The organism is Allobosea spartocytisi, from assembly GCF_014764685.1.
Lineage (GTDB): Bacteria > Pseudomonadota > Alphaproteobacteria > Rhizobiales > Beijerinckiaceae > Allobosea > Allobosea spartocytisi.
In genome coordinates this window covers 222,507-333,821 of record NZ_JACXWY010000005.1, presented here as the reverse complement: position 1 = coordinate 333,821, position 111,315 = coordinate 222,507, and the positions used below count along the sequence as shown (strand labels likewise).

The 111,315-nt window shown below is 67.0% G+C and carries 103 protein-coding genes (1 of these 103 cut by a window edge); 53 read left to right on the top strand and 50 right to left on the bottom strand.

Going from position 1 to position 111,315, the window contains the following annotated elements; genetic code table 11:
- Positions 1-273: 273 nt before the first annotated feature.
- Entirely contained in the window at positions 274-1,257 is a 984-nt protein-coding gene (locus tag IED13_RS11230) for a Bug family tripartite tricarboxylate transporter substrate binding protein (protein WP_051988138.1), read from the bottom strand.
- 118 nt (positions 1,258-1,375) lie between these two features.
- Positions 1,376-2,293, bottom strand: a complete 918-nt coding sequence (locus IED13_RS11225) for a LysR family transcriptional regulator (RefSeq protein ID WP_038362676.1) — start codon at positions 2,291-2,293, stop codon at positions 1,376-1,378.
- 107 nt (positions 2,294-2,400) lie between these two features.
- Between IED13_RS11225 and IED13_RS11220 the strand changes: the two genes are divergently transcribed.
- The gene (locus tag IED13_RS11220) at positions 2,401-3,486 is read left to right on the top strand and encodes a 4-oxalomesaconate tautomerase (RefSeq protein WP_191124224.1); all 1,086 of its coding nucleotides are present in this window, start codon (positions 2,401-2,403) and stop codon (positions 3,484-3,486) included.
- Positions 3,487-3,506: 20 nt separating this feature from the next.
- On the opposite strand, the gene IED13_RS11215 is transcribed toward IED13_RS11220, so the two are convergent.
- Positions 3,507-4,226: a GntR family transcriptional regulator gene (locus IED13_RS11215; RefSeq protein WP_197062741.1), complete on the bottom strand. Its 720-nt coding sequence runs from the start codon at positions 4,224-4,226 to the stop codon at positions 3,507-3,509.
- Positions 4,227-4,401: 175 nt separating this feature from the next.
- Positions 4,402-5,775, bottom strand: coding sequence for an MmgE/PrpD family protein (locus IED13_RS11210; RefSeq protein WP_191124223.1), 1,374 nt, complete (start codon positions 5,773-5,775; stop codon positions 4,402-4,404).
- A 481-nt stretch (positions 5,776-6,256) separates the two neighbouring features.
- Here IED13_RS11210 and IED13_RS11205 point away from each other — a divergent pair, with 481 nt between their 5' ends.
- From IED13_RS11205 to IED13_RS11195, 3 genes are all read left to right on the top strand, one after another.
- A complete protein-coding gene (locus tag IED13_RS11205) occupies positions 6,257-7,270 on the top strand; it encodes a threonine ammonia-lyase (RefSeq protein WP_191124222.1) in 1,014 nt (337 codons plus the stop codon).
- Positions 7,271-7,466: 196 nt separating this feature from the next.
- Positions 7,467-8,534, top strand: coding sequence for a glutamate cyclase domain-containing protein (locus IED13_RS11200; RefSeq protein WP_133561053.1), 1,068 nt, complete (start codon positions 7,467-7,469; stop codon positions 8,532-8,534).
- Between the two features lie 147 nt (positions 8,535-8,681).
- The gene (locus IED13_RS11195; protein ID WP_191124221.1) at positions 8,682-9,584 is read left to right on the top strand and encodes a LysR family transcriptional regulator; all 903 of its coding nucleotides are present in this window, start codon (positions 8,682-8,684) and stop codon (positions 9,582-9,584) included.
- Positions 9,585-9,606: 22 nt separating this feature from the next.
- On the opposite strand, the gene IED13_RS11190 is transcribed toward IED13_RS11195, so the two are convergent.
- Positions 9,607-10,494, bottom strand: coding sequence for a LysR family transcriptional regulator (locus IED13_RS11190; RefSeq protein WP_112761620.1), 888 nt, complete (start codon positions 10,492-10,494; stop codon positions 9,607-9,609).
- 275 nt (positions 10,495-10,769) lie between these two features.
- On the opposite strand from IED13_RS11190, the gene IED13_RS11185 reads away from it, so the two are divergent.
- The 17 genes from IED13_RS11185 to IED13_RS11105 all read left to right on the top strand — a co-directional run bounded on the left by IED13_RS11185 (position 10,770) and on the right by IED13_RS11105 (position 27,253).
- Positions 10,770-11,585, top strand: a complete 816-nt coding sequence (locus tag IED13_RS11185) for a putative hydro-lyase (RefSeq protein WP_248311186.1) — start codon at positions 10,770-10,772, stop codon at positions 11,583-11,585.
- 65 nt (positions 11,586-11,650) lie between these two features.
- Entirely contained in the window at positions 11,651-12,907 is a 1,257-nt protein-coding gene (locus IED13_RS11180) for an ABC transporter substrate-binding protein (RefSeq protein WP_038362681.1), read from the top strand.
- 25 nt (positions 12,908-12,932) lie between these two features.
- Positions 12,933-13,811, top strand: coding sequence for a branched-chain amino acid ABC transporter permease (locus tag IED13_RS11175; RefSeq protein WP_038362683.1), 879 nt, complete (start codon positions 12,933-12,935; stop codon positions 13,809-13,811).
- A 2-nt stretch (positions 13,812-13,813) separates the two neighbouring features.
- Positions 13,814-14,827, top strand: coding sequence for a branched-chain amino acid ABC transporter permease (locus IED13_RS11170; RefSeq protein WP_191124220.1), 1,014 nt, complete (start codon positions 13,814-13,816; stop codon positions 14,825-14,827).
- Positions 14,824-15,558 carry an ABC transporter ATP-binding protein gene (locus IED13_RS28790; protein ID WP_038362687.1) on the top strand — a complete coding sequence of 245 codons (735 nt, stop codon included), beginning with the start codon at positions 14,824-14,826 and terminating at the stop codon, positions 15,556-15,558. Before IED13_RS11170 ends, IED13_RS28790 begins: the two co-directional genes overlap by 4 nt.
- Positions 15,548-16,255 carry an ABC transporter ATP-binding protein gene (locus IED13_RS11160; RefSeq protein WP_113254314.1) on the top strand — a complete coding sequence of 236 codons (708 nt, stop codon included), beginning with the start codon at positions 15,548-15,550 and terminating at the stop codon, positions 16,253-16,255. The genes IED13_RS28790 and IED13_RS11160 overlap by 11 nt, the downstream gene beginning before the upstream one ends.
- A gap of 67 nt (positions 16,256-16,322) precedes the next feature.
- The gene (locus tag IED13_RS11155; RefSeq protein WP_038362689.1) at positions 16,323-17,081 is read left to right on the top strand and encodes a LamB/YcsF family protein; all 759 of its coding nucleotides are present in this window, start codon (positions 16,323-16,325) and stop codon (positions 17,079-17,081) included.
- Positions 17,078-17,809, top strand: a complete 732-nt coding sequence (locus tag IED13_RS11150; RefSeq protein ID WP_191124219.1) for a 5-oxoprolinase subunit B family protein — start codon at positions 17,078-17,080, stop codon at positions 17,807-17,809. The genes IED13_RS11155 and IED13_RS11150 overlap by 4 nt, the downstream gene beginning before the upstream one ends.
- Positions 17,806-18,831 (top strand): 5-oxoprolinase subunit C family protein, encoded by a 1,026-nt coding sequence (locus IED13_RS11145; RefSeq protein WP_191124218.1) that lies wholly within the window; start codon positions 17,806-17,808, stop codon positions 18,829-18,831. Before IED13_RS11150 ends, IED13_RS11145 begins: the two co-directional genes overlap by 4 nt.
- Positions 18,832-18,859: 28 nt before the next feature.
- Complete coding sequence (locus tag IED13_RS11140) at positions 18,860-19,645, top strand: SDR family oxidoreductase (protein ID WP_191124217.1); 786 nt, start codon at positions 18,860-18,862, stop codon at positions 19,643-19,645.
- A gap of 57 nt (positions 19,646-19,702) precedes the next feature.
- The gene (locus IED13_RS11135; RefSeq protein ID WP_038362697.1) at positions 19,703-20,404 is read left to right on the top strand and encodes a ribonuclease activity regulator RraA; all 702 of its coding nucleotides are present in this window, start codon (positions 19,703-19,705) and stop codon (positions 20,402-20,404) included.
- A gap of 68 nt (positions 20,405-20,472) precedes the next feature.
- Positions 20,473-22,398, top strand: a complete 1,926-nt coding sequence (locus tag IED13_RS11130) for a methyl-accepting chemotaxis protein (RefSeq protein WP_113254318.1) — start codon at positions 20,473-20,475, stop codon at positions 22,396-22,398.
- 21 nt (positions 22,399-22,419) lie between these two features.
- Positions 22,420-23,625, top strand: a complete 1,206-nt coding sequence (locus IED13_RS11125; protein ID WP_191124216.1) for a pyridoxal phosphate-dependent aminotransferase — start codon at positions 22,420-22,422, stop codon at positions 23,623-23,625.
- A gap of 506 nt (positions 23,626-24,131) precedes the next feature.
- The gene (locus IED13_RS11120) at positions 24,132-24,950 is read left to right on the top strand and encodes a transporter substrate-binding domain-containing protein (RefSeq protein WP_038362701.1); all 819 of its coding nucleotides are present in this window, start codon (positions 24,132-24,134) and stop codon (positions 24,948-24,950) included.
- A gap of 103 nt (positions 24,951-25,053) precedes the next feature.
- Positions 25,054-25,752 (top strand): ABC transporter permease, encoded by a 699-nt coding sequence (locus IED13_RS11115; RefSeq protein WP_112761630.1) that lies wholly within the window; start codon positions 25,054-25,056, stop codon positions 25,750-25,752.
- Positions 25,749-26,432: an ABC transporter permease gene (locus tag IED13_RS11110; RefSeq protein ID WP_191124215.1), complete on the top strand. Its 684-nt coding sequence runs from the start codon at positions 25,749-25,751 to the stop codon at positions 26,430-26,432. The genes IED13_RS11115 and IED13_RS11110 overlap by 4 nt, the downstream gene beginning before the upstream one ends.
- Positions 26,433-26,458: 26 nt before the next feature.
- Positions 26,459-27,253, top strand: coding sequence for an inositol monophosphatase family protein (locus tag IED13_RS11105; RefSeq protein ID WP_133561031.1), 795 nt, complete (start codon positions 26,459-26,461; stop codon positions 27,251-27,253).
- Between the two features lie 19 nt (positions 27,254-27,272).
- On the opposite strand, the gene IED13_RS11100 is transcribed toward IED13_RS11105, so the two are convergent.
- Positions 27,273-28,400 carry an aminotransferase class I/II-fold pyridoxal phosphate-dependent enzyme gene (locus tag IED13_RS11100; protein WP_191124214.1) on the bottom strand — a complete coding sequence of 376 codons (1,128 nt, stop codon included), beginning with the start codon at positions 28,398-28,400 and terminating at the stop codon, positions 27,273-27,275.
- Positions 28,401-28,521: 121 nt separating this feature from the next.
- Here IED13_RS11100 and IED13_RS11095 point away from each other — a divergent pair, with 121 nt between their 5' ends.
- Both IED13_RS11095 and IED13_RS11090 read left to right on the top strand, forming a co-directional pair.
- Positions 28,522-29,349: a helix-turn-helix domain-containing protein gene (locus tag IED13_RS11095; RefSeq protein ID WP_191124213.1), complete on the top strand. Its 828-nt coding sequence runs from the start codon at positions 28,522-28,524 to the stop codon at positions 29,347-29,349.
- A 255-nt stretch (positions 29,350-29,604) separates the two neighbouring features.
- Positions 29,605-30,408 (top strand): DUF72 domain-containing protein, encoded by an 804-nt coding sequence (locus IED13_RS11090; RefSeq protein ID WP_191124212.1) that lies wholly within the window; start codon positions 29,605-29,607, stop codon positions 30,406-30,408.
- 3 nt (positions 30,409-30,411) lie between these two features.
- Here the strand turns inward: IED13_RS11090 and IED13_RS11085 are convergent, their stop codons facing one another.
- The 7 genes from IED13_RS11085 to htpX all read right to left on the bottom strand — a co-directional run bounded on the left by IED13_RS11085 (position 30,412) and on the right by htpX (position 38,399).
- The gene (locus tag IED13_RS11085; protein WP_191124211.1) at positions 30,412-30,897 is read right to left on the bottom strand and encodes a YbaK/EbsC family protein; all 486 of its coding nucleotides are present in this window, start codon (positions 30,895-30,897) and stop codon (positions 30,412-30,414) included.
- Positions 30,894-31,172 carry a hypothetical protein gene (locus IED13_RS11080; RefSeq protein WP_191124210.1) on the bottom strand — a complete coding sequence of 93 codons (279 nt, stop codon included), beginning with the start codon at positions 31,170-31,172 and terminating at the stop codon, positions 30,894-30,896. Before IED13_RS11080 ends, IED13_RS11085 begins: the two co-directional genes overlap by 4 nt.
- Positions 31,173-31,175: 3 nt before the next feature.
- On the bottom strand, positions 31,176-32,354 hold the full coding sequence (locus IED13_RS11075) for a low temperature requirement protein A (protein WP_191124209.1): 1,179 nt from the start codon (positions 32,352-32,354) through the stop codon (positions 31,176-31,178).
- 207 nt (positions 32,355-32,561) lie between these two features.
- Positions 32,562-34,154: a bifunctional phosphoribosylaminoimidazolecarboxamide formyltransferase/IMP cyclohydrolase gene (gene purH / locus IED13_RS11070; RefSeq protein ID WP_142022755.1), complete on the bottom strand. Its 1,593-nt coding sequence runs from the start codon at positions 34,152-34,154 to the stop codon at positions 32,562-32,564.
- Between the two features lie 108 nt (positions 34,155-34,262).
- Positions 34,263-36,011 (bottom strand): heparinase II/III family protein, encoded by a 1,749-nt coding sequence (locus IED13_RS11065; protein WP_191124208.1) that lies wholly within the window; start codon positions 36,009-36,011, stop codon positions 34,263-34,265.
- 93 nt (positions 36,012-36,104) lie between these two features.
- Entirely contained in the window at positions 36,105-37,466 is a 1,362-nt protein-coding gene (locus IED13_RS11060; RefSeq protein WP_191124207.1) for an RsmB/NOP family class I SAM-dependent RNA methyltransferase, read from the bottom strand.
- Between the two features lie 3 nt (positions 37,467-37,469).
- Positions 37,470-38,399: a zinc metalloprotease HtpX gene (gene htpX, locus IED13_RS11055; RefSeq protein WP_191124206.1), complete on the bottom strand. Its 930-nt coding sequence runs from the start codon at positions 38,397-38,399 to the stop codon at positions 37,470-37,472.
- 182 nt (positions 38,400-38,581) lie between these two features.
- Here htpX and IED13_RS11050 point away from each other — a divergent pair, with 182 nt between their 5' ends.
- Positions 38,582-38,803 (top strand): DUF1674 domain-containing protein, encoded by a 222-nt coding sequence (locus tag IED13_RS11050; protein ID WP_133561012.1) that lies wholly within the window; start codon positions 38,582-38,584, stop codon positions 38,801-38,803.
- Between the two features lie 31 nt (positions 38,804-38,834).
- Here the strand turns inward: IED13_RS11050 and IED13_RS11045 are convergent, their stop codons facing one another.
- Positions 38,835-39,212, bottom strand: a complete 378-nt coding sequence (locus IED13_RS11045; RefSeq protein WP_191124205.1) for a hypothetical protein — start codon at positions 39,210-39,212, stop codon at positions 38,835-38,837.
- Positions 39,213-39,366: 154 nt separating this feature from the next.
- Between IED13_RS11045 and IED13_RS11040 the strand changes: the two genes are divergently transcribed.
- A complete protein-coding gene (locus IED13_RS11040) occupies positions 39,367-40,725 on the top strand; it encodes a class I SAM-dependent methyltransferase (protein ID WP_191124204.1) in 1,359 nt (452 codons plus the stop codon).
- Positions 40,726-40,875: 150 nt separating this feature from the next.
- Here the strand turns inward: IED13_RS11040 and IED13_RS11035 are convergent, their stop codons facing one another.
- Positions 40,876-41,193 carry a DUF2853 family protein gene (locus tag IED13_RS11035; RefSeq protein ID WP_038362726.1) on the bottom strand — a complete coding sequence of 106 codons (318 nt, stop codon included), beginning with the start codon at positions 41,191-41,193 and terminating at the stop codon, positions 40,876-40,878.
- 231 nt (positions 41,194-41,424) lie between these two features.
- On the opposite strand from IED13_RS11035, the gene IED13_RS11030 reads away from it, so the two are divergent.
- A complete protein-coding gene (locus tag IED13_RS11030; protein WP_142022760.1) occupies positions 41,425-42,372 on the top strand; it encodes a 2-hydroxyacid dehydrogenase in 948 nt (315 codons plus the stop codon).
- A gap of 45 nt (positions 42,373-42,417) precedes the next feature.
- On the opposite strand, the gene IED13_RS11025 is transcribed toward IED13_RS11030, so the two are convergent.
- The 4 genes from IED13_RS11025 to IED13_RS11010 all read right to left on the bottom strand — a co-directional run bounded on the left by IED13_RS11025 (position 42,418) and on the right by IED13_RS11010 (position 45,944).
- Positions 42,418-42,942, bottom strand: a complete 525-nt coding sequence (locus IED13_RS11025) for a L,D-transpeptidase (RefSeq protein ID WP_038362730.1) — start codon at positions 42,940-42,942, stop codon at positions 42,418-42,420.
- 131 nt (positions 42,943-43,073) lie between these two features.
- Positions 43,074-43,898: a heme ABC transporter ATP-binding protein gene (locus IED13_RS11020; protein ID WP_191124203.1), complete on the bottom strand. Its 825-nt coding sequence runs from the start codon at positions 43,896-43,898 to the stop codon at positions 43,074-43,076.
- On the bottom strand, positions 43,891-44,970 hold the full coding sequence (locus IED13_RS11015; protein WP_142022982.1) for a FecCD family ABC transporter permease: 1,080 nt from the start codon (positions 44,968-44,970) through the stop codon (positions 43,891-43,893). Before IED13_RS11015 ends, IED13_RS11020 begins: the two co-directional genes overlap by 8 nt.
- A 23-nt stretch (positions 44,971-44,993) precedes the next feature.
- The gene (locus tag IED13_RS11010; RefSeq protein ID WP_248312539.1) at positions 44,994-45,944 is read right to left on the bottom strand and encodes a heme/hemin ABC transporter substrate-binding protein; all 951 of its coding nucleotides are present in this window, start codon (positions 45,942-45,944) and stop codon (positions 44,994-44,996) included.
- Positions 45,945-46,249: 305 nt separating this feature from the next.
- Between IED13_RS11010 and hmuQ the strand changes: the two genes are divergently transcribed.
- The 3 genes from hmuQ (at position 46,250) to IED13_RS10995 (ending at position 48,722) form a co-directional block, all read left to right on the top strand.
- Positions 46,250-46,597 (top strand): heme-degrading protein HmuQ, encoded by a 348-nt coding sequence (gene hmuQ / locus IED13_RS11005; RefSeq protein WP_038362734.1) that lies wholly within the window; start codon positions 46,250-46,252, stop codon positions 46,595-46,597.
- Positions 46,598-46,607: 10 nt separating this feature from the next.
- On the top strand, positions 46,608-47,129 hold the full coding sequence (gene hutX / locus IED13_RS11000) for a heme utilization cystosolic carrier protein HutX (protein WP_191124202.1): 522 nt from the start codon (positions 46,608-46,610) through the stop codon (positions 47,127-47,129).
- 141 nt (positions 47,130-47,270) lie between these two features.
- Positions 47,271-48,722, top strand: a complete 1,452-nt coding sequence (locus IED13_RS10995) for a hypothetical protein (protein ID WP_191124201.1) — start codon at positions 47,271-47,273, stop codon at positions 48,720-48,722.
- A 90-nt stretch (positions 48,723-48,812) separates the two neighbouring features.
- On the opposite strand, the gene IED13_RS10990 is transcribed toward IED13_RS10995, so the two are convergent.
- Positions 48,813-49,535, bottom strand: coding sequence for a fused DSP-PTPase phosphatase/NAD kinase-like protein (locus IED13_RS10990; RefSeq protein WP_260368415.1), 723 nt, complete (start codon positions 49,533-49,535; stop codon positions 48,813-48,815).
- 152 nt (positions 49,536-49,687) lie between these two features.
- On the opposite strand from IED13_RS10990, the gene ppa reads away from it, so the two are divergent.
- A complete protein-coding gene (gene ppa / locus IED13_RS10985) occupies positions 49,688-50,224 on the top strand; it encodes an inorganic diphosphatase (RefSeq protein WP_038362742.1) in 537 nt (178 codons plus the stop codon).
- A 167-nt stretch (positions 50,225-50,391) separates the two neighbouring features.
- On the opposite strand, the gene IED13_RS10975 is transcribed toward ppa, so the two are convergent.
- Complete coding sequence (locus tag IED13_RS10975; RefSeq protein ID WP_191124200.1) at positions 50,392-51,267, bottom strand: HpcH/HpaI aldolase/citrate lyase family protein; 876 nt, start codon at positions 51,265-51,267, stop codon at positions 50,392-50,394.
- A gap of 91 nt (positions 51,268-51,358) precedes the next feature.
- On the opposite strand from IED13_RS10975, the gene IED13_RS29205 reads away from it, so the two are divergent.
- The 6 genes from IED13_RS29205 (at position 51,359) to IED13_RS10945 (ending at position 57,913) form a co-directional block, all read left to right on the top strand.
- The gene (locus tag IED13_RS29205) at positions 51,359-53,071 is read left to right on the top strand and encodes a serine/threonine dehydratase (protein WP_191124199.1); all 1,713 of its coding nucleotides are present in this window, start codon (positions 51,359-51,361) and stop codon (positions 53,069-53,071) included.
- A 193-nt stretch (positions 53,072-53,264) separates the two neighbouring features.
- Entirely contained in the window at positions 53,265-54,311 is a 1,047-nt protein-coding gene (locus IED13_RS10965; RefSeq protein WP_113254387.1) for a MaoC family dehydratase, read from the top strand.
- Between the two features lie 151 nt (positions 54,312-54,462).
- Positions 54,463-54,864 carry a succinate dehydrogenase, cytochrome b556 subunit gene (gene sdhC, locus IED13_RS10960; protein WP_133561001.1) on the top strand — a complete coding sequence of 134 codons (402 nt, stop codon included), beginning with the start codon at positions 54,463-54,465 and terminating at the stop codon, positions 54,862-54,864.
- Positions 54,865-54,875: 11 nt separating this feature from the next.
- Positions 54,876-55,268, top strand: a complete 393-nt coding sequence (sdhD, locus tag IED13_RS10955) for a succinate dehydrogenase, hydrophobic membrane anchor protein (protein WP_248312538.1) — start codon at positions 54,876-54,878, stop codon at positions 55,266-55,268.
- A 4-nt stretch (positions 55,269-55,272) separates the two neighbouring features.
- Positions 55,273-57,105, top strand: a complete 1,833-nt coding sequence (gene sdhA, locus IED13_RS10950; protein ID WP_142022767.1) for a succinate dehydrogenase flavoprotein subunit — start codon at positions 55,273-55,275, stop codon at positions 57,103-57,105.
- Between the two features lie 10 nt (positions 57,106-57,115).
- Positions 57,116-57,913: a succinate dehydrogenase iron-sulfur subunit gene (locus tag IED13_RS10945; RefSeq protein ID WP_038362753.1), complete on the top strand. Its 798-nt coding sequence runs from the start codon at positions 57,116-57,118 to the stop codon at positions 57,911-57,913.
- A 167-nt stretch (positions 57,914-58,080) separates the two neighbouring features.
- On the opposite strand, the gene IED13_RS10940 is transcribed toward IED13_RS10945, so the two are convergent.
- Positions 58,081-59,322 (bottom strand): NAD(P)/FAD-dependent oxidoreductase, encoded by a 1,242-nt coding sequence (locus tag IED13_RS10940; RefSeq protein ID WP_191124198.1) that lies wholly within the window; start codon positions 59,320-59,322, stop codon positions 58,081-58,083.
- Complete coding sequence (locus IED13_RS10935; protein WP_191124245.1) at positions 59,319-60,122, bottom strand: glutamine amidotransferase; 804 nt, start codon at positions 60,120-60,122, stop codon at positions 59,319-59,321. Before IED13_RS10935 ends, IED13_RS10940 begins: the two co-directional genes overlap by 4 nt.
- A 251-nt stretch (positions 60,123-60,373) precedes the next feature.
- Here IED13_RS10935 and IED13_RS10930 point away from each other — a divergent pair, with 251 nt between their 5' ends.
- The 3 genes from IED13_RS10930 (at position 60,374) to IED13_RS10920 (ending at position 65,525) form a co-directional block, all read left to right on the top strand.
- Positions 60,374-61,012, top strand: a complete 639-nt coding sequence (locus IED13_RS10930) for a TetR/AcrR family transcriptional regulator (protein ID WP_133560999.1) — start codon at positions 60,374-60,376, stop codon at positions 61,010-61,012.
- A gap of 68 nt (positions 61,013-61,080) precedes the next feature.
- Positions 61,081-62,289 (top strand): efflux RND transporter periplasmic adaptor subunit, encoded by a 1,209-nt coding sequence (locus IED13_RS10925; RefSeq protein ID WP_191124197.1) that lies wholly within the window; start codon positions 61,081-61,083, stop codon positions 62,287-62,289.
- A gap of 11 nt (positions 62,290-62,300) precedes the next feature.
- Entirely contained in the window at positions 62,301-65,525 is a 3,225-nt protein-coding gene (locus tag IED13_RS10920; RefSeq protein WP_191124196.1) for an efflux RND transporter permease subunit, read from the top strand.
- A 9-nt stretch (positions 65,526-65,534) separates the two neighbouring features.
- Here the strand turns inward: IED13_RS10920 and IED13_RS10915 are convergent, their stop codons facing one another.
- The 3 genes from IED13_RS10915 to IED13_RS10905 form a co-directional block, all read right to left on the bottom strand.
- On the bottom strand, positions 65,535-66,224 hold the full coding sequence (locus IED13_RS10915; protein ID WP_112761655.1) for a hypothetical protein: 690 nt from the start codon (positions 66,222-66,224) through the stop codon (positions 65,535-65,537).
- Positions 66,221-67,357 carry a hypothetical protein gene (locus IED13_RS10910; protein ID WP_191124195.1) on the bottom strand — a complete coding sequence of 379 codons (1,137 nt, stop codon included), beginning with the start codon at positions 67,355-67,357 and terminating at the stop codon, positions 66,221-66,223. Before IED13_RS10910 ends, IED13_RS10915 begins: the two co-directional genes overlap by 4 nt.
- Before the next feature lie 77 nt (positions 67,358-67,434).
- Positions 67,435-67,938: a winged helix-turn-helix transcriptional regulator gene (locus IED13_RS10905; protein WP_191124194.1), complete on the bottom strand. Its 504-nt coding sequence runs from the start codon at positions 67,936-67,938 to the stop codon at positions 67,435-67,437.
- 100 nt (positions 67,939-68,038) lie between these two features.
- On the opposite strand from IED13_RS10905, the gene IED13_RS10900 reads away from it, so the two are divergent.
- Positions 68,039-68,599, top strand: coding sequence for a dihydrofolate reductase family protein (locus tag IED13_RS10900; RefSeq protein WP_191124193.1), 561 nt, complete (start codon positions 68,039-68,041; stop codon positions 68,597-68,599).
- Positions 68,600-68,608: 9 nt separating this feature from the next.
- On the opposite strand, the gene IED13_RS10895 is transcribed toward IED13_RS10900, so the two are convergent.
- A complete protein-coding gene (locus tag IED13_RS10895; RefSeq protein ID WP_191124192.1) occupies positions 68,609-69,514 on the bottom strand; it encodes a DMT family transporter in 906 nt (301 codons plus the stop codon).
- A 175-nt stretch (positions 69,515-69,689) separates the two neighbouring features.
- On the opposite strand from IED13_RS10895, the gene IED13_RS10890 reads away from it, so the two are divergent.
- On the top strand, positions 69,690-70,556 hold the full coding sequence (locus IED13_RS10890) for a LysR family transcriptional regulator (protein WP_051988146.1): 867 nt from the start codon (positions 69,690-69,692) through the stop codon (positions 70,554-70,556).
- A 44-nt stretch (positions 70,557-70,600) separates the two neighbouring features.
- Complete coding sequence (gene obgE, locus IED13_RS10885; RefSeq protein ID WP_038362769.1) at positions 70,601-71,644, top strand: GTPase ObgE; 1,044 nt, start codon at positions 70,601-70,603, stop codon at positions 71,642-71,644.
- Positions 71,645-71,937: 293 nt separating this feature from the next.
- On the opposite strand, the gene IED13_RS10880 is transcribed toward obgE, so the two are convergent.
- Complete coding sequence (locus IED13_RS10880; protein ID WP_113254344.1) at positions 71,938-73,074, bottom strand: DSD1 family PLP-dependent enzyme; 1,137 nt, start codon at positions 73,072-73,074, stop codon at positions 71,938-71,940.
- 126 nt (positions 73,075-73,200) lie between these two features.
- Between IED13_RS10880 and IED13_RS10875 the strand changes: the two genes are divergently transcribed.
- Positions 73,201-75,021, top strand: a complete 1,821-nt coding sequence (locus tag IED13_RS10875; protein ID WP_038362772.1) for an ABC transporter ATP-binding protein — start codon at positions 73,201-73,203, stop codon at positions 75,019-75,021.
- An 87-nt stretch (positions 75,022-75,108) separates the two neighbouring features.
- Here the strand turns inward: IED13_RS10875 and IED13_RS10870 are convergent, their stop codons facing one another.
- From IED13_RS10870 to IED13_RS10810, 13 genes are all read right to left on the bottom strand, one after another.
- Positions 75,109-75,630 carry a hypothetical protein gene (locus IED13_RS10870; RefSeq protein WP_133560985.1) on the bottom strand — a complete coding sequence of 174 codons (522 nt, stop codon included), beginning with the start codon at positions 75,628-75,630 and terminating at the stop codon, positions 75,109-75,111.
- A gap of 11 nt (positions 75,631-75,641) precedes the next feature.
- Positions 75,642-76,571, bottom strand: coding sequence for a nucleoside hydrolase (locus IED13_RS10865; RefSeq protein ID WP_191124191.1), 930 nt, complete (start codon positions 76,569-76,571; stop codon positions 75,642-75,644).
- A gap of 4 nt (positions 76,572-76,575) precedes the next feature.
- A complete protein-coding gene (locus tag IED13_RS10860; RefSeq protein ID WP_191124190.1) occupies positions 76,576-77,340 on the bottom strand; it encodes an ATP-binding cassette domain-containing protein in 765 nt (254 codons plus the stop codon).
- A gap of 198 nt (positions 77,341-77,538) precedes the next feature.
- Positions 77,539-78,483, bottom strand: coding sequence for a sugar ABC transporter substrate-binding protein (locus tag IED13_RS10855; protein ID WP_191124189.1), 945 nt, complete (start codon positions 78,481-78,483; stop codon positions 77,539-77,541).
- A gap of 43 nt (positions 78,484-78,526) precedes the next feature.
- Positions 78,527-79,483: an ABC transporter permease gene (locus IED13_RS10850; protein WP_210323572.1), complete on the bottom strand. Its 957-nt coding sequence runs from the start codon at positions 79,481-79,483 to the stop codon at positions 78,527-78,529.
- A gap of 5 nt (positions 79,484-79,488) precedes the next feature.
- Positions 79,489-80,283: an SDR family NAD(P)-dependent oxidoreductase gene (locus IED13_RS10845; RefSeq protein WP_191124188.1), complete on the bottom strand. Its 795-nt coding sequence runs from the start codon at positions 80,281-80,283 to the stop codon at positions 79,489-79,491.
- Position 80,284: 1 nt separating this feature from the next.
- Positions 80,285-81,097 carry a BtpA/SgcQ family protein gene (locus IED13_RS10840; protein ID WP_191124187.1) on the bottom strand — a complete coding sequence of 271 codons (813 nt, stop codon included), beginning with the start codon at positions 81,095-81,097 and terminating at the stop codon, positions 80,285-80,287.
- A gap of 12 nt (positions 81,098-81,109) precedes the next feature.
- Complete coding sequence (locus IED13_RS10835; RefSeq protein WP_191124186.1) at positions 81,110-82,639, bottom strand: xylulokinase; 1,530 nt, start codon at positions 82,637-82,639, stop codon at positions 81,110-81,112.
- Positions 82,636-83,355 (bottom strand): GntR family transcriptional regulator, encoded by a 720-nt coding sequence (locus IED13_RS10830; protein WP_191124185.1) that lies wholly within the window; start codon positions 83,353-83,355, stop codon positions 82,636-82,638. The genes IED13_RS10835 and IED13_RS10830 overlap by 4 nt, the downstream gene beginning before the upstream one ends.
- Before the next feature lie 50 nt (positions 83,356-83,405).
- The gene (locus tag IED13_RS10825; RefSeq protein WP_191124184.1) at positions 83,406-84,416 is read right to left on the bottom strand and encodes a Gfo/Idh/MocA family protein; all 1,011 of its coding nucleotides are present in this window, start codon (positions 84,414-84,416) and stop codon (positions 83,406-83,408) included.
- A gap of 9 nt (positions 84,417-84,425) precedes the next feature.
- The gene (locus tag IED13_RS10820; protein WP_191124183.1) at positions 84,426-85,448 is read right to left on the bottom strand and encodes a Gfo/Idh/MocA family protein; all 1,023 of its coding nucleotides are present in this window, start codon (positions 85,446-85,448) and stop codon (positions 84,426-84,428) included.
- 12 nt (positions 85,449-85,460) lie between these two features.
- A complete protein-coding gene (locus IED13_RS10815; RefSeq protein ID WP_038362785.1) occupies positions 85,461-86,642 on the bottom strand; it encodes an extracellular solute-binding protein in 1,182 nt (393 codons plus the stop codon).
- 147 nt (positions 86,643-86,789) lie between these two features.
- The gene (locus tag IED13_RS10810) at positions 86,790-87,974 is read right to left on the bottom strand and encodes an ROK family protein (RefSeq protein ID WP_191124182.1); all 1,185 of its coding nucleotides are present in this window, start codon (positions 87,972-87,974) and stop codon (positions 86,790-86,792) included.
- A gap of 132 nt (positions 87,975-88,106) precedes the next feature.
- On the opposite strand from IED13_RS10810, the gene IED13_RS10805 reads away from it, so the two are divergent.
- Genes IED13_RS10805 through IED13_RS10795 form a run of 3 tightly spaced genes read left to right on the top strand, consistent with a single transcriptional unit; the run spans position 88,107 to position 91,119 of the window.
- The gene (locus tag IED13_RS10805; RefSeq protein ID WP_191124181.1) at positions 88,107-88,853 is read left to right on the top strand and encodes a glucosamine-6-phosphate deaminase; all 747 of its coding nucleotides are present in this window, start codon (positions 88,107-88,109) and stop codon (positions 88,851-88,853) included.
- 3 nt (positions 88,854-88,856) lie between these two features.
- Positions 88,857-89,891, top strand: coding sequence for an N-acetylglucosamine-6-phosphate deacetylase (locus IED13_RS10800; RefSeq protein WP_191124180.1), 1,035 nt, complete (start codon positions 88,857-88,859; stop codon positions 89,889-89,891).
- A gap of 31 nt (positions 89,892-89,922) precedes the next feature.
- On the top strand, positions 89,923-91,119 hold the full coding sequence (locus IED13_RS10795; protein WP_142022788.1) for an extracellular solute-binding protein: 1,197 nt from the start codon (positions 89,923-89,925) through the stop codon (positions 91,117-91,119).
- A 169-nt stretch (positions 91,120-91,288) separates the two neighbouring features.
- On the opposite strand, the gene IED13_RS10790 is transcribed toward IED13_RS10795, so the two are convergent.
- Genes IED13_RS10790 through IED13_RS10770 form a run of 5 tightly spaced genes read right to left on the bottom strand, consistent with a single transcriptional unit; the run spans position 91,289 to position 97,339 of the window.
- Positions 91,289-93,010 (bottom strand): ABC transporter ATP-binding protein, encoded by a 1,722-nt coding sequence (locus IED13_RS10790; RefSeq protein WP_191124179.1) that lies wholly within the window; start codon positions 93,008-93,010, stop codon positions 91,289-91,291.
- Positions 93,007-93,825, bottom strand: coding sequence for an ABC transporter permease (locus IED13_RS10785; RefSeq protein ID WP_038364018.1), 819 nt, complete (start codon positions 93,823-93,825; stop codon positions 93,007-93,009). The genes IED13_RS10790 and IED13_RS10785 overlap by 4 nt, the downstream gene beginning before the upstream one ends.
- Positions 93,826-93,875: 50 nt before the next feature.
- Entirely contained in the window at positions 93,876-94,820 is a 945-nt protein-coding gene (locus tag IED13_RS10780) for an ABC transporter permease (protein ID WP_191124178.1), read from the bottom strand.
- 37 nt (positions 94,821-94,857) lie between these two features.
- Positions 94,858-96,399, bottom strand: coding sequence for an ABC transporter substrate-binding protein (locus IED13_RS10775; RefSeq protein ID WP_191124177.1), 1,542 nt, complete (start codon positions 96,397-96,399; stop codon positions 94,858-94,860).
- Between the two features lie 55 nt (positions 96,400-96,454).
- Positions 96,455-97,339, bottom strand: a complete 885-nt coding sequence (locus IED13_RS10770; protein WP_404801886.1) for an alpha/beta hydrolase family protein — start codon at positions 97,337-97,339, stop codon at positions 96,455-96,457.
- A 170-nt stretch (positions 97,340-97,509) separates the two neighbouring features.
- On the opposite strand from IED13_RS10770, the gene IED13_RS10765 reads away from it, so the two are divergent.
- On the top strand, positions 97,510-98,175 hold the full coding sequence (locus IED13_RS10765) for a GntR family transcriptional regulator (protein ID WP_112761676.1): 666 nt from the start codon (positions 97,510-97,512) through the stop codon (positions 98,173-98,175).
- 33 nt (positions 98,176-98,208) lie between these two features.
- Here IED13_RS10765 and IED13_RS10760 read toward each other — a convergent pair whose 3' ends face one another.
- From IED13_RS10760 to IED13_RS10750, 3 genes are all read right to left on the bottom strand, one after another.
- Complete coding sequence (locus tag IED13_RS10760) at positions 98,209-99,750, bottom strand: ABC transporter substrate-binding protein (RefSeq protein WP_191124176.1); 1,542 nt, start codon at positions 99,748-99,750, stop codon at positions 98,209-98,211.
- An 82-nt stretch (positions 99,751-99,832) separates the two neighbouring features.
- Entirely contained in the window at positions 99,833-101,389 is a 1,557-nt protein-coding gene (locus IED13_RS10755) for an ABC transporter substrate-binding protein (RefSeq protein WP_191124175.1), read from the bottom strand.
- 140 nt (positions 101,390-101,529) lie between these two features.
- Complete coding sequence (locus tag IED13_RS10750) at positions 101,530-102,672, bottom strand: C45 family autoproteolytic acyltransferase/hydolase (RefSeq protein ID WP_038362796.1); 1,143 nt, start codon at positions 102,670-102,672, stop codon at positions 101,530-101,532.
- 81 nt (positions 102,673-102,753) lie between these two features.
- Between IED13_RS10750 and IED13_RS10745 the strand changes: the two genes are divergently transcribed.
- Together IED13_RS10745 and IED13_RS10740 are read left to right on the top strand one after the other, a co-directional pair.
- On the top strand, positions 102,754-103,635 hold the full coding sequence (locus IED13_RS10745; RefSeq protein WP_191124174.1) for a GntR family transcriptional regulator: 882 nt from the start codon (positions 102,754-102,756) through the stop codon (positions 103,633-103,635).
- 109 nt (positions 103,636-103,744) lie between these two features.
- Positions 103,745-104,995, top strand: coding sequence for an aminopeptidase (locus IED13_RS10740; protein WP_191124173.1), 1,251 nt, complete (start codon positions 103,745-103,747; stop codon positions 104,993-104,995).
- Positions 104,996-105,118: 123 nt separating this feature from the next.
- Here the strand turns inward: IED13_RS10740 and IED13_RS10735 are convergent, their stop codons facing one another.
- Complete coding sequence (locus tag IED13_RS10735; protein WP_191124172.1) at positions 105,119-106,156, bottom strand: DmpA family aminopeptidase; 1,038 nt, start codon at positions 106,154-106,156, stop codon at positions 105,119-105,121.
- 129 nt (positions 106,157-106,285) lie between these two features.
- On the opposite strand from IED13_RS10735, the gene IED13_RS10730 reads away from it, so the two are divergent.
- From IED13_RS10730 to IED13_RS10715, 4 genes are all read left to right on the top strand, one after another.
- On the top strand, positions 106,286-106,723 hold the full coding sequence (locus tag IED13_RS10730) for a DUF1810 domain-containing protein (protein ID WP_191124171.1): 438 nt from the start codon (positions 106,286-106,288) through the stop codon (positions 106,721-106,723).
- Positions 106,724-106,811: 88 nt separating this feature from the next.
- Complete coding sequence (locus IED13_RS10725) at positions 106,812-108,662, top strand: AI-2E family transporter (protein ID WP_191124170.1); 1,851 nt, start codon at positions 106,812-106,814, stop codon at positions 108,660-108,662.
- Between the two features lie 473 nt (positions 108,663-109,135).
- The gene (locus IED13_RS10720) at positions 109,136-110,374 is read left to right on the top strand and encodes a hypothetical protein (RefSeq protein ID WP_191124169.1); all 1,239 of its coding nucleotides are present in this window, start codon (positions 109,136-109,138) and stop codon (positions 110,372-110,374) included.
- Between the two features lie 254 nt (positions 110,375-110,628).
- Positions 110,629-111,315: the 5' portion of a hypothetical protein gene (locus tag IED13_RS10715; protein WP_191124168.1), read on the top strand. 129 nt of this gene lie beyond the right edge of the window; 687 of the gene's 816 nt are visible here — the first part of the coding sequence; its start codon is at positions 110,629-110,631; its stop codon lies beyond the right edge, outside the window.

Sequence of the window (111,315 nt, the reverse complement as noted above, 5' to 3'; positions counted from 1 at the left end):
GCCGCGCTCGGTAACGATGTGTCGGAGGGCGCAGTCGGGCGGGGGCTCGGCCTCGGGAGGCGGGGCCGCCGAGTTGACCGCGAGAAGCGGCCCGTGGCGCGCCAGGAGCGCGGCTGGCCAGTGACACCACTCGCGGAAAGCCTGCGGACAGTCGAACATGCGCAACGCCATGCCGCCTTGCCGCCGATGTGCGGTCGGCGCGGCGTCGGCAAAGGCGCAGGATCGCAAGGCGCGATCCTGCCAGGCCCGATAACGTCAGGCGTTTGCGGCGTTTCAGATCGACATGTTCGCGCTCTTGACCAGCTCTGCCCAGCGCCTGGATTCGGCACGCATCATCTCGGCGAAGGCCGCCGGCTCGTTGCCGATCGGCTCCGCGCCTTCGTTGCGCAGGCGCTCCTTGATCGTGTCGTTGTTGATCGTGCTGACCGTGGCGTCACGAAGAGCCTTGACGATGGACTCCGGGGTGCCCTTCGGCACGACGAGCCCGTACCAGGCCGTTGCCCGGTAATCCGGCCAGCCGAGTTCGGCCACGGTCGGAGTCTCGGGGAAGAGCTTGGTGCGCTGCGGGCTTGTGACGGCCAGCAGCCGCACGGACTTGCCCTCAATCAGACCAAGCACCGACGGAACGGTCGTCACCATGAAGTCGGTCTGTCCGGCGAGGAGGTCCGTCAAAGCTGGCCCGGCCCCGCGATAGGGAACGTGGACCGCATCGAATCCTGCAGTCCTGGCGAGCAGGACGGTGGCGAGATGGCTCGCCGAACCGTTGCCGGCAGAACCGTAGGTGAGCTTCCCGTTGTTCTTCTTCGCGTGATCGATCAGGTCCCGCGCGGTCTGGAACGATGATTTCGATGCCACCACCAACGCGAGCGGCGTATCGGAGATCAGAGTGACCGGATCGAAGGCTGTCAGCGGGTCAACCCGGACATTTTTGAACAGGTGGGGGTTGACGACCATGGGTCCCTGGTTGGCCAGCAGGACCGTGTAGCCGTCCGGCGGCGAGGAGGCGGCCTGTGCGGTGATGAGATTGCCACCGGCCGAGCCGTTGTTCTCGACGACCAGGGACTGGCCGAGCTTTTCACCGATGCCCTGCGCAACGAGCCGCGCGATGGCATCAGTTCCGCCGCCTGCCGCATAGGGGACAAGCAACTTCATCGGCCGCGTCGGAAAGGCAGCCTGCGACCGTGCGACGGTGCTGAGCGCGCTCCCTGCCGCCAGAGAAGCCGCGCCCAGAACCAAGCTCCTGCGAGTCAGATGCATCATTCGTCCCTCCCAAAGTCAGGGCGGCTGGTGGCCCCGTTATCGGAGCTTCTTTCAACGCAAAGGGCGAATTTGAGAAATGCGATAATTGATCCGATTGATGCGATATCCCTATCAATTATAGAAAGTTCGATCGCGGGTTCGCATTCCAGGTGTGGATCAGCATGTCCCTGAAGCGTTGGGCCGCAGGTGCAAGGCGCGCTTTCCGCCGCTCGACCAGGCCGATCGTTCGCGATACCGGCGGTGCGCCGATTGCCTTCGTCGCAATGACGGGGTGATCCTGCGGTGGCGTCGCGAGCCGGGGCAGCACCGAGACGCCAAGACCGCGCTCGACCAGTCCGAGCGACGTCGTCAGGTGGTTGACTTCGAACTTGAACGTCAGCCCCACGCCCTCCTTGGCGAGAGCGCTTTCCAGGATCATGCGGTTGCCGCTGGCGCGGCTGACCCCGATGAGCGTCTGGTCGGCAAGATCCTTCCAGGCCAGCTCCTGCCGAGCGGCGAGCGGATGATCACGCCTGCATGCGAGGACGAATGGGTCTTCGACGAGCGGTGTGAAAGCCAGGTCAGGGTCCGAGCTGCCGAGAAGATTGATGCCGAATTCGGCTTCGCCCCGTGCCACGCTCTCCAGGCCGTCATTTGCGGACAGATCGAGGATACGAAAGCGGATCAGCGGATAGATCGCGCTGAACGACTCGATGGCGCGTGGCAGGAAGTAGAAGGCGGCCGTCGGCACGCAAGCGATGGTGACCTGACCGTATTGCCGCCCGGCGACACCCGTGATGCCGAGCAGAGATTCCTCAAATTCGTCGAGCAGGCGACGGGCCAGCGGCGCGAAGGACCGGCCGACGCTCGTGGGTCCGACTCTGCGCGTCGTTCTTTCCAGCAGCGGCGCGCCGACCGCGGCTTCCAGCGCCTGCACGCGACGGGACAGGGCGGGCTGCGAGATGTTGAGCATCTCAGCCGCTTTGTGGAAGCCGCCCAGCTCGAGCACGGCGAGAAAGGCGCGGATATCGAGCAGTTCAAAATTGATGCGCATTACAGATCAATGATCGAAATTTTTGCATTTCACAACATGATGGGGGTGGCAGATATCGCTTTTCCAGTTGCCGTCGATCTCGGCGGAAGCTGCTGGAAGGAGCCGCGATGGCGACCCAACTTCGCATTCCATGCACACTCATGCGCGGCGGCACGTCGCGCGGTCCTGTTTTCCTCGCTTCCGACCTGCCGGCCGATCCCACTCTGCGTGGCGAGATTTTGCTGTCGGTCCTGGGGTCGGGCAATGAGCTTCAGATCAACGGGCTCGGTGGCGGCAACCCTCTGACAAGCAAGGTCGCCATCGTGGGGCCATCGACTCACCCCCGCGCCGATGTCGACTATCTCTTCGCCCAGGTGAAGGTCATCGAAAGGATCGTCGACACCTCCCCGAACTGCGGGAACATGCTGTCGACGGTTGCGCCCTTTGCCATAGAGAAGGGACTCGTTCAGGGCCAAATCGGCCGCACACGCGTCGTCATTCACAACGTCAACACCGGCCAACTCATCGCCGCCACGGTGCTGACCCCTGACGGGCGGCCCACTTACGATGGCGACACGGTCATCGACGGCGTTCCAGGCAGCGGCGCGCCGGTCGAACTGGAATTTCTAGGCGTCGCTGGCGCCAAGACCGGAATGCTGTTGCCGACGGGATCGGCCGTCGACAGAATCGACGGCGTCGAAGTCTCCTGTATCGACGCTGCGATGCCTCTGGTCGTGATCGAAGCCACCGCGCTGGGGAAGACCGGCGGCGAGTTGTCGGCGGACTTGGATGGCGACCGGTCGTTCATGGATCGTCTGGAGAGGATCCGACTGGAAGCCGGCAGGCGAATGGGGCTGGGAGACGTGTCCGGCCTCGTCATTCCAAAACCCGTGTTGATCGGGCCGCCGCAGAAAGGCGGCACGCTCACGGCGCGCTACTTCATGCCGCACTCCTGCCACAAGGCTTTCGCCGTGACCGGCGCCGTCGGTCTCGGCACGGCCTGCGGCACGCCGGGCACGCTGGCGCATCGTCTCGTCGGAGAGGCCAGCCTGCCCCGCAGCGTGACGATCGAGCATCCGTCGGGGCGCATCGAGGTCGTCATCGACCGACGGGAAGGCGCAGCCACCGCCGCCGTGCTCAGAACGACCAAGCCTATCCTGGAGGGCATCGCCTTCGCCCAAATTCCAGACCGGCCGGCGCCCCTCGCGGCCTGATGCTCTCTGGGGAGTTTCGTCTAGTTCTGTAGCCTGCCGATCGTCTGCAACAGACGGTGCTGCAAGGATGACCGTACATGGGCGCGGGCGGCGGATTCGGCTCGCTCGCTGTCGCGCTCCAACAATGCCGCGACGATGGCGCGATGCTCCGACGCCGCAGATCGCGCGCGATCGCCCATTGCGAGGAGACTCGGCAAGAGGGACATCGTGATGCCGAGTTGCGTCAGGCTGCGGAGCAGATAGCGGTTATGCGCGGCAAGCGCGATCATGTTGTGGATTTTGACGTTTATATCGCTGAGAGCGTCCAGGGTTACGCCCGGCTCGGATTCGAGCGCGCTCAGGGCGGAGATCGTTTCCAGCTCGATGTCGCTGGCGCTCTGGGCCGCCAGGCGCGCTGCAGCGCCCTCGAGCACCTCCCTCATAAAATAAAGTTCGACCACCTGCTGATGGTTGAGGTTGGAGACGATCAACCCGCGCCGGGGCTCGTTCGTCAGCAAGCCGTCGGCTTCGAGACGAAGGATGGCATCGCGCACGGGCGTCCGCGACACGCCGAAACGGGCCGCGAGATCGACCTCCGTGACGCGCTCGCCGATGGGAAGCGTGCCTTTGCGGATGGCATCGCGCACCTTGATCTGGATATCGGAGGCCAGATCGCCGCTGCCGCTGATCTGATGATCGGTCGTGTCGGCCGAAGTTGGTCGCCGTTTGCCGCTGGTCCGGACTTTGACTGGCTTCGCCAACCTGCAAACCTTTCATCGCCTGACGGCGCGCATCGGCCGGGCCGAGACGCCGGCCACTGCCGGACAGAGGCTCGGCGCAACCGCCGAGCCTGAGCAGTGCGGTTAGCACGGATGCCCGAAACCGGCCAAGATGCCACGGGCCTGACCGCTCTGAGGGCGGCCCAGGCGATGGGCTTCAGTGCTGCCGGGCCTCAAGCAAGGCGGAAATTCTTGGAATAGACAGCCTGTCGTTCGTGGCGAAGCCCGTGACCGCCTTGAACAGCTCGTCTGCCCTCTCGTCTCCCAGAACCGGCGCGACAAGCCCTTCGAACTTGTCTTGAATCTGGGCCCAGTTCAGCGGCCGGTCGGGGTGACCGAGGACGATATCGACCGAGGCCTCCATCTGCTGCCCGTCCGAGAGATCGATCAGCAGCTTCGCGGCCACCTCCGACTGCCCCTTGACGGGAATGCACTCGATTTTGGGCAGAAGTTCCGAAACCGCCGGATCCGCAACCATCTCATCGGTAAAATCGAAAGCGGAGAGGCGGTACCCGGCGAGGCCCATGGCAATGCAGCAATAGGTGCTGAAACGGGCTTCCAGGCCCGTTCTGGGCGCGGGGTTGCCTGCGGCCACCAGCGCAATCGGATTGACGAAGGCCTGGATCCTGGTGACCGTCCTGTTCCCGACCTGATCCTTGACGCTCAGGGCGGCTTCAGCCGCGGCATGCGTCGCGCGGCAGCTCGCGAAGCGCTTGTAGCCATTGCGCAGGACGTACCACTGTTCGTCGAAGTCCAGCTCCGGCAGCACAAACTCCGCTCCCTTCAGGAAGCTCGGCAGCAGCCCCTTGTCGCGCTCGAAGAGGTTCTGCCCGGACACGAAGCCCGAACGCGCCATTTCTGCGGCCATAACGCCGTCCATGGCTGCCTTGCCCGCATGGAACGGCTTGGAATGTGTGCCGAACGAGCCGACGAGCCCGCCTGCGGTTGTGGCGGCGACACCGAGCGCGTTCGCCACCTGATCCTGGTCGAGATCCAGGAGAACGCTCGCACTGGCCGCGGCACCGGCTCGGCCGAATATCGATGTCGGGTGGAAGCCATGGTGCTGAAGCGTGCGGCCCACACCCTGCTGCCCCCCGCCGCCGAGCCGCGCCATGACTTCATATCCGGTGACGAAAGCGCGGAGGGCGGTCTCGTCGTCGACCTCGTGATGTTCCGCCAGGCTGAGCGCGGCCGACCAGCAGGGGCCGCTGGGATGTCCGCCGCCGGCGTAGTGCACGTCGTCGAGGTCCATGGCGTGGGTCATGGTTCCGTTGAGCAATGCCGCGATCGCCGGCTGGGTTTTCGACCCTAGAAAGATGCGCGCTCCGCCCGGCGCGTTCCAGTTGGCGGCGACCGCGCGGAGGGCTTCGACGGCGCCGTCCTGATGGCCGGCCACCGAGACGGCGATGAAGTCGGCGAGAGCTTGCCTGCCGGCATCCCGCACCGCTTCCGGCAGGACTCGTCCGCGTGCGCCGGCGACGAAACTCGCCAGCTTTTCAGAGCGGTTCTGTTCGAAAGACTGCTCGCTCATTGATCACCTCCAGCGGCTCGACCGACCTCAGGCAGCGCCGTAGCCTCATCGGGGCATATCGTGCTGACGTCGCACGTCAAGTACAAATGTATGCAGGTGCATGTTGATTTGTTTCGGGGCTCGTTTGGCTGGTCTTTTCAACTACGATCATGCCGGAGAATCGTTCGAGAGCCGGGCTGAAGACGGACTGGCCGGTAGATCGCTCGACGCTTGATCGGGCTACACCGCGACCTGCGCCGCCAGGCTGGGCGGCGCATGGGCTCGCGTTGGAGGGGGCGGCGGCCCCGTCTCTTGGCGCTCGCGGCAGTTAACCTGACAACGCCGTGCGACCAGCGGTGCAGCTGAACGGTTCGCGCTAAGCGTCCAATTCGGCGCCGCCCAATCGATAAGCAGACCTTATCCACTCCCATCGCGATTGAGAATTTGACCGCCTTGCGGATTTAAATAGCTTGTTTGGAGAATTACTGTCGGGATAAAATAAATGAGCGGAAGATCTCAAGTAAAGATCAGTGAAGATCTTCGGCTTTGTGTCGAGTTTCGTGACGTCGCAGCGGCGGCTCTTCGGATCTCCGACCATGTCGTCAAAACGCCGCTCATCGCGAATGACGAGCTTGATCGCATCCTCTCCGCAAAAGTCCTGTTGAAGGCCGAGACGCTGCAGACCACGGGTTCGTTCAAGTTCCGCGGCGCGCTCAACCGCGTCTTGCGCATGACCCCGGCCGAGCGGAAGGGCGGCATCGTCGCCTGGTCCTCGGGCAACCATGCGCTGGCGATCTCCGCCGTCGCTGCGCGCAACGGCATCAAGGCGACGATCCTGATGCCCTCGGACGCGCCGCGCACCAAGATCGAGGGCGCCGAGCGGTTCGGCGGTACGGTACGCCTCTATGATCGCGCGACGGAAGTGCGCGAGACGATCGGGGCCGAGATCGCGGCCGCCACCGGCGCCGTGATCATCCCACCCTATGACGATCCCGACATCATGGCGGGGCAGGGTACGGTCGCGCTGGAACTCGCCGAGCAGGCTCGCGAGCGCGGCGTTTCGCTCGAGATGCTCGCGGTGAGCTGCAGCGGTGGCGGGCTGGCGGCGGGCTGCGTCATCGCGATGAACGGCGCCTCCCCCGATACGCGCGTGTTCTGCGTGGAGCCCGCCGGTTTCGACGACACCGCCCGCTCGCTCGCATCGGGCCGGCGCGAGAGCAATGCGCCCGGCGCCCGGAGCCTGTGCGACGCGCTGCAGGTCGCGACCCCCGGAGAGCTGACCTTCCCGGTCAACCAGGCGCTGCTGGCCGGTGCCGTCGCCGTCACCGATGACGAGGTCCGCCGCGCCATGCGGCTCGCCTATGATTTGCTAAAGCTGGTGGTCGAGCCCGGCGGCGTCGCCCCCCTGGCCGCGGCGCTCGCCGGCAAGCTCGACGTTGCCGGCAAGACCGTTGCTCTGGTGCTGAGCGGCGGGAATGTCGACCACGACACATTCGCCCGGTGCATCGCCGTCTGAGCTCCTGTTTGGAAACTCACTTTTCATCCCGAGAAGCTGCAAAGCAGCCTCTCGAAGGATGATTCCAAATGATTCCGGAGCCTCCTCAAGCCTCCTTTGAACGCCCTTTCTGACGGAATGGCTGCTCGGGATGAGGGTTGAGGGAATGTCCAGAAAGGCTCTGAAACCTTCCGTTCCTGAAAGATACCGAACCGCCATGCTGTCGAAAGAAACGCCGCTCTACGGTCGCCTCGCCGCCACGATCGACCGCTTCATGACGATCGACCTCACCGGCGTCGGCCTGATCGACCATCTCCGCGGCGCGCTCGAACGGCGTCAGCAGGGGCCGATCTGCATGGGCGCGGCCGAGATCATCGTGAACAGGGTCAGGGAGAAGGGCGGCCCCGTCCTGATCGCGACCGGCTTCCCGGAGGGTGGCGGCGTGCCGGAGACCGATGGCCCGGTCGGCGCGGCGCTGCTGGCGCGAGCGCTGTTCCTCGGGCTCGGCGTCGAAAGCGTCATCGTCGTCGACGAGGATTGGGAGGCGATGATGCGCCAGACCTGCCTCGGCGCCGGCCTCGCCCCGATGCCGTTCCCCGTCTCGGGCGTGATCGAGCCGATCGCCTTCCTGCGCCCGGTCTATATCCGCACGGTACCGAAGGACGCCGAGGGCTGCCGGGCGGTGAGCGACGATCTGCTGGAACGGACACGCCCCAGCCTGATGATCGCGATCGAGCGCCCCGGCGCCAATGCGAACGGGCTCTATCACGGCCTCGGCGGGCGCCCGCTCGACGGCATGGTCGGCGATCTCGACTATCTGTTCCGCACCGGAAAGGAGCTCGGCCTGCCCTTCATCGGTATCGGCGACGGCGGCAACGAGCTGGGCATGGGCGTGCTTGCCGAGGATCTGCCGGGCTTCTCGCCCAAGGCCGCTGATTGCGGCATTCCCGGCCGGGGCGGCGTCGCGGCAGCGACGGCGGCGAGCCATCTCGTGATCTCCAATGTCTCGAACTGGGGCGCGACCGGCATCATCGCGGCGCTTGCGGGGTTGCTGGAGAACGAGGTCGTGTTCCATGAGCCGGAGCTCGAAACGCGCTGCATCGAGCAATGCGTCGCTGGGGGCGGCGTCGACGGCATGTTCATGGCGCCGGAGCCGGCGGTCGACGGCATCTCCGCCCGCGAATGGGAAGGGCTCGTGCGCAGCCTGCGGGGCTCGGTGCTGCGCGCGCTGGGGCATTCGGTCAACTGGAAGGGCGATCGCGGCGACTGGCGGCAGGTGAAGTGACCGGGGCGGGCCGGCATCGCGTCGGATGCTTGGAACCGGATGCGTGAAGCGCCGCCGCAGTCCCAGGCGAGGGGCCAATCATGCTAGCCTGCCCGGAGCGGCCGGCAGCGATCGGCCGGCCGGCAAGCGAGCGGGGCGCCGCCTGAGATGACCGATTTCCGCAGCCTCGAGCTGTTCTACTGGGTCGCGGAGCTGAACAGCTTCAGCCGCGCGGCCGAGCGCGCCAACACCACGCAGCCCTCGGTCTCGCAGCGGATCGCGGCGCTGGAGGCGGAGCTCGGCGTCAAATTGTTCGAGCGCAACGCCCGTTCGATCAGCCTGACCCATCAGGGCCGCAAGCTCGTCCAATATGCGGAGCGCTTTCTGCTGCTGCGCACGGAGATGCTGGCCGAGGTCGGCTCGGCTGTCGCCATGAAGGGCATCGTCAGGCTGGGCGTGTCGGAGACCATCGCGCAGACCTGGCTCAGCCGGTTCATGGAGCGCGCGCATGCTGTCTATCCCAACATCGTCATCGATCTGACGGTGGACGTGTCGCCGGCAATGCGCGACCTGCTCGCCCGCGGCGACCTCGACCTCGCCTTCATGCTCGGCCCGATCGACGACCTGACCATGGCGAGCTGCGACCTATGCGCCTATTCGCTGGCCGTGATCGCCTCCCCGGATATGGTGCTCGGCGAGGAGCCGCTCAGCATCGCCGAGCTTCGCAATTTCCCGATGATCACCTACCCCAAGGCGACGGCGCCCTATCCGCGCCTACGCGAGGCGCTGAACGATCCGTCCCTGCCGCCGCCGCGCATCTTCGGCAACTCGTCTCTGACGACCATCGTCCAGATGACGCTCGACAGGATCGGCGTCAGCGTGATCCCGCCGGTCGTGGTGCAGCGCGAATTGAAGGAAGGCCGGCTGCGTATCGTCAAGACGGTGCTGGACCTGCCGGATCTGGTCTTCACCGCTGCCTTTCCGCTGACGCTGAGCGGCAGCCTCGCACGCCCGATGGCCGAGCTCGCCCAGGACATCGCGCGCAGCTACGAGGCGAGCCGCGCCTTCTGAAAGGCGGAGCTCGCAGCCCCCCTCAAGCTCGGTCGATCCCGAGCCGCGCGGCCACCCACAGGACCTCGTCGGCAAAGGCCCGGACCAGGGGCTGACGCCGCGAAACCTTCGGCCAGATCAGCCCGATCGAGCGCTTCGGCGCATCCACGATCGGCAACTTCCGGACATCGACGCCCTGCGGCCAGGGCGGCAGCCAGTCCGGGATGAGCGCGACACCGAGCCCTCTATGAACCAGGATGGTGATCGCCTCGATCGAATCAAGCTCGTGGAATTCGCGCGGCACGATGCGCTTCGAGCGCAGATATTGCTCGACGACGCGGCCGCCCCAATGGTTGCGGTCGTAGCGGATGAAGGGCTCGGTCTTGAGCAGCAGCCCGGGGTCGCTTTCCGCGGTCTCCCGCGGCGTGATCAGGAGCAGCGGCTCCTGCCGCAGCTGCGTCCATTCCAGGGTCTTCGGCATCGCGAAGGCCGGCTGGACGATGATGGCCGTGTCGAGCTCGCCGGCGGCCAGCTTGGCATAGAGATCCGTCGACGTACCCGGCAGGATGTAAAGCTCGATGCCCGGTCGGTTGCGCTGCAGCGCCAGCATCACATCCGGCATGAGGCCGCTCAGCACCGTGTGGATCACGCCGACCCGCAGCAGCCCGACATCCTGGCGCCCCGCCGCTGCTGCCTTGATATGGGACACCGTGCCGACGACGAAGCGGGCATCCTCCAGGATCGCGGCGCAGGCGGCCGTCACGCACATCGCATTGCCCGAGCGATGGATCAAAGGCGCGCCGATCTCGCCTTCCAGCACCTTGATCCGCTGCATCACGGCGGAGGGCGTCAGGTTCAGCGCTCGTGCGGTCCGCGTGAGCGATCCCGTCTCCGCGACAGTCAGCAGGGTCTGCAGGAAGCGCGTATCCATTTGTAGTTTTTCTTAAAACTGAAAGCAGAGAAACGCATTTTTCATTTTGTTCGCGGTGCGTCAAATTTAATGCGCTGCACAAGACGCGGAGCCTCCGCGCGGCTGTCCGATCACGGACCCGTCTGCCCGGAAGGACGGCAGCCGGCCGGCCTTCCGGCATAACGGCCCGTTATGGCGATCGATACGGATTCACGATTGGACGTGTGCGCCGGACGGTGCGCCCATGATGCAACGAATGGGATGAGGGGATGGCGGAGACGATGAGCAGGCCGACGATGATGCCCGCATCGCAGCATGCGGCCGGCGCGTTCGACATCGGCTCGGCCCTGTCGGTCCGGCTCGCCTGTCGCAGCGGAGCGCTGAAGGGAACGACCTCGGGCCTGGCGCCGGGCTTCGTCCAGGGCAATCTCGCCATCCTGCCGGCCGATCTCGCCGGCGATTTCCTGCGCTTCTGCCAAGCCAATCCGCGTCCTTGCCCCATCATCGGCGTGTCCGATGTCGGTAGCCCGCTGGTGCCGGTCCTCGGCCGGGATCTCGACATCCGCACCGATTTTCCGGGCTATCGCGTCTGGGAGAATGGCGAGCTCGTCGCCGAGACCGGCGATGTCGGCCAGTATTGGCGCGACGACCTCGTCTCCTTCGTCATCGGCTGCTCGCTCTCCTTCGAGGAAGCGCTGCTCGACGAAGGCATTCCGCTGCGCCATGTCGAGCGCGGCCTGCGCGTGCCGATGTTCCGGACCAGCATCGACTGCGTTCCTGCCGGCCCCTTCAGCGGCCCGATGGTCGTCTCCATGCGCCCCCTCAAGGCCGCCCATGCGATCCGGGCGATTCAGGTCACCTCGCGCTTCCCTGCCGTGCACGGCGCGCCGGTGCATATCGGAGACCCGGCCCTGATCGGCATCAGGGACGTCTCGCAGCCCGATTATGGCGACGCCGTCGAGGTGCTGCCCGGCGAGCTGCCGGTGTTCTGGGCCTGCGGCGTCACCCCGCAATCCGTCATCGCCAAAGTGAAGCCGCCCTTCGCGATCACCCATGCGCCCGGCTGCATGCTCGTGACCGACCGGCGCAACACGGAGTTCGCCGTCATCTGATCTCCACCACCACCCTGCCGGCCGAAAAAGAGCCGCGCAGCCATCAAAAAAGAGGGGTTTAAGTCATGAATCGTAGAGAATTGCTCCTGGCGGGCGTGTCCGCTGCCGCCGCCGGCTCGCTGGCCTATCCCGGCACGTCCCGGGCGCAGGCGCCCAAGGAAGTCACCATCGGCGTGATCTACCCGATGTCCGGGGCGAGCGCGCAGGTCGGCATCGACGCGCGCAACGCCTTCGAAACCGCGCTCGACATCATCAACAACGACCACCAGCTCGATCTCGTCGCCGCCAAGGGCGCTGGCCTTGCCGCGTTGGGCGGGGCCAAGATCCGCCTCGTCTTCGCCGATCACCAGGCCGATCCGCAGAAGGGCAGGGCCGAGGCCGAGCGCCTGATCACGCAGGAGAAGGTCTCGGCCATCATCGGCTGCTACCAGTCCTCCGTCTCCGCCACGGTCAGCGCCGTCACCGAGCGCTACGGCGTCCCCTTCCTGTGCGCCGACTCCTCCTCGCCGAGCCTGCAGCGCCGCAATATGAAGTTCTTCTTCCGTCCGGCCGCCCAGGACGAGATGTTCTCGGCCGCGATGTTCGACTTCTTCGACGCGCAGAAGAAGAAGGGCAAGAAGATCGACAGCGTCGGGCTGTTCTTCGAGGATACGATCTTCGGCGTCGATTCCTCGAACACGCAGCGCAAGCTCGCCAATGACCGCGGCTACAAGATCGCCGCCGACGTCAAATACCGCACCAACTCGCCGTCCCTGACGGCCGAGGTGCAGCAGCTGAAGAGCGCCGACCCCGACGTTCTGATGCCCTCGACCTACACCACCGACGCGATGCTGCTGGTCAAGACGATGGCGGAGCTCGGCTTCAAGCCGAAGAACCTCGTCGCGCAGGCCAGCGGCTTCTCCGAGCAGGTCACCTACGATGCCGTCGGCGACAAGCTGAAGGGCGCCATCACCCGGGCCAGCTTCTCGCTCGATCTCGCGGCGAAGCGCCCGTTCATCAAGACCGTCAACGACATGTTCAAGGCGCGCTCGACCCGCGATCTGAACGACAACACCTCGCGCCAGTTCATGGGGCTGCTGCTGCTGGCCGAGGCGATCAACCGCGCCGGCTCGCTCGAAGGCCCGAAGGTCCGCGACGCGCTCGCCGCCACCGACATTCCCGGCACGAGCACGATCATGCCCTGGGCGCGCGTGAAATACGGGCCGGACGGCCAGAACCCGGAGGCCAGCCCGGTTCTGCTGCAATATCTCGGCGACAAATTCGTCACCATCTTCCCGAGCGAGGTCGCGATCGCGGATGCGATCTGGCCGATGAACGGCTGACCCTCACTTCAGGAAGGAATCCGGCATGACGACGCAAGCACTCCTCCAGGTGCTTGCGAGCGGCCTGCTCATGGGGCTGATCTACGCCCTGATCGCAGTCGGCCTCTCGCTCATCTTCGGCTTGATGGATGTGGTGAACTTCGCCCATGGCGAGTTCCTGATGACGGCGATGTATGTCGTCTTCGGGCTCTTCCTGTTCACCGCGCTCGATCCCGTGCTGTTCGCCCCTGTCGCCGCCGCGGTGCTCTTCTGCGTCGGCGCGCTGGCCTATCTCGGCATCGTCCGCTTCGCGATGCGGGCGAAGGCCAATCAGGGCATGGTGCAGATCTTCGCGACCTTCGGCCTGGCGACGCTGCTGCAGGGCGCAGCCCAGTATTTCCTGACGCCCGACTATCGCAGCATCGGCAACTCCTGGCTCGGCGGCAAGACGCTCGACCTCGGCGGCGTCTTCCTGCCCTGGCCGCAGATGTTCGGCGGGCTGGTTTCGATCGCGGCCTTCGGCGGGCTCTACCTGCTGATGTCGCGCACCGATTTCGGCAAGGCGCTGGAGGCGACGCGCGAGGACCAGGGCGCCGTCGCACTGGTCGGCATCGACCGCAACCGCGTCTTCGCGCTGGGCTGGGGGCTGGGGGCCGCGCTCGTCGGCCTTGCCGGCGCGGTGCTCGCGATCTTCTATTACATCCACCCGCAGGTCGGCGCGACCTTCGGCCTGATCGCCTATGTCACCGTGGCGCTCGGCGGCTTCGGCAGCGTCTTCGGCGCGCTGGTCGCCGGCGTCATCGTCGGCCTGGTCGAGGCGCTCACCGCGGCGTTCCTGCCTCCCGCCATGAAATCCCTCGGCATCTTCGCGCTCTATCTCGGCGTCGTCTTCATCCGGCCGAGCGGCCTGTTCGGAAAGCTGTGACGATGACGGACGAAGCCCTGAACCTTCCTCCGGCCTTCGGCATGCTGCCGCGGCGCCGCAACCAGCTCCTCGTCGCCGCCGCGGTGTTCGCGGCGATCGCGGTCTCTCCCTTCGCGATCAAGGACGTCTATCTCCAGAACGTGCTCGTGCTGACGCTGCTCTACGCTGCCGTCTCGCAGAGCTGGAACATCCTCGGCGGCTATTGCGGCCAGATCTCGCTCGGCCACGCGCTCTATTTCGGCATCGGGGCCTATGCCACCTCGGTGCTCTTCGTCACCTATGGCGTCGTACCCTGGGGCGGCATGCTGGTCGGCGGCATCCTGTCGGCCGCCATCGCGCTGCTGCTCGGCTATCCCTGCTTCCGCCTGAAGGGGCATTACTTTTCGATCGCGACCATCGTCATCGCGGAGATCGGCCTGCTGCTGGTCCATAACTGGGACTTCGTCGGCGGCGCGCTGGGCATCCAGTGGCCGTTCGGCTCCGACAGCTGGGCGACGCTCCAGTTCGCGCGCGACAAGGTGCCCTATATCCATCTCGCGCTCGCCTTGCTGGCGATCACCTGGTTCGTCACCTTCCTGATCGAGGGCTCGCGCTGGGGCTATTGGTGGCGCGCGGTCAAGGATAATCCGGAAGCCGCCGAAAGCCTCGGCGTCGAGATCTTCCACTCGAAGATGGCGGCGGCAGCGGTCTCGGCCTTCTTCACCGCAATCGGCGGCGCCTTCTATGCGAGTTTCCTGGCCTATATCGACCCGGAGAGCGTGATGAGCTTCCGTTTCTCGCTGCTCTTTGCCCTGCCGGCCGTGCTGGGCGGCATCGGCACGCTCTGGGGACCCGTCGTCGGCGCCGCGATCCTGATCCCGCTTACCGAGATCACCCGCTCCTATCTCGGCGGCTCCGGCTCGGGCATCGACCTGATCATCTATGGCGGCCTGATCATGCTCGTCGCGCTCGCCAAGCCCGAAGGCATCCTCAGCCTCTTCCAGGGCAAGAGGCAGAAGGCGGAGGGGCGCTCATGAGCACGGACATCCTCCTCGACGTCCAGAATGTGACGCGGCGCTTCGGCGGCCTCGTCGCCAATTCCGACGTCTCGGTCGAAGTGCGCCGCGGCGAGATCCTCGGCCTGATCGGGCCCAACGGCGCCGGCAAGTCGACCCTGTTCAACCTCATCGCCGGAGCATTCCCGCCGAACGAGGGCAGCATCCGCTTCGAAGGGCAGGACATCGCCAGGCTGTCGGGGCCGGCGCGTTGCCGGCTCGGCATCGCCCGGACCTTCCAGGTGCCGCGCTCCTTCGACTCGATGAGCGTGCTCGACAACGTCATGGTCGGCGCCTTCGCGAAGGAGCCGGGCAGCGCGGCGGCACGCCGGGTCGCCTATGAGACGCTCGCCTTCTGCGGACTGCAGCAGCGCGCCCCGGCGCCGGCCGGCGAGCTGACGCCGCCCGAGAAGCGACGCCTCGAAGTGGCGCGCGCGCTCGCCACCAAGCCCAAGCTCCTGCTGCTCGACGAGGTGATGACCGGCCTCACGCCGAGCGAGGCCCGGCTCGGCGTCGAGCTGGTGCGCAAGGTGCGCGACCAGGGCGTCACCGTCGTCATGGTCGAGCACGTCATGGAAATCGTCATGCCGCTGGTCGACCGCGCCGTTGTGCTCAACCTCGGCAAGGTGCTGGCGGAAGGCAAGCCGCGGGACGTGGTGCGCGACGACGCCGTCATCACCGCCTATCTGGGGGAGAGACACCGTGCTGCTTGAAGTCTCCTCCCTGACCACCGCCTATGACGGGCTGATCGCGATCTCCGACATCTCGGTGACGGTGGCTGAAGGCGAGATCGTCGTCGTGGCGGGCGCCAACGGGGCCGGCAAATCGACCCTGCTGAAGACCATCTCCGGCATGGAGAAGGCCCGCTCCGGCACGGTCTCCTTCGCCGGCGAAACGATCAGCGGGCTGCCCGGCCACGAGATCACCAAGCGCGGCGTCGCCTATGTTCCCGAGAACAAGCGGTTGTTCCCGCGGCTCTCGGTCTCCGACAATCTGAGGCTCGGCAGCTATCTGCACCGGGCCAAGGCCGATCGCGAGCAGCCGCTGGAGCAGGTCTTCGCCCTGTTCCCGCGGCTGAAGGAGCGCCTGCCGCAACGCGCCGCGACCCTGTCGGGCGGCGAGCAGCAGATGCTCGCCATCGGCCGGGCGCTGATGACGCGCCCGCGCATCCTGATGCTCGACGAGCCGTCGCAGGGCATCATGCCCAAGCTGGTCGACGAGATCTTCGCGGCGGTCGAGACCATCCGCAAGGCCGGCGTGACCGTGCTCCTGGTCGAGCAGCGCCTGGCCGAGAGCCTGGAGATCGCCGATCGTGCCTATGTGCTGCAGACCGGCAGGGTGATCCTCTCCGGCACGGCCGCCGAGGTGCGCGACAATCCGGATATCCGGCGCGCCTATCTCGGCATGTGACGCAAAGGAGGGCGCCGCAAGGCGGCGCCCTCCTCGGTTTCGGCAATTCAACCAAGCGGGGTGCGCCATGCTGTCCGTCGATCTCAATTCCGATCTGGGCGAGGGCTTCGGGGCCTATAGCTGCGGCGACGACGAGGCCATGCTGGGCATCGTCACCTCGGCGAATGTCGCCTGCGGCCTGCATGCGGGCGATCCGGAGATCATGGCGAAGGCGTTCACGGTGGCGCGCGAGCGTGGCGTGGCGATCGGCGCGCATCCCGGCTTTCCCGATCTCTGGGGGTTTGGGCGCCGGCGCATCCCGTTCTCGACCGGCGAGATCGAGCGCCTCGTCGCCTATCAGCTCGGCGCGGCGCAGGCGCTGGCGGCCTATGCCGGCCACCGCATCAGCTATGTGAAGCCGCACGGGGCGCTCGGCAACATCGCCTGCGAGGAGCGCCCGGTCGCCGATGCGATCGCGCGAGCGGTGAAGGCGGTCGATCCCAGCCTCGCCCTGCTGGCGACGGCGCTGACCGCGCAGGTCGCGGCCGGCGAGGCGGCAGGGCTGACGACCTATCAGGAGATCTTCGCCGATCGCGGCTACACCGATGAAGGGTTGCTGATCGCGCGGAGCAAGCCCGGCGCGATGATCACCGATCATGAGGAGGCCGCTGCCCGCGTCATCGAGATGGTCACCGAAGGCGTCATCGTCACGGCGACGGGCAAGCGCCTGCCGACGCCGGTCAGGTCGATCTGCGTGCATGGCGATTCCAGCCATGCAGTCACGATGGCCCGCCATGTGCGCAAGGCGCTGGAACGGGCCGGCATCACGCTCGCGGCCTTCGCATGAGCGCTTCGGACGCCACGCCGCGCTTTCTCGATGCGGGGGAAGCCGCGCTGGTCGTCGAGTTCGGCAGCGGCGTAGACCCGGCAGTCAGCGACCGCGTGCTCGCGCTCGACGCCGCGCTCGCGGAGGCGGCGCCCACGGGCCTGCGCGAGTTGGTGCCGACCTATCGCTCGCTGATGATCCATTACGACCCGTTGCAGATCACCCGCGACGCGCTGGTCGGGATGGTCGAGGAGCGGCTGTCGGCTCCCACGACCCGCGCGCGCAAGGCCGTGCTGTGGACGGTGCCCTGCTGCTACGAGGCGCCGCATGGCGAGGATCTCGCCGAAATGGCCGAGATCATGGGCATGCCGGCCGAGAAAGCGGCGCAGATCCATGCGGGCGCCACCTATCGCGCCTATATGTACGGCTTCGCGCCGGGCTTCACCTATCTGGGTGGTCTGCCCGACGAGATCGCGATCTCGCGGCGGACGAAGCCGCGCCCGCCGCATGACAGCAAGGTCGTGCTCGTCGGCGGCGGGCTTAGCGCCATCGCCACCTTCTCGATGCCGACCGGCTGGTACGTGGTCGGGCGCACGCCGGAACGCCTCTATGCGCCCGAGCGCGCCAGCGCCTTCCTGATGGAACCCGGCGACGACATCCGCTTCGAGCCCATCGATGCCGCGACCTTCGCCGCGCTCGACCGGCGCGTCGAGGCCGGCGAGGTGGTGGCCCGGAGGCAGGGGCAATGACCGGGACGCTCAGCATCCTCTCGGCAGGCCCGGGCTCCACCGTGCAGGATGGCGGCCGGCACGGCTATCTGCGCTATGGCGTGACCGGGGCGGGGCCGATGGACCCGCTCGCGCATGCGGTCGCGAACCGGGCGCTGGGCAATCCGGCCGGCGCGGCCGCCATCGAAGTCTCGCTGGGCGGCATCGAGATCACGGCCGAGGAGGCGCCGCTGACCGTCGCGGTCGCGGGCGGCGCCTTTTCCGCGACGCTGGACGGGCAGGCCCTGCCGCCGGCCGTGGTTGTGCATCTCGAGCCTGGAGTCCAGCTGAGGCTCAGGGCCGGGGCGGCCGGGTGCTGGTGCTATCTCGCGGTTGCCGGCGGGCTCGACCTGCCGCTCGTGCTGGGCTCGGCCTCGACCCATACGCGCACAGGCATCGGCGGCCTCGAAGGGCGCGCGCTTGCGGCCGGCGACAGGCTCGCGACCGGCACGCCGGCCAGGGTGTCGGTCGCGGCGGGGGCGATCCAGGCGCCGCTGCTGGAGCGCCCGGCCGAGACGATCCGTGTCATCCTCGGGCCGCAGGACGATTTCTTCGCCCCCGATCAGATCGCCTCCTTCCTGGCGGGGCCCTGGACGGTTTCGGCGCGCGGCGACCGCATGGCCTGCTTCCTCGAGGGGCCGAAGCTGACCCATCTGCGCAGCTACAACATCACCTCGGACGGCATCGCCATGGGCGCGATTCAGGTGCCCGGCGAAGGACAGCCCATCATCCTGATGGCGGACCGGCAGTCGACCGGCGGCTACCCCAAGATCGCGACCATCATCGGCCCCGACCTCGGTCGCCTGGCGCAGGCCCGGCCGGGCAGCACCCTGTGCTTCCGCAGCGTGTCGCATGCCGAGGCCGTCGCCGCGCGGGCGGAGGAGCAGGCGTTCCTGGCGGGCGCGATTCCGGTCGAGCCGCTGATCCGCACCCGTTTCACCTCCGAGTTCCTGCTCGGACTCAATCTCGTCGACGGCTATGTCGACGCCCATGCGCAGGCATGACCTGACGCGGCATCATCGGGAGTTTCGGATGGATTTCGGCATTTCGGGAAAGACGGCGTTGGTGCTCGGCGCCGGCGGCGGGCTGGGCGGCGCGATCAGCCTTGCGCTGGCCCGCGAGGGCGTGAAGGTCGCGCTCGCCGACATCGACGCCGCGGCGCTGGAGCGGGCGGCGAATGCGATCGAAGCCGTGGGCGGCACCGCCGAGGCCCTGCTCTGGGATCTCGGGGATCTTTCCGTCATCGACGCCAATGTCTCGCGCATCGAGCAGGCGCTCGGCCCGGTCGACATCCTGGTCAACAATACGGGCGGACCGCCGCCGACCCCGGCCTCCGGCCAGCCGAGCGAGCTCTGGGCGAAGCATTTCCAGTCCATGGTGCTGTCGGTGATCGCGCTGACCGATCGGGTCCTGCCCGGTATGCGCGCACGTCAATGGGGCCGCATCGTCACCTCGACCTCGTCCGGCGTCGTCGCGCCGATCCCCAATCTCGGCGTCTCCAACGCGCTCAGGCTCTCGCTGGTCGGCTGGTCGAAGACGCTGGCGCGCGAGGTCGGCCGCGACGGCATCACCAGCAACATCATCCTGCCCGGTCGGATCGCCACGGACCGCATCCGTTTCCTCGACGAGGCCAAGGCCAAGCGCGAGAACCGCAGCGTCGAGGAGGTCTCGGCGGAGAGCACCGGCTCGATCCCGCTCGGCCGCTACGGTCGGCCCGAGGAATATGCCGACACCATCGCCTTCCTGGCGTCCGAGCGGGCCTCCTACCTCACCGGCAGCGTGATCCGCGTCGATGGCGGCCTGATCGCCAGCATCTGATCACCCTTCACCCTTCACCCTTCATCCCATCGCAAAGCAACGAGCGAGCACGACCCCATGTCCAACGACGCCAAGATCATCGAAATCCTGTCGCAGGTCACCACCGCGACCCTGACCACGATCCTGCTCAAGAAGGGCCTGCGCAATGTCTGGCTGCGCGGCACCAAGCCGCTGAAGCCGGGCCAGAAGCGCCTCGTTGGCCGCGCCTTCACCTTGCGCTTCGTACCGGCGCGCGAGGACCTCGCCACGCCGGAATCCTGGTCCTCGCCGAGATCGACCCGCGCCGCCATCGAGGCGATGCCGGAAGGCTGCATCGCCGTCGTCGATGCGATGGGCGTGACCGATGCCGGCATCTTCGGCGACATCCTCTGCGCGCGCATGGCCAAGAAGGGCGTCGCCGCGCTGATCACGGACGGCGTGGTGCGCGACGTTGCCGGCGTGCTCGGCACGGGGCTGCCGGTCTGGTGCCAGGGGGCCGCGGCGCCGCCTTCCGTGGCCGGGCTGACCTTCGTGAACTGGCAGGAGCCGATCGCCTGCGGCGGCGTCGCCGTCTATCCGGATGATCTGATCGTGGTCGACGATGACGGCGCCGTGCTGATTCCGGCCGCGCTGGTCGACGCGGTGGTCGAGCTCGCCCCGGAGCAGGAGCGGCTCGAGGGTTGGATCATGAGCGAGGTCGAGAAGGGCGCGGTCCTGCCCGGCCTCTATCCGCCCAATGCCGAGAACAAGGCGCGCTACGAGGCGACCAAGAAGGGCTGAGCCCGGCATTGGGGGCTGCGATGGCGGCGGTCATGCCGCCATCGGCGACATGAGGGCGGGGGATAGAGATGGCGGCATTGCAGGGGCGCGTGACACTTCAGGCGAGGATCGCCGCCGGATTCCTGTTCGTTCTGGCGATGTCCGCCGTGCTGGGCTGGTTCGCCATTGCCTCGGCCCGCGATTCGCTGGCGCTGTTCCAGCGCTACCGCTCGGTCACCACCGCCGCGGCGGGGCTTGCCGCAGCGCAGGCCAGCTTCGGCGATGCGCGCCTTGCCGGCGAGGCGTTCGGCCTCTCGCTCGACCCGAGCAAGCTGGACGAAGCCGAAACGGCGGCGAAGGCCAGCCTCGCCAGCATCGCGGTGGCGAAGGCTGCGGCCGACATCGGCGGCGTCGCGGCCCTGGTCGGCACGCTGGATGAGGGGCTCGGCAGCTATATCGCGCAGATCGCGATCCTGAAGGGCGCCGGCCTCCAATCCGAAGCGGCCCAGGCGCTGCTCAAGATTGGCGAAGACAGCTCCGCCGCGATCAAGCACTCGGCCGCGGCGTTGGAGCAGCGCGCTGCCATCGTCGGGCCGGAGATGGAAAGCACCATGGCCGGCGCGGCCAGCCGCGCACTGATCCTCGTCTCCGTCGTCATCCTCATCGGCTGCGCGGTCTCGTTCGGCATCGGCCGCTCGATCGCGCGGCCGGTGCGCCAGATCACCCAGGCGATGGGCGAGATCTCCGAGGGCCGCCTCGACGCGACGATCCCGGCGCAGCAGCGCAAGGACGAGATCGGCGAGATGGCGGCGGCGCTGTCGGTGTTCCGCGACAATCTCGTGCGCGTCCGCGCTCTCGAAACCCAGGAGCGCGCCGCCGCCGCCGAGAGATCGGCCCGCGCGGAATCGATGATCGCCATCGTCAACGATGTCGGCGCCGTCGTCGCCGCCGCCGCGGCCGGCGATTTCAGCGCCCGGCTCAGGATCGAGCATGCCGATGCCGAGATGCAGAAGCTCGTCAGCGGCATCAACGAGATCAACGCCGTCGTCGACCGCGTGGTGTCCGAATTCTCCGAGGCGCTGGCCGCCATCGCCAAGGGCGACCTGACGCGCTCTGTCGCGACCCGCCATCAGGGCCGTTTCGCCGAACTCGACCGCTCGGTCGACGACATGGTCGCACGCCTGTCGCAGGTGCTCTCCGGCATCCAGTCCTCGACCGCGCAGGTCTCTTCGGCCGCGCGCGACATTCATGCGGGAGCCGATGAGCTCTCGCGGCGCGCCGAGGAGCAGGCCGCTTCGCTCGAAGAGACCGCCGCGACCACCGAGGAGCTGGCGGCCTCCGTGAAGATCAGCGCGAATTTCGCCGCGACGGTCGCGCTCGCCGCCGGCGATGCCGCCAATGTCGCGGCCCAGGGCGGCACGATCGTGCGCGATGCGGTCCAGGCGATGGAGCGCATCGAGCAGGCCAGCGCGGAGATCGCCAAGATCAGCCGCGTGATCGACGACATCGCCTTCCAGACCAATCTCTTGGCGCTCAACGCCGCCGTGGAGGCGGCCCGCGCCGGCGATGCCGGCAAGGGTTTTGCCGTCGTCGCCTCGGAGGTGCGCACCCTGGCCCAGCGCTCCGGCACGGCCTCCCAGGATATCGGGCGCCTGATCGCGACGGCGACGCAGGAGGTCGGGCAGGGGGCGCAGCTGGTGCGCTCGGCCGGGACGACCTTCGAGCAGATCGTCGCGGCCTCGAAGCAGGTTGCCGACACCGTCTCCGAAATCTCGACCGCGTCGCACGAGCAGGCGCACGGCATCGAGGAGATGAATCAGGCGGTCACCCATCTGGACGGCATCACCCAGCAGAACGTCGCGCTCTCCGAGAAGAACGCGGCCGCCGCCGCCGTCCTGGCGGACGAGACGCGTCGCCTCGACACGCTGATCGCGACGTTCACGATCGGCAGCGGCTCTGCGGCGGTCATGCCGCCGCGCCTCGCCCTGGTCCGTTCCGCGACGCCCGGCGCTTAAAACAACAAAGGACTGCCTTCGATGAGCCTGCTTTCCTCCAAGCTGAAGGCCGTAAGGCCTTCGCCGACCATCGCCATCACCCGCACTGCGGCGGAGCTGCGCCGCCAGGGCAAGGACATCATCGGCCTGTCGCAGGGCGAGCCCGATTTCGACACGCCGGACCATATCAAGGCCGCCGCCAAGGCCGCGATCGACAAGGGCGCGACGAAGTACACCGATGTCGACGGCACGCCCGAGCTCAAGGCGGCCGTTGCCGCCAAGTTCAGGCGCGAGAACGGGCTGAACTACGACGCGTCGATGGTCAGCGTCGGCACGGGCGGCAAGCAGGTGATCTACAATGCGTTGTGCGCGACGCTCGATGCCGGCGACGAGGTGGTCGTTCCCGCGCCCTATTGGGTGTCCTATCCGGATATGGTGCGGCTGGCAGGCGGGACGCCGGTCATCCCGCTGTGCCTCGAGGCCAGCGGCTTCAAGCTCACCCCCGCCATCCTGCGCGCAGCATTGAGCCAGCGGACGAAATGGCTGATCCTGAACTCGCCAAGCAACCCGACCGGGGCGGGCTATTCTGCCGCCGAGCTGAAGGGACTGGCGGAGGTTCTCCTCGACTTTCCCGCCGTGCATGTCCTGACCGACGACATGTATGAGCACCTACGCTACGATGGCTGGCAGTTCGCCACCATCGCCGCTGTCGAGCCCCGCCTGTTTTCGCGCACGCTCACGGTCAATGGCGTCTCCAAATCCTATGCCATGACCGGCTGGCGCATCGGCTTCGCCGGAGGACCGTCAGAACTCATCAAGGCGATGGCGACGCTGCAATCGCAGAGCACGACCAATCCGAGCTCGGTCTCGCAGGCGGCGGCCGTGGCGGCGCTCACCGGACCGCTCGATTTCCTGGCCGAACGCAACGCCGTCTTTCAGACACGCCGCGATCTCTGCCTGGAGGCCTTCTCACGTATCGAGGGGCTGAGTTGCGCGACGCCGGAAGGCGCGTTCTACCTCTACCCGTCCTGCGCCGGGCTGATTGGCCGCAAGCGTCCCGATGGGCGGGTGATCGCCAACGACGCCGACTTCGTGGACTATCTGCTCTCAGACGCCAATGTCGCGGCCGTGCCCGGCGTCGCCTTCGGGCTGGAGCCCTATTTCAGGATTTCCTTCGCGACCGGGACGGACCGACTGCACGCGGCCTGCGCGCGCATCGCGGCGGCCTGCGCTGCTCTGAAGGCTTAGCGGCATGAACCCGCCGGCCGCAGCTGCCGGCGACATGCGCACCGGCGTGGATATCCGGCTCAGCCTGCTCTCAGGGATGTGGCCTGACGACGACGCTTAACGTTCGCTTCGACTGCTAAGCGTTGTTGCCGAGAAGGCTCCCTCGATCAGGGGGATCATCGAGAGGATCCAGGCAAGGATGCCGTAGAGCAAGCCATTAACCCGTCGGCCAGGGCGCGGCGCGGGTGCCGAACGGATCGATGAAGCTAAATCTGTCATGCGTTGTACAGGGTCGCCGGGGCGACGCCGGAGGTGCAGGCGCCTGTCGCGTCGCCTCCACGTCTTCGCGGACTGGGTCGAACACCTCTTAAGCTAGAGCTCGTGGCGGGACGTGCCCCGGCTGCTGCAGTGCATCAACCTCTGGGATGATAGGTTCATTCCCGATCTGGTGATTAGTCTCGGGTATCGGCTGCAGCTCGAAACGAACTTTCGCACCGTGACTGCCGCCTAAGAAAAAGGGGACAATCATGAAGATCAGCGTCAAATGGTTATTCGCAGCGATGATGGGGCTGTCGGCAGGGATAACGGCGGCCCAGGCTGACGAGCTCAAGGTCGGCATCGAGTGCACGTCATTCCCGTTCAATTATCGCGATTCGACCGGGGCCTATGCCGGTTACGACGTCGACGTCGCCAACGAGATCGGCAAGCGCCTCGGCGACAAGATCGAGTTCGTCTGCCAGAAATGGGACGGCATGATCCCGGCGATCCTCGCCAACAAATTCGATCTCATCGTGGCCTCGATGGGCATCACCGAGGAGCGCCAGAAGAAGCTCGATTTTTCGCGCCCGTATCGCATCTCGGTCGGTCGCTTCGTCGCTCCCACGGGCGCCAAGCTCGCCTTGTTCAACCCGGACGGGTCGCTCAATCCGGAAGGCTTCAAGTCGATCAAGGTCGGCCTGCAGCGTTCGACCACCTATGACGACTGGCTGAAGGCCAAGATGCCGAGCGCCAACGTCATGCGTTACGACACCGTCGAAGCGCTGTTCCTCGACATCAAGGCCGGGCGCGTCGACACCATCATGACGAACCCGATGAAGGCGCATGACGCCTTCCTCAGCAAGCCGGACGGCGCGGGCTTCGGCTTCGTCGGGCCTGAAGTCTCCGACGACAAGCTGTTCGGCGCCGGTGCCGGCGTCGGCCTGCGCAAAGGCAACGAAGCGCTGCTCGCCAAGGTCGACAAGGCGATCGCCGCGATGACCGAGGACGGCACGCTGGATACGTTCAGCAAGAAGTACTTCCCGTTCCCGATCTATCCGCGCGACTGGAAGCCCGCCTCGACCAATTGAGACGATCCTCGCCACGGCAAGCTGGGCCTTTCGGCTCCCGGCCTGCTGTGGCGGCCGCTCGCCTGCCGAGCATCCCAAGCCCCCGCCACCCGAGAGGATCACCATGTTCGAGGAGCTCTGGCGCTGGAGCGGGGCCTTCATGCAAGGCACATTGGTCATCCTCCTCGTCTTCCTGGTCTCGCTCGTCCTGACCGTGATCTGGGGGCTGCTGGGGGCAAGCGCCAAGCTGTCGGGCAACCGCGCCGCGAAGGCCGCCGCCAATGCCTACACGGTGGTTTTCCGCGGCACGCCGGAATTCCTCTTGCTGTTGCTGATCTATTTCGGCTCGGCTGTGACCCTGACGGCGCTGGTAAAGCTCGTCTGGCCGCAGACCCGCTTTGTCGATCTCTCGCCCTTCTGGGCCGGCGCCTTCGCCATCAGCCTGATCGTCGGAGCGGCCGCCACCGAGACCTTCCGCGGCGCCTTTCTCGGCGTGGATCGCGGGCAAGTCGAGGCCGCGCAGGCGCTGGGTCTCAGACGCTTGCAGGTCTTCTTCCTGATCCGCCTGCCGCAGATGTGGCGCCTCGCCTTGCCGAGCTTCGGCAATCACATGAACTCGCTGGTCAAGGACACGGCCCTGATCTCGGTGATCGGTCTGCAGGAAATCATGTTTACCGCCGACATGGCCGCCTCGACCAACTCCATGCCCTTCGCCATGTATTTCGCGGTCGCGCTGATCTATCTCGGCTTCACGACGATCATCACCCTGGGTACTGGTCATCTTGAGCGCCGGGCCAACCATTTCATGACGGTCTCGCGATGAGCTTCGACATCGCGCTCATGCTGACGAGTTTCCCGCAGCTGCTGGCGGGGCTCGGAATGACCCTTCAGCTGCTCGGCATCTCGCTGGTCTCCGGCCTCGTGATCGCCATCGTCACGAGCTGGGCGCGAACCACGCGCTTTCTGCGCTGGCCGGCCGAGGCTTATGTCTATTTCTTCCGCGGCACGCCGCTGCTGGTGCAGCTCTTCGTGATCTATTTCGGCTTGCCGCAGGCAGAGTTCGTGCGCAGCGGGCCGTGGTGGCCGTTCCTGCGCGAGCCGTTCTGGTGCATGTGCCTGGCGCTGTCGCTGAACAACGGCGCCTATGTCGCCGAGATCATCCGCGGCGGCATGCTGGGCATCGGCAAGGGGCTGAAGGAGGCGTCATGGGCGCTGGGCCTGAGCCGCTTCCACCATCTGCGCCTGGTCACGGTGCCGATCGTCACCCGTCTTTGTCTTCCGACCTATGGCAACGAGGTCGTCAGCCTGATGAAATCGACCGCGCTCGCCAGCACGGTCACGCTGCTCGATGTCACGGGTGTCGCCCGCTCTATCGTCGCCGAGACCTTCGCCCCCTACGAGATCTTCATCGCGGCCGCGCTGATCTATCTGGCCCTGACCTTCCTGATGCAGACGCTGGTCTCGTGCCTGGAGGCGCGGCTGGGTCGTTATGCGCAGCGGTGACCGCCTTTCGCCCAGCGAGATCGTCCATGTCAGCCCAAGCCCACCCTGCCGACTTCCTGCCCTTCGCCCACCGCCTCGCCGATTGCAGCGGCGCGATCCTGCGACGTGTCGCGGGCGAGAACCGCGCTTTCGACACCAAGGGCGACGCCAGTCCGGTGACGGCGATCGATCGCGAGATCGAGACGGCCCTGCGCGCGGCGATCGCAGCCGAGTATCCCGAGCACGGCATTCTCGGCGAGGAATTCGCGCCCACGAATCTCGACAGCGAGTGGGTCTGGGTTCTGGATCCGATCGACGGAACCAAGCAATTCATCGCCGGAATTCCGCTCTACGGGACGCTGATCGCGCTCACGCGAAACGGCATGCCCGTGCTCGGCATCATCGACCATCCCATGACCGGCGAGCGCTGGAGTGCCGCCGACGGCAGTCCCGCGCTGCGCAACGGCGTGGTCGTGACGACCGCCAAGCGCAGCACCCTGTCAGGGAGCCTGCTGTTCACCTCCAGCCCCGAGCCCTATGACGACAGGGAGCGTCGCGGGGTGGCGGCCGTGCGATCGGGTGTCGCCTGGTGCGTCTATGGCGCGGGCTGCTATGGCTATGCCCGGCTCGCCAGCGGTGCGCTCCATATCGGCATCGAGGGCGGGCATGATCCGTTCGACTATTGCGCGCTTGTCCCGATCATCCGTGCGGCGGGCGGCGCGATCAGCGACTGGGAGGGCAGACCGCTTGGGCTGACCTCCGGCACGCGTTTCGTCGCCTGCGCGACCCCGACGCTGCACGAGGAGGTTCTGGCCACCATGGCGCGGGCGATGGTGGCCTGAACAGCGAGCCGTCGGGCTCTCAGGCCGCGGCGACGAGGCCGGGGGCCGTCTCCCGGATGGCGGCCGAGATGGCAGCCAGGCCGCCGCGCAGTTCCTCTTCGAGCGGCCACAGGAAGCCGATCCGGAAATGGCTGCGCGGCATCTCGAACCAATGACCGGGCCCGACATAGGTGCCGTGCTTCTCCAGCAGAGTCTTGTAGAAAGCGTCGAAGTCGAAATCGGCGCCGACATTCATGCGCGGGAAGCAGACGACGCCGCCCTTGGGCTCGACCCACTCGATGAGCGGATCGTTCTTCGCCCAGTCCCGCATGATGTCGAGCCGGCGGTGCATGACCGGCGAAAGCGCGTCCAGGAAGGCGTCGCGCTTTTCCAGCATCGTGCGCGCGAGCCACTCGTCGACGACGCTGCCGCAGATGCCGATCTGCTCCTTGGCGGCGAGGAAGGTCTCGTAGAGCGCCGGATCGCGCGTGACGATCCAGCCGATGCGGATGCCCGGGATGCCGTACGCCTTGGACAGGGACGAAACGCTGATCACGCTCTTGCTCAGGCTGGCTGCGATCGGCAGCTGCTCGCCATAGGACAGGTCGCGATAGGTCTCATCGACGAGGAGGCGGCAGCCCTTCTCCTCGACGAGCGCGATCAGGCGACGAAGATCGGTTTCCGGCATCAGGGTGCCGGTCGGATTATGCGGGCAGGTGATGCTGACATAGCGTGTATTGGGCCGGATCGCGGCCGCGACGCGTGCGATGTCGAGTGCGAAGCCGTCCTCGAAGGACAGGTCGATATAGCTGATCTCGCAGCCGATTGCCTTGGGGGTCTCGATGTTCGTCGCATAGTTCGGGCGCACAACGACGAGATGGTCCTCGCGCGACAGAAGCGTCGTGGCGATGATGAAAAGCGCGCCGGCTGCGCCGGCCGTGATGAGAATATCGTCAGGCGTCAGCCCCGCGCCCTGTCCCGCGACCAGCTCGCGCAGCCCCGCCTCGCCGCGATGTTCTCCGTAGAACAGCGTCAGGTCCGGGAAGGTGGCGCCGAGCTCGTGCAGGCTCTGGTCGCGGATCGAGCTTTCCGAAAGGTTGAAGCGGATCCGGTCGTAGCCGTACTCCTCCGGCGCTTCCTTCTCGATGACCATGCGTGCATATTTCATGTGCGTCATCCGCTGTGGTTGGCTTGCGTTCGTGCTTGCTTCTTAGTGACAGCGGCTCGATCTCGCCTATCCTCCCAGAGAGGGATAGCGTCGGCAGAGCGGATGGAGACGTATGCGGGATATGAACGACCGTGCGGCCCGGCTCGTAACGGCGATCGACCGAAGCGATTTTCCAGAAGCGCTGGTCAGCCATCTCGGCGAGCGTGTCGCATTCGACGCCGCGACGATCTTCGTGCACCGGCGCGAGCTCGCGCCGATCTACGTCTTCGATAACTTCGTGGGCGGCAAGGCCAAGCAGGGCATCCGCGAATATCTGCAGAAGACCTATGCGCTGAACCCATTCTTCCAGGCGCAACGGAACGGACTGGCCTCGGGCGTCTATCGCATTCGCGATCTCGCGCCCGATATATTCTTCCAAAGCGAGTTCTATAATGACTACCGGATCAAGGTCACGAGCAACGAAGAAATCGGCTATGTGACACGCGATTGGCCGGAAGGTCTGGCTGAGATCGACGTCGCCATCCGGCTCGGGCCAGACGAGACGGTCGAGTTCGCGCTATACCGCTACCGCAGCAACGGCGACTTCAGCGACGCGGACCTCATTGCGATCGAGGACGAGCTGGCCTTCTTGACCGCTTGCTTTGGCAGCTATTGGCGCCGCAATCGAGCCAGCGATGATCTCTCGGAACAGCGGACGAGCTCGGCCGGACCGGCCGCGTTTGGAGAAGGCAAGATCAGCGTGCGTGAGCGCCAAGTGCTGGAGTTCGTCCTTCGCGGATACTCGTCGGAATCGATAGCCGCCCAACTCGGTATTTCGCTGGCGACAGTGAAGACGCACCGCAAGAATGCTTATGAAAAGCTGAACATCTCCACCCAGGCGCAGCTGTTCAGCCTCTACCTCAAGCATTTGGACGCCAATTATTCGATGGAACTGACACCGTCACGTTGACACCTGTGTCGCCCGTCGCGCCGCAGCGGCCGAGTCGAGTGCCGACATGTCGGTTGATGCGATCCGCCTCATTCGGCATCCGGAAGGCTCCAATCCGCGATGAAGCGATCATGGCTCGTCCCTCGACGGTGTCCACAGACGCGCCCGATCCTGACAGCTTTGGCGCGCCTGGCGCCTTAGCATCCGCTCTGGTCCGAAAGCGGGTGGCGCGCTCCCGCTGTCGCAGGCAAAATCGCTCATCTTCGGAGGAACACCATGGCGAACGCGGCGGGAGCGATCCATATCGGCATTGGCGGCTGGGTCTTCGAGCCCTGGCGCGGGGCTTTCTACCCGGACGGCCTGCCGCAGAAGCGCGAACTCGAATATGCCGCGAGCAAGCTGACTTCCATCGAGATCAACGGCACCTATTACGGCTCGCAGAAGCCGGAGAGCTTCGCCAAATGGCGCGAGGAGACGCCTGACGATTTCGTCTTCGCGCTCAAGGGCTCGCGCTTCTGCACGAACCGGCGCGTCCTGGCCGAGGCCGGCCCTTCGGTCGAGAAATTCCTGACCAGCGGGCTGACCGAACTCAGGCACAAGCTCGGCCCGATCAACTGGCAGTTCATGCCGACGAAGAAATTCGATCGTGAAGATTTCGAAGCCTTCCTCAAGCTGCTGCCCAAGGAACTGGACGGTATCAGGCTGCGTCATGCGGTCGAGGTCCGGCATGACAGCTTCCGGACGCCTGACTTCATCGCGCTGCTGCGCGAATACGGCGTCGCTGCGATCACCTCCGCCGATGCCGACTACACTCAGATCGCCGACGTGACCGCGCCTTTCGTCTATGCGCGAATCATGGGGACGAAGGAGGCCGAGCCGAAAGGCTATTCAGATGCAGGCCTCGCGCGTTGGGCGAAGGCCGCGAAGGTCTGGGCGGAAGGCGGCGTGCCGGAGGGGCTGGAAACCATTGGGCCAGCGGCGAAGGCCGAGAAGCGCGACGTGTTTCTTTATGTGATCAGCGGCGACAAGGTGCGCAATCCGGCCGCCGCGATGGAGCTGATCGCGCGGACCAAGGGCTGAGTTCTACTCTGCCGCTGCCGCCTGCGCCGCTTCCTGGCAGACATCGACCCATTCGGCCTGCGTCAGCTCGGCCATGCGCTGTGGTGTGATGCGCAGCGCGCTATGGGTCGAGCCTGCTGCCGGCACGACGATGTCGAAGGCCTTGAGCGAGATGTCGCAATAGACCTTGAGCGGCGTGGCGAGCCCGAAGGGGCAGACGCCGCCGACGGGATGGCCGGTCAGCGCCTCGACCTCGTCCTGGCCGAGCATGCGCGGCTTGCCGCCGAGCGCGGCCTTGGCCTTGCGGTTGTCGAGTCTTGCATCGCCGCGGGTGACGACCAGCATCACCTCGTCGCCGATGCGCAAGGAGAGCGTCTTGGCGATCTGGCCGGGCTCGACGCCATGGGCCGCCGCGGCAAGCGGGACGGTCGCGCTGCTCTCAGGCGTCACGATGACGGCGATGTCGGGAGCGTGCTTGGCGAAGAAGGCGCGGACGGATTCGAGGCTCATCGGGCAATTCGCGAGGTCAGCCACAGGATCAGCAAGCTGGCGATGGCCGGCACGCCGAAGACGATGAGGAAGATCGGCGCTTCCTCCATCACGGTATAGCCTGCCCGAGCGATGCCGATCCAGAGATTGATCAGCGCACCTGCGAACCAGAGCGGCAGGAACAGCTTCACCGCGAAGGGAATCGGCCTCCCCGCCGAGATCGAAAGGCGCGGCGCCAGGACGAGCAGGATGCCGAGCAGCGCGAAGCCGATGCCGATGACCTTGATGGTATGCATAGGTCAGGCTTCCTTCGCCCGCAGCGAGATCGCTTCCCAGGCCGCAACCAGGACCAGGATCGCGGTCGCGGACAGGCTGAACCCGAGCGGCGGCAGCACGGTCCAGGCCGGGGTGAGCACCGCGAGCAGGCCGAGGCCGACGAGATGGGAGAGGGGATACCAGCCGGCCGTGATCCGTTTGAACAGCAGGTTGCCGAGCAGATAGAAGGCCGGGCCGGCGAGTACTGCGATCGCCGTTCTGCCGTCGGTATGGCCGGTGGGATGCGCGATCACCAGTTCGTCGCCGACGGCAACGAGGATGATACCGGCGACCAGCAGGACGTGGAGATAGGTATAGGCAATCCGCGCGATCCGGCCGGGGTCTTCCGAATGGGCGATATGCTGGCTCGCCCGCTCGGCGCCGATATGGAAATAGACCCACCACATCGCGACCGTGCTCAGGAAGGCATTGAGGAAGGCGGTGAGATTGACGGCTGTTGGCGGCAGTTTTGCTGCGGTCGCGCCGGTCATGATCACGGATTCACCGAGCGCGATGATGATGAAGAGGGCGCAGCGCTCGGCGAGATGCCCGCCTTCGACATTCCAGTCGCTGGTCAGCGAGCGGCCGAGGCCAAGCACCCGGAAGCCGGCGGCGGGGCCGACATATTCGATGCCGAGCGCGATCAGCCAGAGCCCGAAGCGCAACGGGCCTTCGCTCAAGCCGCCGGCGATCCAGAAGATGCCCGAGCAGACCAGCCAGATCGTGATGCGCTGGAAGTTGCGGTAGTTCGCGGGCGAGGCGTCCCTGAGGCTCACCATCGTGAAGACCGAGCGGACGAGCTGGGCCGTGACATAGGCGCCGGCGAAGGCGAGGCCGGTCGCGCCGAAGGCCTCGGGCAGCGCGCAGGACATCACCAGCCCGAGGAACATCAGGACGAAGAGCAGGATCCGGACTGGCGACCGTTCGGGGTCGAGCCAGTTCGTCACCCAACTCGTATAGATCCAGATCCACCAGACGGCACCGAGCAGGAAGGCAGCCTGGGCCAGCCCGAGCACGCTGAAATGCTCGAGCAGCGTGTGCGAGATCTGCGTGATCGCGAAGACGAAGACGAGGTCGAAGAAGAGCTCGACGTAGGAGACTCGCGCATGCTGGTGTTCGACGCGCTCCCTGAGCAGCGCGCCGGGCTTGGGATTTCGCGTCATCTCATGCCTCGCCCAACCGTCGATCCCAAGCGCGTCGTCATCCCGGACAAGCCGCGCGAGCGGCGCCGATCCGGGATCCATGCCGGAGCGCTTCCGAGAGAGGTTCAGGCCTGGATCCCGGGTCTGCGCTTCGCTTCGCCCGGGATGACAGCGCTAAATTCTGGAAGGCCTCGACCGGGGTAGCCTGTCCTGCGGCCCGCCCCGCCGTCAATGGCGGAAGTGGCGGTGTCCGGTGAAGACCATGGCGAGGCCGGCTTCGTCCGCCGCCTGGATGACGAGGTCGTCACGCATCGAGCCGCCGGGCTGGATCACCGCCGTGGCGCCGGCTTCTGCCGCCGCGAGCAGGCCGTCGGCGAAGGGGAAGAAGGCGTCGGAGGCGACGACCGAACCCTTGGCGAGGCTCTCGGGCAGGCCGGCGGCCTTCGCTGCCTCGGCCGCCTTCCAGGCGGCGATGCGCGAGGAATCGACGCGGCTCATCTGGCCGGCGCCGATGCCGACGGTGGCGAGGTCCTTGGCATAGACGATCGCGTTCGACTTGACGTGCTTGGCGACGCGGAAGGCGAAGCGCAGATCGGCGAGCTCGCGCTCGCTCGGCTGGCGCTTGGTCACGACCTTGAGCTCCATGTCGTCGACGACGGCATTGTCGCGCGACTGGGCGAGGAAGCCGCCAGCGACGGTGCGCAGGGACAGGCCCGGCGCGCGCACATCCGGCAGGCCGCCGGTCAGCAGCAGGCGCAGGTTCTTCTTGGCGGCGATCAGGGCGATCGCCTCCTCGTCGGCATCGGGCGCGATGATGACCTCGGTGAAGACCTCGACGATCTTCTTCGCGGCCTCGGCGTCGAGCCTGCGGTTCAGCGCGACGATGCCGCCGAAGGCGGAGACGGGGTCGCAGCGCAAGGCGAGCTCATAGGCCTCGATCAGCGAGCCGCCGGCCGCGACGCCGCAAGGGTTGGCGTGCTTGACGATGACGCAGGCGGCCGAAGCCGCGGGATCGAACTCGGCGACGCATTCGAAGGCGGCGTCGGTGTCGTTGATGTTGTTGTAGGAGAGCTGCTTGCCCTGGACCTGGCGTGCGGTCGAGACGCCCGGGCGGTTCTCCGGCGTGCGGTAGAAGGCCGCCCATTGATGCGGGTTCTCGCCATAGCGCATGGTCTCGGCGAGCGCGCCGCCGAGCGCGCGGAAGGCCGGGCCGGTGTCGCCCAGCTCATTGGCGAACCAGTTCGAGATCGCCGCGTCATAGGCCGCGGTGCGGGCATAGGCCTTCTGGGCGAGCTTGCGGCGCAAGGTCAGCGTGGTCGCGCCCTTCTGCGCCTCGAGATCGGCGAGGACGGAGGGGTAATCGGCCGCCTCGACCACGACGGCGACGTCGTGATGGTTCTTGGCGGCGGCGCGGATCATCGCGGGGCCGCCGATATCGATGTTCTCGATGCAGTCGTCATAGGCCTTGCCAGCCGCGACCGTCGCCTCGAAGGGGTAGAGGTTCACGACGAGCAGGTCGATCGGCTGGATGCCGTGGCCGATCATCGAGGCCTGGTGCTCGGGATGCGAGCGGATGGCGAGCAGGCCGCCATGGACCTTGGGATGCAGCGTCTTGACCCGGCCGTCCATCATCTCGGGAAAGCCGGTGAGATCGGAGACGTCGCTGACGGGCAGCCCGGCCTCGGCGATGGCCTTGGCGGTGCCGCCGGTCGAGACCAGCGCGATGCCGAGCTTGTGGAGGGCGCGCGCGAAATCGATCAGGCCCGTCTTGTCGGAAACGGAAAGGAGCGCGCGTTCGACGCGGCGAAGCTCATTCGGCATCGGGATCAGGTCCGGCTGTAATGACAGGAGCAGGCAGTCGACTGTTTGGACAGACGCGCGCGAGCTATCATGCTGCGCCGCGAAAGGCAAAAAATGCCGTCCGGGACGTCACGCTTCGGGATCGGGATCGATCAGGGTTCCCTGTCGCTCGGCCAGGGCCGCGGCGAGCGTCTGGCCGGCGCGGGGATTGGCGGCGCTGATGCGGCTGAGCCGCCAGGCGATCCGTGGCGTCGCGACAGCATCGAAGGGGATGACGAGCTGCTCGGTCTTGCGGCGGCCATCGGCGGCGGCGAGGAAGAGGCTTTCCTCGATCGCGATGGTCAGGCCGCCGGCCTCGAAGCTCCAGACCTCGCCTGAAGCCAGCGCGAGCAGGGCGCCGGTGCCCTCGCGGACAAGGCTGGCGCGGACATGCGGATGCAGATGGAAGCGGGCCGCGGCGGGCAGGGCCGTCTGCGTGCCGGTGAGGGCCACCTCATCCTCGCCGCCCAGCGAGGCACCGTCGCGGGCGAGCAGCAGGCGGCGGGTATGGGTCGCGCCGATGCGGCGATAGCCGTCATGGCTGGCGACCCATTCCGGCCCATCCGCGCCGTCCTGCCGGGCGACGCGGACATCGGCCGGACCGGAGACGACCCGCATCTCGCCGAGCACCATGCCGAAATTCGCGCTGGAGCGATCGTCGAGCACGAGGGTCGAATGGGCGGCGGTGCTGCGCGCCGCCAGCCGAAGCTCGAGCGGGCCGAAGCGGCTCGCGCCGCAATTGACGATGATGCGTTGCGCGCCGCTGGAGAATTCGAAGGCGAGGCAGCCGGCATGGGCCTCGGTGGAATAGCCACCGCGCGGCGGCGCCCCGGCATCGACGATCACGACGCTGCGCTCGGCGGAGAGCCGGCTGTAGCCGGAATAGGCGGCATGCTCGGTCGGGCGCCCGCGCGCGTCGTCATAGGCGGCAAGCGTCGCCATCAGGTCCGGCGGGGTCGTGCCCATACCGTTGAACAGGGCCAGCGCGCCGTCGCCGTGCCGGAACAGGCGCAGATGCGGCATCATCCGCTCGATCGCGGTCAGCAGGCCGCGCGGCGGCTCCAGCCCACGGGCGGCGAAGGTTTCCCGCAGCGGCAGGAGGTCGAGCAGGAAGTCGATCAGCAGGCGCGGATTGCGCGAGAGATGGCCGCCATCGGGCAGGATCTGGTCGTCGAGCTCGTCGGAGAGCAAGGTCTCCGCCCGCTTGCGGCGGGCATCCTGACCGTCCAGGCAGATGGCGGCGAGGGTGATGGCGATCAGCCCGTTGATCCGGTCGGCCCCCTCGACCGCGCCGGCGAGCGCGAGGCTGACCCGGTCGGTCAGCCGCGAGACATGGCGCAGGAAGCGCTCGTAGAAGGCGTGATCGGCGCCTTCCAGCAGGAGCGGCGAGTGGGAGAGCAGGGAAATCAGCCGGCGCGCGGCCACGGCGGGCCGGCGCGCGATATCGTTGCGGTCGCGGCGCCGGGCAATGAAATCCTCGACCAGGCTGCGGGCATTGGCGCGGGCGATGGCGGTGTCAGCGGCACGCATATGGCGCAGCCAGCCGAAGCCGTAGAGTGCCTCGGCCCAGGCCTCGGTCGGCGGCGCGATGTCGAAGGGCGATTCGCCGTGTGTGCGGACGGTGCGGCCGGCGAAGGCGTAATAGCCCGCGTAGAAATCGCCGGCCGTGGTCGGGTCGGCCGTGCGCAGGTCGTGCGGGGCGAAGAGCAGGCGGGAGGAGGGCTTGCGACCGAAGGGCCAGAGCCTGCGCGTCGCGCCGACGAGCTGGCCACGGGTGCGCCGCGCCGCCCGTCCGATCGCGGCCTGGGCCAATCCCCGACGCTCAGACCAGGCGCTCAAATCCCCCGAAAGCTCCGTTCCCGGCGCAGCTCGAGGCCGCGCAGACCATGCCGGAAGAGGCGCGGCGTCCCCACCGCGCGAATCCCGCTTCCGTCATAGCCTGATCAGGCGACTTGCGTAAAATCCCGCCCATCCCGACAGGCGGGGCGTTTCCCCGGGCAAATGCTGCGGCAAGGTGCGGATATCGCCGTTTGCGTCGATGACGGCGTCCAAACCGCCGATTTCGGCAGGGCTCGCTCCGGCGCGACGAAACTGGGGATGACGCGTAAGGAAGGCCGAAATCTGCGCCTCGCCCTCCTCCGGCTCCAGCGAGCAGGTGCAGTAGACGAGCTGGCCGCCCGGTTTGGTCAGGGCGGCGGCGGCATCGAGGAGCTTGGCCTGCAGGGCGACGAGCCGGTCGCGATCCTCCTCCGACTTGGTCCAGGCGACGTCGGGATGGCGGCGGATCGTGCCGGTGGCGCTGCAGGGCGCGTCGAGCAGGACGGCATCGAAGGGTTCCGCCTGCCAGCTCGTCGCATCGGCCGTCACGATCTCGGCCGTGAGGCCGAGGCGCTCGAGATTGGCCTTGAGACGGCGCAGGCGCGGCCCGGAGCGGTCGAGCGCCGTGACTTCGGCGCCGGCCGCCGCGATCTGGGCCGTCTTCCCGCCCGGCGCGGCGCAGAGATCGGCGATGCGCTCGCCCGGTGCCGGCGAGATCAGCTTCACCGGCAGAGCGGCAGCGGCGTCCTGCACCCACCAGGCGCCTTCCTGATATCCCGGCAAGGTCGCGATGGCCTGCCGCTCGCGCAGGCGGATCGAGCCTGTCGGCAGCAGGATGCCGCCGAGCTTCTCGGCCCAAACAGCCGGATCGGCCTTGGCGGTGACGTCGAGCGGCGGCTCCTCGCGATGGCTCAAGGCGATCGCGGTGGCGGCCTCCTCGCCATAGGCGGCGCGCCAGCTCGCGGCGAGCCAATCCGGCGTGTCGCGGAAGGGGGTGGCCTCGGCATCCGCGAGGATCGCGTCGCGCTCGCGCACGACACGGCGCAGCAGGGCGTTGCCGAGCGCGGTGTAGCGGGCCGAGCGCGGATCCTCGTGCAGATGGCGGATGGCGAGGTCGACGGCGGCATGGTCGGGCACGTCGAGGAAGAGGATCTGGGCCGCGGCCGCGGCCAGGATCGGCTCGAACAGGCCGGAATGACGCGGGCTGCCGCGTTCCAGCCGCTCGTTGATGGCGTGCTGGATGGTGCCGAGCCGGCGGAAGGCGGTGACCGCGATGGCGCGGGCAAGCCCGGCATCGGCAGCGTCGAGCCCGGACTCCGGGACGAGGCGATCCAGCGTCTCGTCGAGTGCGACGCGGGCGCGCAGCACCTCGTCGATCACGGTCGCGGCGAGCCGACGCGCCGGCAGGCCCGGCGCGTCGGATTCGGGAGCGGCCGAGGGCTGCGGCCCGCGGCGGGGTGGGATGCGATCGGCCATGTCTCAGCCCCAGGGGCCGGGCTGGCGCGGCGCGGAACCCCAGGGGCTGCCGGAGGCCTGGCCGGTGAAGCTCGGCGCCGCCGGGGCGCGGCCGAGGCCCATGGCGCGGGCCTGCTCCATCAGCGCGGCGATGCGATTGCCGGTGTCGGGATGGGTCGAGAAGAGATTATCCATGCCGCCGCCGGTCAAGGGATTGATGATGAACATGTGCGCCGTAGCAGGCCTGGCCTCGGCTGTCTCGCTGGGAATGTGCTGGACGCCGGCCGCGATCTTGGCGAGCGCGTCGGCGAGCCAGATGGGATTGCCGGCGATTTCGCCGCCGAGGCGGTCCGCCTCGTATTCGCGCGAGCGCGAGATCGCCATCTGGATCAGCGCCGCCGCCATCGGGGCGAGGATCGAGAGCAGGATCTGGACGATGACATTCGGGCGGTTGTCGCGCGAGCCGAAGAACATGCCGAAGGTGACGAGCGAAGAGATCGCACCGGCGAAGGTCGCGGTGATCGTCATGGTCAGCGTGTCGTGGTTCTTGATATGCGCGAGCTCATGCGCCATCACGCCGGCCAGTTCCTCATAGGTCAGCGTGCGCAGGATGCCGGTCGTTGCCGCGACGGCCGCGTTCTCGGGATTGCGGCCGGTGGCGAAGGCGTTGGGCTGGTCCTCCTGGATCAGATAGACCCGCGGCATCGGCATGTTGGCGCGGGCGGCGAGGTCGCGGACCATGCCATAGAGTTCGGGCGCGCTGCGCTTATCGACCTCCTGGGCATGATGGGCGGCAAGCGCCAGCCGGTCGGAATTCCAGTAACTGAAGAGATTGGTGCCGGCGGCGAAGATCAGCGCGATCAGCATGCCGCTGCTCCCGCCCAGCAGGTAGCCGACGCTGAGAAACAGCGCGGTCAAACCCGCCATCAGCATGCCGGTCCTGACGTAGTTCATCGTATCCCCTTCGCTGGTGGGCATGGAAAAGGGCGGATTACCCTCGCGAATGCCGGTTTCCTGCCCTATGTGGTGGGTATCGGCCCGATCCTGCAAGTCCGGGCCAAGAGCATTTTCGAGCGAAGTGGACGCCGGTTCGCGTGACGAAAATGCGAAAAGGCAAGAACGTGGAGATGTTCCGCATGCCGGAAAAAGCCAGCGATGCCACGCCCGCACCTGCCGTGACGGAGAAGGTGCTCTCGCCGGCGGCCAAGCGCGCTCTGGCCGAGGCCGAGGCACGCCGCGCGGCCATCGATGCCCATGCCGCCGAAGTTGCCGGCCAGCGCGAGGTCAACGGGCGCGGTGGGCTTGAGCCGGTGCGCTACGACGACTGGGAGGTGAAGGGCATCGCCAGCGATTTCTGAGACGAAACCGTGAAAGGGAATGTCTGTCGTCTCAATCGGCGCGAAGCTGATAGACGGCGTTGCCGTTCAGGAATGCCGAACCCCGGTTCACCGAGCCGTCCCTCTGAAACATGACGTTCAGGTTTTCCATGAGGCAACTCGTGCCCGAGAAGCTCGCGGTGAGCACCGAGCATTCCCGCGCCGCCTGGCTGTAAAGTGTTTTTCTTGCCTTTTCGGTGGCCGCCAGGTCTCCGGTTTCGCCATCGATCTCAATGCGAAAGTTGACGTTGATTCGTGTGGGCTGCCCGCGTCCGACCGACTGAGCGGCAAGGGGTGAGCTGGGGTTCGGCGTTTGCGCCCAAACGTCGAGATTCTGCACGAGATAGCATGAGGCCGCTATGATGAGCGTGAGAAACAGTTTCGGCTTCATGGCACCTTCCTCTCGAACGCATCTCTTCTAGCAGCGCCGATACGAAAACCTCATGACTTCACGGCGTTATGGTTTATGTCGGGTCCGTTTGCAGGTGGCGGCGATTGCCAACTGCTTTCGGCTGCCAGAGGGAGGCAGCCAATAGGAGCCGATCATGACGAACGATGACAAGCGGCTCGCCGCCCTGCGCCGCCTTCTGGCGGAGGCGCATGACAAGCTCGGGCTGAAGCTCGGCTTCCGGCTTTGGGACGGCAGTTCGGTGCCCGCCTCCTGGCCTGCCGACGGGCTCGCCATCGCCATCGCCGATGCCGGCGTTCCGGCCGCCCTGATCCGCAAGCCCAAGCTCGACACGCTCCTCAACCTGCATGTCACCGACCGCATCTCGATCCGGAACGGCTCGATCTTCGATCTCGCGGCGGCCCGGCCTGACGGCAAGGTCGGCAGGCTCGCGCGCAACATCCCGAAGAGCGCGATCTTCGACGTCGCCAGACGCTTCATCTTCGCGCCCGGCAAGGCGGCCGAAGCGATCGATCATCGCAAGGGCGACGAGATCGCGCGCGACGGGGCCCCGGCGACCAACAAGGCCAACATCGCCTATCACTACGACGTCTCGAATGATTTCTACCGGCTCTTCCTCGACGAGGAGATGGTCTACACCTGCGCCTACTTCACCGAGGACCATGGCGACCTCGCGCGGGCCCAGCGCGACAAGCTCGACATGATCTGCCGGAAGCTGCGCCTGAAGCCCGGCGACCGCTTCCTCGACATCGGCTGCGGCTGGGGCGCGCTGGTCTGTCATGCCGCGCGCTACTATGGCGTCGAGGCCCATGGCGTGACGCTGGCCGAGGAGCAGCTCGCCTTGGCGCGCGAGAAGGTCGAGAAGCTCGGGCTTCAGGGCAAGGTCACGCTTCATCTCAAGGACTTCACCCAGATGGAGGGGGAATTCGACAAGATCTCCTCGATCGGCATGTTCGAGCATGTCGGCATCCGCAATCACCCGTCCTATTTCCGGGCGGTGAACCGGCTGCTGCGGCCGCGCGGGCTCTATCTGCATCACTGCATCTCGCGCCGGGCCAAGAAGACCGAGAAGGCCTTCAACAAGATGCCGGCGGAGTATCGCGCGCTGGTGCGCTACATCTTCCCCGGCGGCGAGCTCGACCATCTCGGTATGTCGATCGCCAATCTCGAGCGCCATGGCTTCGAGGTCCATGATGTCGAGGGCTGGCGCGAGCACTACCAGCGTACGACGCGGCTGTGGTGGGAGCGGCTCGACGCCAACAAGGAGAGGGCGGAGGCCGAGATCGGCCCGGAGCGGACGCGAATGTGGCTGCTCTATCTCGCCGGCTGCTCGCTCGCCTTCGAGCGCGGCGGCGCGCTGGTCAACCAGACGCTGGTCTCGAAGCGGCGCAAGGGACCGTCCGGCCTGCCGTTGACGCGCGCGGACCTCTATGGCGCTGGCCCGGAAAGCGGAGCCCGCTCCCCGGAACGATCCGATGCGGTGACAAGCGCATAGATCACCGCCACCCGCGTCCGGCAGGGCGCGCCGCGATCTTTCGCGATGGATCGGACGGAATGGGCAAGCCTGCGCAAGGCCGGCACATCCCGCCGGCCGCATCGCTTGCCCTGGGGGAAGATCCCCGGCGATGCCGGGGACGGCGCCGGCCTACTTCTTGATGAAGAGGTCGAGCTTTCCGTGGTGCTCGGCCAGCAGGTAGTAGAAGGTCAGGCGGGATTTGGTCCGGTCTTCCTTCATCTGCTCGCAGACGGCCTTGATCGAGCCGTCGAGATCGCCGGATTTCAGCCCGAGCTTCTTCTTCAGGAAGTTCTCGCGAACGCGGTCGAGTTCGGCCGGGTCGGAGCAGGCGACATAGCGCGTGTCGGGCTTGCCCATGACCAGCGCATAGGATTTGGCCATCCCGGCGAAGGCGGCCTCGTTCAGCGGCTTCTTGGCAAACTTCTTCACGTCAGCGAGGTGATCCATACGGGTAGCCCCTTATCTGGCCCGGCTCTTGCTCGAGCGAGCTTCGTGTCGCAGGACGAAGCTAACGTGCTTTTTTGCCGCAGGCGAGGGAAATGGCGTCGGCCGATCTTTCGCCTTTCGGCCAGTTCACTGCGGCAAAGGCGTGCATCCGGCATATGGCAGTCCTGCCGGTGGCGGGCTTGAGCGGATGCCGCGGAAATGTTGCGATGCGGTATTGTCTGGAGTCGATCGATGAAACCCACTCTCCTCATGGTGCCGCGGCTGCCGGCGGCGTTCATCGACCGACTCCGTGAAAGCTATACGCTGCTGGGTCCGATGGAGCATTCGACGCCGGAGGCACTCCCGGAGGGGGCGGAGCAGGTCGAGGCGCTGCTCACCATCGGGACCCTGCGCACCGACGCCGCTCTCATGGCCGCCCTGCCGAAGCTCAGGCTGGTCTGTTGCTACGGCACCGGCATCGAGGGTGTCGACCGCGCGCATGCCAAGGCGCGCGGGATTGCGCTCGGCAATGCCGGAGACGCCAATGCCACCGGCGTGGCGGAATTCGCCATGGGGCTGCTGCTCGCCACGGCACGGCAGATTCCGCAGAGCGACCGTTACGTCCGGGCCGGGCGCTGGCAGGGCAATGCGGTCGAGCGCATGGCTCCGGTGCCGGGGCTGGCCGGGCGCAAGCTCGGCATCTACGGGCTGGGCGCGATCGGCAGCCGCATCGCGCGCCGGGCCGAGGGCTTCGAGATGGAGATCGGCTATCACAACCGCAGCCGGCGCGCCGACATGCCCTATCGCTACCATGACAGCCTGCTCGGCCTCGCCGATTGGGCGGATGTCCTCGTCGTCTCGGCCCGCGCCGGCGCCGAGAACCGGCATGCCGTGAACGCGGCGGTGCTGAAGGCGCTGGGGCCGCGCGGACATCTGGTCAACATCTCGCGCGGCATCGCGGTCGACGAGGACGCCTTGTGCGCGGCGCTGGAGACGGGCGTGATCGCAGGCGCGGGGCTCGATGTCTTCGAGAACGAGCCGCATGTCTCCGACAGGCTGAAGGCGCTCGACAATGTCGTGCTGACGCCGCATATCGCGGCCGCCTCGGAATCGGCGCAGGCGGCGCAGCAGGAAACCATGCTCGGCAATCTGCGGGCCTTCTTCGCCGGCAAGCCGCTGGTTTCGCCCGTCGCGCTCTGATCCAGAAACCGGGCCTGAGAGGCCCGGCACCCTCGGCGTGACCCCTCAGGGCAAGACGACGACCGGCGTGCCCATCTGTACGCGGGCATAGAGGTCGATCACATCGCCATTATGCATGCGAAAGCAGCCATAGGAGGCGGCGCTGCCGATCGTCGTCGGCATGTTGGTGCCGTGGATGGCGTATTGGCCGCCGGGGCCGAGGCCGATGACGCGCGCGCCCATCGGGTTGCGCGGCGAGCCGCCGGGAATGACGTCCGGCAGGCGGGGATTGTCGCGCTTCACCTCGGCGGGCGGGCTCCAGGCCGGATCGACCTGCAATTCCTCGACATATTTGACGCCGCGCCATTGCTTGCCGGCCTTGCCGACCGCGATGGTGTAGCGGATGGCCTCGCCCGGGGCGACGACGTAATAGAGCCGGCGCTCGCCGGTGCGGATCACGATGGTGCCGGGCTGATAGCGGGCTTCACGCATCTCGACGACCTCGCGGGCCGCGGCGGGCGATGGCAGCCACAAGGCCGAAAGGGCGAGTCCCGCTACGGCGAAGCCCGCGGCCGCAACCTGTCTCGACATGGTCCGATCTCCGGTTGAACAGATCGGAAGCCATCGCGCCGCAGCCGTGAACCGGCGGTTGAGCAATATGGTGAAGGCGGATCCCCGTGCGATTCACCATGAATCCGGGGTGAATCGGCGGAAATGCCAGCTCAGGCCGTCGGCCGGCCGCGATGCTGCTGCGGCAGCAGGAAGGGCAGGCCCGGCGCGGGGGCGCGGCTCAGCGAAAGATCGACGCGGAAGACCTGGTGCAGCAGGGCGTCGTCGAGGGTCTGGGCCGGGGGGCCCTGCGCGATGATCCGGCCGCGATCCATCACGACGAGATGATCGGCATAGGTCACGGCGAGGTTGAGGTCGTGCAGCACGATCAGCACGGCGACGCCGCGTGCTGCGATGCTGCGGGCCATGTCGAGCAGCGCGAGCTGGTGGCAGAGGTCGAGGCTCGCGATCGGCTCGTCGAGGAAGAGCACCTGCCGCTCGGCGACGCTGCGCCCGGCTTCGAGCTGGCAGAGCACGCGGGCGAACTGCACGCGCTGCTGCTCGCCGCCGGAGAGGGTCTGGTAGCGCCGGCCCGCAAGGTCGAGCACGCCGGCGGCGGCGAGGGCTTCCGCGACGACAGCCTCGCGCCGCTGGCGCGTCAGCGCCCGGCCGATGCCGTCGACGCCGAGCTGCGCGACCTCGTAGACGCTGAAGGGGAAGGCGAGGCGGGCATGCTGCGCCATGACCGAGCGCTGGCAGGCCAGGCGCCAGGCCGGAACCGTCTCGAGCGGCTCGCCGGCGATCTCGATCCGTCCACCGGCCGGCTTGATCTCGCCGGTCAGGAGCTTGAGCAGGGTCGATTTTCCGGCGCCGTTCGGGCCGATCAGGATCGTGGTCGTGCCCCCGGCGAGCTCCAGGGAGGCCTCGGCGACGAGCCGACGGCCGCCCGCGAGGAAGCTGATCTCACGACCGGAGAGGATCGGTCCCGACTCAAACATCGATGAGGCTCGTGCGACGCAGCAGCAGCCAGAGGAAGAAGGGCGCGCCGATCGTGGCGGTGACGATGCCGATCGGCAATTCGGCCGGCGCCACGATCAGGCGCGCGACGATGTCGGCGCCGACCAGCAGCATCGCGCCGCCCAGTGCCGAAAGCGGCAGAAGCAGGCGATGATCCGGGCCGACCGAGAGCCGGATCAGATGCGGCACGACGATGCCGACGAAGCCGATCAGTCCGGCCGAGGCGACGCTGGCGCCGACCGCGAGTGCGACCAGCAGGATCGCCAGCGCCTTGATGCGCTGGACGGGTATGCCGAGGTGATAGGCCTCGGCCTCGCCGAGCATCAGGCCGTTCAGCCCGCGCGCCAGCAGCGGCATCAGCAACAGCAGCGGCAGCACGATCGGTGCCACCGCCGAGAGCTTCGTCCAGCTCGCGCCGCCGAGGCTGCCGAGCGACCAGAAGGTCAGGTCGCGCAATTGCCTGTCGTCCGAGATGAAGGCGAGAAGGCCGGTCAGCGCGCCGGAGAGGGCGCCGAGCGCGACGCCGGCGAGCAGCATGGTGGCGACCGAGGTGCGCCCACCGCGCGTGGCGATGAGGTAGAGCGCGAGCGTCGCGCCAAGCCCGCCGCAGAAGGCGCCCAAAGGCAGGGCCGCGAAGGGCAGCTTCATCATCGTGCCGGCCATGAAACGGTCGCCGAGGACGATGGTCGCCGCCGCGGCGAGCGCCGCGCCGCTCGAGACGCCGACGAGGCCGGGATCGGCCAGGGGATTGCGGAACAGCCCCTGCATCAAGGCACCGGAAACCGCGAGGCCCGCGCCGACGAGCAGGCCGAGCAGCACGCGCGGCAGGCGGATGTTGAGGACCACGAGGACGTCGCGCCCGTCCAGAAGCGAGGTATCGCCGGTCAGTTTCGCCATGAGGATCTCGGCGACCCGGCCCGGCGGGATCGCGATGGCGCCCTGGCCGATCGCGACGATGGCGAGCAGCAGGCAGGCCAGCGCAAGCCCGATGACGGCGATGAGCCCGACGCGCCGCCGGCCGGCGGCGAGCGTTGCCAAAGCATTGGCGGCCATGGCCGGGACGGGCGCGGCGAGGGTCACGGGGCGGCGGCCGTCTTCAGCGGCGGGATGGCGGCTTCCGGATAGATCGCCGCCATGAGATCGCGCGCCGCCATCGGCGTGCGCGGTCCGAAGCCGAGCAGATAGAGGCCGTCCATATGGACCAGGCGCTTCGTCGCGGCGGCCGGCGTCTGCGCGAAGGCCGGCATGGCGAAGAGCTCTTCGGGGGTGGTGTTGTGGGCGCTGCTGTTGCGCATCATCAGGACCATGTCGGGCGCCGCGGCGGCGATGGCCTCCTCGGTCATCGGCTTGTAGCCTTCGATGGCGCTCGCGACGTTGAGGCCGCCGGCCAGCGCGATGATCGCGTCGGCCGAGCTGTTGCGGCCGCCGACGAGGGCGCGCCCGTTCTGCAGCGAAAGCACGAAGAGAATACGCTTCTTCGTCGCCAGCTTGGCGCGCAGCCCGGCCAGCTCCTCGAAGCGCGCCGTCGTTTGCGCGGCGAGGCGCCGGGCCGGCTCGCCGGCGCCGACCGCCGCGCCGATCGCGTCGATCTTGGTGGCGACGCCTTCCGGCGTCAGGCCGTCGGCGATGCGGGCGATCCTCACGCCGGACTCGGTCAGCAGCGAGACGGCGTCGGGCGGGCCCGCTCCATCGATCAGCATGACCAGCGACGGCTTCAGCGAGAGCACGCCCTCGGCCGAGAGGGCACGGACATAGCCGATGTTCGGCTTGTCCTTCAGCGCCTCCGGCGGGAACTGGCTGGTCGAATCGACGCCGACGATGCGCTCCTGCAGGCCGAGCGCATAGAGCACCTCGGTGATCACGCCGCCGGCGACGACGATCTTGTCGGGGTTTTGCGCCAGGGCCGGCATCGTCCAGCCCGCCGGCCAGAGGCCGCTCGCCAGGAGTGCGAGGCCGATGGCGGCCGCGAGGCGGCGGCTCGGCTGCCGGGAGCGTGCGGAAACCGTTGGGGCCTGTGTGCCGGACATAGATGCGACTCCTCCTGGAATGCCCAGGCTCTTCGCTGCCGCCGTCGATCAACTGTCGATGCCGCAGTTTAAAATCGTTCCAGTCAAGTAAGTGCTAGTTTTTAGTAATTCAAAACAAGCATTGGCCTCGACTGTTATTGACGCAGATATTCGGCTTTACTAGAAGCGGTCAAGGGCAACGCGCCAAGCGGTGTCGGTTTCGCCCGCGGCTTCGTGCTGCGCGGCTGGATCACGACATCGCGAGGACATTCGCGCCGGCGCCCCGTGTTCGGCCGGTCACGGCCCTTTCAGTGCAGGATCATCCGATGTTCATCGCCATGAATCGCTTCAAGGTCGTCAAGGGCGAGGAGGCCGCCTTCGAGACGGTCTGGTCCTCGCGCAAGAGCCGGCTCGACGAAATGCCGGGCTTCCTCGCCTTCCATCTGCTGAAGGGGCCGGAGAAGGAGGACCACACGCTCTATTCCTCGCACACGACATGGGCCGCGAAGGAGGATTTCGTCGCCTGGACGAAGTCGGAGCAATTCCGCGAGTCGCATCGCAATGCCGGTCAACCCCGCGAGAAACCGGTCTTCCTCGGGCATCCCGAGTTCGAAGGATTCGAGACCGTGCTGAGCGAGATCAATCCGCATCAGCCCCGCCAGGCGGCCGAGTGAGGTTCGCGCGATGACGACGGCGGAGGTCGCGAGCCGCGACCCGATCGAACATGCCCGCGCTTTGCTCGCGGCAAAGCCCGACGGGCTGATCGAGGCGATCGCGCGCGAGGCGGGTGTCTCGACCCGCACGGTGCTGGAGCTGCTGCCGGCCGGGCAGCGGCTGTTCGTGGCGCCCGAGCGCTTCGAGGCGCTGTGGCAGGAGCTGGCGAGCTGGGGAACGGTGCTGTTCCTGATGCACACGCCCGACATCGTCCTGGAGGTCGAGGGCGCGCTGCCGGTCGGCAGCTTCGGCCATGGCTACTACAATATCCATGGCGACAGCCCGATCGGCGGACATATCAAGGCCGAGAATTGCCGCGCGATCTATCTCGTCGACCGCGCGACCGCGCAGGGCCGGCGGGCCTGCTCGGTCCAGTTCTTCAATGCGTCGGGCGAGGTGATGTTCAAGATCTTCGTGCGACGAGATGCCAGTCGCGCTTTGCTGCCGGATCAGCTAAACCGGTTCGAGGCCCTGAAGGCGAGCTTCGTCTGAGCTGCGGCAGGGGCAGGATGCGTTTCCTGCATCATGCCCCGCGCGGGCGAGCGGCCTGCACCGACGCTCAGCGATGAAAGCTGTTTACAAGTTGTTAACCATACTGGCGCAGCGTTGCCGCCTGAAAGCCGTGATCTCCTAATGCCGGCGGACCGGGTCCATCAGGACGGGCGCACCGACGATAGCGAGGACGGCTTGCCCGATGTTCCAACCCTGGATGTCGATATGGCCGCGCATGTCGTCATGGAACGGGCGACCTTTCCCCCGAGCCGGCCTTCGCTGGCCCTGGCCGCCGGACGCCGCTTCGTGGCGGAGCGCGCGCCGATCCTGCGCTCCAGCTTCGGTTCGGCCATCCTGCTCGGCCTGCGCTTCGTCCAGGCCCGACTGATCTCGGTCTGGGGGCTGATCGTCGCGGCGGCGCTGTGCCCGCCGAGCGTCTTCGCGGCTTTCGCCGTCTTTTCCGCTGCCGCGAATTTCGTCTCGACCGCCTCGCTGCTGCGGCTCGAGGCCGTGTTCTTCCGGAGCAACGATGCGGCCCGGCTGGGCCTGGCCTTTCGCCTTGCCGCCGCGGTCGGCACCGCATTCCTCGGTCTGACGGTGCTCGTGCTGATCGGTCTCGCGCTGACGGGCTGGGTGGCGCCGGCCGTCGCCTTTTTCTTCTTCGTCTCGCTGGCTGCGCGCTCGGTCCTGCGCCTGATCTGGGCGGAGGCGACCGCGGAAGGGGATTTCCGTGCCATCGGCAACAGCAATGTGGTGCAGGCGGTTGTCCAGCCGGTGATCATGCTGGTGCTGATCGGCCTCTTCGGGCCGAAGGCGCTGGCGCTTTTCATGGCGGATGCCGGCGGTCATGTCCTGGCGACCCTTTATCTGCTGCGCCGCCGCCATGCGGCGCTGCGGCCGCTGGTCCAGCAGCGATTGTGGAACAGCGGCAGCCTGATCGCGGCGGCCTGGCGCTGGCGCGATGCGCCGCGGGCGCTGCTGCCCTCCGCCCTGCTGGCCTATGGCTTCAGCATCGCGCCGATCCTGGCGCTGCCCTACGCCTCCAATGCGCTGCTGGCGGCCCATGTCGCGCTCGCGATGCGGCTGCTCGAGATGCCGAGCCAGATGTTCGGTACCGTCTCCACCCCGCTCGTGCTCAACGGGCTGCGCAGCTATGTCGGCAAGCGCAGGCGCTTCTGGATCAGGCTGATGACGCTCGGCCTGATCGCTGCGGCGGGCGCTCTGTTCGCCGCCGTCGGCCTTGGCGCCCATGTCGCCGACAGCTTCATCGAGGGAACGAAATGGGCCGGTGTCGGCGCGGTGATCGCCATCATGAGCCTGTTCTACGGCGGGATCACGCTGGTCGGGCCTTTGCAGGAGGTCGCGACCCTGTCACGCCAACTCGCCTGGCAAGTCCTGATCAACGCCGTCTCGCTCCTGGCCCTGATCGGCGTGATGCGCTGGTACGGCGCGCTGACGCCGGCACTGCTCTATGCCGTCGGCGCCGTCTCGATCGCTCGGACGCTGGCCTATGTCGTCTTCATCTGGCGGCATCTTGGCGAAGCCGAGGACAGTGCACGCTGGGATTTCGCAGTTTCGGGCGCGAAGTCGTGAGGATGTGATCCTCGCAGCGGCGTTTCGGCCGATGCCCTAGGCTTTTTGGCATCGACCCGAAGACCGCACTCCACTTTTCGGGTCGATGACCTATTCCCGGCGGATCAGCCGGTCCGCGATCAGCGAGGACAGAAGACCGGGCTTGAAGTCCCGTTCGAGGCGCTCGGGGTCGTAGATCGTCGCGGCCCAGTCGAGGAAGGCGATGCCCTTGGCCTCGCCCTCGCGGCGATAGGCCTCGAAGAAGGCGTCGAGGATGCCGGTCTTCGCAAAGCGGAAATGACCGTAGCGCAGCGAGAGCTGGCGCATCGCCTCGTCGAGCGGGCGGCCTTCATGGATCAGCAGATAGAGCGCCGAGAAGAACCCCGCCCGGTCGGCGCCGGATTTGCAGTGGACCAGCGCCGGCTCTTCGAGGCTCGCGAAGAAGGCCTCGGCACCGAGGATCGTCTCCCGGTCGGGCGCGCCGCGTGAGCGCAGCACGAAATCGACGAGCGCGATGCCGTGACGCTCGCAGGCTTCCTTCTGGAGTGGCCAGGAGCCGTGCTCGCGCCCGCCGCGCAGGTTGACGATGGTCTTCACGCCCTTGCGGGCGAAGGCCGCGATCTGGCCGGGCGCAGGCTGGGCCGAACGCCAGAGACGCGGCGTCACGCGATGGGCGTTGAGATAGGCGAGGCGGAAGACGCCGTGGTCGACCAGCAGCATGTTGGCCCAGGCGCGCAGGCGCGCGGCCCGGCCTTCGATCGGCCGGTCCCAGCGGGCGATGCGGGCCATGCGGCGGGCATAGCGCTCTTCGTCGGGGCGCAGGCGGCTCAGCACGGCCTGGTCTCGGGGCTGTTCATGACGGGCCGGATAGCAGTGACGGCAACCATGCGCAAATCGTCTGATGGCTTGTCCTGCCGGAAGGGGTTGGACTTTTTGCTGCGAACTTGCATAAGGCCCGGCGAAATATCCAAGCGACAGGTTCCCTCATGCGCATCGACGCCATCTCCATCGGCAAGAACCCGCCTGACGAAGTGAATGTCCTGATCGAGGTGGCGATCGGGGGCGAGCCGATCAAGTACGAGATGGACAAGGAGGCTGGCACGCTCTTCGTCGACCGCTTCCTCTATACGCCGATGCGCTATCCCGGCAATTACGGCTTCATCCCGCACACGCTGTCGGAGGATGGCGACCCTTGCGACGTGCTGGTCGCCAATACCCGCCCGCTGGTGCCGGGCTCCTACATCGCGGTCAGGCCGATCGGCGTGATGCTGATGGAAGACGAGGGCGGCGGCGACGAGAAGATCATCGCCGTTCCCGTACCGAAGCTGACCAAGCGCTACGAGAACGTCCACGACTACACCGATTTGCCGAAGATCACCCTCGACCAGATCCAGCACTTCTTCGAGCACTACAAGGATCTGGAGCCCGGGAAATGGGTGAAGCTCAAGGGCTGGGGCGACGCCGCCATGGCCAAGAAGCTGATCGTCGAGGCGATCGAGCGGGCCAAGGCCGCGAAGGGCTGAGCGGGCTGCCCGACCATCCGAGCGCGACCTTCCTTCTCCCCTTGCGGGAGAAGGTGGCCCGCAGGGCCGGATGAGGGGTCGCGCAGGTCTTTGGAAGTCGGTGTCCGGCTCGCGTCCGCGTCGCGCGACCCCTCACCCTAATTCTCTCCCGCAAGGGGAGAGGGGACTTACGCCGCAATCGCCTCCGCCAGCGCCACGGTGCGGCGGGCCATCTCGGCATGCAGCAATTCGACCATGCGGCCGTCGAGCTGGATCGCGCCCTTGCCGGCGTTCTCCGGCAGGTCGAAGGCGGCGATGATGGCCCGTGCCCGGGCGAGCTCCGCCTCGTCCGGCGCGAAGACCGTATTCGCCGGCCCGACCTGCGAGGGGTGGATCAGGGTCTTGCCGTCGAAGCCGAGATCGCGCGCCTGCTCGCATTCGGCGCGGAAGCCGGCCTCGTCCTTGATGTCGTTGTAGACGCCGTCGAGGATGTCGATGCCATGGGTGCGGGCGGCCAGCAGCGCGCTCGTCAGCCAGGGCAGCATCGTCGCCCGGCCCGGCACGAAGCGGGCGCGGGTCTCCTTGGCGAGATCGTTCGTGCCCATGACGAAGCAGGCGAGCCGCGTGGCAGGGTCGCGCGCGGCCCGTGCGATGCGCTCGACGTCGAGGATCGCGAGCGGGGTCTCGATCATCGCCCAGACCGCGATGGTGGAATCGGCCCGAAGACCATCGAGCCGGCTGGCGATCTCGTGCAGTTCATCCGGCGCCGAGACCTTCGGGACCAGAATCGCCTGCGGCCCGGCCTCCGTCGCGGCAGCCAGGTCGTCCGCGAACCAGGGCGTGCCGGCGCCGTTGACGCGGATCACCAGCTCGCGCCGGCCATAGCCGCCCGCCTTCACGGCGGCGCAGACTTGCTTGCGCGCCGTTGCCTTGGCGTCGGGGGCGACGGCATCCTCCAGGTCGAGGATCAGGACGTCGGCCGCGATCTCACGCGCCTTTTCCAGCGCGCGGGCGTTCGAGCCCGGCATATAAAGGGCGCTGCGGCGGGGGCGGATCGCGGTCATCGTCTCTCCTGACACGGCCGGCTTGTGCTGCGCCGCACAGTAGACGAACGCGGATGCGATGCCAGCGCTGCGAAAGGCGGAGGGAACGGGCATGGCATGGCTGGCCGGTGTGGATGGCTGCAAGGCGGGTTGGATCGCGGCTATCGACTCTGCCGAAGGGCCGGCGGCCCCGATCATCCGTGTGGTGCCGCGCTTCGCCGATCTGTTCGCCGGCGAGATCGGGCCCGATATCGTTGCGGTCGACATGCCGATCGGTCTGCCGGATCAGGTGACGGGTTCCGGGCGCGGACCGGAGCAGGCGGTGCGGGCGCTGCTGGGCGACAGGCAGTCCTCGGTTTTTTCGATTCCGGCGCGCCGTGCTGTCGAAGCGTCCGATTATCGAGAGGCTTGCGCGTTGGCGCTCGCGGCGTCCGATCCGCCCCGCAAGGTCTCGAAGCAGGGCTTTCACCTCTTCCCGAAGATCCGCGAGATCGATGCCTTGCTCCGCGCGGAGGCGGAATGGCGCGAGCGCGTCTTCGAAGTCCATCCCGAGCTCGCCTTCCGAATGATGAAGGGCGTGCCGCTCACCCACCCGAAGAAGATCAAGGGGGTCATCAATCCGCCCGGCATGGCCGAGCGGCGGGGACTGCTCAGGGACGCCGGCATCGCGGCCGAGGCGCTCTCGGCGCGGCCTCCGCGCGGCGCGGCGGCGGACGATCTCCTCGATGCGCTGGCGGCGCTGGTCGTCGCCCGGCACATTGCCGCCGGGCGCGGAAAGCCCTTTCCCGATCCGCCGGGGCGCGATAGCCACGGGCTTCCCATCGCGATCTGGACATTCTCGTCCCGGGCGCCGTCATCACAGGATCGAGCCATGAGCGAACGCCCCGTCACCCGTCCGATGATCGAGGAAGCGGCGGCGCGCATCGCCGGCCATGCCCGGATCACGCCTGTCATGCGGCTGGGCAGTGGCGCTCTCGGCTCGGCTGCGGATCTCTCGCTCAAGCTCGAATGCCTGCAGCATGCCGGCTCGTTCAAGACGCGCGGCGCCTTCAACAACCTGCTCTCGCTGGCGGTGCCGGCTGCGGGCGTCTCGGCGGCCTCGGGCGGCAATCACGGCGCGGCGGTGGCCTATGCCGCGATGAAGCGCGGGGTGAAGGCGACGATCTTCGTGCCCGAGATCTCGCCCGCGGCCAAGATCGAGGCGATCAAGCGCTTCGGTGCCGAGGTTGTGGTCGGCGGCGCGCAATATGACGATGCCCAGGCGGCCTGCGACCGCTTCGTCGCGGAAACCGGCGCGCTGAAGATCCATCCCTTCGCGGCGAAGGAGACCGTCACCGGCCAGGGCACGCTCGGCCGTGAATGGGATCTGCAGGAACCCGATCTCGACACCGTTCTCGTCGCGGTCGGCGGTGGCGGACTGATCTCGGGCATTGCGAGCTGGTTTGCCGGCAGCAAGGTCAAGGTCGTCGGCGTCGAGCCGGAAGGCTCGCGCGCCTTGCAGGCGGCGCTGGAGGCGAAGGGGCCGGCCGAGGTCAAGGTCGCCTCCGTCGCCGCCGATTCGCTGGGCGCGCGCAATGTCGGCCAGCTCGTCTACGATGTCTGCAAGGACACGGTCGACCATGTCGCGCTGGTGGCTGACGCAGCCATCACGGCGGCGCAGGCGGCGCTGTGGCGCGATTTCCGTCTCGCGGTGGAGCCCGGCGGCGCGGCGGCCTTCGGCGCGCTGATCAGCGGCGCCTACAAGCCCGCCAAGGGCGAGCGGCTCGGCGTGCTCGTCTGCGGCGCGAATGTCGATCTGGCGAAGCTCGCGACGATCGCGGGGTGATCGAAGGGCGTCATTCTCGGGTGCCGCGCAGCGGCGACCCGAGAATCTCGCGACGCGTGGGGGGCTTCTCCTTCACGAGATGCCCGGGTCAAGCCCGAGCATGACGCTCGACCTGTCTTCAGGGCTGGACGCAGAGCTTCGTTGCAACGCAAACTCGCCTCCCATCAGGAGGCAACGCATGACCGGCGCGACGATCAAGACCAGTTCCGGCCGCTTTTTCGAGGATTTCCACCTCGGGGACGTCATCGTCCATGCGACGCCGCGCACGGTCACGGCGGGCGACGTCGCGCTTTACACGGCGCTCTACGGCCCGCGCTTCGCCGTGCAATCCTCCGAGGCCTTCGCCCGCGCCATCGGCTATTCGGCGGCGCCGGTCGACGATCTGCTCGTCTTCCACATCGTCTTCGGCAAGACGGTGCCGGATATCTCTTTGAATGCCGTCGCCAATCTCGGCTATGCCGATGGGCGCTTCCTCAAGCCCGTCTTCGTCGGCGACACGCTTTCGACGACCTCCGAGGTCATCGGGCTGAAGCAGGCCTCGGCCGGCGATGCCGGCATCGTCTATGTCCGCTCCATCGGCCGCAACCAGCATGGCGACATCGTGCTGAGCTATGCGCGCTGGGTGCTGGTGCGCAAGCGCCAGCCGGGCACGCCCGCCCATGCCGAGCAGGTGCCGGAGCTGGCCAAGGCGGTCCTGCCGGACGTGTTGGGCGAGGGCTGCCCGCCGCTCGATCTCGCCGGCCATGACGATGCGCTGGCCGGCTCGCGCTTCCGCTGGGGCGATTATGCGGTGGGCGAGAAGATCGACCATGTCGACGGCATGACCGTCGAGGAGGCCGAGCATCAGCTCGCCACGCGGCTCTACCAGAACACGGCGCGGGTGCATTTCGACGCCCATGCCGCGCAGGGCAGCCGCTTCGGCAAGAGGCTGATCTATGGCGGCCATGTCATCAGCCTTGCCCGCGCCCTCTCGTTCAACGGGCTCGGCAACGCCTTTCACATCGCCGCGATCAATGGCGGGCGCCATGTCGCGCCGCTGTTCGCGGGGGATACCGTCTATGCCTGGAGCGAGGTTCTGGCATGCGCGGAGCTGCCGGGGCGCAGCGATGTCGGCGCGCTCAGGCTCCGGCTCGTCGCTACCAAGAATCTGCCGTGCGCGGCCCATCCGCTCAAGGAAGGCGAGCAATATGCGCCCGGCGTGATCCTCGATTTCGACTATTGGGCGCTGCTGCCGCGGTAAGCTTTCGATAAGAAAATGACGAATTTCAGAATCTGTAACTTTGCTTCGCGCCTGCCGCATTGCAGCGTCGTGCCGGTTTCGTTACAGAGCGGGTCACTCTAGAATGATCCCAAATGGGTCCGTTCCTTCCGACGGGCCGCTTGATCGGAGAATGATATTGGCCGAGGTCAAGCCCGCGGCTCGTCCGCTTTCGCCCCACCTGCAGATCTATCGCTGGTCCTGGACGATGGCGATGTCCGTCGCCCATCGCGTCACCGGCACGGGGCTCTATCTCGGCACGGTGCTGATCGCCGCCTGGCTGGTCGCCGCTGCGTCGGGGCCCGCCGCCTTCGATACGGCCCAGGTGATTGCCGGCTCCTTCCTCGGCCGGCTCGTCCTCTTCCTCTACAGCTTCTCGCTGATCCACCACATGGTCGGGGGCTTGAGGCATTTCGTCTGGGACATGGGCAAGGGCTATGAGCCCGAAACCCGGATGAACATGGCGAAGTTCTCGCTCGTCGCCTCGGTGAGCCTGACGGTCCTGGTCTGGATCGTCGCTCTGGTCCTGCGCTGAGGAGCCCGCTCATGCTGTCCAATTCCTCGATGCGCACCCCGCTCGGCCGCGTTCGCGGCCTCGGTTCCGCCAAGTCCGGCACCGGCCATTTCTGGCTGCAGCGTGTCACCGCCGTCTCGAACCTGATCCTGACGATCATCTTCATCGGCATCGTCATCGCGCTGGTCGGCCGGCCCTACCCGGCGGCGATCGCGCTGCTGTCGAACCCTCTCGTCGCGATCCTGATGCTGCTCTTCATCCTCTCGGCCTGCATCCATATGCGGCTCGGCATGCAGGTCATCATCGAGGATTACGTCCATAGCGAGGGGACCAAGATCCTCGCCGTCATGGCCAACACCTTCTTCGCCATCGCGATCGGCGCCGCCAGCGTCTACGCGGTGCTGAAGCTGTCTTTTGGAGGCTGATCCGATGGCGATCACAAAATCCCGTCCGGTCCCGGCCTATACCGGCACCGCCTATCCGATCACGGACCACACCTTCGACGTCGTCGTCGTCGGCGCCGGCGGTGCGGGTCTGCGCGCCACCGTCGGCTGCTCGCAGGCCGGCCTGCGCACCGCCTGCATCACCAAGGTCTTCCCGACCCGCTCGCACACCGTGGCGGCCCAGGGCGGCGTCGCCGCCTCGCTCGGCAATATGGGCAAGGACACCTGGCAGTGGCATATGTACGACACCGTGAAGGGGTCGGACTGGCTCGGCGACCAGGACGCCATCGAATATCTCGTGCGCAACGCGCCGGCCGCCGTCTACGAGCTCGAGCACTGGGGCGTGCCCTTCTCGCGCACCGAGGACGGCCGCATCTACCAGCGCCCCTTCGGCGGCATGACCACCGAATTCGGCGAAGGCCCGCCGGCCCAGCGCACCTGCGCCGCGGCCGACCGCACCGGCCACGCCATGCTGCACACGCTCTATGGCCAGGCGCTGCGCTACAACACCGAGTTCTTCATCGAGTATTTCGCCATCGACCTGATCATGGACGAGGACGGCCATTGCCGTGGCGTGATCGCGCTCAAGCTCGATGACGGCACGCTGCATCGCTTCCGCGCCCAGCAGACCATCCTGGCGACCGGCGGCTATGGCCGCGCCTATTTCTCGGCGACCTCGGCCCATACCTGCACCGGCGACGGCGGCGGCATGGTGCTGCGCGCCGGCCTGCCGCTGCAGGACATGGAGTTCGTGCAGTTCCACCCAACCGGCATCTACGGCTCGGGCTGCCTGATCACCGAGGGCGCGCGTGGCGAAGGCGGTTATCTCACCAACTCGGAGGGCGAGCGCTTCATGGAGCGCTATGCCCCCTCGGCCAAGGACCTCGCCTCGCGCGACGTCGTCTCACGCTCGATGACGATGGAGATCCGGGCCGGGCGCGGCGTGGGCAAGACCAAGGACCACATCTACCTGCATCTCGACCATCTCGACCCGAAGATCCTGCATGAGCGCCTGCCCGGCATCTCCGAGAGCGCCAAGATCTTCGCCGGCGTCGACGTGACGCGCGAGCCGATCCCGGTTCTGCCGACGGTGCACTACAACATGGGCGGCATCCCGACGAACTTCCACGGCGAGGTGCTGACCAAGGTCGGCGGCGATCCGGATACGGTCGTTCCCGGCCTGATGGCGCTCGGCGAGGCGGCCTGCGTCTCGGTGCATGGCGCCAACCGCCTCGGCTCGAACTCGCTGATCGACCTCGTCGTCTTCGGCCGCGCGGCGGGCCTGCGCTGCGCCGAGACGGTCACGGCCGGCGAGAAGCAGCCGGAATTGCCGAAGGGCTCCTCCGACCTCGCTCTCACCCGCCTCGACAAGTACCGCAACGCTTCGGGCAGCACGCCGACCGCGGTGCTGCGCGACAAGATGCAGCGGACGATGCAGGACAACTGCGCCGTCTACCGCACCGGCGAGACGCTGGAAGAGGGCCACAAGCTCATCCACGAGGTCTGGGGCGGCATCGCCGATGTCGGCACGAAGGATCGCTCGCTGATCTGGAACTCGGACCTGATCGAGACGCTGGAATTCGACAACCTGATCACCCAGGCGGTCGTGACCATGGATTCGGCGCTGAACCGGCCGGAAAGCCGTGGTGCCCATGCCCGCGAGGACTATCCGAACCGCGACGACAAGGACTGGATGAAGCACACCCTGTCCTGGATCGACGACGAGAAGCGGACCGTCACGCTCGACGACCGCCCGGTGCACACCTACACGATGTCCAACGACATCGAGTACATCAAGCCCAAGGCACGGGTGTACTGAGGACGATCTGATGGCTGAATTCAATCTTCCGAAGAACTCCCGCCTGACCGAAGGCAAGGCCTGGCCGAAGCCGGCCGGCGCCAAGAACGTCACCGAGTTCAAGATCTATCGCTGGAACCCGGACGATACCGCCAATCCGCGCACCGACACCTATTATGTCGACCGCGACGATTGCGGGCCGATGGTTCTGGACGCGCTGATCTGGATCAAGAACAAGGTCGACCCGACCCTGACCTTCCGCCGCTCCTGCCGCGAGGGCATCTGCGGTTCCTGCGCCATGAACATGGACGGCAAGAACGGGCTCGCCTGCACCACCGGCATCGACGAGTGCGGCGGCACCGGCAAGAATGCGGGCCGGGTCGCGATCTACCCGCTGCCGCATATGCCGGTGGTCAAGGACCTCGTGCCCGACCTGACGCGCTTCTACGCTCAGCACGCCTCGATCGAGCCCTGGCTGAAGACGACGACGCCGGCTCCCGAGAAGGAGTGGCGCCAGGCCAAGGACGACCGCGAGAAGCTCGACGGGCTCTACGAGTGCATCCTGTGCGCCTGCTGCTCGACCTCCTGCCCGAGCTATTGGTGGAACGGCGACCGCTATCTCGGCCCGGCCGCGCTGCTGCAGGCCTATCGCTGGCTGATCGACTCGCGCGACGAGGCGACCGGCGAACGGCTCGACAATCTGGAAGATCCCTTCCGGCTCTATCGCTGCCACACCATCATGAACTGCGCGAATGCCTGCCCGAAGGGCCTGAACCCGGCCAAGGCGATCGCCGAGGTCAAGAAGATGATGGTGGCGCGCCAGGTCTGAGCCGGCGCGATCGGCTGCGCTTCCGGTGCTTCGATCGACGCCGGCCTCTGGGCTGGCGTTTTTCGTTGGTGTTGTCCGCGTGTCGCCAATGGAAAGCGCGGGGTACCCTTCTCTCATCCGGGAGAGGGATTCCCAGCGCCCATTTCGATGGGTCTCTGAAGCCGACCTCAGCCGATATACCGCTCCGGCCTGAACGGCTTCGGATCGGCCGGCGGCGTCTCGCCGCAGACCATCGCCGCGATCATCTCGCCGGTAATCGGGCCAGTCGAGAAGCCGATATGCTGGTTGCCGAAGGCGAGCCAGAGGCCGGGATTACCAGGCGCCTCGCCAATCATCGGCAGTGAATCCGGCAAGGTCGGCCGCGCCCCGCGCCAGGTTTCGCCGGCAACGGCGCCGAGCGGAAAGGCCTCGCGCGCAGCCTCCGTCACGCCATCGATCTGGCGGTGCGCGTCGGGCGCGTCGCGGAAGGACAGGTCGACACCGCTGGTCACGCGATAGCCCTGCTCCATCGGCGCCATGAAATAAGCGGCGTCGACATCGTAGATCGGCCGCGACAAGGTCGCGCGGGCTTCGGGCTTCAGGTGGCGGTGGTAGCCGCGCTCGACATCGAGCCTGGGGTCGAGGCCGAGCGGTTTCAGCAGATCGCCGCTCCAGGGGCCGAGCGCCACCACGGCGATCCCGGCCTCGAAGGTGCCCTTGTCGGTTGCGGCGCGCCAGCCGGCGTCTTGACGGGTGAGCGCCTTCACCTCGGCCTGCACGATCTGCCCGCCGCGGCCGGCGAAGAGCGCGGCGTAGGCGGCGGTGACGGCGCCGGGGGAATCGACCGAGGCGTTGGAGGGGATGAGCAGGCCGGCTCGAAAGATCGGGTTCAGATGCGGCTCGACGGCGGAGATGCCCTGCCGGTCGAGGAGCCGCGAGGCGATGCCGTGGCGCTTGAGGAAATGATGCTCGGCCTGCGCGGCGGCATGGCCGGCTTCGCTGCGCCAGAGCTTGAGCGTGCCGTTCTCGCGCAGGCGATGCGCCACGCCGGCCTCGGCCATCAGGGCGCGGTGGCGCTCGACCGTGCTGGCGGTGATGGAATCGAGCGCGGCGATGCGGGCGGCCGCCTGGGAGGGGCGGCCTTCCCAGAGGAAGCGCAGCAGCCAGCCCGGCCGCGTCAGGGCGCGGCGCCAGCTCAGATTGAGCGCCGGGTGGCCGTTGCCGAGATAGCCGGCCAGCTTGCCGTAGAGCGAGGGGTTGTTGAGTGGTGCGATCGAGGAGCGGGCGAGCACCCCGGCGTTGCCATAGGAGGTTTCGCGCCCCGGCTCCCTGCGATCGATGAGCGTCACGGTGAAGCCGCGCTTCTGCAAGGCGAGCGCGCAGGAGACGCCGACCATGCCGGCGCCGAGGACGAGAGCTGTACGAGTCACGCGGTTGCCGTTCCGGCTTCCGCCGGCTCCTTCAGCCAATGGTCGAGGAAGGCGTCGAGCCAGAGGCGGATCGCCGGGTCGTGCTGGAACCAGCCAGGCACATGGGTGTGGCCGAGCTGCGCGCCCGGCATCAGGGTGCGCTCATAGCCGCGCACCGACCAGCGATACATCATCGCGGGCGTGACCTCGGGGTGGAACTGGATGCCGTAGACGCGCGAGGCGGCGCGGATCGCCTGGGTCGGGAAATCGCCGCCGGTGGCGAGGCATTCGGCGCCGCGCGGGCAGTCGAAGCCGTCGCGGTGCCATTGATAGACGGTGCCGGGCCAGACGAAGCCGGCCGTCTCGGCATGGGCCTTCCCGGCTTCGGTGATGGAGAGCGGGTAATAGCCGACCTCGGCGCGACCTTCGCCATGGGTGTAGACCTCAGCGCCCATCTGCTTGGCCAGCATCTGCGCGCCGAGGCAGATGCCGAGGAAAGGTGCGTCCTCCTTCAGGCAGGTCCCGATCCAGTCGATCTCCGCCTTGACGAAATCCTCGGGATCATTGGCCCCCATCGGGCCGCCGAAGATCACGGCTCCAGCATGGTCGCGCATGGTCGCGGGCAGCGGATCGCCGAAGCGCGGCTTGCGGATGTCGAGCGCATGGCCACGCGCCTGCAGCAGCCGGCCGACGCGGCCGGGCGTGGAATGCTCCTGATGCAGCACGATCAGCACCGGCCTGGGAGCCGGGGGCGGGCGCCGGGTAGCGGCAGGCGGGCGGGTGCGTCCGGCCAGACGAGGAGGAAAGGCGTGGTCGTTCATCACCGACTTCAGGCTCGCTGGCGCGCGGCCGGGATTGAGAGGGACGCGTGAAACCATGACGGATCACCGCAGGATGAAGTTCCAGACGGAACGAAGCAAGCAAATTTTGAGCCGCATGTTGCGTGCCGATTCCGGACGCACGCCACGCTTTGCAGGGAAAGCCGGCTCGCCTGTGGCGGGGAGGCTCTCCTTGACGCGGCCACAATTGGCTGCGATGGGAATGAACGTTCATTCTCATTATCGCGCGGTCCATGTCGCAGCATCTCGCCACAGCCTTGCCCGAAAGCCCGCTTTCGGAGCGCCATATCCGCATCCTCGACGCCGCCGAAGGGGTCTTCGCGCGCAGCGGATTCCATGTGGCCACGATGCAGGACGTGGCGGCGGAAGCCGGCATGAGCCCGGGCAATCTCTACCGCTACTTCAATTCCAAGGACGCGATCATCGCCGGCATGGCCGAGCGCGATCGGAGTACGATCGCCGCGGATTTCGCCGGGCTTTGCCCGAGCAAGGGGTCGCTGCTCGACCAGCTCGAGGAGATCGGGCGCAAGCATCTCGTCCGCCAGCCGCGCGAAAAGGCGGTGATCGCGCTTCAGATCTGGGCCGAGGCCGCGCGTAACGAGCAGATGGCCAGCATGTGCGCTGACATCGAGGGATCCCTGATGGAGGGGCTCATCGCCGCGATCTCCGAGGCGAAGCGCAACGGCGAATTGCCGGCGACCCTCGACGAGCAGAGCTTCCTGCTGGCGATCTCGATGATGGCAGACGGCTTTTTCTGCCGCCGCGGTATCGAGCCCCATTTCGACGCCGAGGCCGGCGCCGACGTTCTGTTCAGAAGCATGCGCACGCTCGCCCGCACCATGCTCCTCCCCGAAATCGAGACGCAGCCGTGATGCGACGCGCGCTCTCCCATCCGCACTTGCCGCGCCTCCGCCGCGCCGCCGCAACAGGGTCGTTCCCGATGAGCCTTCTCTCCCCCGCACTGCGCCTGATGCTTCCGGCGATGCTGCTTGCGGCGACTGCCGCCGTGCCGGCACGCGCGCAGGCGCCCGCGGCCAGCTCCCAGGCGCCGGCGGCCCATCCTCAGGCACCGGCAGTCGGTCCGTCCGTCACGGTCACCCATGCCAAGACCACCGAGATCGTCCAGAGCGTCCTCGTCTCGGGGTCGATGATCGCGCGCGACGAGGTTCTGGTCTCGCCTGAGGTCGACGGGCTGTCGATCATCGCCATTCTCGCCGAGGAAGGCGACAAGGTCGTCAAGGGGCAGGTGCTGGCGCGGCTGGACCGCACGATGCTCGATGTGCAGAAGACGCAGAACGACGCGCAGATCGCCCGCGCCGAAGCTGCGATCGCCCAGGCCAACGCCCAGATCGCCGAGGCCGACGCCAATCTGGTGCAGGCCAACAACGCCTTCGATCGCACCAAGGCGCTGCGCGACAGCGGCAATGCGAGCGCCGAGACCTTCGACCAGCGCTCCGCCGCGGCGCGCTCGGCCCAGGCTCGGGCCAGTTCCGCCCGCGAGGCGCTCGCCATCGCCACCGCCGATCGCGCCCTGGCGCGGGCGCAGGGCAACGACATCGCCGTCCGTCTGGCGCGGACCGAGATCAAGGCGCCGCAGGCCGGCATGATCAGCCGTCGCACCGCCAAGCTCGGCGCGACGGCGAGCATGCTGCCGAGTTCGGAACCGCTGTTCCGGATCATCGCGAACGGCGCCGTCGAGCTGGAGGCGCAGGTCGCCGAGGTCGACATTCCCGCGCTGACGCTGGGCCAGCCGGTCGCGGTCACGCCGGCCGGCGCCAAGGAAGCGCTCAAGGGCACGATCCGCCTGATCTCCCCGGAGGTCGACAAGACCTCGCGGCTCGGCCGCGTGCGCGTCGCGCTCGACGGCAACCCGCCGGTCGCGATCGGCTCCTTTGCGCGTGGGGTCATCGAGACCGGCCGCAAGCAGGCGGTCACGCTGCCGCTTTCGGCGATCACCTATACGCGCAGCGGCCCGACGGTGCAGACGGTGAAGGAGGGCAAGATCGTGACCAGGAAGGTGACGCTCGGCCTCTCCGGGGACGGGCGCGCCGAGATCGCGACCGGGCTCGCCGCGGGCGAGACCGTGGTGGCGCGCGCCGGCACCTTCGTGCGGGACGGCGATCTCATCACCCCCGTCGCGACCAACTGACGGGGCGGGCGATGAACGTCAATTTCTCCGCCTGGTCGATCCGGAAGCCTGTCCCGGCGATCCTGCTCTTCGTCGTGCTCTGCGTGCTCGGGCTGCTCTCCTTCTCGAAGCTGCCGGTGACGCGCTTCCCGAACATCGACGTGCCGCTCGTCTCGGTGACGGTGACGCAGTCGGGCGCCGCGCCGGCCGAGCTCGAAAGCCAGGTCAGCAAGCGCGTCGAGGATTCCGTCGCCAACATCACCGGGGTCAAGCACGTCACCTCGACGCTGACCGACGGCCAGTCGCTGACGCTGATCGAGTTCCGGCTCGAAACCAACACGGACCGCGCCGTCAACGACGTCAAGGACGCCATCGCCAAGATCCGGGCCGACCTGCCGCGCACCATCGACGAGCCGATCATCCAGCGCATCGATGTCGAGGGCCAGTCGATCCTGACCTATGGCGCGGCCTCCGCCGGCATGACGCTGGAGCAGCTCTCCTGGCATGTCGACGATGTCGTCGCGCGCGAACTGCAAGGGCTGAAAGGCGTCGGCCGGGTCGAGCGCTATGGCGGCGTCGATCGCGAGATCCGGATCTCGCTCGATCCCGACCGTTTGCTGGCGCTCGGCATCACCGCCGGCGAGGTCAACCGGCAAGTGCGCGCCACCAATGTCGACCTGGCCGGCGGGCGCGGCGAGGTCGGCGGTCAGGAGCAGGCGATCCGTACGCTTGCGGGTGCAAGGACCGTCTCCGATCTGGCCGAGACCAAGATCATGCTGACCGGGGGCCGCGAGGTCCGGCTGAAGGATCTCGGCCGCGTCGAGGATTCGAACTCGGAGCCGCGCGCCTTCGGCCGGCTCAACAAGAACCCCGTCGTCACCTTCGCGGTGTTCCGCTCGAAGGGCTCGAGCGAATTGTCGGTGAAGGAGGTCGTGCAGCAGCGCATCGAGGCCCTCAACAAGCGCTATCCGAACATCCAGATCTCGCCGATCGACGATGCCGTCGCCTATACCCACGGCAACTACAAGGCGGCGATGGAGACGCTGCTGGAGGGCGCGGCGCTCGCCGTCATCGTCGTCTTCCTGTTCCTGCGCAACTGGCGGGCGACGCTGATCACGGCCATCGCCCTGCCGCTTTCGGCCATCCCGACCTTCTGGGCGATGGAGATGATGGGCTTCTCGCTCAACCTCGTCAGCCTGCTCGGCATCACGCTGGTCACCGGCATCCTGGTCGACGACGCCATCGTCGAGATCGAGAACATCGTCCGGCACATGAAGATGGGCAAATCGCCCTATCGCGCCGCGATGGAGGCGGCCGACGAGATCGGGCTCGCCGTCATCGCGATCACGCTGACCATCGTCGCGATCTTCGCGCCGGTCTCCTTCATGGGGGGCGTCGCCGGGCAGTATTTCCGGCAGTTCGGCCTCACCGTCGCCGTCGCGGTGCTGTTTTCGCTTCTGGTCGCGCGCCTGATCACGCCGATGATGGCGGCCTATCTGATGCGGCCGGTGAAACATGCCGATCCGAAGGATGGCTGGATCATGGGCGGCTATGTCGGGCTGCTGAAAACCACGCTGAAGAAGCGGCGCATCCCGTTCTTCCCGCGCCTCGACGGCTCCGGCACGTGGCGGACCCTGCCATTCAACACCGCCTATGCGACGCTGCTGGTCGGCTTCCTCTTCCTGTTCGGCTCGATCCAGGCGACGCAGCTCCTGCCGACCGGCTTTATCCCGGACGAGGACACCTCGCGCGTCGTCGCCTCGGTCGAATTACCGCCCGGCGCGACGCTGGAGGACACCCGCGTCACCACCGACAAGCTCGTCGATGCGCTGAAGACCATTCCCGAGGTGCGTGACGTCTTCGTGCTCGGCGGGGCGTCGCCGACCGGCCAGCGCGAGGTGCGCCGTGCGGCCGTCTTCGTCCTGCTCAAGCCGAAGGCCGAGCGCGACATCAAGCAGAAGGAGCTCAAGGTCACCATCGCCGAGAAGCTCGCCAGCGTGCCGGATGTGCGCGCCTGGTATGTCAACGAGCGCGGCGAGCGCGAGATGGCCTTCTCGATCCTGTCGAAGGATGGCGATGCGCTCGACGCGGCGGTGGCCAAGATCGAGGCGCGGATGCGCCAGGTGCCGGGCTATCTCAACGTCGCGACTGCGGGCTCGCTGAGCCGGCCGGAGCTGCGCGTCACGCCGAAGCTGGAGGAGGCCGCCAATCTCGGTGTCACGGCGGAAGCGATCTCGGAGGCCGTGCGCGTCGCGACCATCGGCGATGTCGGCGCCAATCTCGCCAAGTTCAACGCTGGCGACCGGCAGATCCCGATCCGCGTCCAGCTCGACGAAGCCGCACGCACCGACATCCGCAATATCGCGGCCTTGCGCGTGACCAATACCAACGGTGTCTCGATCCCGCTCACGGCCGTCGCCGATGTCGGCTTCGGCGAGGGGCCGAGCTCGATCGACCGCTATGACCGCGTGCGCCGGGCCCAGATCGGCGCCGACCTCAAGCGCGGCTTCGAGCTCGGCACCGCGCAGGACCGGTTCCACGACATCGTCGAGGAGGTCGGCCTGCCGCCGGGCGTCTGGATCGCCGCGACCGGCGATGCCGAGATCCAGGGCGAGGTCGTCCAGGGCTTCATCACCGCGATGACGACCGGCCTGATGCTGGTGCTCGCCGTGCTGATCCTGCTCTTCGGCTCGGTCTTCCAGCCGATCACGATCCTGCTCTCGCTGCCCCTTTCCTTCGGCGGCGTGGTGATCGCGCTGCTGGCGACGGGCAATGCCGTCTCGATGCCGGTCTATATCGGCCTGCTCATGCTGATGGGCATCGTCACCAAGAACGCGATCATGCTGGTCGATTTCGCGGTGGAGGAGGTTGGCCGGGGCAAGGACCGGATGACGGCGCTGCTCGAAGCCGGCCGCAAGCGGGCCCGCCCGATCCTGATGACCACCATCGCCATGGCGGCGGGCATGCTGCCCTCGGCCTATGGTGTCGGCGATGGCGGCGAGTTCCGCGCGCCGATGGCGATCGCGGTGATCGGCGGGCTGATCGTCTCGACGGTTCTCTCGCTGATCTTCGTGCCGTCCTTCTACGCGGTGATGGACGATCTCTCGCATCTGACCGGGCGCCTGTTCGGCCGCTTCTTCAGCAAGGCGGAGGACGAAAGCCAGTGGGAGCCGATCCATGACGAGCATGCGACGCCGGGCGAGGCGACGGCGGAAGCGATGGGCCGCAAGATGCCGCCGCGGCTGGCGGCGGAGTGAGGCTTGGAGCTAAGGCTGAAGCTCGAGCGGGAAGGGCGTGCGTTCGTAGATATCTTCGAGGCCGTTGCGGGCGACGAAGTCGTCCTCCCATCCGTGGAGAACGGAGACGACTCCGGCACGGTCTCCATCGGCGATCAACGCGCCAAGTTCTGAAGCTTTCTCGTAATCAGCGCGCGGCCATGAAGTCATGCGGAGGTACGAGTCCTTGATATCCTCGTAGACGGCGAGGGATTCCTCCCAGCGCCCCAAGGCTGCCGCGATGGCGAGACGATAGGGTGGGTAATGATTGAGCCAGCCGTCATATTCATGAGACCGCGGCACTCCCTCGATTCGAAACATGTCGTCGATGGTCTGCACACGGCGCAGCATGGGCAGAATATTCGTCTCGATCTCCTCGACGGCCGTTTCGATGAAACCAGCTTCCGACCACCGGCTCGGCTTGCCGCGGGGCAGCAAGAACCATTCGGCAGCAAGGCCTCCCAGCGAGCCGAAAGGTCTGAAGCTATGCCCGACATGCCAAAAAAAATCAGGATCATCGGCACGTGACGTGCGGTCGATCGAGATAGAGCGAGAGACATGCCGCATCGGCCTCAGCATGAGGTAGGGCACCTTGAAAACGTAATGATTTTTTACGATCAGATCGTCGTTGCGAGCCACTAGTTGGTCGAACAGCGTCTTGATCTGCTTCTTGGTCGTCATTGTCTCGGCCTTACCTCCATGACAATGACCCGTCGAACCGAGTTGAACCCCAATTTGATGGCATTGGCCAGGATATCAGCTCGCCTGTCGGCCAAACCGGCTTTACCGGTTTTGAGATCATAAACGCAAAGTGTGCCATCATCTCGGTATTCATAGGCGTCCACACGGATTGACCGCGGATACCCGTAGGGTACTTTCTGGTTATCGACCCCCTCAATCTGCTCCTTCAGAAATGATCGTTCGGCTCGGAATTTGAGGTCGTTCAGGTCTTTGATATATTGCGCGAAGCGCGTGTGGACATCCGTTCCATAAACTGTTCGCGACGGGTAGAGATCAGGAGAGCCGGCAGCATTGGCAGCGCGATCGGCCAGTTCCCTGACATCGGGCAAACGCCGGCAAGCCAGTTCGGCTTGCTCCTCCGTTATACGCCCGGAATAGGTGAGGTCGAACGTGCCGCTTGTACTATCTCCCAGCTGATAGTCGCGGGCGTTGAACCCCATGATGGCCTGCTGGCCGTCGCTGCCGTTGAGCGGCGACATCCAGTTGAACAGGATGGCGCCGCCGGTGATGATCGTCGGGGCAGCGATGAGAGGGGCAAACGCGGGCTGGACCGTCGCGTCGGGCTCGGGGCCGGACGGTGTCCAGATCGTGCGGGTGACGAGCTCGCCGTCCGGCCCGCCGAAGCGGATCGACTGGACCTTGTCCGTCGTCTCGAAGCTGATCGTGTTGCCATCGGGGCGGATGACGGTCTGGCGTTCGTCGAAGCCGGCGGCGCGCGAGGCGGCATATTCCGACTGGATCGTCGTGCCCTGGCCGTCCGTGACAGCCTGCTCGAAGACGGAGCCGTCCTCGTTCCACCCCTCGCCGAGCGATGACCAGCCGGCCTCGCCTTCGACCGCTACGCCGTCGGGAAAGGCCGGGTTCTCGCTGCCAGATCCACCGCTTCCACCCCCACCGCTGGTCCATTGCCCACCTCCCGCGTTGCCGGATGGCACGCGAGGCTGGTTCGGGTTGTATTTGCGGTGCCAATGATCGCGCCGGATCAGGCCGAGCTCGTCGCGCAGACGCAGGAGGCGCAGGCGCAAGGCGCGAAGCTCGCGACGCGATGGGGAGAGATGGCGGTGGGGTGGCATGGCGGGCTCCTGAAAGGAGCCCAGTCTCCGGCCGTTTCAGCCGCCGGGGATAAGTGGAGGCGGGGTCTCTGCCCGCCTCAGGCGGTCGCGCTCTGACGCCGCGCCAAGGCCACGCGATAAGCTGCCGTCAGCTCGTTCAGCACCGACACCTCCGGCGCCGGCGCGTCGAGATGCAGGTGCCGGAGCTCCTGCATGAAGCGCTCCCACAGCGCCGGGCCGCCTTCGCTGAGCAGCTCCGCACGGATCGACAATTCCTCGGTGACCGGCAGGAAGCGCCGGCCCCACTCGCCCATCGCGGCGAAGACCGGGACGAGGGCGATGCCCATCTCGGTCAGGCTGTAGATCGCCTTCTGCTTGTGCGTGGCGTCGTCGCGGCGCGAGAGCAGCCCGCGCTCGACCAGCCGCTTCAGGCGGTCCGCGAGGATGTTCGAGGCGATGCCTTCGTCCGATTTCGCCAGCATCTCGCGAAAATGCCGGCGGTTGCCGAACATGATGTCGCGCAGGACGATCAGGCTCCAGCGATCGCCCAGGATTTCCAGCGTCAGATTGATCGGACAGCCCGAACGGCCGGTCTCGCGCATGCTCGCCTCCAAAACCAGTTGCAATATAGGATCGGTTTCGCTACACAGCAACTGATTGCAAATTGAAACTGGTTTTGACCGAACCTATCGGGAGGATGCCATGGCCAAGGTGATCGTCTGGAATCTGGTGACGCTGGAGGGGTTCTTCGAAGGCAAGGAGAAGTGGGATCTCGGCTTCCATGGTGACGCCTGGGGCGAGGAGCTCTCCGCGCTCAGCAGCGAATTCGGGCGCGAGGCGGGGCTACTCGTCTTCGGCCGCGTCACCTATGAGGGCATGAAGGCCTATTGGACTTCGGCCGAGGAGGAGGGCGAGACCAAGGGTTTCATGAACGCCCTGCCGAAGCTCGTCGCCTCACGCAGCCTGACCGGCTCCGACTGGAACAACACCACGGTCACGGCCGATATCGTCGGGGAGATCACGCGCCGAAAAGCGGAAGCCGGCAAGGACATCTATGTCTTCGGCAGCGCCGTACTGACGGAGTCGCTGCTGGCGGCAGGGCTCGTCGACGAGATCATGATCGCGGTCGCGCCGGTCACGGTCGGGCAGGGCACGCCCTTGTTCAAGCCGAACGCGGAAAAGCGCCACTATGCGCTGATCGCGGCCCGTCCGCTCAAGAACGGCACCGTGATCCTGCACTACGGCGTCAAGCCGGTGGTATGAGCGCGGAGTTCAACCGCGCCGCACCATCAGCACGGCGGCGAGAATGGCGACGCCGCCGAAGGCCTGCACAGGGGTCGGCTGCTCGCCGAAGATCGCCCAGGCGGCGAGCACCGCGACCAGCGCCGGCCAGACCATGACGAGCGAGGCCGCGCTGGCGCCATAGCTGCCGAGCGAGAGCGTGATCAGCCCCTGGCCGAGCGCATGCGAGACGAGGCCGAGCCCGATCACCGCGAGCCAGCCCTGCAGGCTCATCGGGATGATCTGCTCGCGCAAGACCAGCGCCGCGACGAAGCAGAAGCCGGCGCAGACGAGGCTGGAGATCAGGCTGACCAGCCCGGCATCGGCGCGGTTGCGCGCCCGGCCGATGGCGAGGATATAGGCGGCGTAGGACATCGCCGCACCGACGGCCAGCGAATCGCCGAGGAGATTGCCGGTGGCGGCGGGGTTTCCGGTGAATTTCGGCAGCACGAGCAGCAGCGCGCCGGCGATCGCCAGCATCAGCGCGCCGAGGATGCGGCGCGACGGCTTGTCGCCGAGGATCAGCCAGCCGCCGAGCACGACGCCGACCGGCGCGAGATTGCCGAGCAGCGAGGCGTTGGCGATGGTCGTGAAGCCGAGCGAGGCATTGTAGAGCACGACATCGACGCCGAAGGTCAGGCCGGCCAGCGCGATCGGCACGAGCGCGCCGCGACCGAGCGAGGATCCGCCCGCAGGCCGGCGCCGCTCGAAGGCGGTCCAGGCCATCAGCACGGGCATGGCGAAGATCATCCGCCAGAAGCCGGCAGCGGCCGGGCCGACATCGCTGAGGCGGACGAAAATGCCGGAAAAGCCGATGAAGGTCGCGCCCGCGAGCAGGGCGGCGAACATGGCGAGCGCGGGGGAGGCGGGGCGGACGGAAATCGCGGGGGCGGACATCGAAACTGCTTCTGTGCCGGCGGCCTGGCCCGGAAGGCTTCCTTCGCCTTCCCGCATCGGCCGGTCCACCGGTTCTGCGCTGCTATAGGACGCTTTTTCGCATCGGAAAAACGGATTATACTGATTTAACCATTCTTAAAATCGATGGATGATCGGCGTCTCACGGAGGCACATGATGAACGGCCATTTCGACCTTGCCGCGCTCGGTATGCTGGTCGCCGTCGCGGAAACCGGCGGCTTCACCGCTGCCAGCGCGCGGCTCGGGCGCACGCAATCGGCGATCTCGGTGCGCATCCAGGATCTGGAGAGCCAGCTCGGCCACAAGCTGCTGGAGCGCTCGCGCCGCGGCGTCACGCCGACCGATGCGGGCGAGCGGCTGATCGCCCATGCAAGGCGCCTGCTGGCGGTCGAGCGCGAGGCGCTGGCCGATCTGGGCGGGGAGACGCCGACAGGGCGGCTGCGCATCGGCGTTCCCGACGACTACATGGACGCCTATCTGAGGCCGCTGATCGCGCGCTTCGCGGTGGAGCATCCCAAGGTCGAGCTCGAGGTCCGCTGCGATATCTCGAAGCGGATCGAGCCGGCGCTCAAGGCCGGCGAACTCGATCTCGCCGTGGTGACGCAGGATCCGCAGCGGCCGCTCGGCGAGATGCTCAGGCGCGAGCCGTTGATCTGGGTGGCGGCGCGCGGCCATCGGCCCGAATTGCAGGAGACGCTGCCGCTCGCCCTGTTCTCGGAAGGTTGCCGGGCGCGACCGCGCATCCTCGCGGCCCTGAACAGCGCGGGGCGGGCGTATCGGCTGGTCTTCTCCTGCTCGCATACCTCGGGCGTGCTGTCGGCGGTCGAAGGCGGTTTCTGCGTCACGGCGATGACGGAAAGCGCGGTGCCGCCCTCGCTGCGCCGTCTGGGGCCTGCCGAGGACCTGCCGCCGCTGTTCGAGCTCACTGTCGGGCTGATCATGGCGCCGCATCCCGGACTGGCGGCCCAGCGCTTCGCCGATGCGCTGCGCGAGGAAATGAGCGCTTTCAGGCTCGCGGCGTGATGCGACGCATTGCCCTAGCGCCCCCGGATCACTACTGAGAAGCCATGAAATTCCTCGACCAGGCCAAGATCTATGTGAAGGCGGGTGACGGCGGCGCCGGCTGCGTCTCCTTCCGTCGCGAAAAATTCATCGAGTTCGGCGGGCCCAATGGCGGCGATGGCGGGCGTGGCGGCGACATCGTCGTCGAATGCGTGCAGGGGCTGAACACGCTGATCGACTACCGCTACCGGCAGCATTTCAAGGCCAGGACCGGCGAGCACGGCATGGGCAAGGACCGCCACGGCGCCAATTCGCCGGCGATCGTGCTGAAGGTGCCTCCGGGCACGGAAATCCTCGAGGAGGATGGCGAGACGCCGATCGCCGATCTGACCGAGCCGGGCCAGCGCTTCGTGCTGTGCAAGGGCGGCAATGGCGGCTTCGGCAACGCCTATTTCAAGACCTCGAGCAACCAGGCGCCACGCCATGCCAATCCCGGCCTGCCGGGCGAGGAGCGCTGGATCTGGTTGAGGCTGAAGCTGATCGCCGATGCGGGCCTGGTCGGCCTGCCGAATGCCGGCAAATCGACCTTCCTCGCCGCGGTGACGGCGGCCAAGCCCAAGATCGCGGATTATCCCTTCACCACGCTGCATCCCGGCCTCGGCGTCGTGCGCGTCCATGACCAGGAGATGGTGCTGGCCGATATTCCCGGCCTGATCGAGGGCGCGCATGAGGGCCACGGCCTCGGCGACCGCTTCCTCGGCCATATCGAGCGCTGCCGCGTGCTGCTGCATCTGGTCGAGGGCACGAGCGAGCACGCCGGCAAGGCCTACAAGGTCGTGCGCGAGGAGCTGGAAGCCTATGGCGAGGGGCTGGCGGACAAGCCCGAGATCGTCGCCCTCTCCAAGGTCGACGCGCTGTCGCCGGAGCTGCTGAAGGAACAGGTGGCGCGCTTGAAGCGGGCGGCCAAGCGCATGCCGATCATCCTGTCCTCGGCCTCGGGCGAAGGTGTCGACGCGGCCCTGCGGGCGCTTTTCGCGGTGGTCGAGGAGGCGCGCCGCGAGGAAGAGCGCGAGAGCGCTCCGGTGGAAGAGACCGGCTGGCGGCCCTAACGCTGCCAGTTTCCGTTCGGAACCGGTCATCCCGGACAAGCTGCGCCAGCGACGCCGATCCGGGATCGATCGAAAGGCGCTGCGCTTGATGATGGATCCCGGGGGCAAGTCCGGGACGACGGTGCGTTTCCGAGGCCGTCTCCCGAACGCTTGATGGTCGCGTGCGGCCTCGCCGAAGGGCGTGACCGGCCCATCCCAGCTTTCATCGGGCGGCGGCAGCGCCGCCTCGCATCAGCTCGAACTGGCCGACGATGTGACCCGCGCGGCTGCGCTCAGCCAGCAGTCCCGGAAGATCAGGTCAGGGCGCCGCGCGCCGCAACCGGCCAGACCGCCTCGACATGGGCATCGGGCCCGTGCAGGCCGCGCACGCAGACATACCAATCGTGCAGGTTCACGGTCGGGTCGCAATGGCCGGGAATCAGCAGGACGCGGTCGCCGCGATGCGGCAACGCGACGGGATCGCCGGTCAGGACGCCATGCTCGTCGGAAGGCTTGGTGTAGATCGCGCCCTCGCGCTGGAACGGCACCGGCATGCCGGAATCGACAGAGGCGGTCTTGTGCCCGGCATCGACGATGGCGCGGTCCGGCACCGGCTTGCTCATCACGCCGGCGAGGATGAAGAGCGCGTGCTCGAAGCTGCGGAAGGGCGAGCCGTCGGCCTGGCGGTTGCGGGCATAATCGGCGTCCATGAAGATGTAGGAGCCGCATTGCAATTCGTTCCAGATGCCCGATTGCGCCTCGAGCTCATAGGTGCCGGTGCCGGCGCCGCTGATGACCGGGCACTCCAAACCAGCCTGGGCGAGGCGCTCGGCGGTGTTGCGCGCGGCGAGCCCGGCGCGCTCGATGGCCTCGCTGCGCTCGTCGATGGAGCGCATGTGCTGGGCCGCGCCGTGATAGGCCTGCAAGCCGGCGAAGCGCAGCGTGTTCGAGCGCGCGATGGCCTCGGCCAGCCGGACGGCGCCTTCTCCTGGCGCGACGCCGCAGCGGCGCCCGCCGACATCGATCTCGACCATGACGTCGAGCACCACGTCATGGCGCGCGGCGGCCGCGGCCGCCTCGCGCACGCCGTCGGCGTGATCGACGCAAAGGCCGATCTTGGCGCTGCGCGCGAGGATGGCGAGGCGGTCCAGCTTGGCGGGGCTCGCGATCTCGTTGGTCACGAGCACGTCACCGACGCCGCCGGCGACGAGGATCTCCGCCTCCGAGACCTTCTGGCAGCATTGCCCGACGGCGCCATGGGCGATCTGGCGCAGCGCGATCTCCGGGCTCTTATGGGTCTTGGCGTGAGGCCGCAGACGAATGCCGTGAGCCTCGCTGAAGGCGGCCATGGCGACGAGATTGCGCTCGAAGGCATCGAGATCGAGCAGCAGCGCAGGCGTATCGATCTCGGCGAAGCTCTGGCCCGGCTGCGCCGGCGGGGTCGAAGGCATGGAGTCTCCTGAATCGTTCGGGCCATGGGATGACAGCTTCGTGTCCGGAGCAAGACCCGATTGCCACATTGCCCGTCCCATCCACGCCAGTGGCGCTTGCCGGCTCGGCATGGTAGGGCGCGGCCCATGAAGATCGGCCGCGTCACCGACGACACCCTCGCGCTCTTCGCCCGCGTCTGGCGCGAGCAGATCAGCCGCTACCTGCCGCAGATGGCGATGATCCTGGCGCTGGTCGTGGTCATCGCTGCGACGACGAGCTTCTACCCGCTGCTGATCAAGGCGGCTTTCGATGCCTTCGCCGATCCTCTGGCCGCCGAATCGACCGGGTTCGTGCGGCGCATGGAGCGACTGGTCTCCAAGTCGATCAACTACGATATCGGCGTGATCAACGCCGTCGCGACCGTGGTGGTCATCGTGACCGCGATCAAGGGCTTCTCGCTGCTGGCCCAGACGGTGATGACGAATACCGTCGTCAGCCGGATCGAGGCGGACATGCAGACGGAGCTCTACGGCCATCTGATCGATGCCGATCTCGCGCAGCTTCAGAAGGAGAACCCGGCCTCGCTGACGCAGCGCTTCACCACCGATTTCACCTTCGTCAAGGAAGCGCTGACGCGCATCGTCAACATCGCCATCCGCGATGTGGTGACGGCGATCGCGCTGATCGGCGCGCTGTTCTGGATCGACTGGCAGATGACGCTGGTCGTGCTGCTGATCGCGCCCGTGATCGCCCATCCGATCGGCCGGATCGGCAAGAAGCTCCGGCGCATGGCCAATTCCCAGCAGGAGCAGACGGGCATCATGGCGAGCCTCGTCACCGAAAGCCTGCAGGGCGCGCGCGTCGCCAAGACCGATTCGCTCGAGCCCTATCTGAAGCAGCGGGCGGCCAGCGCCTTCGAGACGATCCGGGCGCTCAAGATGAAGGCCGCCAATGCGCGCGGCCGGCTCGATCCGCTGCTGGAGGTCGGGGGCGGCATGGCGGTCGCGGGCGTGCTCGCCGCGATCGGCGTGCGCATCACCTCGGGCTCGTCCACCGTTGGCGATTTCACCGGCTATGTTTCGGCCCTGCTGCTCGCGGCCCAGCCGATGCGCTCGCTCGGCAATCTCAACGCCATCGTGCAGGAGGCCGGCGCCTCGCTGAAGCGCTATTACGCGCTGCTCGACGAGAAACCCCAGATCCTCGACCGGCCGGGCGCGAAGCCGCTGGCGGTCTCCTCCGGCGGCATCGCCTTCCGGCATCTGCGCTTCCGCTATCGCGAGGATCAGCGGGCGCTGGAAGGAATCGACCTCGTGGCGCAAGGCGGCAAGACCACGGCGCTGGTCGGGCGTTCGGGCTCTGGCAAGTCGACGCTGCTCGCGCTGGTGCCGCGCCTCTACGATCCGACCGGGGGGCGTATCGAGATCGACGGGCAGGATCTGCGCGATGTGAGCTTGAAGAGCCTGCGCCACCAGATCGGCGTCGTCAGCCAGGATGTCGTGCTCTTCGACGATACGGTGCGGGCCAATATCGCCTTCGGACGGCCGGGCGCGAGCGAGGCCGAGATCGTCGCGGCGGCGCAGGCCGCGGCGGCGCATGACTTCATCACGGCGATGCCGGGCGGCTACGACGCCTCCGTCGGCGAGCGCGGCCATAAGCTTTCCGGTGGCGAGCGCCAGCGCATCGCGATTGCCCGTGCGATCCTGAAGGACGCGCCGATCCTCCTGCTCGACGAGGCGACGAGCGCGCTCGACACCGAATCGGAGCGCCTCGTCCAGCAGGCGCTGGCGCGGCTGATGAAGGGGCGCACGACCCTGGTCATCGCGCATCGGCTCTCGACCATCCGCGAGGCCGACCTGATCGTGGTGATGGACGAGGGCAGGATCGTCGAGACCGGCAGCCATGACGCCTTGCTGGCACGCGACGGCGCCTATGCCCGGCTGCACCGGATGCAGTTCGTCGAGGGCTAAGGCTAAAACCTGCTGATGATACGCGGAACCACGGGGTCATCCTGGGTCAAGCCCGGGATGACGGCGTTTGTCCGTGACAATGCTGCCCTACCGGCAGAAATCGGCGCAGCCGGCTTCCCAGAATGCTTTGCCGGATTCAAGCTCGGGCACCGAAGGCCGCGGCTTGCGGCCGGGCAGGTCGTCAGGGACCGGCTTCACCAGCTCCCACCAGCGATGGGCGCATTGCGAGCGGAAGGCCATCTGGTCGGAGATCGAGGTGCCCTCCTTCTCCAGCACGATGTCGAGCGCGGCGCAGGTCTCGCGCAGCCGCTCGTCATGGGCGTCGCTCGGGTCGTTGGCGTAATCGTGGAAGGCCTCGGTGAAGGCTTCCATCTCGCGGGCGATGTGCGGCCAGTCGCTGCGGGCAAGGTTCCAGGCGTCCATCCATTCGCGCACCACGGTCTCGACGGCTTCCGCTTTCGGTTTGTGCTTCACCTTGCGGGCGGTGGTCAGCATGTGGCGCATCAGTTCGGCGCGGGCATGGGCATGGCGCGCCCGGAGCGCGGTTTCCTGCATCCGCGCGATGGCGTCCGCCGCCTCCTGCTGCAACGCTTCGACGAAATGCGGCATGGAGCGATCCTTCAGGGCAGGGTGGCGAGGCGTTCGATCATCCGTTCGAACAGCTCATGGGCCTTCACGGCCGAGACGACATGCGCGTTGGGCGCGCGCTTGAGCCGGCCGTTCCAGTCGATGGTGGTGCGGCCGCGCAAGGGGCCGTCGCCGGTCTCGACCGCGACGAAACAGTCGCGACCTTCGAAGAGTTCCGGCCAGAGCAGGAAGGCGATGACGCAGGGGTCGTGCATCGGGTGGCCGTCGCTGCCGAGTCCGCCGGGGCGCGGGCGGGTCAGCATGCCCGAGACGGCTTTGCCGGCGGCGTTGCCGCACGCGCCGATGCGGGCGATCTGGTCGTGGCTGGCGATGGCCTGCAAGGTGACGCCGAGGCCGAACATCACGATCGGCCGGCCGCAACCGAAGACGATTGCCGCCGCATGCGGATCGACATGAACGTTGAATTCGGCGGCAGGCGTGATGTTGCCGAGGCCGATCGCGCCGCCCATCAGCACGATGCGTCTGACCTTGGGCAGGATGTCCGGCGCGAGCCGGAAGGCCAGAGCGAGATTGGTCAGCGGCCCGAGCGGGCAGAGCGTGACGCCATCTTCGGGAGCCGCGCGGCAGAGATCGATGATCGCCTGGACGGCATGGCCCGGCGCGGCCTCGCTGGCAGGGGCGGGAAGGTCTGCTCCCGACAAGCCGTCCGGGCCGCAGACGAATTCGGCGGTTTCGAGCGGGAAGACGAGCGGTCCCTCGGCGCCGCGATAGACCGGGATGTCGCCGCGCTGGCCGAGGTCGCGGATGCGCAGCGCGTTCGTGGTGGTCTGCGCCACCGGGACGTTGCCGGCGACGGTGGTGATCGCCTTGAGGTCGATTTCGCCCGGGCTGGCGAAAGCGAGGAGCAGGGCAACGGCGTCGTCCTGCCCCGGGTCGGTGTCGATGATGATCGCTTCTGGCATTTTGTCAGGCCGCCTTGGCGTTGCCGGACATGATCATATGGGCGATATCGTCGGCGGTGAGGTCGCCGAGCGGGCGGTCGACGTATTTGCGCCCTGCCCCCATGATGACGACGCGATCGGCCAGCGCCACGACGTCGCGCATGTTGTGGCTGATCAGGATGACGGTGCGCCCGTCGGCCTTGAGCTTGCGGATGAGGTCGAGGACGAGGGCGCTTTCCTTGACGCCGAGCGCCGCCGTCGGCTCGTCCATGATGATGATCTCGGCGTTCCAGCGCAGCGCGCGCGAGATCGCCACCGCCTGGCGCTGGCCGCCGGAGAGACGCTCCACGGGCCTCGTCATGTCGGTGACGGCGGCCGAGAGCTGCGACAGATAGCGGCGCGATTCCGCGATCATTCTCTTCTTGTCGAGCACGCGCAGGAAGGGCAGCAGCACGGGCTTCGTCAGCTCCGAGCCCATGAAGACGTTCTGGGCGATGGAGAGGCGCGGGGCCAGCGCAAGGTCCTGGTAGATCGTCGCGACGCCATGGTTGAGCGCGTCATGCGGCGAGCCGAAGACGACAGGCTTTCCACGCATGCTGATGGTGCCGCTGGTCGCCTCCTCGGCGCCGGAAATCACCTTGATCAGGCTCGACTTGCCCGCGCCGTTGTCGCCGCACAACGCGACCACCTCGCCCGGGAAGATGTCGAGATCGACCTCGCACACGGCGACGACGGCGCCGTAGCTCTTGCCGATGCCGCGCAGGGAGAGGAGGGGGGTTGGTTCGGTCATCGCTTCAAACCAGTTCTGGGGCGGGGCGGCTTGGCGCAACTTGCCCCCTCGCCCCTTGCGGGAGAGGGGTGGGGTGAGGGGTCTCTCGACGCTTCCAATGCTGCCTTTGCCGACGCAAACCGGAAATCGCAGCACGACCCCTCATCCGTCTCGACTTCGTCGAGCCACCTTCTCCCCCGAGGGGAGAAGGAAGAGCACTCACTTCTTCAGGAACTGCTGGACGTTGTTCTTGTCGACCAGCACGGCGTCCATGAAGAGATAGGGGCCGCTGGCGACGGTCTCCTTCGGCTTCTTCTCGACGACGATGGTCTGGATTGCGTCGACCGCCTTCTTGCCCATCTCCTCGAAAGGCACGGCGACGGTCGCCATGAAGGTCGAGCTGGGGTCGGCGATGCGCTCATAGCTCTCCTGGCCGCCATCGACCGAGACGAGCGGGATCTGGCCCTTCTTGATCCCCTGGGCCTGCAGCAGGTCGTCGATGATGTAGGCCTGCCCGTCGAAGGAGGCCCAGATGCCGTTGACCTTGCCCTGGTTCTGCAGGAGCAAAGCCTGCATGCCGGAGCGGACGTCATCGCGCCAGCTCTGGGTGCGGCCCATCGAGAACTTGCCGAGCTCCTTCACCGCCTGGTTCTCGGAGAGCACCGCGTCGAGGATCTTGCCGCGGATGCGCGAGGCGACGTTGAGGTCGAAGCGCGAGGTCAGGATGTTGCCCTGGTAGCCGAGCTGGCCGAGCAGGTAGAGCGCGGCATCGGCGCCGATCTTGTATTCGTTCGACTGGATGTCGAAGAGCGCGTGCGGGCTCGAGCCCGATTGCACGGTGATGACCGGGATGCCGGCATCCTTGGCCGCCTTGAACTGGGCGTCGGCCTCGACCGGCTTGCCCATGGCGATGATGATGGCGTCGACCTTCTTGGCGATCAGCGCGTCGAACTGCTCGGCGTGCTTGGGCAGCGCGCCTTCCGAGTTCAGCAGCGTGACGTTCCAGCCCTTGGCCTTGGCGGCTGCAGCCGCCGCGTTGGCGACGCGGGCATGCGTCTCCGACGAGAACTGGAAGCCGATGACGCCGAGCTCGAAGGCGCCGGCGGATTGGCCGAGCGCCAGGAGCGCGGCCGCCGCGACCAGCATTTTGCGCAAACCGAACATGTGAACTCCCCTCTTCTGTTTCTTTGAGCGCAGACTCTGGATCTCAGACCTTGAACGCCACCTTCCGGATCGCGCTGGCCGAGAAGGCGACGGAGCCGATCATGATCGCGCCGAGCATGATGTCCTGAACGTAATAGGCGGCGCCGAGCAGCACCAAGCCATTGCCGAGCACCTTGAGCACGAGCGCCGCGAAGACCGTGCCCGGCACGTTGGGCTTGCCGGGCTCGAACATGGTCATGCCGAGCAGCACGGCGGCGATGGCATAGAGCAGGTAGTCGCCCGCCATGTTCGGTGCGGCGGAGGACAGGTTGGCGGCGAGCAGCACCGCCATGATGCCGGCGAAGACGCCGGCGAGCAGGAGGCCGATGCGCTTCATCCGCGCGGTCGCGATGCCGGCGAGCCGCGCTGCCTCGTCCGCCTCGCCGGTCGCGACCATATGGGCGCCGGTGCGGGTCCATTTGACCAGCCCCCAGGCGAAGAGCGTGGCGCCCGCCAGCCAGAGCACGAGATTGGGAATGCCGAAGCTGGAGCCGCGCGCCAGCCCGGTGAACTGGATCGGCCAGCGGCCGGTGAAGGCGACGCCCTGCGTGATCATGAAGGCGCAGCCCCGCGCGATGGCGCCGGTGCTCAGCGTCATGATCAGGGAGGGGATGCGCAGCCGCGTCACCCCGAAGCCATTGAGCGTGCCGAAGACCACGCCGACGGCCAGCGCCGCCGCCACCGCTGCGGCCGGAGGATACTGGAGCTTGATCAGCCAGCCGCAGACCACGGCCGCGAGGCTTGCGACCTCGGCGACGGAGAGGTCGAGCTCAGCCACGATGAAGGCAAGCGTGAAGCCCAGCGCCAGGATGGCGAGGAAGCTCGTATCCTTCAGCACGTTGACGATATTGGTCGCCGTCGCGAAATTCGGCGCGAAGATCAGGAAGAACAGGATCAGCGCCAGCCCGGCGAGCGCCGTGCCGTAGCGGCCGATCAATTCGCGCAGGTGGACGCCGCCCATCCGGTTCAGGCTCCCTTCGCGATGGTCGAGATCGGCGACAGGATCTCGATGCCGCCGGTGATCGGGATGAGCGCGCCGGTGACGAAGGCGGCGCCGTCCGAAAGCAGGAAAGCGATCACGTTGGCGACATCCTCGGGCCGTCCCAATCTCCCCAGCGGCGTCCGTTGCGCCGCGCCCTCGACCAGCGCATTGAACTGCTGAGCGAATCCGTTGCGCACCATTGGCGTATCGATGATGCCCGGCGCAACCGCATTCACGCGGATTCCATGCGGCCCGAGCTGCTGGGCCATGCCGTAGGTGAGGGTCGCGACGCCGCCCTTGGCCGAGCCATAGGCGAGATTGGCGCCGCCATTGCTGTGGGCGATCGAGGAGATATGGACGATCGAGCCGCCCTCGCTTTGGTCGATCATCTGGCGGGCGGCGGCTTTCGAGATGCGGAAGACGGCCGAAAGGTTGATGTCGACGAGCCTGTCCCACTCGTCATCCTCCATCTCGACCAGCGGCACGGGGCGCGAGGCGCCGGCGCCGGTCACGAGATGGTCGAGCCGACCGAAGCGCGTGGCGGCGAGATCGACCGCCGCCTGCGCGAAGTCGCGCTCGCGGACATCGCCGGCCAGCGTTTGCGCTTCGCCGCCTGCGGCCGTGATGTCGGCGGAGAGCGCATCGAGCCCGGCCTGATCGAGCCCGCAGAGCAGGAGGCGATGGCCGGCAGCTGCGAGCGTCGTGGCGAGGACCGAGCCGATGCCGCCGGAGGCGCCGGTGATGAGCGTGACGGGCTTGGTCGTGGTGGGCCTGGTCATCTCAGGCCGCCTTGCGGGCTTCATAGGCGCGCACCAGGGCGTGGGCGCGCTTCGGGTCGACCGGGTTCAGGGTCTGGCGGTCCTGCTTGATCGAGGTGCCGATGATGAAGATGTCGGCGACCTCCGAGAGCCGGGCGATATTCTCCTCGGCGACGCCGGTACCGACCGCGACGGGCGTATCCGGGACCTGCTTGGCGACGCGCTCGATCACCGAGATGTCCGCTTCCTTGCCGGCGGCCGGGCCGCCGACGCAGACGACATCCGCGAGCCCGATGAAGACCGCGCCCGAGGCATGCTGCTCGACGGGGCGCGTGTCGAGATTGATCGAGAAGCCCGGCGTGACGTTGCAGATGATGCGGATGTTCTCCGCGCCGAGATTGGCGCGCAGGCGCAAGGCGCGGGCGCCGTCCGGCGTCATCATGCCGATATCGCCGGCGAGCAGCCCGGTCAGGAAGGCGCGCACGAAGCGCCCGCCCGTGGCATGGGCGACGGCGATGGAGGCGGGCGGGTCGATCAGCATGTTGACGCCGTGCGGCAGCTTCGTCTGCGCCTGGCATTCGGCGATCACCTCGGTCATCGCCGCGACGACCTCGACCGGCATGTTGGCCTCATAGGGCATGTCGGATTCATTGGTGTAGAGCAGAGCGTGGAAGCCGGCCTCCTCCAGGATCCGGGCCTCTTCCTTCGCCTGATTGACGATCTTCCGCATGCCGCCGCTGCGGTCGTAGAGCGGCGTACCGGGCAGGGCGAGCGTATGGACGCAGCCGACCAGCAGATGGTCGCGGCCATATTCGGTCTGGACGAGGGTCTTCATGGCGTCGGGTCCTTACGGAGACGATGGCGTGGCATGGACGCCTGGCAGGCTGCCGGCGCTGCGCGAGAGCCCGGCGAGATCGGCCGAGATCGGCGCGAGCGCGGCCTCGGCCCGGCGGAAGACGGCAAACAGGGCGTCATAGGCTCCGCGACGAGCCGGATCAGGTTCGTAGCGCCGGGCGGGGGTGACGAGCGCCTCCTGCGCCGCCGCGAGCGAGGGGAAGCGGCCGAGTCCCGTCCAGGCGATGATGGCGGCGCCGAGCAGGCCGGGCTCCTTCGCGGCACCGACCACGACCGGGCGGTTGCTGAGATCGGCCTTGATCTGCGCCCAGACCGGGTTGGAAGCGGCACCGCCGCCGAATCGGATCTCGCCGACCGGGGCGCCGAGCGCGGCCTCGGCCCGTTCCAGCACGATGCGGTTGAGGCAGGCGACACCTTCCAGAACGGCAAAAGCGAGATCTGTCGCGCCATGCTGGCGGCCAAGTCCGAGGAAGGCGCCGCGCAAGGCCGGGTTCCAATAAGGCACGCGCTCGCCCTGGAGATAGGGCAGGAAGACCAATGGCTGCGGATGGCGCCGGCCGGCCAGCAGCTTGCCGATGCCGTCGCCGACATCAGCGAAGCCGCGCTCCGTGCCGCCGAGCAGGGACACCAGCCAGGCGGCGGTGTCGGCGCCGTTCTGGCTGGGGCCGCCGAGCTGCCAGAGTCCGCGCCAGTCGACCGTCAGCAGGCCCTCAGTGGCAGCGGCCCGCTCGCCGACGACGCCGAGGACTTCGGTGGTGCCGGAGATGTTGTAGGCGAAGCCGGGCCGCATCGCGCCCAGCCCGGTCACGGCGACCCAGGTATCGCTGGACGAGCAGAAGACCGGCACACCCGCCAATCGCCCGAGCGCGCCGGGCAGACCCGGCTGGACCGGCCCAAGCACCGCGCAAGGCTCCAGCACTTGCGGGATGATCGCGGCGTTCAGCCCGATAGCCGAGAGCGCATCGCCATCTCCCGCCACCTCGGTGCAGGCCATCAGCCGCGCCATCGAGACGGGGTCGCCCGCCTGCCGGCCGGTGAGGCGGAAATTCAGCCAGTCCTTCGGCTCCAGCACGCTGGCCAGCGCCCGGAAGCTCGCTTCCTCCTCCTCGGCCAGCCAGGCGAGTCGGGCGAGCGGGTGGAAGGCGTTGATGCGCTCGGCTTCGGGATGATCCGCGAGCCGGTCGCGCAGGCGGGCGGCCGCCGCTTCCGAGCGGGTGTCCTTCCAGGTGATCGCCGGCCTGAGCTGGCGCCCGTCGCGGCCGAGAAAGACCTGCGTGCGGGTGACGCCGCAGATGGCGATGCCTTCGACCGCGCCGAACAGTTCGGGCTCGGCCTCCGCGAGCTTGGCGGCCGCTTCACAAAGAATCGTCCACCAGGCTTCGGCATCGACTTCAGACCAGCCCATGCGGTCGATCAGCGTCGGGCCGATGATGACGCTTTCGGCGCGTGTGCGCCCTTGCGCGTCGACAAGCGCGGCGCGGAAGCTGGTGCCGCCGAGATCGCAGGCGAGGACCACGCTCATGAAGTGACGCTCCCGACCTGCCGGCGGATGGTGAAGCGGTAGATGTCGCCGCGGATCAGGTTGTCGCTGACCTCGATCACGCCGCCGACCGCGTCGCGGGCGATGCGCTGCGAGCGGAAGATCGCGGTGCCCGAGGGGATGCCGAGATGGCCGGCGTCTTCGGCCTCGGCCGCGAGCGGTTCCAGCGTCTCCTCGACGGTCGCGACATGGATGCCGCGGCATTCGGCGAGGTAGCGGTAGAGCGAGGCATCCATCAATTCATCCGGTCTCACCGAGCCGAGCACGCCGGCGCCGAGGCGCGAGCGTTGCAGCACGGCCGGCTCGTCGTCCAGGCTACGCAGGCGCAGGAGGTCGACGATGCCGTCGCGGGCGATGTCGGCGCCGAACAAGGTGAACTCGGCCGGCGTCGCCGCGCGGGTGGCGAGAGCGAGCACCCGCGTCTTCGGCACGCGGCCGGCCATGCGGGCCTCGCTATGGAAGTCGACGATGCTGCCGAGATGCTTGGTGATGTGGCGCGGCCGGTAGAAGGTGCCCTTGCCTTGCCGGCGTTCGATCAGCCCCTGGTCCTGCAACTGCTTCAGTGCGGCACGGATCGTGGTGCGGCTCGCGCCGTAGCGTTCGCAAAGCTCATGCTCGGAGGGGATCGCCCGAGAATCGTCGCCCCCGGCCGCAAGGCCGAGTTCGAGACTATGGGCGATCTCCTGATAACGGATCATGCGGCATTCCCGGCGGGATGCCGTATAGGAAGATACAAATCCGATACAAGTCAAGCGGTGCGGCGCGCCGCCTGCAAGATTTCGTCGACGAGCCGCTGCGAGGCCAAGGCCTCCTCGCCGGAGACGGCGGGATCGCGGCCTTGTTCGATCGCGTCGAGGAAGTCGGCGATGACGGCGCGGTGGGCGTCATGCGGGAAATCCATGATGTTGGCGCCGCTGCCGGTCGAGCCCTCGGCCTCGACCACCTCCTCGCGCCCGTCGAGGAAGGCGAGGCGAAGCCGTCCGCCGATCAGGGAGGCGAAGCCCTTCGTGCCGGTGATCTCGATGCGCTCGGGATAGCCTGGATAGGCGGCGGTGGTCGTGACGAGGGTCGCGGGGGCGCCGTTACCGGTTTCGAGCAGAGCGGAGACGTAGTCTTCCGTTTCCATGCGATGGATGGCGGTGGTGCGCGCCTGCGCCGCCACGACCTTGGAGACGCCGACGAGGGAGCGGAACAGATCGAGCGAATGGATCGCCTGGGTCAGCAGCACGCCGCCGCCGTCGCGGGCCAGCGTGCCGCGGCCGGGCTCATCGTAATAGCTCTGCGGACGCCACCACGGCACGGTCAGAAACGCCGCCTCGACGCTGCCGAGTTCACCGGAATCGAGCGCAGCCTTGAGGCGCAGGCTCGCCGGCCGGAAGCGATGCTGCAGCGTGACGCCGAAGGTTTTCCCGGTGCGGCGGGCGGTGTCGACGAGGCGCTGGCCGCGCTCGCTGGTCAGCTCCAGAGGCTTTTCGACCAGAACATGTTTGCCGGCTTCAAGGCAGAGGGCGGAGACGTCGAGATGGCTCGAGGGCGGCGTGAGCACGATGGCGGCGTCGACGGTGGGGTCCGCCAGCACGGCATCGAGATCGGTCGTAGTCGGGAAGGGGAATTGCTGCGCATAGGCCTTGGCGCGGTCCGGCGTGCGGCTGACCGCCCAGCGGACCTCGGCACGGCCGGCGAGATCGAGCAGGCTCTTCGAGTGCGGCAGTGAAGCCGGGCCGAGCCCGATCACGGCGATGCCGAGCTTGCGTGTCATGGCGTTTCCTCAGGATCGCGCTTCAGGCCGCACCGGCAGCCGGGCGGCCTTTGCCTGCGCCTCCAGGGCGAGGCGGCAGACGGTGAAGGTGTGGCGCTGGCTGGTGGCGGTTTCGCTGCGGGCGCCGATATCCACGATCAGGTCGCGAAAATAGGTCAGCGGCTCGTGTGAGGCGTCGATATGGCGGGTGCCGGCCTTGTCGACGAGGAAGACATGGTCGGTGCCCGGCCGGCCGGCGATATCGACATATTTGCGCAATTCGATGGTGCCCTCGGTGCCGAGGATGGTGAGGCGCCCGTCGCCCCAGGTCGGCAGGCCGTCGGCGGTGAACCAGTCGACGCGGATATAGCCGCCGGCCCGGTCGCTGCGCAGCAGGATCTCGCCGAAATCCTCGAAATCGGGAAAGTCCGGCCCGCCGAAATGGCCGATGCCGGAGGCGACGATCCCGGCATTGTCCGAGCCGGTGAAATGCAGGAACTGGTCGATCTGGTGCGAGGCGATATCGGTCAGGATGCCGCCATAATGGCGCTTGTCGAAGAACCAGCCCGGCCGGATCGCCCGGTTGAAGCGATGCGGCCCGAGGCCGAGCGTCTGGACGACGCGGCCGATCGCGCCGTCGGCAATCAGTTTGCCGGCTATAATCGTCGCGGGAACGATGAAGCGCTCGGAGAAGCAGACCGAGAAGATGCGCCCGGTCTCCGCGACCGCCTGCTCGACCGCGGCGAGCTGGTCGAAATCGGTGACGCCGGGCTTGTCGACCATCACATCCTTGCCCGCCCGCATCGCGCGGATGGCGATGGCGGCGCGCTCAGCAGGGATGGCGGCGCAGAGGATGAGATCGATCGCGGGATCGTCGATCAGCCGGTCCGCGCTCACCTCCGGCAGGGTCGGGAAGCGCTCGCGGAAACCGTCGAGCACCCGCTCGTCACTGGTCGCGGGATCGAAGCCGACGCAGGTCGCGCCGGCTGCGAGGAGACCACCGACCATATGGTAGATATGGCGGTGGTCGAGGCCGATGGCGGCGAAGCGCATGCCGGATAGCTCCTATTGCGGCGCCCCGTGGCCGACGCCGACCTCCTGATCCCAGCGCCGGAAGGCGGCGACGAGGCGTTCCGGCGTCAGCGGCGGCCGGGTCGGCAGGGTCTCGATCAGCTTGTCGTATTCGGGGCGGCCGAATTCGGCGAGCACGTCGCGGCTCTCCTGCGGCGCCTGCGCCAGGGTGACGCCCTTCACTGCCGGGCCGGGATAGAAATAGCCCTTGTCGAAGGTGAAGGCCTGCGCCTCCGGCTTCAGCATGTAGGACATCAGCGCGAGCAGGGCCGGCATCTTCTCGGCCGCCGTGCCCTTCGGGATGCACATGAACTGCGTGTCGGGAATCCAATGGGTCTTGTCGAGCACGAAGACCTTGGCCTCCTTCGGCACGATGCCGAGCGCGCGCGGGTTGATGTCCCAGCCCAGCGTCGAGACGATGACGTCGCGGGTGCCTTCGCCGAGCTCCTTCATCGTCGCGGCGGTGCCGCCGGGGTAATAGTCGATGCCGGTGCCGAGCTCCTTGAGATAGGCCCAGCTCTTGTCCCAGCCCTTCATCGGGTCGCTCGGGTCGGAATCGCCGAGGATGTAGGGCAGGCCCTGCAGCCAGGTCCAGCCGGGGCCGGAATTGACCGGCCGCGCATAGGTGAAGCGCTTCGGGTTCTGCTTGACATAGGCGAGGAGGTCCTCGGCCGTCTTCGGCACGGTCTTGAGCCGGTCCGGCGCATATTCGAAGAGCGGGCCGGAGGGCGAGTAGACCACGGCGACGCCTTCGTTCTGGCCGAAGTTGCGCTGCATCATCAGCGCCTGCTCGTGATAGATCTCCTCGGCCTTGGGCAGGCTCGCGGCATGCGATTTCCAGACATCGACCCAGAGCCCCTGCTGGATGCCGTCCGACATGGCGCCGGGGCCGGTCAGCACGAGGTCGATATCGACGCGGTTGGCCGCCTGCTGCGCCTTGAGCTTGCCCGGCAGTTCCGGCGAGGGCGCGCGCGAGAAATTCAGCCGCGAGATCAGCTTCGGATTGTCCTTGCCGAAGCGTTCGATAGCCGCCTGGGTGAGCTGCAGATTGCCGGCGACGTCGATGATGTTGAGCGCAACAGGCCCGGATGCGGCTTGCGCGAAGGCGCCTCCGGCCTTGAGCGCGGCGAGGCCGGCCGCGCCGGCCATGACGGTGCGTCGTGTCGGATGTGTCATGTTCTCTCCCTGGGTTCACGGCTCTCTTCTGACGTCATGAGCGACGCCGCGGAGCCCTTACGCTGGGATACTAGTGCACTACTTTCAGTGCCAACAAGCGCATTCCTGCGCATGGCCGGCATCCATTTGTCGAAGCCGGAGCGTGCTTCAGGCCGAATTCAACAGCAGCGCCTCGGCGGCCCGGCTCAGGAGCGGGGCCGCGGCGCCGTGGATCTCATAGAGCTGGCTGGCATCGACGCTGACGAGGTCCGGCACGGCGAAGCCGTCCATGGTCCCCTCGGCCCGGAACAGTGCATTGAAATGTGCCCAGAGCTGCGGATTGCTGGCGAAGGGACCGCTGACCGCGATGCGGGCCGGAAACAATAATCGGCAGGCATTGGCCAGCGCCCGCGCCAAGGTCCGGCAGGCCGTGTCGATCTCCGGCAAGGCGAGGAGGTCGAGCCCGGCGAACTGGCGGGACAGGCGCTTCTCGTCCTCGTCGAGCGCCGGCCAGTGCCGGCGCAAGGCCGGGAGCAGCGCCCAGAGCGCGGCGCCGGTCTCGAGGCAGCCGGTATTGCCGCAGCCGCAGGGCCGGTCCCCCAGCGCGGCCAGCCGCCAATGGCCGAGCTCGCCGAAAGAGCCGGCCGGGGCGAAGGGCCTGCCGTCTTCGGCATAGGCGAGGCCGATGCCCCAGCCCCAATGCAGCAGGAGCGTGCCGCCGCTGAACTGCTCGGGATCGCGGGCGGCACGGGCGCGCAGCTCGGCATCGAGATTGCGGCAGATCTCGACCGGCCCGGCGATAGGCGCAAGGACCGCTTCGACATCGAGTCCGCGCATCCGCGGCCAGCGCGAGGCCAAGAGCCATTGGCCGCGGCGCAGGTCGATCAGGCCAGAGAGCGAGACCGCCGTGCCGGCATGGCTCATGCCGGGCGGCATCGCTTCCAGCAGGGTCCGCGCCAGCGCGGCCATGGCTTCGGCGATGGTCTCGTTGCTGGCCTCCGCCTCGATCGGCATGCGGCGCTCGGTGACCAGATGCCCGCTGAGATCGACCAGCGCGCCGGACAGGGATTGGCTGGAGACATGGATGACGGAGGCGCCGATCCGTCGATTATGGGCCAGCAGGATGGCGGAGGGGCGGCCTCGGCCCGTGGCTTCGCCGGTCGTTTCGATGACGAGGCGGCGCGCCACCAGATCCCCGACCACGCGCGAGGTGCTGGTCGAGCGCAGGTCGAGCAGGCGGCTGAGGTCGCCGCGCGAATGGGCCTGGCCGGCGAGGATCAAGCCATAGGCACGAGCGCAGTCGCGCTGATGCGCCAGTCCGAAGCGTGTTTCGTCGAGCGCGATCAGACTCATGGCAGCTTCGGGAACGAGCGCCGTATTTCAGAACGGTTGCGTTCAAAATTAATCATTGCGTTCCGGAGCGGCCTTGGTGAAGCTCAGTGCCAGAATATCGGAAATTTTAGCTCGCAAAAGGTTCAAAAATCGATGATCGAGATGCATGTCGCCTCCGACAAGGATCTTCTCGGCCGGCAGGCGGCGGCGCTGGGCGCGCAAGCGATCCGCGAGGCGATCGCACGTGACGGGGAAGCCTCGATCGTCGTCGCGACCGGCGCGAGCCAGTTCGAGATGCTGTCGCATCTGGTCAAGGCCGAGGGCATCGACTGGTCGAAGGTCACCGCCTTCCATCTCGACGAATATGTCGGCCTGCCCGAGACGCATCCGGCGAGCTTCCGGCGCTATCTGCGCCTGCGCTTCATGGCGCCGCTGAACGATGCGCCGCGCTTCGTTCCCGTCGATGGCGAGGGCGATCCGCAGGCGAATGCGAAGGCGCTGAGCGGCCTGATCGCTGGCCGGCGCATCTGCGTCTGCTTCGCCGGCATCGGCGAGAACTGCCACCTCGCCTTCAACGATCCGCCGGCCGATTTCGAGACGGAAGAACCCTATATCGTCGTGACGTTGGACGAGGCCTGCCGGCGCCAGCAATTCGGCGAGGGCTGGTTCCCGAGCTTCGAGGCGGTGCCGCAGCAGGCGATCTCGATGAGCATCCGCCAGATCATGAAGAGCGAATTGATCGTGCTCTCGGTCTCCGACACCCGCAAGGCCGAGGCCGCGAAGGCGGCACTGGAAGGGCCGGTCAGCAATCTCAGCCCCGCCTCGATCCTGCAGACGCATCCGCGCACCGTGCTCTTCATCGATCCGGCCGCCGCCGTGCTGCTGACCCGGAAGGGCTGAGGGATGCGCACGCCCGGCCTCGTCGATCTCCAGGTCAACGGCTTCGCCGGGGTCGACTTCAATTCCGGGACGATCACGGCCGCCGAGCTCGACCGGGCGCTGGAGGCGATGCTGGCGACCGGCGTCACCACTTGCCTGCCGACGATCATCACCGCGCATCCCCATGAGCTGGCAGCGCGCTTCACGGCGCTCGACAAGGCGGTGAGCGAAAGCCGGCTCGGGCCGTTGATGTGCCCCGGCTATCATCTGGAGGGGCCGTTCCTCAATCCGACCGGCGGCTATGCCGGCTGCCATCCGCCTGAGGCGATGACGGCGGCGGATGCCGGCCTGATCGCGAAGCTGGAGCAAGGCCTCGCGCGGCCGATCCTGATGGTGACGCTGGCTCCCGAGGTCGCGGGCGGAATCGCGCTCGTGGCTGCGTTGGCGCGTCTGGGCAAGGTCGTCGCCATCGGCCATGCGGCGGTGGATTTCGAGATCGTGGCGGCGGCGGCCGATGCCGGCGCGACGCTCTCGACCCATCTCGGCAACGGCCTGCCGCAGCAGATGCACAAGCTGGTCAACCCGCTCTTCGCGCAGCTCGCGGAGGACCGGCTGATGGCGGGCTTCATCGCCGACGGCATCCATATCCATCCGAAGGCGCTGAAGAGCCTCATCCGGGCCAAGGGGCTCGAACGCTCGATCCTGGTCACCGACGCGGTCGTGGCGGCCGGCGCCGAGCCGGGGCGCTACAGCTTCGCCGGCATGCCGGTCGATCTGGCGGCTGACGGCTCGGTGCGCCAGCCCGGCGGCGTTTCGCTCGCAGGTTCGGCGCTCAAGCTCGACGATGCCGTGCGCAACGTCGTCGCCTGGGCCATCGCCACGCCGGAGGGGGCGGTGGCGATGGCCTCGACCCATGCGCTGGCCGCGATCGCGGGCGCCTTGGCTAAGGCCGGCATCGCCTTGCCGGAGAGCGAGATCGCATGGTCGCCGGAATTGCGGGTGCGCAGCGTCCGAGTCGGCGACATCACGCGCGAATTTGCTGCACCCGCAGCGGCCTGAAGACGTCACCATCAAACAAAAGGGGAGAACCATGACGGAATTCTCGAAGGGTATCGATCGCCGCGCCGTCCTCGGAGGGCTCGGGGCGCTGGCGACCGGAGCGAGCGGCGCCTTCGCCGCTTCGCCGCCGCTGCCTTCCGCGCCGGTCGCGATCAACATCATCGATGTCGGCGGGGCGCTGGCGCTGATGCAGCAGGCTTTCGACGATTATCGCAGCGCCAATCCCAAGCTGGTCTCGCGTATCACCTATGTGAAGGCGCCCGCACCGGAACTTGCGAGCAAGATCAAGGCGCAGCAGGATGCCGGCCGCTCCGATCTCGACCTCGTGCTGACCGGTTCGGACGGCCTCGCGGCCGGGCTCGAACAGAATCTCTGGCTCAAGATCTTCCCGGATTTCGCCGACAAGTTCCCCGGTCTCGAGGAGAACTACGAGCCGGCGGCGCTCAACCTGCACAAGGCGCAAGGTGCGGGCTTCGGCGTGGTGATGAACTATTACCCGTCCGGCCCGCTGCTCGAATACATGCCCGACCGCGTCAAGCAGGTGCCGACCACGGCGGAGGAGCTGCTGGCCTGGGCCAAGGCCCATCCCAACAAGTTCATGTATGCGCGCCCGACCAATTCGGGACCCGGCCGCACCTTCATGATGGGCCTGCCCTATCTGCTGGGGGACAAGGACCCGCAGGATCCGGTCGGCGGCTGGGACAAGACCTGGGCCTATCTGCAGGAACTCGGCCAGCACATCGAGTATTACCCGGCCGGCACCGGCGCGACGATGAAGGAGTTCGGCGACGGCTCGCGTGACATCATCATCTCGACGACGGGCTGGGACATCAACCCGCGTGCGCTCGGCATCGTGCCGAAGGAAGCGAAGATCCAGACGTTGAAGGGCTTCCACTGGGTCTCGGACGCCTTCTTCATGTGCGTGCCGAAGGGGGTGCCGAACGACCGCCTCGCCGTCGTGCTCGACATCATGGCGCATGTGCTGCAGCCGAAGATGCAGGCCTATTCCTATGACGAGGGCTATCTCTATCCCGGCCCGGCGGTGAAGAACGTGCCGCTCTCGCTGGCGCCGAAGCGCAGCCAGGAGGTCATCGCGGAATTCGGCCGGCCGGAATATGCCGAGCTCATCGCCAACAATCCGATCGAGCTGCCGCTGAAGCCCGACAAGATGGTCGTCGCCTTCCGCAAATGGGACGAGCTCGTCGGCGCCAAGCAGCGCAAGGGCTGAGTTCTTCCCTGCACGTCATTCTCGGGCGTCGCGTCAGCGCCGACCCGAGAATCTCCGGACAAGAAGGTGGGGAGCCTCGTCCGGCACCAGATGCTCGGGTCAAGCCCGAGTATGACGCGCGGTTTGGCTGTCGCTCCAGCTTGCGGCGCGCTCAATCCGAAAAGGCGCCTCAAGCCGAGGCGGGAGCCTCGCCCTCGCCCAATCGCCAGAACAGCCTGACGCCGCCGTCGCCGGTGCTTTCGAGGCCGGGCACGGCCGAGAGCAGCTTCTTGGTATAGTCGTGCTGCGGGTTGTCGAAGATGTCGTCGCGGGGACCTTCCTCGACGATGCGGCCCTCATGCATGACGATGACACGGTCGGCAACCTGCTCGACCACGCCGAGATCGTGGCTGATGAACAGGCAGGAGAAGCCGTGCTTCTTCTGCAGGTCGTCGAAGAGTTCCAGCACCTGCGCGCGCACGGTCACGTCGAGCGCCGAGACCGGCTCGTCGGCGATGACGAAGCTCGGCCGCCGCACGATGGCACGGGCGATGGCGACGCGCTGGCGCTGGCCGCCGGAAAGCTCGTGCGGATAGCGATCGGCGAAGCCGTCCTTCAGCCCGACCTCGGCCAGCACCTCGGCGACGCGGGCCTTCTTCTGCGTGCCGCTCATCGCCTCGACCAGCCGTAGCGGTTCGCCCACGAGCTGGCCGATGGTCATGCGCGGGTCGAGCGACGAATAGGGGTCCTGGAAGACCATCTGACAGTTGAGCCGGTAGTCCCAATAGGCGGTGTCGCTCTTCGCGATCGGCTTGCCGTTGAACAGGATCTCGCCGCCCGAGGGCTTGACCAACCCGGCGATCGACTGGCCGAGCGTCGTCTTGCCCGAGCCGGAGCCGCCGACCACCGCGACGACCTCGCCCGGCTGCACGTCGATGCTGATGCCGTGCAGGGCGCGCTTGGGCGCGCTCTTGCGGAAGAAGCCCTGCCGGCCGGGATAGTCGACGATAAGGTCGCGCACGGCGACGATCGGGGTCTGATCCTGCGGCAGGAAGCGGGCGGGCAGGCGCTGCGGCATCGCCGCCAGCAGCTTGCGGGTGTAGGGGTGCTGCGGCCGGGCGAGGATGTCCTCGGCCGAACCTTGCTCGACGACGTCGCCCTGGCACATCACGACGATGCGGCTGCAATAGCGCGCGACCATGCCGAGATCATGCGAGATCAGCAGCACGGCGGTGTCGTTGGCCTGGGTCAGGTCGACCATCAGCTCCATCACGTCGCGCTGGACCACGGCGTCGAGCGCGGTGGTCGGCTCATCGGCGAGGAGCAGAGCCGGCTTGAGCAGCATCACGGAGGCCAGCATGATGCGCTGGCGCATGCCGCCCGAGAACTGATGCGGGTAGGAGTCGAGCGCCCCTTCCGGATCGCGCAGGCCGACGCGCCGGAGCATGTCGAGGATCAGCGCCTTGCGCCCGGCGGCATCGAGCTTGCGATGCAGCTCAAGCCCCTCGTCGAGCTGGCGGCCGATCAGCATGGAGGGGTTGAGCGATGTCATCGGCTCCTGGAAGACCATGCCGACGCGGGAGCCGCGCATGGCGCGCAGATCCTTGCCGGACATGGCCATCACATCCTGGCCCTCGAAGCGGATGGCGCCGCCGGTCAGGCGCACGGCCGGCGGGATGAAGCCCATCACGGCCCGCGCGGCCAGCGTCTTGCCCGAGCCGGATTCGCCGACGATGCCGACGATCTCGCCCGGGAAGACCTGGAAGGAGACGTCGTTGACGACGCTGCGGCCGCTGGCCCCGATCTTCAGCGTGAGATGGGCAACGTCGAGAAGAGGTGCAGCGGCCTTGTTCGACGCGTTTTCTTCACGCGAACCGGTGCCCACTTCGCTTGAAAACGCTTTGGTGGTCATCGCGAGCCCCTCATCCGCGGGTCGAGCTTGTCGCGCAGCGCGTCGCCGAGCAGGTTGATGCCGAGCAGGGTCAGCGAGATGCACAGGCCCGGGAAGATGCCGAGCCAGGCGGCCTGGTCGATATAGGGCCGGGAACCGGCGAGCATGTTGCCCCAGGTCGGGGCCGGCGGCGGCACGCCGAGACCGAGGAAGGAGAGCGCGCTCTCGGCCAGCAGCACATAGCCGAACATCGAGGTCGCCAGCACGGTCAGCGGCGCGATGCAGTTCGGCAGGATGTGGCGGAGCATGGTGAAGCCCTCGCCATTGCCCATGACGCGGGAGGCTGCGATGAACTCGCGCTCGCGCAGCGAGAGCACCGTGCCGCGTACGACGCGCGCCACCGAGGGCGTATAGGCGATGCCCAGCGCGACGATGATGCCGTATTTGTTGGCGCCGAGCACGGCAAGCAAGCCGAGCGCCAGCAGGATGCCGGGGAAGGCGAGCAGCGCGTCGTTGAAGGCCATGATGACGCGGTCGGTCCAGCCGCGCATATAGCCGGAGAACAGGCCGATCGTGGTGCCCATCACGACGGCGAGCGTCACGGTCAGGATGCTGATCCACACGCTCGTCGCAGCACCCGCCATCAGGCGCGAGAGCACGTCGCGGCCGAACTCGTCGGTGCCGAGCCAGTGGAGTGCATTGGGCGCCACGAGCTTCTCGCGGAAGGAGAGCTTGAGCGGGTCGTAGGGCGTCCAGAGCGCGCCGGTGCCGGCGGCGGCGAGCAGGATCGCGATCAGCGTGCCGCCGACGAGCGCATTGGGGGCGGGGAGCTTCAGGCGGCGCTCGCCGCTCATCGTGCTGCTGCGGGTCATTGTGCCGTCGCCGCTCATTGCGCAGTCACCCTTGGATCGAAGACCGGGTAGCAGAGGTCGATGACGAGGTTCACCAGCACATAGGTGAAGGCGACGAACAGCATGCAGCCCTGGATGACCGGGTAGTCGCGCGCGAAGATCGCATCGACGAGCAGGCGGCCCAATCCGGGGATGGTGAAGACGGTCTCGACGACCGCGATGCCGCCGAGCAGGTTGCCGAGCACGAGGCCGATCAGCGTCCAGGTCGGGCCGAAGGCGTTCTTGAAGGCGTGGCGCCAGAGCACGGCGCTCTCGCTGAGGCCCTTGGCGCGGGCATGGGTGATGTAGTCGAGCCGGAGCACCTCCAGCGTCGAGGCGCGCGCCATGCGCAGGATCACGCCCATCTCGTGCAGGAACAGCGTCAGGATTGGCATGATCAGGTAGAGCAGGCCGGCCTTGGCGTTCTCGGCGATCGAGACATAGCCGACGACCGGCAGCCAGCCGAGCTTGAGGCCGAAGAAGAGCAAGAGCAGCAGGCCGAGCCAGAAGGTCGGGATCGAGAGCAGCAGCGTGGCGGCGCTGACGAGGCCGATATCGAGGGACGAATCCTGCTTCCAGGCGGCGATCACGCCGGCCGGAACGGCAAACAGGCTCGCCAGCAGCACGGCAACGAGCACGATCTGCGCGCTGACCGCGAAACGCTGCAGGATCAGCGGCAGCACCGCCTGCTGCGACGAGATCGACTGGCCGAAATCGCCGTGCAGGACATGGCCGATCCAGATGCCGAACTGCACCGGCAGGCTCTGGTCGAGGCCGAGCCGGCCGCGCAGATCGGCGAGGCTCGCCGGTGTCGCCAGATCGCCCAGCATCAACTGGGCCGGATCACCCGGAATCAGCCGGATCAGGACGAAGACCGACACCGCCACGATCAGCAGCGTCGGCAACGCCATCCCTATCCGCGTCAGCGCAAAGCGAAACATGCAAGCCCTCCCAAGCTCGACGATCCCGGAAGCCGCCTTACTTGGCGACGCTGACTTCCCAGAGCCGCAGCTGCGACGCCCAGGGCGTCACGCCGCTCACACGCTTGGAATGGGCTATGATGTCGAGATCGTTATGGGTGAAGATCGTCGGTACCTGCTCGATGAAGCGCTTGTGCAATTCGTCGAAGAGCTTCTGGCGCTCGGCCGGATCGGTCACCACCATCGACTTGTCGATCAGGGCGAGCGCTTCGGGATCCTCCCAGACTTTGCGCGGCTGCTTGTCCTTCGGGCCGGAGATCTGCTCGAAGCCGAGCGCGGGGTCGAAGCGGCTCGAATAGGAGAAGGCCTGCATCTGGTAGTTGCCCTTGTTGTAGCGGTCGAGCTGCGTCGCCCACTCAAGGACCTCGATCTCGGCGTTGATGCCGACCGCCTGCATCATCGCCTGGGCGATGACCGCGGTGTTGAAGCTCGGCACCGAGGAGCGCTTGTTGGCGAGGATGGTGATCTTCTCGCCCTTGTAGCCGGCCTTCTGGAGCAGGGCCTTGGCCGCGGCGGGGTCGTATGTGAAGCCCTGCTTCTCGGCCTCGCCATAGTATTTCGAGGTCATGTAGACCGGCGAGTTGTTGGGCTTGCCGAGGCCGTTGCTGACATTGGCGACGAGCTCGGGGAAGTCGATCGCGGCGGCGATCGCCTGGCGCAGGGCCTGGTTCTTCATCAGCGGGTCGCGCGTCTGGATGATCAGGCTGTGGCGGACCGGGTTGGGGGCGATCGCCAGCGTAACATTGGGGGCGTTCTTCAGGTCGGGCACGTCCGATTCCGGCATCAGCGCCATGTCGAGCGAGCCTGCGAGCAGGCCGGCTTTCACCGTCGCCGCATCAGGGATGACCAGGAAGCGCGCTTCCTTCACCAGCGGGCGCTTGGAGCCGATATAGCCATCGCGCTTGTCGCCCTTCGGCGAGACGTACTGGTCGAAGGCGAGGAGCTGGACCGACTGGCCGCGCTTCCATTCGCCGAGCATGAAGGGGCCGGTGCCGACCGGCTTGTCCCAGCTCCCGTCGGCCTTGACGGAATCCTTGTGGATCACGGCCGTGCCGCCGCAATCGGCGCGGGCGAGCGTGTCGAGGAAGAGCCCGTTCGGCTTGTCGATCTCCATGACGAAGGTATCGGCGTCCGGGGCCGTGGCCGAGACGACCTTGAGGCCGCTGCGCCCGTCGAGATCGGAGAGGCAGCGCCAGTCGGTCTTCGGGTCCATGTAGCGGTTCCAGCTCCACAGCACGTCGGCCGAGGTCATGGTGGCGCCGTTATGGAACTTCACGCCCTTGCGCAGGCGGAAGGTATAGGTCTTGCCGTCGGGCGATATCTCGACCTTTTCCGCCAGCAGCGGGCCGACCGAGCCGTCCTCGGCATAGCCGACGAGGCCCTCGACCATGTGCATCTCGACGGCATCGGTGTTGCCGTCCCGGTTCACGCCGGGATTGGTCGAGCGGATGTCGGCGTTGAGCACGGCGGTGAGCGTTTGCGCGTTGACCGCGCCCGCCGACAGGGCGAGCGCAAAGGCGGAAGCGAACAGACGGTTCATGGTCATTCCCCTGTTGTCGTTGCTGTCGTGATCGACATGCTTATCGGTTTCGCCGTCAGGCGGCCTTGCGGGCGCTGCGGAGCTTCTTGAGCTCGCCGGCGAAGAAGTCCTCGACGGTCGGCACGACCTTCTGGCCGTCATGCGGCGTGTTCGGCACGAGGTCGAAGCGGGCGGCGATGCCGTTTTCGGCGAAGTTGTCGCGCAAGCTTGCCAGCCGCTCGGGCCGCGTCGCGCCGGCATGGTTGGCGTCCGGCATCCAGTTGCGGCCGCCGGGCTTGTGGGTAATCTCCCAGGTCTCGAGATCGGCAGCGCCGACGATCATCTGAACCGCGACCTTCCGCATGGCGGGGATGTCGAGCTCCTGGCCGAAGAGTTCGGCGAAGTTGCGGGTGCCGACCCACCAGTCGCGCGTCGGATCGAGCAGGGTCACCGAGCCGGGCGCGCCGATCGAGACGCCCCAGAGCCTGTGCGGCTGCAGCATCAGGAAGCGATGGGCGAAATGGCCGCCGCCGGAATAGCCGAACAGGCCGAAGCGCTCGAAGGCGATGCCGTAGCGCTCGCAGACCTCTTCGACGATGGCGAGCAGGACGTGGTCGTAACGGAGATTGCCCTCGCGCATGTATTTGAAGCCGTCGCGATAGCCGTCGCCCATCACGCCGATCGGGAAGAGCGGCGCCAGGATGATGCAGTTGTTCCAGCGGGCGAAGGCGGAGAAGGCGTCGCGATAGCCGGTGAAGCCGCGGCCGGTGCCGTGCATCGCGACGATCAGCTCCGGCTTCTCGCCGGTCTTTCCGAGATTCGGCGGCACATAGAGGCAGTAGGGGAAGCGCGGATCGTGCTTCGCCGAATAGATCGAGGTCGGCCCGTATTCGTAGAGCGCCTTGCCGCGCGCGGCTGCCTCGTCTTCCGGCTTGCCGGTCTGTTCTGCCACGGCGCTCACGGGCCTGCTCCTCTGGTGAAATTATTGGCGCCAATTATGTTGCATGTTATGGTCCGTTCCGCAACCAACTTCTGCCGCGCCGGACAATTCCTGCTAGAGCATTGATTTGCCCCATTTTGTTTACGCCAACCGGTGTCGATTTCGCTCGAGAATGCTTTAGAGAGCCTGCCATGACGTCCGAGCGGAAACGCAAAAACACCGGCACCCGACGGGCCGACCTCGCCAATGCGATCGCGGAGGCCATCCGCCTGCGGATGTATCGACCGGGCGAATGGCTGCGCCAGATCGATTTGGAGGAACGTTTCGAGGCGACGCGCTTCGATGTGCGCGGCGCGCTTGACGAGCTCACCGCGCGCAAGACGATCGAGCATGTCCCGAACCGGGGCTACCGCGTCGCCGAGATCGACATGAAGACCTATCAGGAGATCGTCGCGATCCGGGTCATGCTCGAGACGGCGGCGGCGGAAAGAGCGGTCGCGCGCATCGACGAAGCCGGGATCGCGCGGCTCGACGAACTGGCGGCGCAGTTCTCGGCGGCCGTATTGACCGGCAGCCGCACCGAGCAGAGCGAGATCAACCACGCCTTCCATCAACTGATGTACTCCTTCTGCGGAAATGCCGTGTTGCAGGAGACGATCTGGGCCTTGCGCGATCGCGGGCGCGGCTCGCGGATCACGGTGTGGAGCTCGCATGAATCTCTGCTGCGCAGCGACCGCGAGCACTATGCGATGATGGAGGCCCTGAAGGCGCGCGACGCCGGCCGCCTTGCCGCCCTGGTCGCGACGCATGTCGCCAAGGGGGCTACGCTGGTGCCGCCACTGGCTGTGCCGGTGTGAGCCGCAGCGTTTCCGCGCCGGGAAGCCCCCACCTCACCTGGCGAGGCTGACCTCCCAGAGCCGGGGTTTGGAGGCGACCCAGGGCGCGAAACCCTGCAGGCGCTTCGAGACCACCGCGGTGTCGACCTGATTGTAGAGAAAGATCAGCGGCGCATCGGCTAGCATCATTGTGTGGAGCTGGTCGAAGATCTTCTTCCGCTCGGCCTGGTCATTGATCAGCGTCGCCTTCTCGATCAGCGCATCGGCCTCGCGGCTGTCCCAGACCTTCGAGGGCAGGTTGTCCTTGGGGCCGGAGAACTGGTTGTAGCTCTGGGCGGGATCGATCCGGGCCGAGTAGCTGAAGGACATCATCTGGTAGTTGCCCTTCGAGAAGCGGTCGAGCTGCGTCGCCCATTCCAGGATCTCGATCTCGGCCTTGATGCCGGCTGCTTCCAGCATCGCCTGCGTCATGATCGCGACGGGGTAGCTCGGCACGGTCGCGCGCTTGTTGGCGATCAGCTTGATCGTCTCGCCCTTGTAGCCGGCTTCCGTGAGCAGCTTCTTCGTCCGGGCGGGGTCGTGCGCGTAACGCTTCTTCTGGACCTCGTCGTAATAGGGCGAGGTGATGTAGACGGCCGAGTTGTTGGTCTTGCCCAGCCCGTTCGAGACGGCGCCGACGATCTCGTCGAGATCGAGCGCGGAGGCGATCGCCTGGCGCATCTTCACATTCGACAGCAGCGGGTCGCGGGTCTGGAGCAGGATCGTGTGCTTGGTGGCGCTCGGCGCGGTCAGGACCTGCAGGCCGGTCTTCTGCATCTCCGGCACATCCTGGTCCGGAACGTCGGCGACATCGAGCGCGCCCGAGATCATGCCGGCCTTGACGGTCGCGCCATCGGCGATGGCGAGGAACTTCACCTCCGGCACGAGCGGCCGCTTGGAGCCGACATAGCCGTCGCGCTTGTCGCCGGGTGGCGAGACATAACCGTCGAAGCGCTTCAGCAGGACGAACTCGCCGCGGCGCCAGTCGGCAAGCTGGAACGGGCCGGTGCCGATCGGCTTGTCCCAGCTGCCGTCGGGCTTCATGGAATCCTTGTGTAGGATCGCGACCATGGCGCAGTCGGTGCGGGCCATGGTGTCGAGGAAGAGCGCGCTCGGCTTTTCCAGCTTCATCACGAAGGTCGAGGCATCAGGAGCGGTCGCCTCCGTGACCTTGAGCCCGATCCTGCCGTCGAATTCCGGCTTGCAGCGCCAGTCGGTCTTCGCGTCCATGTAGCGGTTCCAGCTCCACAGCACGTCGGCGGAGGTCATCTCCGCGCCGTTGTGGAACTTCACGCCCTTGCGGAGGTGGAAGGTGTAGGTCAGCCCGTCCGGCGAAATGTCGATGGTCTCGGCCAGCAGCGGCGCAACCGCGCCGTTCTCGCGATAGCCGACGAGGCCCTCGACCATATGCAGCACGACGGCGTCGGTGTTGTCGTCGCGGTTGACGCCCGGATTGGTCGAGCGGATGTCGGCATTGAGCGCGACATTGATGGTCTGCGCCTGTGCCGCGCCGCCGATGAGCGCGAGCGCCAGTGCCGAAGCCGAAATGCGGATCATTCCCGTTCCCCTTGTTGTCGTGTCGTCCGGCAGGCCCTGAACGGGCCTGCCTTTGCGCGAAAGCCCGGAGGCGGAGGGTCCGTTATTCGCCGACCGTGACTTCCCAGGCGCGGGGCAGCGAGCTCACCGTCGAGACATAGCCCTGGGTCTTGGCGCTCATCGCGCCGCCGACGATGCCGTTATAGAGCATCACCATCGGCACCTCCGCGAGGAAGCGCCGGTGCAGCGTGTCGAAGATCGCCTGGCGCCCGGCGCGGTCGTTCACGACCATCGACTTGTCGAGCAGGGCCTGCACCTCGGGATTGTCCCAGAGCTTGCGCGGCTGCTTGTCCTTCGGCCCGGTCATCGATTCATAGCTCAGCGCCGGATCCATGCGGCCCGAATAGGGGAAGGCCTGCATCTGGTAGTTGCCCTTGGTGTAGCGGTCGAGCTGCGTCGCCCATTCCAGCACCTCGATCTCGATATTGAGGCCGACCGCCTTCAGCATCTGCTGGGCGACGACGGCGGCGTCGAAGCTTTCGGGGTAGCGCTTGTTGGCGAGCATCACGATCTTCTCGCCCTTGTAACCGGCCTCGGCGAGACGCTTCCTGGCGGCGGCCGGATCGTATGCCCAGCCCTCCTTCTGCGCGGCGCCGTAATAGGCGGAGAGCATCGGGATGATCGAATTGTTCGGCGTTCCGAGGCCGTCGGTGATGGTCGCGACCAGTTCCTTGACGTCGATCGCGGCGGCGATGGCCTGGCGCAGCTTCACATTCTGCAGCAGCGGGTCGCGCGTCTGGATGATCAGCCCGACGAGGCTCATGCTGGTGATGACCGAGGTCTTGACCTTGTCGTTCTTCTTCAACTCCGCGATGTCGGAGTTGGCGATGTCGGGGACAACGTCGATGTCGCCGCGCAGCAGGGCGGCCTTGGCGGTGGCGTTGTCGGGGATGACGACGAAGCGGACTTCGTCGACCAGCGGCTTCTTGGCGCCGGTCATCCCGTCGATCTTGCCGGGCAGCGAGGCGTAATCGGCGAAGCGATCGAGCTTGATGTATTCGCCGCGCTTCCACTCGCCGAGCTTGAACGGGCCGGTGCCGATCGGCTTGTCGAAGGAGCCGTCGGCCTTGAGCGAATCCTTGTGGAGGATGCCGGTCATGGCGCAGTCGGTGCGGGCGAGCGAGGAGAGGAAAAGCGCGCTCGGCTTGTCGAGCTGGAACATCACGGTCTTGTCGTCGGGCGCCGTGACCGTCTCGACCTTGACCAGGCCGCGGCCGTCGAATTCCGAGAGGCAGCGCCAGTCGGTCTTCGGATCCATGTAGCGGTTCCAGCTCCACAGCACGTCGGCTGCGGTGAGCGGCGCGCCGTTATGGAACTTCACGCCCTGGCGCAGCGTGAAGGTGTAGCTCCTGCCGTCCGGCGAGATCTCGACCTTCTCGGCCAGAAGCGGCTTGGGCAGCGCATCCTCGCCATAGGCGACGAGGCCCTCGACCATCTGCAGCACGACGCCGTCGGTGTTGGCATCGCGGTTGACGCCGGGATTGATCGAGCGGATGTCGGCGCGAAGCTGGATCCTGAGCGTGCTGGCCTCGGCGATCTGCACGCCGCCGCACAGGAGCGCGGCAGCGAGGGCAGTGGCGGTGGCGGTTCGGCGCATCATGTTCCCCTGTTTTATGCGGTTGTGACGCGGTATCGGAGCGCTCCCTCGCCTCTCCCGAGCGGGGAGCACTCCGTCTTTCCTGACGCATTGTCGGCACGCGAAGCGGTGTCCGCTTCGCTCGAAAACGCTGCGTGGCCGGGTTATTCGGCCGCTTCGGCGAGCAGGACCGGATCCTCGGTCAGGCTGTAGCGGGTGAAGACGCGGTTCTGGGCCGGCAGCGGCGCGACCTCCATGATCCCCTTGGCCGGCTGCATGATCACCATCGCGACGGTGGCCGAGAGGTTGCCCTGCTCGTTCGGGCGGGCCGGACGGCAGACCGAATAGGGCGAGAGGAAATCGTCGAAGAGGGCCTGCTTGAGATCGTCGACCGTCAGCTTGCGGCCGGCCTCATTCAGCAGCTTCTTGACCCGCCAGTCGCGGTAGAAGCTCTCCGGCACGCGCGGGATGCTGGTGTTCTTGACCTTGGTCAGCGCGATCTGGCCGACCCAGTGATTGGCATGCACGATCATGCCGTCTTCCGGGTAGATCGGGAAGGCCTCGTCCGGCGCGCATTCGAAATCGATGCCGAAGCCCTTCACCGTCGAGAGCATCATATTGTTCGAGCAGGCCTTGGGCGTCGCCGCCACGGCCTTGATCGCGAAGGCGAGATGCTCCTGCTCCAGCACCTTGCGGCGGATCAGGGCGAGCGGCACGCCGGTCTGGCTGAAGTCGCGGTCGCATTCGAGATAGTTGGCGGTGATCGAGACGCCTGCCGCGTTCATGCCGCAGCGGGCGAGGCCGCCGGCCTCGACGAAGGTGAGGAAGTCGGGGCCGTCGTCGCGGCGCACGCGCAGCACGATCGCGGTCTCCGCGCATTCGGCGCGCCAGTCCCAGTTCTGGCCGTGGATGACTTCGCCGTTGGCGCTGCGCTCGGGCAGGATGATCGCGCCGGTGCAGCCGTCGTCGAGCTCCTCGGTCGCCTCGACCGGCTTGTTCTTGACCATCCGCGCCTTGGCGATCACCTCGGTGCGGGCATTGACCATGATGATGTCTTCCAGCGCGACGCCGGCGCCGTCGGCGATGCCGCGCATCTCCTCGATGTAATGCGCGCCGAAAGCCTCGATCTCGCGGGCGAACTCGCCGATCAGGGCCGATTTGGCCTTGGCGTCGTAGCCGAGATCGCCGAGTTGGCCGCCATAGAGCTCGATCGAGCGCTTCACGCGGCTCGGCACGGCCGCGCCATGCTGGCGGCCGCGCTCATAGGGCGAGCCGGAGACATCGACGAAGGGGCAGGGCTGGACCATGGCGTGGGGCCTTTCGGATATGCTGGCCTGGAGTTATGCTGTATTGTATTTCATCACGAACTAAAACAATCAAGGCCTTCGATGACGACGCCGACGCGGCTGCAGCAGGAGATCGCCGAGCGCATCCTGCAGATGATGCGGGATGACGGCCTCGGCGCCGGCGCCCGGCTGAACGAGAACGGCACGGCGCAGCGGCTCGGCGTCTCGCGCACCCCGGTCCGCGCCGCGCTCGACCATCTCGCCCGTCAGGGCGTCGTGCGGCGGCTCGCCAACAAGGGGATCGAGGTCGTCGCGCTGCCGGATGCGACGGCGAGCGTCCTGCCGCCCGAGCTGATCGACCTCGCCATGGTCCGGCTGGCGCATGAGCGCGAGAACGGGCTCCTGCCGGACGAGGTTTCGGAGCTGGAGGTGATGCGGCGCTACGAGCTCGGCCGGCCGGAGGCGCAGAAGCTGCTCGCCCGCCTCGCCGATCTCGACATGGTCGAGCGCAAGCCGGGCTATGGCTGGCGCTTCCTGCATGAGCCGCGCGACCGGCGCCTGCGCGACGAGAGCTATCGCTTCCGGATGGTGATCGAGCCGATGTGCATGCTCGAACCGGACTTCCGGCTCGAAGCAGGCTGGATCGCGGAGATGCGGGCGCGCCATCTCGAATACCTGCGAAGCCCGTGGCGCGAATCGTCCAGCATCGCCTTCTACGAAATGAATGCCGCTTTCCATGAAGACTTGGCCGCGGCGACGGGCAATCGCTATTTCCATTCGGCCGTGCGGCGCCAGAACCAGCTCAGACGCCTCTCGAACTACGATTGGGGCCTTGGCTTCGAGCGCGTCCAGGTGAATTGCACCGAGCATCTCGCCATGCTCGACCATCTGGAGGCCGGTGAGAACGAGGTCGCCTCGGCCCTGATGCGCAGCCATCTGCTGCGGGCGAGCAAGCTCCGGCTTGGCCCGAAATCGGCCGATTGACGGCCCTTCCTCCGATCTCCGAATGACCGCCCCGACGCAGGGACAGTCTTGACCCGGCGGCGATTTGCGCGAGCAATGGCGGTTTGCGAACTCCGACAGGTTGACTGCCATGACCGTTCATCAACGCCCCGCCGCCATCGACCCCGCCAAGCTCGACAAGCTGGCCGAGGTCGCCATCCGCGTGGGCTTGAACCTGCAACCCGGTCAGGATCTGTTCCTGACGGCGCCTGTCGCCGCGCTGCCGCTGGTCAGGCGGATCGCCGAGCATGCCTACAAGGCCGGCGCCGGCATCGTGACGCCGCTGCTCTCCGACGAGGAGGTCACTTTGGCGCGCTATCGCTCCGCGCCGGATGCGAGCTTCGACAAGGCGCCGGGCTGGCTTTATGAGGGCGTCGCCAAGGCCTTCACGCAGAATACGGCCCGGCTCGCCATCGTCGGCGACAACCCGATGCTGCTCGCCAACGAGGACCCGGCCAAGGTCGGCCGTGCCAGCAAGGCGAATGCGCTGGCCTACCAGCCGGCATTGGAGAAGATCGCCGGCTTCGACATCAACTGGAACATCATCGCCTTTCCGAGCGTGGCCTGGGCGAAGCAGGTTTTCCCGGAGGATGCCGAGGAGGTCGCGGTCGGAAGGCTGGCGGAGGCGATCTTCGCGGCGTCGCGCATCAACGAGACCGATCCGGTGGCAGCCTGGAAGGCGCATAACGCGGCGTTGCGCAGCCGCCGCGACTGGCTGAACGGCCAACGCTTCGCCGCGCTGCATTTCACCGGGCCTGGCACCGACCTGACCGTCGGGCTTGCCGATGGCCATGACTGGCAGGGCGGCGCCTCGCCGGCTCGCAACGGCATCGTCTGCAACCCGAACATCCCGACCGAGGAGGTCTTCACCACCCCGCATGCGCGCCGGGTGGAGGGGCGTGTGTCGAGCACCAAGCCGCTCTCCTATCAGGGCTCGCTGATCGACGGCATCCAGGTGCGCTTCGAGGGCGGGCGGATCGTCGAGGCCAAGGCTTCGCGCGGCGAGGCGGTGCTGAACAAGGTGCTCGACACCGATGAGGGCGCGCGTCGGCTCGGCGAAGTCGCGCTGGTGCCGCATTCCTCGCCGATCTCGAAGAGCGGCGTCCTGTTCTACAACACGCTCTTCGACGAGAACGCCTCCTGCCACATCGCGCTCGGCCAGTGCTATTCGAAATGCTTCGTCGACGGCGCCATGCTCACGCCCGAGCAGATCGCGGCGCAGGGCGGCAACAAGAGCCTGATCCATATCGACTGGATGATCGGCTCGGGCGAGGTCGATATCGACGGCGTTCACGCCGACGGGCGGCGCGTGCCGGTGTTCCGCAAGGGTGAGTGGGCCTGAGCCGGCAGGGGCGTCATGCTCGGGCTTGCCCGAGCATCTCAGGACCAGAAGGTGCCCCTCCGGCAGGAGATTCTCGGGTCTGCGCTTCGCTTCGCCCGAGAATGATGCGGGTCTTGTTTCCGATCAGCCCGCATTCGCCCTGAGCCAATCCCCGAGGGAGGGGCGATGATGCCCGTCGCGGCCGGTCGTGGCGGGGGCTGCGATCATCGCGTTGAGCACGGCTTCCTGCGTCGCCTCGGCGGCGGCGCGGAAGAGCGTGTCGATGCGGTTTTCGTTCAAGGCGCCGAGCCGGACGATGTCCTTCGGCTCGTCATGGTCAATCGGATCGGCTGTGGTGAAGGCGAGCGCGATGTCGCCGCTGCCATTGCCCCAGAAGGCGCCGAGCCGGGCGAGCCCGGCACCGCCACGCTGCGCGACGCGGCGAAGCTGGCGTGATTCCAGCGGGGCGTCGGTCGCGATGACGAGGATGACCGAGCCGCGCTCGGCCTGCGATCGGGTTTCGGGCGGGACGGGGCGTCGTCCGTCCGGCAGGGCGAGATCGCCGGCATTGCCGAAATTGGCCAGCGCCAGCACGCCGAGCCTGAAATCGCTGCCATCGAGCGCGAAGCGCCGCGATGCCGTGCCGATGCCGCCCTTGAAGCCGAAGGCGCTCATGCCCGCTCCCGCGCCGACCGCCCCCTCCGCCACCGGTCCGGTGGCGGCGGCGTCGAGCGCGGCGAAGGCATGGTCCTGCGTCAGCGCGCGGGCGCGAATATCGGAAAGGTAGCCGTCATTGCATTCGAGCACGGCGGGATTGACCGTGCCGGTGCCACGCCCGATGTCGGGATTGGCGGCAAGCGCGCGCGTCACCAGCGCGTCGAAGCCGGTGCCGATGGCCAGCGTGTTGGTCAGCAGCAGCGGCGTCTCGATCTGGCCGAGCTCGGCGATCTGCATCAGCCCGGCGCTCTTGCCGAAGCCGTTGATGATGTCGACCGCCGCCCGCATCTTCCGCCGAAACAGATTGCCGTCATGCGGCAGCAGCGCGGTGAAGCCCGTCAGGATGTCGCCATCCCGCAGCGTATGATGGCCGAGCTTTACGCCCGGGACATCGGTGATCGCGTTGAGCGGTCCCGGCTCCATGATGCCGCAGATGAGGCCGAAATCGCGGGCGCGCTGGGTCATGATTTCCGATCCGGACGACAGTCAGGCGGGCTTAGCGCATCGGCCCGAAAAGCGGGATAGGGTTTTCGGGGAAAGCCGGCGCAAGAACCAGGATCCCCAGCATCGGATTGGACAGGAGGGAAACGAAGCATGGAACCCGCAGGTTTCGATCTCGCGCGCTTCCTCGTGGCCCAGGAGCCCGTCTATGAGACCGCGCTGGCCGAGCTGAAGGCCGGACGGAAGCGGACGCATTGGATGTGGTTCGTCTTTCCGCAGCTGCGCGGGCTCGGCCTGTCGCCGACCTCCCTGTTCTACGGGCTGGAATCGCTCGACGAGGCGCGGGCCTATCTGGCGCATCCCGTTCTTGGCCCCCGGCTGGAGGCCTGCATGCGCGCCCTGCTCGCGCATGAGGGGCTGACGGCGCATGCGATCCTCGGCTCGCCCGACGAGATGAAGCTGCGCTCGTCGATGACGCTGTTCGAACGGGCCGATGGCCGTGCCGATAATCTCTGCCGGGCGGTGTTGCGCCGCTTCTTCGACGGAGAGGCCGATCCGCTGACGCTTTCCAGGTTGCCGGGCCCAAACTGATCCGCGCGGCCCGCGGGGCGGATCAAACCGGCCGGAAGCGCGTTATGCATCGCGCAAAGGCGGGTGACCCTTGAATCCAGATGATGCAATGCGTCCGGTCACACCGGAACCGGAGGGAGCAACCAGCCGCCCCGGCCTGCCGGCGAGCTGGATGCAGGCCGTTGCGCTGCTCGGCGTTGTCGCCGTGCTCTATGTCGCGCGGGATGTCTTCGTTCCGCTGGCGATCGCGGTCCTGCTCACCTTCGCATTGGCCCCGGTGGTTTCCGCCATCCGCCGCGCCGGCATCTGGCGCACGCCGGCCGTCATCATCGTGGTCACGGCGGCCTTCATCGGCATCGCGGCTTTCAGCTTCCTGGTGGCGAGCCAGGTTTCCGAGCTCTCCGGCCAGTTGCCGACCTACCAGTCCAACATCCTGGAGAAGATCCGCAACCTGAAGCATGCGGGCGCCGAGAACGGCATCATCTCCCAGATCACCGAGGCGGTGGAACGGGTCGGGCGCGAAATCAGCCGTGGCGACACTCCCGCCGGGCGGCCGGACGGTGACAGCAGCGGCCCGATGCTCGTGCAGATCTATTCGCCCGAGCAGCCGATCCAGATCCTGACGAGCGTGATCGCCCCGCTGATCGGCCCGCTGGCGACGGCGGGTCTGGTCGTCGTGGTGGTCATCTTCATGCTGCTGGAGCGCGAGGATCTGCGCGACCGCTTCATCCGGCTCGCCGGCTACGGCGACCTGCACCGGACGACCGAAGCCCTGCAGGAGGCGGGCAGCCGCGTCGGCCGTTACCTGCTCACGCAGCTCATGGTCAACCTGTTCTATGGCGTGCCGGTCGCCCTCGGCCTGTGGTGGATCGGCATTCCCAATGCGGCGCTGTGGGGGGCGCTGGGCATCGTCATGCGTTTCGTGCCCTATATCGGCCCGGCCGTCTCGATGGTCCTGCCGCTGTTCCTCGCCGTCGCGGTCTCGCCCGGCTGGACGCTGCTGTTATGGGTCGGGGCGCTTTTCATCGTCATCGAGCTCGTCATCAACAACGTCGTGGAGCCCTGGCTCTACGGATCCCGGACGGGGCTGTCGCCGCTCGCCATCATCGTTTCGGCGATCTTCTGGACCTGGCTGTGGGGGCCGGTCGGGCTGGTGATGTCGACGCCGCTCACCGTGTGCCTCGTCGTGCTCGGCAAGCATGTGCCCCAGTTCCAGTTCTTCGAGGTGCTCCTCGGCAACGAGCCGGTTCTCGACCCCGAGATGCGGCTTTACCAGAGGCTGCTCGCCAACGACCCGAACGAGGCCACCGACCAGCTCGAGGAACTGCTGGAGGAGAGGCCGTTGTCGGAGATCTACGGCGAGGTCGCCATTCCCGCCCTGATCCTGGCCGATCGCGACCGCCAGCGCGGCGTCATGGCCGATGGCCAGCTCAAGACGGTGTCATCCGCCGCCCAGGCCGTCATTGCCAATCTGGCCGAGGCGGCGGCTCCGGCCGACAGCGAGCCCGAGAAACCGGAGGATGCGGAAGCCAGCGCCGCCACCGCGCGCGCGCCGACGCGATCCGTGCTCTGCGTCGGCGGGCGAAGCGTGCTGGACGATGTCAGCGCGACGATGCTCGCCCAGGTTCTCAGCGTGGAAGGGGATCGCGCGCTGGCGATCGCCCGCGCCGCGCTGGGAACGGCGCGGCCGGACGGTGTTTCCGATATCGATACGGTTGCCGTATGCCTGTTGAATGCCGGCTCGCTCCGCAGCGGGCGTTTCCTGGTCCGGCGGCTGAAGCGCCAATGGCCGGGTGTCCGCATCGGTCTCGTGATCTGGCAGGACCCTGACGAGCCCGCACCCCCTGAGGCGGTCGGCCATGTCCCCGAGGCCGATTTCATCGCGCGCAGCTTCGGCGAGGCGGTGGCGCGTATCGCCGGCGATGCGGTCGAGGTCGAGCGGCGCGAGCGGATCGCCTGAGCCGCCGACGCATGCGCCTTTCCCCGATCCCGGCTGCCCGCGTGGGTGCTGTTCGGGCCGATTGCTGGGCGGAACGCCGTGACGAGGCCGAAGGTCTCGAAACCATCGGCCTTCGGGCGCCTGAAAAAGCAAAAAGCGCCGGGAAACCCGACGCTTGCATGCTTCTCAAGCCTTGAGATTGTCTGGAGCGGGCGAAGGGATTCGAACCCTCGACCCCAACCTTGGCAAGGTAACTACGAAACTGTCGCGATATTGCACGGCTTTTCACTTCAGTCAATCGGAGTTCAGCCTTTACGCATTTCGCGGTTTTGACTGGGGCGACGATTTTGGACGGGCTGCGAGGGGATGCGAATATCGTGAACTACTGAAACTGCAACCGCGAGGTAACCGCGGGATCGTATCATTCCTTTGGCCCTGCGAAAACCAGATTGGTGAAGCAACCCTGCCTGACACTGCCCGTTCTTGGTCCCTCTATGACGTTCCATCTGACCCGCCGCCAGCTCTACGATCTCATCTGGTCCCGCGCGCTGCCGCAAGTTGCCCAGCATCTCGGCATCTCGGAGTGGCAAATCCGGCAGATTTGCGAAGGCCACCGTGTGCCTCTGCCGGCAGCGGCATACTGGCGTGACAAGGCGGCAGGTAAACGCGCCAAGCAGGCCATTTTCACTTCGACCGCCGACGCTCAGTTGGAGCTTATTACTTTTAGCGGCACAAAGCCCCAGGTGCCGCTGGCTGCTGTTGAGAAGCCAGTCGTCGCCGCTGCCAAACCAGCGCCGCCGCGGCGAGAGCCCGTGGCCAGAGTGAAAGCCGAACCGGTGATATGGCAGCCGGTGGTAAAACCCCATGCCCTGCTTCTGCCTCTCGCCAAGGCGTTGCGCTCGACGAAGCCAGACCGAACCGGCGTCATCCAAGTTGGCGGCGAGTTGATCCCTTTGATGTCGATCGCCGAGGGTTCGGTGGAGCGGGCGATCTTCGTGCTCAACGACCTGATCAAGCGGCTTGGCGCTCAGGGTATCGCGTGCACCCTATCGCGGCGCCATTTCACGATCGCGCGCGAGCAGGACAAGGTTGACTTCAAGTTCACAGAGAAGATCGCGCGGCGGCCGCACAACCCGAGCCTACAGGAACTTCAGGCTGAAGCTCTGCGGATCCGTAGAGGCGGCAGCACCGAAAGCTACTACTGGAATAAGGCCTACCCGGAGTTTGACTTCGTTCCGACTGGCGTGCTGCGATTATCCATCGAGCAGTATGGGCGCGAGGGGCGGCGGCGAAATTGGCAGGACAGCTCGCGCGCCACCTTCGAAACTCAGGTGGCAGAAATCGTCCTGACATTGTCAGATTGGATCGATGACGCGCGAAAGTGGCGCCTGGAACGCGAACGGGACTCTCGTCTTTGGAAGCGGGCAGACGAGAACCGCCGCTTGGCGGAGCAGCGCCGCAAACGCGAGGACGAGCGAGATGCCCTGATCGCGGAGATAGTCGAACTCCAAGCTAAGGCTCGGGACCTTCGAGCCTGGATCGATTGGGCCGCGCCTATCGACGATCCGGAAACAAAGCGCATGTTAGAATGGGCTCGCAAACGCCTCGCCCCCATCGAGCGCGCTGTGAACCCAAACAGATTTGGTGATTGGTTGCGGGAGAAGAAGCTTTTTCCCGAAGTTGACCCGTTCGCGCCGCTTCCGGACGATCCGGACCTCGAAACAGGGGCATAAACGTTGCGGCCCGCGCCACCTTTTTATGCCCATGCCCTAGCGCGCGGGCACCAGAATACTCCCTACATGGCAGCTAGATGGGAACATAAGTGCGTCGCAAAGGCTGCTGCCCTTTCTTGTCACGCGCCGCTTTTGTAGCCTGGCGGCGGTCGCCGTTGGCCCGGCTGCGACGATCGAAGGAATGCTGCGAAACAGGGCGATTTGACGGCATCTCCTGGCGTTGAGCCCGATTGCGAATGGATGGTCGAAAAGGGATGGGAAACGCCAAAGTGAGACAAGACATCAGCTTTGACGAGTTCGATGCGGCGCGAAAATTTGTCCTATCGCTTAAACTGAAGACCATAAGACAGCGCTTTGCTTCGGTTCAGGATTGGAACCCCCATCACTGCGCGCTGGTATATTTGGATGGAAGACCGGTTGCCTTGGCCGATTGCATGGTCACGCGGGATCGCGCTGCCGCAATCTGCGGCCTTATTGCGAAGCCCGGTTTCGGGGCTTTCGCGTTGCGAGCGTTGTTCGCTTTGAAGCGTCACACTGCCCTCGGCTATTGGGTGGCGACGGTCAGAACTCCGAGCAATTCAGTCATTGCCATCGGTAGATGCCACCTCGACGAATTGTACGACCAAGGAGCCTGGGAGCTCTCCAACGAGATCATACAGCGTATCGGCCCATCCCCTACTCTTAGTCCAATCCCACTTGTTCTTTCGCGTTCTATGCTGCGCAACCTAAAGCTCCCGCCAATCTCCCATTGGAGCGATCGAACGAAGTTGCAAGTCCTCGATGCCGCAATAGCGCCGGGCTCCGCCAATTTGATTGCTCCATCGGGAGATGCGCTGGGACCGCTTCTGATGACCGCTGCTTTTGATGTCGCCGGCATTTCTTTCGATCTCAGGCAGAACATGGCCCGAATGATAATGGTTTCGGCGGCGGCAATGCATTGG

What these genes read in the sequence shown, in the direction of transcription:
- IED13_RS11120 (WP_038362701.1), top strand. Translation starts at nt 24,132, where the DNA reads ATGAAGATCAGCGTCAAATGGTTATTCGCAGCGATGATGGGGCTGTCG.
- IED13_RS10800 (WP_191124180.1), top strand. Translation starts at nt 88,857, where the DNA reads ATGCGCACGCCCGGCCTCGTCGATCTCCAGGTCAACGGCTTCGCCGGG.
- IED13_RS10870 (WP_133560985.1), bottom strand. Translation starts at nt 75,630, where the DNA reads ATGCCGCATTTCGTCGAAGCGTTGCAGCAGGAGGCGGCGGACGCCATC.
- IED13_RS10915 (WP_112761655.1), bottom strand. Translation starts at nt 66,224, where the DNA reads ATGACGACCAAGAAGCAGATCAAGACGCTGTTCGACCAACTAGTGGCT.
- IED13_RS10840 (WP_191124187.1), bottom strand. Translation starts at nt 81,097, where the DNA reads ATGAAGACCCTCGTCCAGACCGAATATGGCCGCGACCATCTGCTGGTC.
- IED13_RS10920 (WP_191124196.1), top strand. Translation starts at nt 62,301, where the DNA reads ATGAACGTCAATTTCTCCGCCTGGTCGATCCGGAAGCCTGTCCCGGCG.
- IED13_RS10815 (WP_038362785.1), bottom strand. Translation starts at nt 86,642, where the DNA reads ATGACACATCCGACACGACGCACCGTCATGGCCGGCGCGGCCGGCCTC.
- IED13_RS11205 (WP_191124222.1), top strand. Translation starts at nt 6,257, where the DNA reads ATGAGCGGAAGATCTCAAGTAAAGATCAGTGAAGATCTTCGGCTTTGT.
- IED13_RS11010 (WP_248312539.1), bottom strand. Translation starts at nt 45,944, where the DNA reads ATGTCCGGCACACAGGCCCCAACGGTTTCCGCACGCTCCCGGCAGCCG.
- htpX (WP_191124206.1), bottom strand. Translation starts at nt 38,399, where the DNA reads ATGAACTACGTCAGGACCGGCATGCTGATGGCGGGTTTGACCGCGCTG.
- IED13_RS11100 (WP_191124214.1), bottom strand. Translation starts at nt 28,400, where the DNA reads ATGAAATATGCACGCATGGTCATCGAGAAGGAAGCGCCGGAGGAGTAC.
- IED13_RS10850 (WP_210323572.1), bottom strand. Translation starts at nt 79,483, where the DNA reads ATGGGCGGCGTCCACCTGCGCGAATTGATCGGCCGCTACGGCACGGCG.
- IED13_RS10855 (WP_191124189.1), bottom strand. Translation starts at nt 78,483, where the DNA reads ATGTTCGGTTTGCGCAAAATGCTGGTCGCGGCGGCCGCGCTCCTGGCG.
- IED13_RS11060 (WP_191124207.1), bottom strand. Translation starts at nt 37,466, where the DNA reads ATGGCCGATCGCATCCCACCCCGCCGCGGGCCGCAGCCCTCGGCCGCT.
- IED13_RS10825 (WP_191124184.1), bottom strand. Translation starts at nt 84,416, where the DNA reads ATGACACGCAAGCTCGGCATCGCCGTGATCGGGCTCGGCCCGGCTTCA.
- sdhA (WP_142022767.1), top strand. Translation starts at nt 55,273, where the DNA reads ATGGCGATCACAAAATCCCGTCCGGTCCCGGCCTATACCGGCACCGCC.
- IED13_RS11045 (WP_191124205.1), bottom strand. Translation starts at nt 39,212, where the DNA reads ATGAAGCCGAAACTGTTTCTCACGCTCATCATAGCGGCCTCATGCTAT.
- sdhC (WP_133561001.1), top strand. Translation starts at nt 54,463, where the DNA reads ATGATATTGGCCGAGGTCAAGCCCGCGGCTCGTCCGCTTTCGCCCCAC.
- IED13_RS10790 (WP_191124179.1), bottom strand. Translation starts at nt 93,010, where the DNA reads ATGACCACCAAAGCGTTTTCAAGCGAAGTGGGCACCGGTTCGCGTGAA.
- IED13_RS10725 (WP_191124170.1), top strand. Translation starts at nt 106,812, where the DNA reads ATGCGTCCGGTCACACCGGAACCGGAGGGAGCAACCAGCCGCCCCGGC.
- IED13_RS11185 (WP_248311186.1), top strand. Translation starts at nt 10,770, where the DNA reads ATGATGCCCGCATCGCAGCATGCGGCCGGCGCGTTCGACATCGGCTCG.
- IED13_RS11105 (WP_133561031.1), top strand. Translation starts at nt 26,459, where the DNA reads ATGTCAGCCCAAGCCCACCCTGCCGACTTCCTGCCCTTCGCCCACCGC.
- IED13_RS10735 (WP_191124172.1), bottom strand. Translation starts at nt 106,156, where the DNA reads ATGACCCAGCGCGCCCGCGATTTCGGCCTCATCTGCGGCATCATGGAG.
- IED13_RS11210 (WP_191124223.1), bottom strand. Translation starts at nt 5,775, where the DNA reads ATGAGCGAGCAGTCTTTCGAACAGAACCGCTCTGAAAAGCTGGCGAGT.
- IED13_RS29205 (WP_191124199.1), top strand. Translation starts at nt 51,359, where the DNA reads ATGGCATGGCTGGCCGGTGTGGATGGCTGCAAGGCGGGTTGGATCGCG.
- IED13_RS11115 (WP_112761630.1), top strand. Translation starts at nt 25,054, where the DNA reads ATGTTCGAGGAGCTCTGGCGCTGGAGCGGGGCCTTCATGCAAGGCACA.
- IED13_RS11075 (WP_191124209.1), bottom strand. Translation starts at nt 32,354, where the DNA reads ATGACGCGAAATCCCAAGCCCGGCGCGCTGCTCAGGGAGCGCGTCGAA.
- IED13_RS10805 (WP_191124181.1), top strand. Translation starts at nt 88,107, where the DNA reads ATGATCGAGATGCATGTCGCCTCCGACAAGGATCTTCTCGGCCGGCAG.
- obgE (WP_038362769.1), top strand. Translation starts at nt 70,601, where the DNA reads ATGAAATTCCTCGACCAGGCCAAGATCTATGTGAAGGCGGGTGACGGC.
- IED13_RS10895 (WP_191124192.1), bottom strand. Translation starts at nt 69,514, where the DNA reads ATGTCCGCCCCCGCGATTTCCGTCCGCCCCGCCTCCCCCGCGCTCGCC.
- IED13_RS10830 (WP_191124185.1), bottom strand. Translation starts at nt 83,355, where the DNA reads ATGATCCGTTATCAGGAGATCGCCCATAGTCTCGAACTCGGCCTTGCG.
- IED13_RS10905 (WP_191124194.1), bottom strand. Translation starts at nt 67,938, where the DNA reads ATGCGCGAGACCGGCCGTTCGGGCTGTCCGATCAATCTGACGCTGGAA.
- IED13_RS10720 (WP_191124169.1), top strand. Translation starts at nt 109,136, where the DNA reads ATGACGTTCCATCTGACCCGCCGCCAGCTCTACGATCTCATCTGGTCC.
- IED13_RS11035 (WP_038362726.1), bottom strand. Translation starts at nt 41,193, where the DNA reads ATGGATCACCTCGCTGACGTGAAGAAGTTTGCCAAGAAGCCGCTGAAC.
- IED13_RS10875 (WP_038362772.1), top strand. Translation starts at nt 73,201, where the DNA reads ATGAAGATCGGCCGCGTCACCGACGACACCCTCGCGCTCTTCGCCCGC.
- IED13_RS11080 (WP_191124210.1), bottom strand. Translation starts at nt 31,172, where the DNA reads ATGCATACCATCAAGGTCATCGGCATCGGCTTCGCGCTGCTCGGCATC.
- IED13_RS11015 (WP_142022982.1), bottom strand. Translation starts at nt 44,970, where the DNA reads ATGGCCGCCAATGCTTTGGCAACGCTCGCCGCCGGCCGGCGGCGCGTC.
- IED13_RS10975 (WP_191124200.1), bottom strand. Translation starts at nt 51,267, where the DNA reads ATGACCGCGATCCGCCCCCGCCGCAGCGCCCTTTATATGCCGGGCTCG.
- IED13_RS10820 (WP_191124183.1), bottom strand. Translation starts at nt 85,448, where the DNA reads ATGCGCTTCGCCGCCATCGGCCTCGACCACCGCCATATCTACCATATG.
- IED13_RS10930 (WP_133560999.1), top strand. Translation starts at nt 60,374, where the DNA reads ATGTCGCAGCATCTCGCCACAGCCTTGCCCGAAAGCCCGCTTTCGGAG.
- IED13_RS10860 (WP_191124190.1), bottom strand. Translation starts at nt 77,340, where the DNA reads ATGACCGAACCAACCCCCCTCCTCTCCCTGCGCGGCATCGGCAAGAGC.
- IED13_RS11155 (WP_038362689.1), top strand. Translation starts at nt 16,323, where the DNA reads ATGCTGTCCGTCGATCTCAATTCCGATCTGGGCGAGGGCTTCGGGGCC.
- IED13_RS11020 (WP_191124203.1), bottom strand. Translation starts at nt 43,898, where the DNA reads ATGTTTGAGTCGGGACCGATCCTCTCCGGTCGTGAGATCAGCTTCCTC.
- IED13_RS10900 (WP_191124193.1), top strand. Translation starts at nt 68,039, where the DNA reads ATGGCCAAGGTGATCGTCTGGAATCTGGTGACGCTGGAGGGGTTCTTC.
- hutX (WP_191124202.1), top strand. Translation starts at nt 46,608, where the DNA reads ATGACGACGGCGGAGGTCGCGAGCCGCGACCCGATCGAACATGCCCGC.
- IED13_RS10910 (WP_191124195.1), bottom strand. Translation starts at nt 67,357, where the DNA reads ATGCCACCCCACCGCCATCTCTCCCCATCGCGTCGCGAGCTTCGCGCC.
- IED13_RS10845 (WP_191124188.1), bottom strand. Translation starts at nt 80,283, where the DNA reads ATGACCAGGCCCACCACGACCAAGCCCGTCACGCTCATCACCGGCGCC.
- IED13_RS11145 (WP_191124218.1), top strand. Translation starts at nt 17,806, where the DNA reads ATGACCGGGACGCTCAGCATCCTCTCGGCAGGCCCGGGCTCCACCGTG.
- IED13_RS11175 (WP_038362683.1), top strand. Translation starts at nt 12,933, where the DNA reads ATGACGACGCAAGCACTCCTCCAGGTGCTTGCGAGCGGCCTGCTCATG.
- IED13_RS11225 (WP_038362676.1), bottom strand. Translation starts at nt 2,293, where the DNA reads ATGCGCATCAATTTTGAACTGCTCGATATCCGCGCCTTTCTCGCCGTG.
- IED13_RS10835 (WP_191124186.1), bottom strand. Translation starts at nt 82,639, where the DNA reads ATGAGCGTGGTCCTCGCCTGCGATCTCGGCGGCACCAGCTTCCGCGCC.
- IED13_RS11110 (WP_191124215.1), top strand. Translation starts at nt 25,749, where the DNA reads ATGAGCTTCGACATCGCGCTCATGCTGACGAGTTTCCCGCAGCTGCTG.
- IED13_RS11130 (WP_113254318.1), top strand. Translation starts at nt 20,473, where the DNA reads ATGGCGGCATTGCAGGGGCGCGTGACACTTCAGGCGAGGATCGCCGCC.
- IED13_RS11095 (WP_191124213.1), top strand. Translation starts at nt 28,522, where the DNA reads ATGAACGACCGTGCGGCCCGGCTCGTAACGGCGATCGACCGAAGCGAT.
- IED13_RS10775 (WP_191124177.1), bottom strand. Translation starts at nt 96,399, where the DNA reads ATGAACCGTCTGTTCGCTTCCGCCTTTGCGCTCGCCCTGTCGGCGGGC.
- IED13_RS11090 (WP_191124212.1), top strand. Translation starts at nt 29,605, where the DNA reads ATGGCGAACGCGGCGGGAGCGATCCATATCGGCATTGGCGGCTGGGTC.
- IED13_RS28790 (WP_038362687.1), top strand. Translation starts at nt 14,824, where the DNA reads ATGAGCACGGACATCCTCCTCGACGTCCAGAATGTGACGCGGCGCTTC.
- IED13_RS11140 (WP_191124217.1), top strand. Translation starts at nt 18,860, where the DNA reads ATGGATTTCGGCATTTCGGGAAAGACGGCGTTGGTGCTCGGCGCCGGC.
- IED13_RS11200 (WP_133561053.1), top strand. Translation starts at nt 7,467, where the DNA reads ATGCTGTCGAAAGAAACGCCGCTCTACGGTCGCCTCGCCGCCACGATC.
- IED13_RS11085 (WP_191124211.1), bottom strand. Translation starts at nt 30,897, where the DNA reads ATGAGCCTCGAATCCGTCCGCGCCTTCTTCGCCAAGCACGCTCCCGAC.
- hmuQ (WP_038362734.1), top strand. Translation starts at nt 46,250, where the DNA reads ATGTTCATCGCCATGAATCGCTTCAAGGTCGTCAAGGGCGAGGAGGCC.
- IED13_RS10890 (WP_051988146.1), top strand. Translation starts at nt 69,690, where the DNA reads ATGAACGGCCATTTCGACCTTGCCGCGCTCGGTATGCTGGTCGCCGTC.
- IED13_RS10880 (WP_113254344.1), bottom strand. Translation starts at nt 73,074, where the DNA reads ATGCCTTCGACCCCGCCGGCGCAGCCGGGCCAGAGCTTCGCCGAGATC.
- purH (WP_142022755.1), bottom strand. Translation starts at nt 34,154, where the DNA reads ATGCCGAATGAGCTTCGCCGCGTCGAACGCGCGCTCCTTTCCGTTTCC.
- IED13_RS11030 (WP_142022760.1), top strand. Translation starts at nt 41,425, where the DNA reads ATGAAACCCACTCTCCTCATGGTGCCGCGGCTGCCGGCGGCGTTCATC.
- IED13_RS10995 (WP_191124201.1), top strand. Translation starts at nt 47,271, where the DNA reads ATGCCGGCGGACCGGGTCCATCAGGACGGGCGCACCGACGATAGCGAG.
- IED13_RS11050 (WP_133561012.1), top strand. Translation starts at nt 38,582, where the DNA reads ATGCCGGAAAAAGCCAGCGATGCCACGCCCGCACCTGCCGTGACGGAG.
- IED13_RS10750 (WP_038362796.1), bottom strand. Translation starts at nt 102,672, where the DNA reads ATGGTCCAGCCCTGCCCCTTCGTCGATGTCTCCGGCTCGCCCTATGAG.
- IED13_RS10765 (WP_112761676.1), top strand. Translation starts at nt 97,510, where the DNA reads ATGACGTCCGAGCGGAAACGCAAAAACACCGGCACCCGACGGGCCGAC.
- IED13_RS10760 (WP_191124176.1), bottom strand. Translation starts at nt 99,750, where the DNA reads ATGATCCGCATTTCGGCTTCGGCACTGGCGCTCGCGCTCATCGGCGGC.
- IED13_RS11190 (WP_112761620.1), bottom strand. Translation starts at nt 10,494, where the DNA reads ATGGATACGCGCTTCCTGCAGACCCTGCTGACTGTCGCGGAGACGGGA.
- IED13_RS10730 (WP_191124171.1), top strand. Translation starts at nt 106,286, where the DNA reads ATGGAACCCGCAGGTTTCGATCTCGCGCGCTTCCTCGTGGCCCAGGAG.
- IED13_RS10935 (WP_191124245.1), bottom strand. Translation starts at nt 60,122, where the DNA reads ATGAACGACCACGCCTTTCCTCCTCGTCTGGCCGGACGCACCCGCCCG.
- IED13_RS10755 (WP_191124175.1), bottom strand. Translation starts at nt 101,389, where the DNA reads ATGATGCGCCGAACCGCCACCGCCACTGCCCTCGCTGCCGCGCTCCTG.
- IED13_RS11135 (WP_038362697.1), top strand. Translation starts at nt 19,703, where the DNA reads ATGTCCAACGACGCCAAGATCATCGAAATCCTGTCGCAGGTCACCACC.
- IED13_RS10945 (WP_038362753.1), top strand. Translation starts at nt 57,116, where the DNA reads ATGGCTGAATTCAATCTTCCGAAGAACTCCCGCCTGACCGAAGGCAAG.
- IED13_RS10810 (WP_191124182.1), bottom strand. Translation starts at nt 87,974, where the DNA reads ATGAGTCTGATCGCGCTCGACGAAACACGCTTCGGACTGGCGCATCAG.
- IED13_RS10740 (WP_191124173.1), top strand. Translation starts at nt 103,745, where the DNA reads ATGACCGTTCATCAACGCCCCGCCGCCATCGACCCCGCCAAGCTCGAC.
- IED13_RS11040 (WP_191124204.1), top strand. Translation starts at nt 39,367, where the DNA reads ATGACGAACGATGACAAGCGGCTCGCCGCCCTGCGCCGCCTTCTGGCG.
- IED13_RS10780 (WP_191124178.1), bottom strand. Translation starts at nt 94,820, where the DNA reads ATGTTTCGCTTTGCGCTGACGCGGATAGGGATGGCGTTGCCGACGCTG.
- IED13_RS11195 (WP_191124221.1), top strand. Translation starts at nt 8,682, where the DNA reads ATGACCGATTTCCGCAGCCTCGAGCTGTTCTACTGGGTCGCGGAGCTG.
- IED13_RS10795 (WP_142022788.1), top strand. Translation starts at nt 89,923, where the DNA reads ATGACGGAATTCTCGAAGGGTATCGATCGCCGCGCCGTCCTCGGAGGG.
- IED13_RS11170 (WP_191124220.1), top strand. Translation starts at nt 13,814, where the DNA reads ATGACGGACGAAGCCCTGAACCTTCCTCCGGCCTTCGGCATGCTGCCG.
- IED13_RS10865 (WP_191124191.1), bottom strand. Translation starts at nt 76,571, where the DNA reads ATGCCAGAAGCGATCATCATCGACACCGACCCGGGGCAGGACGACGCC.
- sdhD (WP_248312538.1), top strand. Translation starts at nt 54,876, where the DNA reads ATGCTGTCCAATTCCTCGATGCGCACCCCGCTCGGCCGCGTTCGCGGC.
- IED13_RS11025 (WP_038362730.1), bottom strand. Translation starts at nt 42,942, where the DNA reads ATGTCGAGACAGGTTGCGGCCGCGGGCTTCGCCGTAGCGGGACTCGCC.
- IED13_RS11220 (WP_191124224.1), top strand. Translation starts at nt 2,401, where the DNA reads ATGGCGACCCAACTTCGCATTCCATGCACACTCATGCGCGGCGGCACG.
- IED13_RS10925 (WP_191124197.1), top strand. Translation starts at nt 61,081, where the DNA reads ATGAGCCTTCTCTCCCCCGCACTGCGCCTGATGCTTCCGGCGATGCTG.
- IED13_RS11180 (WP_038362681.1), top strand. Translation starts at nt 11,651, where the DNA reads ATGAATCGTAGAGAATTGCTCCTGGCGGGCGTGTCCGCTGCCGCCGCC.
- ppa (WP_038362742.1), top strand. Translation starts at nt 49,688, where the DNA reads ATGCGCATCGACGCCATCTCCATCGGCAAGAACCCGCCTGACGAAGTG.
- IED13_RS11150 (WP_191124219.1), top strand. Translation starts at nt 17,078, where the DNA reads ATGAGCGCTTCGGACGCCACGCCGCGCTTTCTCGATGCGGGGGAAGCC.
- IED13_RS10745 (WP_191124174.1), top strand. Translation starts at nt 102,754, where the DNA reads ATGACGACGCCGACGCGGCTGCAGCAGGAGATCGCCGAGCGCATCCTG.
- IED13_RS11125 (WP_191124216.1), top strand. Translation starts at nt 22,420, where the DNA reads ATGAGCCTGCTTTCCTCCAAGCTGAAGGCCGTAAGGCCTTCGCCGACC.
- IED13_RS11230 (WP_051988138.1), bottom strand. Translation starts at nt 1,257, where the DNA reads ATGCATCTGACTCGCAGGAGCTTGGTTCTGGGCGCGGCTTCTCTGGCG.